This window comes from Streptomyces uncialis, from assembly GCF_036250755.1.
In the GTDB taxonomy this organism is placed as follows: Bacteria; Actinomycetota; Actinomycetes; order Streptomycetales; family Streptomycetaceae; genus Streptomyces; species Streptomyces uncialis.
Genome location: NZ_CP109583.1, coordinates 5,563,492 through 5,678,834 on the forward strand (window position 1 = coordinate 5,563,492; position 115,343 = coordinate 5,678,834).

The following is a 115,343-nucleotide window of genomic DNA, read 5'->3' on the forward strand; positions in this document are numbered from 1 at the left end:
GCGGGCCCCGGCCAGTACGAGGCACCGCTCGGGATCACCCTGCGCCAGCTGCTCGACATGAGCGGCGGGATGCGCCCCGGCCACCGCCTCAAGTTCTGGACCCCCGGCGGCTCCTCGACCCCGCTGCTCACCGACGAGCACCTGGACGTCCCCCTCGACTACGAGGGTGTCGCCGCCGCCGGGTCGATGCTCGGCACCAAGGCGCTCCAGTGCTTCGACGAGACGACCTGCGTGGTGCGGGCCGTCACCCGATGGACCGAGTTCTACGCCCACGAGTCCTGCGGCAAGTGCACCCCCTGCCGCGAAGGCACCTACTGGCTCGTCCAGTTGATGCGGGACATCGAGGCCGGCAAGGGCGTCATGAGCGATCTGGACAAGCTGGGCGACATCGCCGACAACATCAACGGAAAGTCCTTCTGCGCCCTCGGCGACGGAGCCGCGTCGCCGATCTTCTCCTCGCTCCAGTACTTCCGTGACGAGTACGAGCAGCACATCACCGGTCGTGGCTGCCCGTTCGACCCGGCCCGGTCCACCGCCTGGGCCGACAACCCCGCCGACACCACGGAGGTGAACGCATGACGGTCACCACTGGCGCTCCCTCCGGGAGCTCGGGGGCGGCGGTCCCGCCCGAGGACCTCGTGTCCCTGACGATCGACGGCGTCGGCATCAGCGTGCCCAAGGGCACCCTGGTGATCCGTGCCGCCGAACTGCTCGGCATCGAGATCCCCCGCTTCTGCGACCACCCCCTCCTCGACCCCGCGGGCGCCTGCCGCCAGTGCATCGTCGAGGTGGAGGGCCAGCGCAAGCCGATGGCGTCCTGCACGATCACCTGCACCGACGGCATGGTCGTGAAGACCCAGATCACCTCGCCCGTCGCCGAGAAGGCCCAGCGCGGGGTGATGGAGCTGCTGCTCATCAACCACCCGCTGGACTGCCCGGTCTGCGACAAGGGCGGCGAGTGCCCGCTCCAGAACCAGGCCATGGCGGTCGGTTCGGCGGACTCCCGCTTCGAGGGGAGGAAGCGCACCTTCGAGAAGCCCGTACCGATCTCCACCCAGGTGCTCCTCGACCGTGAGCGCTGTGTGCTGTGCGCGCGCTGCACCCGCTTCAGCAACCAGATCGCGGGCGACCCGATGATCGAGCTGATCGAGCGCGGCGCCCTCCAGCAGGTCGGCACCGGCGAGGGCGACCCCTTCGAGTCGTACTTCTCCGGGAACACCATCCAGATCTGCCCGGTGGGCGCGCTGACCTCGGCGGCGTACCGGTTCCGCTCCCGGCCCTTCGACCTGGTGTCGTCGCCGAGCGTGTGCGAGCACTGCTCCGGCGGCTGCGCCACCCGCACCGACCACCGGCGCGGCAAGGTCATGCGCCGTCTCGCGGCGGACGACCCCGAGGTCAACGAGGAGTGGATGTGCGACAAGGGCCGCTTCGGGTTCCGCTACGCGCAGCGCCCCGACCGGCTCCAGCAGCCGCTGGTGCGCGACGCCGCGTCGGGTGAGCTGGAGCCCGCGAGCTGGCCCGAGGCACTGGACGCGGCGGCCCGCGGGCTCGCCGCCGCCCGTGGCCGTACCGGTGTGCTGACCGGTGGCCGGCTCACCGTCGAGGACGCCTACGCGTACAGCAAGTTCGCGCGCGTGGCGCTCGACACCAACGACATCGACTTCCGCGCGCGCGTGCACAGCGCCGAGGAGGCCGACTTCCTGGCCGCCCGGGTCGCGGGCCACGGCCGGGACCTCGACGGCGACGGTGTCACCTACCGCACGCTGGAACAGGCGCCCGCCGTGCTCCTCGTCGGCTTCGAGGCCGAGGAGGAGGCGCCCGGGGTGTTCCTGCGGCTGCGCAAGGCGTGGCGCACCCACGGACAGCAGGTGTTCGCGCTCGCCACGCACGCCAGCCGGGGTCTGAAGAAGGCCGGCGGCACGCTGCTGCCCGCCGCGCCCGGCACCGAGACCGAGTGGCTGGACGCGCTCGCGAGCGGGGTCGGTCTGGAGGCGGGCGGTGAGCGGGCCGCGGAGGCGCTGCGCGCCGAAGGGTCCGTGCTGGTGGTCGGGGAGCGTCTCGCCGCCGTGCGGGGCGGTCTGACGGCCGCCGTGCGGGCCGCGACCGCGACCGGCGCGCGGCTGGTGTGGATTCCGCGCCGCTCCGGTGAGCGGGGCGCGATCGAGGCGGGCGCGCTGCCGTCGCTGCTGCCGGGCGGCCGTCCGGCGACCGACCCGCGCGCGCGCCAGGAGATCGCCGTCGCCTGGGGCGTCGCCGAACTCCCGCACCGTTACGGCCGTGACACCGGGGAGATCGTGGAGGCCGCCGCCGGTGGTCTGCTCGGCGCGCTCCTGGTGGGCGGGGTCGAGGTCGCGGATCTGCCGGACCCCACGCGCGCGCGTGCCGCGCTCGACGGGGCGGGCTTCGTGGTCTCCCTGGAGCTGCGGCCCAGCGAGGTCACGGACCGCGCGGACGTGGTCCTGCCGGTCGCCGCGGTCGCGGAGAAGGCGGGCACGTTCCTCAACTGGGAGGGCCGGGGCCGTCCGTTCGAGGCGGCGCTGAAGCCCGAGCAGATGACGCGGCGGGTCGCGCCGACCGACGCGCGGGTGCTCCAGATGCTGGCCGACGCGATGGACGTCCATCTGGGTCTGCCGGATCTGCGCACCCTGCGCGGGGAGCTGGACCGCCTCGGCGGCTGGGACGGCCCGCGCGCGGGCGACCCCCTGGAGTCGGGGACGGCCCTGCCGCGACCGGCCGCCGGGGAGGCGGTCCTCGCCGGGCACCGGCTGCTGCTCGACCAGGGACGTCTCCAGGACGGCGACGACGCCCTGGCCGGGACCCGGCATCCCGCCGTCGCCCGGCTGTCGGCGACGACGGCGGCCGAGGCGGGCGTCAAGGACGGCGACGTCCTCGCGGTGACGGGTCCCGCCGGGAGCACGGCGCTTGTGCTGCGGGTGACCCGGATGCCGGACCGGGTGGTGTGGCTGCCGCTGAACTCGGCGGGCGCGGGTGTCACCGGTGACACCGGAGCGCGTCCCGGCGAACTCGTCCGTATCGGTCCGGCGGTGGAGCCGGTGTCACAGGAGGCCACGGAGGTGGAGTCATGACGCCCTCGACTCTGACACCGCTCGCCCTGGAGGACCTGTCGATGTTCGGCCGGGACCCCTGGTGGCTCGTGCTGATCAAGGCGGTGTTCTGCTTCGCGTTCCTGATGGTGACCGTGCTGTTCTCGATCGTGTGGGAACGCAAGGTCGTCGCCTGGATGCAGCTGCGGATCGGTCCCAACCGGCACGGCCCCTGGGGCATGCTCCAGTCGCTGGCCGACGGCATCAAGCTGATGCTCAAGGAGGACATCATCGTCAAACGCGCGGACAAGGTGGTCTACGTCCTCGCGCCGGTCGTGGCGGCGATCCCCGCGTTCATGGCGATCGCGGTGATCCCGTTCGGTCCCGCCGACAACCAGGTCTCCATCTTCGGCCAGCGCACCACGATGCAGCTGACCGACCTGCCGATCGCGATGCTGTACATCCTCGCGGTCGCCTCGGTCGGGATCTACGGCATCGTGCTGGCGGGCTGGAGCTCCGGTTCGACGTATCCGCTGCTCGGCGGGCTCCGCTCGTGCGCGCAGATGATCTCGTACGAGATCGCGATGGGCGCCGCGTTCGCGTCGGTGTTCCTGTACTCCGGTTCGATGTCGACCTCCGCGATCGTGGAGGCGCAGGCCGACCGCTGGTACGTGATCCTGCTGCCGGTGTCGTTCCTGATCTACATCGTGACGATGGTCGGGGAGACCAACCGGGCCCCGTTCGACATGCCGGAGTCCGAGGGCGACCTGGTGGGCGGCTTCAACACCGAGTACTCGTCCATCAAGTTCGCGCTGTTCATGCTCGCCGAGTACGTGAACATGGTGACGGTGTCGGCGGTGTCGGTGACGCTGTTCCTGGGCGGCTGGCGGGCCCCGTACCCCATCAGCACCTTCTGGGAGGGGGCGAACCAGGGCTGGTGGCCGATGCTCTGGTTCATCGTCAAGGTGCAGTTGCTGTTGTTCTTCTTCATCTGGCTGCGCGGCACCCTGCCCCGGGTGCGTTACGACCAGCTGATGAAGCTCGGCTGGAAGGTCCTCATCCCGGTCTCGGTGGTGTGGCTGATGCTCGTCGCCACCGTGCGGACCCTGCGCAACGAGAACTACGACTTCGCCGACATCGCGCTGTACGTCGGCGGCGGTGTCCTGGCGTTGCTGCTGCTGTCCGTCGTCGTGGACATCTACCGCGACAGAGGACGGGCCCGGGCCGCCGCCGAACAGGTCGTGGACCCGGTGGCGTTCGACCCGATGGCCGGCGGGTTCCCCGTACCGCCGCTGCCCGGTCAGGAGGCTCCCGCGGTGCCCCGCAGGCGTCCCCGCCGGGAGCGCGAGCTGATTGTCAGTGGCGGGCCGGATACTGCGAGTGACGGAGCTGTTGACGGAAAGGAGGCGTCCGAATGACTGAGCGATCCAAGGAGCCCGGCGGGACGGACGCGGCGAAGCAGGGGTTCCAGAACCCGGTCGCGGGCTTCGGTGTGACCTTCAAGGCCATGTTCAAGAAGCGGCTCACCGAGCAGTACCCCGAGCAGCCGAAGACCACGGCCCCCCGCTTCCACGGCCGCCACCAGCTCAACCGTCACCCCGACGGGCTGGAGAAGTGCGTCGGCTGCGAGCTGTGCGCCTGGGCGTGCCCGGCCGACGCCATCTATGTGGAGGGTGCCGACAACACCGAGGAGGAGCGCTACTCCCCGGGCGAGCGCTACGGCCGCGTCTACCAGATCAACTACGCGCGCTGCATCCTGTGCGGGCTGTGCATCGAGGCGTGCCCCACCCGCGCGCTCACGATGACGAACGAGTTCGAGCTCGCCGACAGCAGCCGCGCGAACCTGATCTACACCAAGGAGCAGCTCCTCGCCGGTCTTGAGGAGGGCATGGTCGACAGCCCGCACTCGATCTTCCCCGGCGCCGACGAGCAGGACTACTACAGCGGTCTCGTCACCCACGCCGCGCCGGGCACGATCCCCCAGCGGGCCGTGTCCAAGGGCGAGAAGCCGGACAGCGACGAGTCGGGCCGGGGCGGTGTGCCGGAGCCGTCGGCGCAGCGTCCCGGAGCGGCCCACCTGGGCGAGCGGAGCGGCTCATGAGCCAGCTCGCCGCCTACACCACGTCCACCGGTGAGTCGATCCAGTTCTGGGTGCTCGGCACGGTCGCGGTGATCGGCGCCCTGTGCACGATCCTGATGCGCCGGGCCGTGCACAGCGCGCTGTGCCTGGCCGGGACCATGATCATCCTCGCGGTGTTCTATCTCGCCAACGGCGCGTACTTCCTCGGCATCGTCCAGATCGTCGTCTACACCGGCGCGATCATGATGCTGTTCCTGTTCGTGGTCATGCTCGTCGGTGTGACCGCCGCGGACTCCCTCAAGGAGACCCTGAAGGGCCAGCGCTGGCTGGCCGCCCTGTGCGGTCTCGGCTTCGGCGCGCTGCTCATCGGCGGCATCGGCAACGCGTCCCTCACCGAGTTCACCGGTCTGGCCCAGGCCAACGCCGGGGGCAATGTCGAGGGCCTGGCCGCGCTGATCTTCACCAAGTACGTCTTCGCCTTCGAGATCACCGGCGCGCTGCTCATCACGGCGGCCGTCGGCGCGATGGTGCTCACCCACCGGGAGCGCACCGAGCGGGCGAAGACCCAGCGGGAGATGGCCGAGGAGCGGGTCCGCGCGGGCAAGCACCTCCCGCCGCTGCCCGCCCCGGGTGTCTACGCCCGGCACAACGCGGTCGACATCGCCGGTCTCCTCCCCGACGGCACCCCGTCCGAGCTGACCGTCAACCAGACGCTGCGCGCGCGGGGCCAGATCCGGGACGTGTCCCAGAAGGCCATGGAGGACCTCAAGGCCATCGAGGACCGTTCCACGGACCGCCTGGAGCGGCCCCGGTCCGAGGAGGCGTCGAAGTGAACCCGGTCAATTACCTGTATCTCGCCGCCCTGTTGTTCACCATCGGTGCCACAGGCGTCCTGATCAGGCGTAACGCCATCGTGGTGTTCATGTGCATCGAGCTGATGCTGAACGCCTGCAACCTCGCGCTCGTCGCCTTCTCCCGGATGCACGGCAACCTCGACGGACAGATCATCGCCTTCTTCACGATGGTCGTCGCCGCCGCCGAGGTCGTGGTCGGACTCGCGATCATCGTGTCGCTGTTCCGCTCCCGGCATTCGGCCTCGGTCGACGACGCCAGCCTGATGAAGCTGTAAGGGGACCCGGAACCGTGGAGAACCTGATCGCGCTGCTGGTGGCGGCGCCCCTGCTCGGAGCGGTGGTCCTGCTGTGCGGGGGCCACCGGCTGGACCGCGCCGGACATCTGCTGGGCACGCTCCTCGCCGGTGCCTCCTTCGTCATCGGCGCCGTGCTGTTCCTGGGCCTGCTCGGCCGTGACGCCGACGACCGGACCCTGCACCAGCACCTCTTCAGCTGGATTCCCGTCGAGGGCTTCCAGGCGGACATCGCCTTCCAGCTCGACCAGCTGTCGATGACCTTCGTCCTGCTGATCACCGGTGTGGGCACCCTGATCCACATCTACTCGATCGGCTACATGGAGCACGACGAGCGGCGCCGCCGCTTCTTCGGCTACCTCAACCTCTTCCTCGCGGCGATGCTGCTCCTGGTCCTCGCCGACAACTACCTGCTGCTGTACTTCGGCTGGGAGGGCGTGGGCCTCGCCTCGTACCTCCTGATCGGGTTCTGGCAGCACAAGCCCAGTGCCGCGACCGCCGCCAAGAAGGCGTTCCTGGTCAACCGGGTCGGTGACATCGGACTGTCCATCGCGATCATGCTGATGTTCACCACCTTCGGGACGTTCGCCTTCGGCCCGGTCCTCGGCGCCGTCGGGGACACCTCCGAGGGCACGCTCACCGCGATCGGCCTGATGCTGCTGCTCGCCGCGTGCGGCAAGTCGGCCCAGGTGCCGCTCCAGTCCTGGCTGGGCGACGCGATGGAGGGCCCGACCCCGGTCTCGGCCCTCATCCACGCGGCGACGATGGTGACCGCCGGTGTCTATCTGATCGTCCGCTCCGGCGCCATCTTCAACGCCGCCCCGGACGCGCAGCTCGTCGTCGCCATCGTCGGCGCGGTGACGCTGCTGTTCGGTGCGATCGTCGGTTGCGCCAAGGACGACATCAAGAAGGCGCTCGCCGGTTCGACGATGTCGCAGATCGGCTACATGGTGCTGGCCGCGGGCCTCGGCCCCATCGGCTACGTCTTCGCGATCATGCACCTGGTGACGCACGGCTTCTTCAAGGCCGGGCTGTTCCTCGGTGCCGGTTCCGTCATGCACGGCATGAACGACGAGGTCGACATGCGCAAGTACGGCGGGCTGCGCAAGTACATGCCCGTCACCTTCGTGACGTTCGGTCTCGGGTATCTCGCGATCATCGGCTTCCCGGGCCTGTCCGGCTTCTTCTCCAAGGACAAGATCATCGAGGCGGCGTTCGCCAAGGGCGGCACCGAGGGCTGGATCTTCGGCGGGGTCGCCCTGCTGGGCGCCGCCCTCACCGCGTTCTACATGACCCGCGTGATGATCATGACGTTCTTCGGTGAGAAGCGCTGGCAGCCCGACGCCGACGGCAACCCGCCGCACCCCCACGAGTCCCCGAAGTCCATGACGATCCCCATGATCATCCTGGCCTTCGGCTCGGTCTTCGCGGGCGCCCTGTTCAGCATCGGTGACCGCTTCCAGCTCTGGCTGGAGCCCGTCACCGGCGCCACCGAGCACGGCCACCCGCCGATCAGCGCCCTGACGGTCACCATCTCCACGGTCGTCGCGCTGGTCGTCGGCGCGGCGATCGCGTACGGCATGTACGGCCGCCGGCCCGTGCCCGTCGTCGCCCCGCGCGGCTCCCTGCTCACCCGCGCCGCCCGCCGCGACCTCCTCCAGGACGACTTCAACCATGTCGTCCTGGTCCGCGGCGGCGAGCACCTCACCCGCTCCCTGGTGTACGTCGACCACACCCTGGTCGACGGCGTCGTCAACGGCACGGCCGCCTCCGTCGGCGGTCTGTCCGGCCGGCTGCGCCGCCTCCAGAACGGTTACGCGCGCTCGTACGCGGTCTCGATGTTCGGCGGCGTGGCTGTCCTCATCGCCGCGACCCTGCTGATGAGGGCGGTCTGATACCGATGTCCTTTCCCCTGCTCACCGTGACGGCGGCGCTCCCGGCGATCGGCGCGATCGCCACCGCCGCCGTCCCCGCCGCACGGCGCACCGCGGCCAAATGGCTCGCGCTGCTGTTCTCCCTCGCCACCCTGGTCCTCGCCGCGATCGTCATGATCCGCTTCGAGCCGGGCGGCGACCGCTACCAGCTCACCGAGTCGCACTCCTGGATCAGCGACTTCGGGGTGCGCTACGAACTCGGCGTCGACGGCATCGCCGTCGTCCTCATCGGGCTCACCGCGCTGCTGATCCCGTTCATCATCCTGGCCGGCTGGCACGACGCCGACCCGCTGGAGGACAGCAACTCCCGCTGGCGGCCCACCCAGGGCTTCTTCGCCCTGATCCTCTCCGTCGAGGCGATGGTGATCCTCTCCTTCGAGGCCACCGACATCTTCCTCTTCTACATCTTCTTCGAAGCCATGCTGATCCCGATGTACTTCCTCATCGGCGGCTTCGGGGACCGTGCCCACGAGGGCGGCGACAAGGCGGCGGCGACCCAGCGGTCGTACGCCGCCGTGAAGTTCCTGCTCTACAACCTCGCGGGCGGGCTCATCATGCTCGCCGCCGTCATCGGGCTCTACGTCGTCGCCGGGAGCTTCTCGCTCCAGGAGATCACCGCCGCCCGTGCCAGCGGTTCGCTGGAGATGGCGACCAACACCGAACGGCTGCTGTTCCTCGGCTTCTTCTTCGCGTTCGCGGTGAAGGCGCCGCTGTGGCCGCTGCACACCTGGCTGCCCAACGCGATGGGCGAGGCCACCGCACCGGTCGCCGTGCTCATCACCGCCGTCGTCGACAAGGTCGGCACGTTCGCGATGCTCCGCTTCTGCCTGGGGCTCTTCCCCGAGGCGTCGAAGTGGGCCACCCCGGTCGTGCTGGTCCTCGCCCTGGTCAGCATCGTCTACGGGGCGCTGCTCGCCGTCGGCCAGCGCGACATGAAGCGCCTGGTCGCCTACGCGTCGATCTCGCACTTCGGGTTCATCGTCCTCGGCATCTTCGCGATGACGTCGCAGGGCCAGAGCGGCGCCACGCTCTACATGGTCAACCACGGCATCTCCACGGCCGCCCTGATGCTCGTCGCCGGATTCCTGATCTCCCGGCGCGGCTCGCGGCTCATCGCCGACTACGGAGGAGTCCAGAAGGTCGCCCCGGTACTCGCCGGGACGTTCCTGATCGGCGGACTGGCGACCCTCTCACTGCCGGGCCTCGCGCCCTTCGTCAGTGAGTTCCTGGTCCTGGTCGGCACCTTCGCGCGGTACCCGGTCGCCGGGATCATCGCGACCCTCGGCATCGTCCTGGCCGCGCTGTACGTCCTCGTCCTCTACCAGCGGACGATGACCGGCCCCGTGAAACCCGAGGTCTCCACCATGCCCGACCTGCGGGTCCGGGAGCTCGCGGTGGTGGCCCCGCTGATCGCGCTGCTCATCTTCCTGGGCGTCTTCCCGAAGCCGCTCACGGACATCGTCAACCCGGCGGTCCAGCACACCATGTCCGACGTCCAGCAGAAGGACCCCAAGCCCGAGGTGGAGGCGGCCAAGTGAACGCATCAGCCGTCCACAGCCTGTGGACAACGGCGGCCGAACCCGTCACCAAGATCGACACCCCCAAGATCGAGTACGGGCAGCTCTCGCCCATCCTGATCATCATCGCCGCCGCGGTGCTCGGCATCCTCATCGAGGCCGTCGTCCCGCGCAAAGCGCGCTACCACACCCAGCTCTTCACCGCCGTGGTGGCGCTGACCGCGGCGTTCGCCGCGGTCGTCGCCCTCGCGGCGAGCGGCTACGGCACCACCAAGGCGGGCATCGTCGCGATGGGCGCCGTCGCCGTCGACGGACCCGCCCTGTTCCTCCAGGGCACCATCCTGCTGACCGGCCTGGTCGCGATCTTCACCTTCGCCGAACGCCGCCTCGACCCCGCCACACACGGCAACCAGGTCGACTCGTTCGCCGCGCAGGCCGCGTCCGTACCCGGCAGCGACAGCGAGAAGGCCGCGGTCAAGGCCGGATTCACCACCACCGAGGTGTTCCCGCTCGCGCTGTTCGCCATCGGCGGCATGCTCGTCTTCCCCGCCGCGAACGACCTCCTGACGCTGTTCATCGCCCTGGAGGTCTTCTCCCTGCCGCTGTACCTGCTCTGCGCGCTCGCCCGGCGCAAGCGGCTCATGTCGCAGGAAGCGGCCGTCAAGTACTTCCTGCTCGGCGCCTTCGCCTCCGCGTTCACCCTCTTCGGCATCGCCCTGCTCTACGGCTACGCGGGCTCCGTGTCGTACGCGAGGATCGCCGAGGTCGTCGACGGCACCGTCGGGAAGATCACCCCGGCCCTCGCCGGGACCATGGGCAACGACGCGCTGCTGCTCGTCGGCGCCGCCCTCATCGTGATGGGCCTGCTCTTCAAGGTCGGCGCGGTGCCGTTCCATATGTGGACCCCGGACGTCTACCAGGGCGCGCCCACCCCCGTCACCGGCTTCATGGCGGCGGCCACCAAGGTCGCGGCCTTCGGCGCGCTGCTGCGGCTGCTGTACGTGGTGCTCCCGGGGCTGCGCTGGGACTGGCGGCCCGTGATGTACGCCGTCGCCATCCTCACGATGCTCGGCGGGGCGATCGTCGCGATCACCCAGACCGACATCAAGCGGCTGCTCGCGTACTCGTCGATCGCGCACGCGGGGTTCATCCTCGCGGGTGTCATCGCCGCGACGCCCGAGGGCGTGTCCTCGGTGCTGTTCTACCTCGGGGCGTACTCCTTCGTGACGATCGGCGCGTTCGCCGTGGTCACGCTGGTACGGGACGCCGGCGGCGAGGCCACGCACCTGTCGAAGTGGGCGGGGCTGGGGCGGCGGTCGCCGCTGGTCGCGGCGGTCTTCGCGGTGTTCCTGCTGGCCTTCGCCGGGATTCCGCTGACCTCCGGGTTCTCGGGGAAGTTCGCCGTGTTCAAGGCGGCGGCGGAGGGCGGTGCCGGGGCGCTGGTCGTCGTCGGTGTCGTGTCCTCGGCCGTCGCGGCGTTCTTCTATGTCCGGGTGATCGTGCTGATGTTCTTCAGCGAGCCGAACCCGGAGGGGCCGACCGTCGCGGTGCCGTCCGCGCTGACGTACGCGGCGATCGGGACGGGGGTCGTGGTCACGCTGGTGCTCGGTGTCGCGCCCCAGTACTTCCTCGACCTCGCCAGTCAGGCGGGAGTGTTCGTGCGCTGACGTTCCGTGTCGGCGGGGTGATCCGCGCCGGCGTGGCCGTCCGTCCTGGCCCGGTCCCTTCGGGGGCCGGGCCGTCGCGTTTCGCCTTCGCTTGCGCCCCGGGTTGCCTGTGCTGGGCGTACTTGTTCCCGTGCGGGTCGCCTTCGCTTGCGCTTTCTGGGTCTGTCCGGGTGGGCGTACTTGTTCCCTGTGCCGTCGCTCGTGGGGTGCGCAGTTCCCCGCGCCCCTGGATGCTGCCCCGGTCCGTTGTTCGTCGGGTGCGGGCCGGTCCTCGTCTTTGCGCAGTTCCCCGCGCCCCTTTGGGGGCGCCCCTTGCGGTGGTCGTTCGGGGGCGCCACTTCCGGAATTCGTACGGGGGCGGGGTTGTGGACAAGTGGTTCGGGGTGTCGGTGGGGGCGCCTATGGTGGCTGGGGAGTACGGGGACAGACGGTGGGACGGGCAGAGGTGACCGGGGTGACGGACATGAGCGGCGTGGTCGCGGAGCGTGCGGGCGGGGCCGCGCTGGAGACCTTGCGGAGGGTCTTCGGGTACGAGGCGTTCCGGGGGGACCAGGAAGCGGTCATCGAGCATGTGGTGGCCGGTGGGGACGCCGTCGTGCTGATGCCGACCGGCGGCGGCAAGTCGCTGTGCTACCAGATCCCCGCGCTGGTCCGGCCGGGCACCGGGGTCGTCGTGTCCCCGCTGATCGCCCTGATGCAGGACCAGGTGGACGCGCTGCGCGCGCTCGGTGTGCGCGCCGGGTTCATCAACTCCACCCAGGACTTCGACGAGCGCAGGGTGGTCGAGGCCCAGTTCGTCTCCGGCGAGCTGGACCTGCTGTACCTCGCGCCCGAGCGGCTGAAGCTGAACTCCAGCCTGGAGCTGCTCTCGCGCGGCAAGGTCTCGGTCTTCGCGATCGACGAGGCCCACTGCGTCGCCCAGTGGGGCCATGACTTCCGGCCGGACTACCTCGCCCTGTCGGTGCTGGGGGAGCGCTGGCCCGACGTCCCGAGGGTCGCCCTCACCGCGACGGCCACGCACGCCACCCACCAGGAGATCACCGCGCGGCTCGGGATGCCCGACGCGCGGCACTTCGAGGCGAGCTTCGACCGGCCGAACATCCAGTACCGGATCGTGCCGAAGGCCGAGCAGCGCAAGCAGCTGCTGGCGTTCCTGAAAGAGGAGCACGCGGGCGACGCGGGCATCGTCTACTGCCTGTCGCGGGCGTCGGTGGACCGGACGGCGGAGTTCCTGGTGCGCAACGGCATCGCGGCCGTGCCGTACCACGCCGGTCTCGAAGGGCGCGTCCGTGCCGAGCACCAGTCCCGGTTCCTGCGGGAGGACGGCCTGGTCGTCGTCGCGACCATCGCGTTCGGTATGGGCATCGACAAGCCCGACGTACGGTTCGTCGCCCATCTCGATCTGCCGAAGTCCGTCGAGGGCTACTACCAGGAGACGGGCCGCGCCGGCCGGGACGGCCTGCCGTCCACGGCGTGGATGGCGTACGGGCTCAACGACGTCGTCCAGCAGCGCAGGATGATCCAGTCCAGCCAGGGGGACGACGCGTTCCGGCGCCGTGCCAGTGCCCATCTCGACGCGATGCTCGCCCTGTGCGAGACCGTCGAGTGCCGCCGGGGCCGCCTTCTCCAGTACTTCGGCCAGGAGCCGCGGACGGGCGGCTGCGGCAACTGCGACACCTGCCTGAGCCCGCCGGAGACCTGGGACGGCACGGTGGCCGCGCAGAAGGTGCTCTCCACGATCGTGCGGCTGGACCGTGAGCGGCGCGGGCAGAAATTCGGCGGTGTGCACATCGTCGACATCCTGCTGGGCCGCAGGACCGCGAAGGTCATCCAGTTCGACCACGACCAGCTGTCGGTCTTCGGTATCGGTGAGGACCTGACCGAGGCGGAGTGGCGCGGTGTCGTACGCCAGCTGCTCGCCATGGAACTGCTCGGGGTCGAGGGCGAGCACGGCGCGCTGGTCCTCACGGAGGAGAGCGGGACCGTGCTGCGCGGCGAGCGCAAGGTGCCGCTGCGCAAGGAGCCCAAGCGCCCCACCACCCGTACCCCGGCCGCCGCCAAGGGCGAGCGCAAGCCCAAGGCCGTCGTCGATCTGGCGCCGGGGCTGCTGCCCGCCTTCGAGGCGCTGCGCGCGTGGCGTGCCGAGCAGGCCCGGGAGCAGGGCGTTCCCGCGTATGTGATCTTCCATGACGCGACCCTGCGGGAGATCGTGACGGCGTCGCCGTCCTCGGTCCGTGAGCTGGGCGGGATCAGCGGGGTCGGCGAGAAGAAGCTCGCCACGTACGGGGAGGGGGTGCTGGAGGTCCTGGCGGCCTTCGGTGACGGTCCTGGTCCGGGTGAGGAGCCGGTGTCCCCGGCCGCACAGTCACCCGCGCCGACGCCCACCGCCAAGCCGTCCGCGTCGAAGCCGTCCGCCGCCAAGCCGGTCGCCGCGAAGGCGCCCGCCCATGCCGCGGACGACGGGTACGACTGGAGTCGTGAGCCCGCCCCGGAGGACGAGCCGGAGCCCGAGGACCTGGGCTGGTAGTCGCCGGTCCGGCCGGACCGGCACCGGGCGCGTGGATGCCTTCCGCGGCCCGGCGGCCGGTCTCACGACCGGTGGCCCTTACGGTGCGGTGCGCCGTTACGCGTCGCCGCCCACGACCCGGCCCCGTACCTCGCCGAGGCCCACCCGCGTACCGTCCGGGCCGGGGGCCCAAGCGGTCAGGGTGACCTCGTCCTTGTCCGCGAGGAAGGTACGGGGGCCGTCGTCGAGGGGCAGCGGGTCCCGGCCGTTCCACGTCAGTTCCAGCAGGGAACCGCGCTGGTCGGGGCGGGGGCCGCTGACCGTCCCCGAGCCGTAGAGGTCACCGGTGCGCAGCGAGGCGCCGTTGACCGTCATATGGGCGAGCTGCTGGGCGGCCGTCCAGTACATGGTGGCGAACGGCGGCTCGGAGACCACCTGTCCGTTGATGGCGACGGAGATCCGCAGGTCGTAGCCGTCGGGCTCATGGCCGCCGGGTTCGCCGGACGCCTCGGGGGAGTCGTCGAGGTACGGCAGCAGCGGATGGGTGCGTTCCGGCGGGGACACCCGGGCGCCCTCCAGCGCGTCGAGCGGGGTGATCCACGCGGACACGGACGTGGCGAAGGACTTGCCGAGGAACGGACCCAGCGGGACGTACTCCCACGCCTGGACGTCCCGGGCCGACCAGTCGTTGAGCAGGCACAGCCCGAAGACATGCTCCCGGAACTCCCCGAGACCGACCGGGGTGCCGCGCTCCGAGGGGGCGCCGACGACGAAGCCCACCTCGGCCTCGATGTCCAGCTTCACCGACGGCCCGAACACCGGCGCGGGATCGGTGGGCGCCTTGCGCTGCCCCCGTGGGCGGACGATGTCGGTGCCGGACACGACGACGGTCCCGGAGCGGCCGTGGTAACCGATCGGCAGATGCTTCCAGTTGGGGGTCAGTGAGTCCTCGGCGTCCGGGCGGAAGATCTGCCCGACATTGCGGGCGTGGTGCTCGGACGCGTAGAAGTCGACGTAGTCCGCCACGTCGAACGGCAGATGCAGCGTCACCTCCGACAGCGGGTGCAGCAGGGGCCGTACGGTCTCGCGGTACGCGGGCACCGTCACCCACGCGGTGAGCGCGCGGCGTACGTCGCTCCAGGCGGTGCGGCCCGCCGCGAGAAGGGGGTTCAGGGTGGGCCGGGCGAGCAGGGACACATACGGCGAACCGAGGGCGGCGGCCACCGCGCCCGCGTCCAGGACATGGTCCCCGAGCCGTACGCCCACCCGGCGGCCGTCCACCGCCCCGGAGGACGAGCCGGAGCCGGGGGCGGGCGACGGACCGGACCCGGGCGACGGGCCGGGGGCGCCGGGGGCGGGGTCCGCGTCGGGGGTGGGCAGGGAGAAGACACCGTACGGAAGGTTGTGCGGACCGAAAGGGTCGCCCGCGGAGAGGTCGAAGGGGTCGCCCTGGGGACGGTCGAGCGGGGTCTGCTCGTGCTGGTCGGGCATCGGCTGCTGCCTCACTTTCCGTGTGGTTGGGGCACACGTTACGTCGGACACGCGAGCCGGGGCAGTGACTAAAGAGTTCGCAATGCCGGATTAAAGCGCGTTGCCGGACTCCTCGGTTCCGCCTCGCCGTCCCGTAGCGTCCTCGCAGGGAACGCGGACCGGTCCGATCCGTGTCCTGGGGACGTTGTGGAGGGCCCATGGCCGGACGCACGACCGTGCCGTCAACAGCGGACCAGGACGTACCGCCCCTGCTCGTCAAGTTTGGCCAGTACCCGTCCCACCACGGTGGCCCGGGCGTGGTCCGCGGCCCCGGACGGTTCGGTGTCCCCGTGTGTGCCCGCGGCGGGGACCGGTTCCTCGTGGATGTCCCACGCCATCGCGCCGTGGCGCCCGCCCGCCTTGTCCGTCCGCCCCTGGGCGTGGTGTCCGCGGTGGTTCCGGCGGGCCGGGCGCCCCGGCTCCGGCGCCCGCCGGGCCGTGCGGGACACCGGTTCCACGCGCGCGTGACGGGCGTCCGGCCCGCGCGGCCGTGGTGAGGCAAGTCGCCGTCCTCAGGAGGGACTTCGTGAATCATCCGGTCGCAGTCGTCGGAGCCGGGCCGTACGGCCTGTCCACCGCCGCACACTTACGCGCACGCGGTCTGCCGGTGCGCGTCTTCGGCGAGCCGATGGCGAGCTGGCGGGCGAACATGCCCGCCGGGATGCTCCTCAAGTCGACGCCCGCCGCGTCGAACATCGACGCGCCCCGGCCGGGCCACACCCTGGCCGACTACTGCGCGGCGATCGGCGCGCGGCCCCTGGTGAGCGACGAGGACCTGGTCCCCGTCGAGACGTTCACCGCCTATGGAGAATGGTTTCAGCAGGAGTTGGTCCCCGAGCTGGAACGGGTACGGGTCGTCGCCGTCGAACCGCGCGGTGACACCTTCGAACTGAAGCTGGACTCCGGCGAGACCTGCGTGGCCCGCGCGGTCGTCGTCGCGACCGGACTGTCCTCGTTCACCCACCTCCCGCGCGAGCTGACCGGGGCGGCGCCCGACGGGCCCAGCCCGCAGGGACCGCTGTCGCACAGCTCCCAGCACACCGACCTGAGCGTGTTCGCCGGCAAGGACCTCGCCGTCGTCGGAGCCGGGCAGTCCGCCCTGGAGACGGCCGTGCTGGCCGCCGAGGCGGGGGCCCGGGTACGGGTGGTGGCCCGCGGCAAGGGCGCGGTGGACTTCGGGGACCCGCCCTGGGAGCAGCCGCGGCTGCGTCCCGTGTCGCCCTTCGGCCGGGCCTGGTCGCTGTACGCGCTCAGCTATCACGCGCAGCCGTACCGCTTCCTGCCGCCGCAGGCCCGCCACCATCTGGTCCGCCGGGTCCTCGGACCGCTGGGCGCCTGGTGGCTGCGGGAGCGGTTCGAGCGCTCGGTGACCGTGCGCGAGGTGCGGCGGGTCGTGCGTTCCGGGGTCGAGGGCAGCGGGCCGGACAGCCGTCCGCTGCTGGCCCTGGAGGCCCCCGCGGGCCGTATAGCGGCACGTATAGGGGAGCTCTCCGCCGACCATGTGATCGCCGCCACCGGCTACCGCGTCGACCTCGCCGCGCTGGACTTCCTCGGCCACTCGCTGCGCGCCCGGCTCGGGACGAGCCGGGGCACCCCGCTGCTGCGCGCGGGCTTCGTCTCCTCCGTCCCCGGCCTGTACTTCACGGGGCTCCCGGCGGCGGCGTCGTACGGGCCGGTGATGCGCTTCGTGTGCGGCACCCGGTTCGCGTCACCACGGTTGGCCGCGCATCTCGCGGCGGCCCACGGATGACGATGCGGTGGGGTGGTCGACGGGTACGGGTACGGGTACTGCGGTCGACGGGTGCGGGTGCGGGTGCTGCGCTGGCGGTCACGGGTTGGGGTGCTGCGGCCGAGGGTGCGGGTGCGGGTGCTGCGGCGACGGGTACTGGTGCGGCCCACGGGTGACGGTGCGGTGTCGCACGGGGGCCGGTGCCGCCGGGCCCGGTCCGGGGGAGGGGCGGAGTGGTCCGGGGCCCCATTACCGTACGGAGCCCGTCCCGGTCATCTCCTCTTCACAGTCGGCCCGTTGACCCCCGGAGCATCCGTATTCTCGGGATCATGGCCGCACTCGCATACTCGCTCATCGCCACCGACCTCGACGGCACGCTGCTGCGCGCCGACGATTCGCTCTCGCCGCGTACCCGCGCGGCCCTGACCCGCGCGGTCGCTGCGGGCGCGGCCCACATCGTGGCCACCGGGCGGCCGGTCCCGCAGGTCGTCCCCGTGCTGCGGGAGCTGGGGCACCGGGGGCTCGCGGTGTGCGGGCAGGGCGCGCAGCTGTACGACGCCGGATCGGGCCGGATCGTGTGGTCGGTGACCCTGGACCGGGAGATCGCCGAGGTCGCGCTGGGCAAGGTGGAGGCCGAGGTGGGCAGCGTCCTCGCGGCGGTGAACCAGGACGGCACCGACGGGCTGATGCTGATGGAGCCCGGGTTCACCGTCCGTCATCCGACACTGTCCGGGGAGCGTGCGGGGCATCGTGACGAGCTGTGGGACCGGCCGCTGACCAAGGTGCTGATCCACCACCCCGAGCTGGCCGAGGACGAGCTGGCGGCGGCGGCCCGGACCGTCGTCGGCGATCTGGTGACCGTCACCATGGCCGGTCCCGGCGCGGTCGAGCTCCAGCCGCTGGGCATCACCAAGGCCACCGCCCTCGCGCGGGCCGCCGATCTGCTCGGCACCGGGCCCCGGGACACCCTCGCCTTCGGGGACATGCCGAACGACATCCCCATGTTCCTGTGGTCCGCCCACGGCGTGGCGATGGCCAACGCCCATGACGAGCTGAAGGCCGTCTCCGACGAGATCACCGGCTCCAACGAGGACGACGGCGTGGCGGCGGTGCTGGAACGGCTCTACGGGGCCGCGCCCGTACGGACCTGATCCGGCCGGAATCCGATACGCCGGGTGACACGTGTGCGGTCCCGGCGGGCGCCGGTCCGCGCGGGACCGGGACCCCGGGGCGGGGCGGGTCGCGGTTGCGGTGCCCACCGGACGGACGGGGGCGGTGACCAGGGACTCCGGTGCGGATGGGAACCTTGTCCCCGGGTCGGCGGTTCCCGTCTTTCCCTGGGTTTCGTGTGTGTCTCCGGTGAAATCGGATGAGCTGATCAAAAACCTACCGGCATTGATCGCGTGGTGCCCCGCACGGTCGGGCGGGGGCTCACAGTGATCGAAAGGGGACCGGATACGCTGACTTGAGTGATAGCGGCGACACATCGACAAACCGTGTGTACGACCTCGTGACCGTCAGCAGACAGGAGACCCCCTCGTGACCGTCGTCGGGCCTTTCGGGCTGAGCGTGCGGGACCAGGCTCTCGAAGCCGATGTCCAGGCCGGATTGGCTGCTGTCGAGGAGGGGCTGCTCGAAGCCACCAAGAGCGAGGTGCCCTTCATCACCGGGGCCGCCCAGCACCTGGTGCGTGCCGGGGGCAAGCGCTTCCGGCCCCTGCTGGCGATGCTCGCGGCGCAGTTCGGTGACCCGTACGCGCCGGGTGTGGTGCCCTCGGCCGTGGTCGTGGAGCTGACGCATCTGGCGACGCTCTACCACGACGACGTGATGGACGAGGCGGACGTACGGCGCGGGGTGCCCAGCGCCAACAGCCGCTGGGACAACTCGGTGGCCGTGCTCACCGGCGACTTCCTGTTCGCCCGCGCGTCCCACATCCTGGCCGACCTCGGGCCCGAGGCCGTCCGTATCCAGGCCGAGGCGTTCGAACGCCTGGTCACCGGTCAGATCCTGGAGACCGCCGGCCCGCGCGACGGACGGGACCCCGTCGACCACTACCTCGATGTGATCGGCGGCAAGACGGGGTCGCTGATCGCGGTCGCCGGCCGCTTCGGGGCGATGATGTCGGGCGCCGACGACACGGTCGTCGACGTGCTCACGCAGTACGGGGAGCGGCTCGGGGTCGCGTTCCAGCTCGCGGACGACGTCCTCGACATCGCGTCCGACTCCCATGAGTCGGGCAAGACGCCCGGCACGGATCTGCGGGAGGGCATTCCCACGCTGCCCGTGCTGCGGCTGCGGGAGCGGGCCGCGCGGCTCGGGCACGCGGAGGATCTCGCGCTGTGCGCGTTGCTGGACTCCGATCTGAGTGACGACGCGCGCCATCGTGAGGCGCTGACGCGGTTGCGGGCGCATCCCGCGCTGGAGCAGGCCCGGCGGGACACCGTGCGGTACGCGCAGGACGCTCGGGCCGCGCTCGGGCCCTTGCCGGAGTGTTACGCGAAGGCGGCGTTGGTGGAGCTGTGCGATGCGGTGGTCCACCGCGCGGGCTGAATCCCCTTCGCGGGTCGCCTTCGCTTGCGCTTCCCAGGTCCGTCCGGGTGGACGAACTTCGTTGCTGTGCCGTCGCTCGTCGTTTTCGCGCAGTTCCCCGCAGGTCGCCTTCGCTCGCGCCTCCCAGGTCTGTCCGGGTGGGCGCACTTCGTTCGTGTGCCGTCGCTCGGTGGGTGCGCAGTTCCCCGCGCCCCTGGATGCTGCCTCCTGCTGTCGCTCGTCGGGTGCGGGCCGGTTCTCGTCTTCGCGCAGTTCCCCGCGCCCCTTTGGGGCGCGTTCTGTCGGTCCTTCGGGTCGGGGCCGGTCGGGATTCTCCGTCCTCGATCCAACGCGCTCGGTCGGACGTTCCCCTTGCCGTGCTGAAGAGCATCGGAGTCTGCGGGCAGAGATTCCCGCCCACCCCCTCCCGTAGCAACGCGACTGCGCGAGGAGAGGGGTGCCCCGTCAGGGGCGCGGGGAACTGCGCAACAACGAGGGCCGACCCGCACCCGAAGAGCGACCGTGATGGGGCAGCACCTCAGGGGCGCGGGGAACTGCGCGAGCAACCTCGGGCGATCCGCAGCCGAACGGGAACCGTAAGGGGCGCGACCTGAGGGGCGCGGGGAACTGCGCACCCCACGAGCGACGGCACCGGGAACAGGTACGCCCAGCCGGACAGACCTGGGAAGCGCGAGCGAAGGGCGACCTGCGGGGAACTGCGCGAGCAACCTCGGGCGATCCGCAGCCGAACGGGAACCGTAAGGGGCGCGACCTGAGGGGCGCGGGGAACTGCGCACCCCACGAGCGACGGCGCAGGGGCAAGTACGTCCAGCACCGGAAACCTCGGGGGCGCGAGCGAAGGCGACCTGCGGGGAACTGCGCGAGAACGAGGGCGACCCGCACTCGAAGAAGCGACCGCAAGAGGGCAGCACGTAAGGGGCGCGGGGAACTGCGCACCCACCGAGCGACGGCACCGCGAACAAGTGCGCCCACCCGGACAGACCTGGGAAGCGCGAGCGAAGGGCGACCTGCGGGGAACTGCGCACCCCACGAGCGACGGCACAGGGAACAAGTACGTCCAGCCGGACAGACCTGGGAAGCGCGAGCGAAGGCGACCCGCGGGGAACTGCGCACCCACCGAGCGACGGCGCGGGGAACCGGGGTGAACCAGGTCCGGCGGAGCCACGTGTGGGGGGTGGGCGCGCTCAGCCGGGTGGATCTCCGCTTGGGCCGACCGCGAAGGGGGAACCGGTCCCTTCGCCACACGCCGCAGGCAGACGCCGCAGTCGTCCGCCTCGAACGGGGAGGTTTACTGATATGAACGTATTTGCCAATCGCCGCCGCACCGTGATCACGGTCGGCTCCCTGGCCGCCGCCACCGCGCTGGGCGTCACCGTCACGGTCCTGCCCGCGACAGCGGACAGCGGCGCCCGGGACACCGGGGGCCATGGCCTCACCCACCGCGACGGGCATGCCGCCGGCCACGGCAGCGGTACCCCGTCAGGGGCGGGCACCACAGAAGGTGCGGCTACCGCCGCCGGTACGAGTACCGTCCTCGCCGCGTCCCTGCGCGGGGCCAACGAGGTGCCGCCCGCCAGCGGCGCGGCCGTGGGCGACCCGGACGGAGGCGCCCTCCTGTTCCTGCGGGTCAAGGGCGACAAGGTGTCCGTCGCGGTGAAGTGGCACGGCGTCACCCCGCCCACCGCGCTGCACATCCACGACGGGGTCAAGGGCGTCAACGGAGCCATCGAGGTCGACTACACCCCGCTGCTCGGCGCCGCCAGGGGCAACAGCCTGACCGCCACCGTCACCGTCACGGACCGGACGGTGCTCCAGCGGCTGAGGGACGACCCGGCCGGCTTCTACGCGAATCTGCACACCGCCGAGTTCCCGGGCGGGGCGGTCCGGGGCCAGCTCCACAAGGTCACCGCCCGCGTCGACTTCCGGCACGCCCCGGACAGCTTCCAGGCGTCCGTCGTCAAGGGCGAGCAGATCTACCGTTGCGAGCGTAACCGCGCCGGTGGCCACAGCTTCGCGCAGCGCGATGTGCGGGCCGTGCTCGACGGCCGGATCGGCCACACCTTCACCCGGCCCGGCTCCGGGACCCCCCGGTGGGTCGCGCGCGACGGCAGCGCCGTCACCGGCGAGGTCGTCGGCCGGACGCCGAACGGCGCCGCGAACATCCCCGAACTGGACCTCAGGGCAAAGAAGTCGGGCAAGAAGCAGGGGCTGCTCGCCACCACCGCCGAGATCCTCCGGCTCAACACGACCGGCGGCGTCGCCCCGGCGGGGAACTGCGTGCCCGGCACGGTCAAGGGGGTCCCGTACGGCGCGGACTACGTCTTCGTCCAGCGCTGACGGCGTCCCGGGAGCCGACGCGCGGCCCTGGGGCGGGCCTTGCACACGCACACGGGTGGTGTCATCCCCTACGGGAGAGTGAACGTGGTACCCGTGGATGTCATACCTCGGCAGTACGGGAAGTTGGCTCCGAGGTCTGACGCCCCGGGGCATGGGATTTGGTCTCATGGAGAGGAGCACTCCTGAGCACCCGGGTGAGAATGGCGGCGCGGGGTGGACCCATCAGGGGTACGGAAGGTCGTCGCCGGACCACGGAGGTAGGGCACACATGGCACCGTACGAATCCGAGAAGACTCCCGTCGAGGGCGCAGCAGGCTCCGCGCGGGCCGCACGACCCCGCGCGGGGCGCCGCCGGGCGGCACGGTACGCCGTCCCGGTGACGGTCGTGGGGGTGGCGGTGGCGACCATCGGCCTCGTCCCCGCGCTCGCCGACTCGGGCGACCCGGACCTGCCGGAGATCAGCGCACAGCAGCTCATCGAGAAGATCGCCGCGTCGGAGACCGAGCAGCTCTCGGGCACGGTGAAGATCAGTACCGATCTCGGGCTGCCGAGCATCGCGTCCGGGGCCCTCGGCTCCTTCGCCCCCGAGGGTGAGGGGAGCTCGACGGCCGATCCGCAGGCCAAGCTGCTGGAGCTCGCGCAGGGCACCCACACCCTGCGGGTCGCGGCGGACGGCGCGGAGCGCGCCAAGCTGTCGGTGCTGGGCGAGGCGTCCGAGTACAGCCTCATCCGCAACGGCGGGGACGTATGGGCGTACGACAGCGGGTCGAACGAGGTGTTCCACGCCAAGGGCGGGGCCCATGAGAGCGCGGGGAAGGACCGCGCGCAGAAGGACAAGCGGCAGAGCAAGGCCGACGACCTCCCGGCCACGCCCAAGGCGTTCGCCGACGAGGTGCTGAAGGCCGCCGGGGACACCACCTCGGTCACCGTGGACGGCAGCACGCGCGTCGCGGGCCGGGACGCGTACAAGCTCGTCGTCAAGCCGAAGGCGTCGGGTTCGACCGTCGGGTCGATCCAGCTCGCGGTCGACGCGAAGAACGGCACCCCGCTGAAGTTCACACTGGTCCCCGCGGCCGGTGGCAGCGCGATCGTGGACGTCACCTTCACCAAGGTCGACTTCGCCAAGCCGGCGGCCTCGACCTTCGACTTCACCCCGCCCAAGGGCGCCGAGGTCACCGAGGCGGACGGCCTGGCGGACGCCAAGGACGCCCCCAAGGACAGGCCGAAGGGCGGGGACGCGCCGAAGTTCGACGGTCTCCCGCTGCCCGGCATCGGGGACGCGGCCACGGCCGACGGCGCCCGGACGAAGGTCATCGGCTCCGGGTGGAACGCCATAGCCGAGATCAGCACACCCGGCGGGGCGGCCCTGCCGTCCGGCGGGGAGGACGTGCCGGGCGCGGCGGGCCAGTTCCTCGACTCCCTCGGGGACAAGGTCTCCGGGAAGTTCGGTTCCGGCACGGTCTACTCGACCCGCCTGGTGAACGCCCTGGTCACCGACGACGGCAAGGTGTACGTCGGCGCGGTCACCAAGGACACGCTGCTGAAGGCGGCGGAGGGCGCCCGCTGACCCCTCCGGGGTCCGGGCGGATCTGATCGACCCGGAGGTCCGGGGCGGACCGTTCGCGGCCCGCCCCGCACCACCCGGCGAGCCCGCACGGCCGGGTCCGGGCGCCCGGCGGTTCCCGTCCCGGTACCCAGGACAGACGGGTGGGCACCGGCCCCGTACACACGGGGCCGGGGGCCCGAGGAGGTCGGGTAGCGTCGGCCGGGGGAGGTGGGCCACTGTGGCGGAAACCGACGACGGCCCGGCGGTCATCACGACCAAGGGGCTGACGAAGCGGTACGGCCGGGGACAGCTCGCGGTCGACGGACTGGACCTCAGCGTCCCCGAAGGCAGCGTCTTCGGCTTCCTCGGGCCCAACGGCTCCGGGAAGACCACCACCATCCGCATGCTGATGGGCCTGATCGAGCCGACCACGGGCACCGCCGAGGTGCTGGGCAGCCCGATGCCCCGCGCGTCCCGCACGGTGCTCCCCCAGGTGGGCGCCCTGATCGAGGGCCCCGCGCTGTACGGATTCCTGACCGGCCGCGACAACCTCGTCCGCTACGACTCCGCCGACCCCACCGCCGACCCCCGCACCCGCCGCGCCCGGGTGGAGACCGCCCTTCAGCGGGTGGGACTCACCGCCGCCGCGGGGAAGAAGGCGCGTGCCTACAGCCTCGGGATGAAACAGCGGCTCGGGCTCGCGGCGGCCCTGCTGCGCCCCCGTCGGCTGCTCGTCCTCGACGAGCCGACCAACGGTCTCGACCCGCAGGGCATGCGGGAGATCCGCGCGCTGGTACGGGAGCTGGCCTCGGACGGGACGACGGTGTTCCTGTCCTCCCATCTCCTCGACGAGATCGAGCAGGTGTGCACCCACGCGGCGGTGATGGCCCGGGGCCGGCTGATCGTCCAGGGCCCGGTGGCCGAGCTGGCCTCGGGTGTCCGGGGCAGACTCGTCGTCACCACCCCCGACCCGGCCGACGCCGCCCGGCTGCTGAAGGAACGGGGCCTGGTCGATGTCGTCGTCACGGACGACCGCGTCACGGCCGAGCCTCCCGACGGTGAACTCGCCGAGGTCTCCCGGGCCCTGGTGGAGGCGGGCGTACGGGTACGGGGCTTCGCCGTGGAGCGGGCCTCGCTGGAGGACGCGTTCATGGCGCTGACGGGGGAGGGCTTCGATGTCGCGCAGTGAGACGGCCGGGGCGGGGGAAGCCCGTGCCGGAGCGGATGACGTGGACATGGGGACGGATGACGTGGGAACGGGTCCCGCAGGGCCGGGTGCCGCCGGTGTGCCGTCCGCCGCCGGTCGTGAGCCGCGGTGGACCTGGACGTTCGGGCTGTTCCGGTCCGAGCTGGTGATGACGTTCCGGCGCTGGCGGACGGTCGCGCTGCTCGGGGTGCTCGCGGCCGTACCGCTCCTGGTGGGCATCGCCGTGCGGATCGAGACCGGCGGTGGTCCGGGCGGGGCGGGCGCGGGCCCGGCCTTCATCGCGCAGGTCACGAACAACGGGCTCTTCCTCGTCTTCACCGGGCTCGCCGCGACCCTGCCGTTCTTCCTGCCGATGGCCGTCGGGGTGGTGGCCGGGGACGCCGTCGCGGGCGAGTCCGGTGCGGGCACCCTGCGGTATCTGCTGGTGGCCCCGGCCGGCCGGACCAGACTGCTGCTGGTCAAGTACGCCGCGGTGCTCACGTTCTGCCTGGTCGCGACGCTGGTGGTGGCGGTGTCGGCGCTCACCGTGGGGGCGCTGCTGTTCCCGCTCGGTGATCTCACCACCATCTCCGGGACCCGGATCAGCTTCGGTGAGGGGCTGGTGCGGACCGCGCTGATCGCGGTCGCCGTCGCGCTGTCGCTGGTCGGGATCGCGGCGCTGGGGCTGTTCGTGTCCACGCTGACCCACAGCGGTATCGCCGCGATGGCGACGACGGTGGGGCTGCTGATCACGGTGCAGATCCTCGACCAGATACCCCAGTTGCACGCGATACAGCCGTACCTCTTCTCGCATCACTGGCTGTCGTTCGCGGATCTGATGCGGGAGCCGGTGTACTGGGACGACCTGGTCCGTAACGCGGGAGTCCAGGCGGTGTACGCGGCGGTGTTCGGGTCGGCGGCCTGGGCGAGGTTCACGGCGAAGGACGTCACGGCGTAACGCCACACCCGACGCCCCCCGTTACGGCACCCGGCACACCGAACCACCCGGCACACCGAGCACCCGAACCGCACGCCCGCGACCCGCGCCCCGGGCGCCCCGTGCCCCTCAGCCCATCCCGCCTCAGACCATCCCGGCTTCCTTGAGCATCTCCTGGGTCTTCTTGAGCGAGTCCAGCCTGCCGAGGTCGATCTTCGGGGCGTCCAGGGACTTCAGCGACGGAAGGAGGTCCTTGACGGGGGAGGTGACGCCCTCGGCGAGCGGGTACTCCTTGGTCTTCCCGGCGAAGTACTTCTGCGCCTCCTTGCCGAGCAGATAGTCGACGGCCCGCCCGGCGGCCGCGTTCTGCCCGCCGTCCTTGAGGACACCCACGCCCGCCGTGTTGATCAGGGCGCCCGGGTCGCCGCCCGGCAGGAAGTGGATCTTCGAGTGGACCTTGCCGCCGCGTGCCTCGATCGCGGCGTGCTGCTCGTACCAGTAGTAGTGGTTGATCAGGCCGAGGGCGATCTCGCCGGATTCCACGCCGTTGAGGATCGCGTCGTTCTTCCCGTACGGGCGGGCGCCGTTGGCCTTGAGGTCCTTGAGCCACTTCAGGGTGGTCCTATCGCCCTCCAGGACGCGCATCCCGGTGACGAACGACTGGAAGGACGCGTTGGTGGGCGCGTAGCCGACCTTGCCCTTCCACTTGGGCCCGGTCAGCTCCTTGACGCTGTCCGGGGCCGCGTCGGTCTGCCGTGCGTCGTACGCGATGACCCGCGACCGGCCGGAGACGCCGATCCAGTCGCCCCCGCTGCCGCGGAACGCGGAGTCGACCTTCTCCAGCGAGGCCCGGGGCAGTTCGGCGAGCATCCCGGCGCGCGACAGCGCGCCGAGCGCGCCCGCGTCCTGCGAGAAGAACAGCCCGGCCTGGGTCCGGTGGCCCTCCTTCAGGATGCGGGCGGCCAGTTCGGCGCTGTCGCCGTAGTGGATCTCGACCTTGGTGTTGGTGGCCTTCTCCAGCTTGGCGACGATCGGGGCGACCAGTTTCTCGTCGCGCCCGGAGTAGATGACCAGCTTCTCGGCGGCCCGCACCTTGGGGTCGGCCTTCCGCTCCTTCTTGTCGCCCGAACCGCTGCCGGACCCGCCGCAGGCGGCGAGCGCGGGCAGCAGCAGCGCGGACAGCGCGAGGGTGCTGCCGCGATGGGTGGGGGGACGGCGCATGAAGGACCTCCGGGCCGGCCCGGGGCCGGGGGTCTGGGCGGCCGCCGGGGGCGAGTTGGGAAGTCCCATCAATAGGGTCAGCCTTGTTTGACTGTCAATTGCTGGCCAAGTAACAGTCAAATCACGACAGCGGCGCGCTCCCGAGCGGGGCAAGAGCAGCGGAAGTTGGACTCTGAGTTGTATTGACCCGGGCTCTGAGTGTGATTTGCGAGCCCTGGGACTTGATAGTGGGGGCGCCCGCCCTGGCAGTTCCGCGAGGGTCACCCGGGGCGGCGATACGGAAATCTCCCACCGGACGGTGACACAAGGGTATCCCGTGCCCGAATCCCCGCCGTGCCCGAATCCCAGCCAGGGCCGACCGCCCAGCCAGGGCCGACCGCCCCGTCGGAGCCGACCGCCCCATCGGAGCCGACCGCCCCGGTGGCGGACCGTCCCTCCTGGACCCGAGGTCCCGCCAGGGGGCCGACCGCCCTGATGGACGGCCGGCCCCCGGCCGGGACGGCGGGGCGCCGCGTGTTCGCACGGCGCACCCCCGTCCACGTGGCCTGCGCCGCGGGCCGGGGGGCGGAGCCCTGCCCGGTCGGCGGGCCCGTGCCACGGGACCCGATGACGCCCTGACGCCCGACAGCCGGTGCCCGGCACCTGACGTCCGACGTCCGACGTCCGACGTCCGACGTCCGACACCCGGGACCGGATGTCCGGCGCCCGGCCGCCGCTGCTACGAGGAGAGCGTCCAGAGCGTGTGCGCGAGCGCGTCGCTGTTGCGGTCCAGGGCGGTCGTGGAGACGTTGGCCGTGGTGTCGCACGCGCGGTGGTAGCAGCGGTCGAACGCGACGCCGGAGGTCCCGCCCCACTTGGCGGCCTGGGCGGCCGACTTGACGTACCCGGCGCCCGTGAAGAGCCCGCCGACCGGGATGCCGACGTTCTTGAACGGGGCGTGGTCCGAGCGGCCGTCGCCCTCGGTCTCGATCTCGGTCGGGACGCCGAGCCCGGCGAAGTAGCCCTTGAACGTCTGCTCGATGACCGGGTCGTCGTCATAGACGAAGTAACCCGGGTTGGGGGAGCCGACCATGTCGAGGTTGAGGTAGCCCTTGATCCGGGTGCGGTCGGCCGCGGACAGCCCGTTCACGTAGTTGCGGGAGCCCACCAGGCCCAGCTCCTCGGCGCCCCACCACGCGAACCGCAGATGCTTCGTGGGCCGGAACTGCGCGCGGGACACGGCCAGCGCGGTCTCCAGGACCGCCGCCGAACCGGTCGCGTTGTCGTTGATCCCGGCGCCCGCGGCCACACTGTCGAGATGGGCGCCCGCCATGATCACCTGGTTGGGGTCGCCGCCCGGCCAGTCGGCTATCAGGTTGTACCCGGCGCGCCCGCCGGAGGTGAAGGTGCGGATGCTCGTCGTGTACCCGGCCGCGTCCAGCTTGGCCTTGACGTAGTCGAGCGAGGCCCGGTAACCCGGCCTGCCGTGGGCGCGGTTGCCCCCGTTGGCCGTGGCGATGGACTGGAACTGGTTCAGATGACCCGTCAGGTTCGCCAGCGGGATGTCCGGGGCCGCCGCGACCTTCGGCGCGGTGGTCGGACCGGTGACGAACCCGCTGGTGAGAAGGGTGGCACCGGCGGCGAAGGCGGCGATGAGCGCCCGGCGTCGTACGGTGCGACGGGTGAGGGTGGCGGTCATGTGGGGGGCTCCGGATTCCGTGGGGGGAACTGAGGAGCCCGATGGTCAGCGGAACATGAGATTCCATCAAGAGCGCTATTTGGACACTGGTGTTCGGATAGCGGGAATCGTTCGATAGTCGAACGTGCGGCGATCCGGTGCCGGGGCGCGGACCGTCAGCTCACGCAGAACTCGTTGCCCTCGGGATCGCTCATGACGACCCACTCACCTCCCGGTTCCTTCACCCGCGTCAGTACGGTGGCGCCGCGATCCGCCAGCCGGGCCACTTCCGCCTCGCGCTCACCGGCCGCCGGGTGCACGTCGATATGTAGCCGATTCTTGACGGTCTTCACCTCGGGCACCCGCTGGAACAGCAGCCGCCGCCCCAGCCCCGTCCCGCTCGCCTCGTCGTAGGGGTCGTCGGGGTGCCGCACCGCGACGAGGTCCCGCCAGGCCCGGCGCCCCCAGCGCTCGACGGTCAGCTCCTCGGGGGCGTGTCCGGCGGCCAGCAGCCCCTCGATGAGCGCGTTGTTGTCCTCGATCGCATAGCCGAGGGCGTCGGCCCAGAACTCCGCCTGTGCGTGCGGGTCCCCGGCGTCGATGACGAGCTTCCAGTGCAGGGTGCGTGAAGTCATGTAACCAGTTATAGAGGTTACGTTCGGGAGCCGCAAGCGCCGGACGGGTACGGGGTGTTGGAGTCGTCACGGGAGCGTGGGGGTGGCCTGAGTGGCGCAGGTCACACGCGTCCGTGTCACATCCTGACGCGCCGTTCCGTCGAAGAGGTGCAACCCGATGACGATGGCGCAAGGAGTGCACCATGAGTGCTCGTTTGAACCTCTTCGGCAACCAGCTCGCTGGCAAGTTCGTGCAGCAGCTCAGCGCGGCGGGGAAGGTGATATCGGACTCGACGCTGCCGGCCGCGACACAGGAACTGGTGAAGATCCGCGCCAGCCAGATCAACGGCTGTGGATTCTGCACCGACATGCACACCAAGGAGGCCACGCACGCGGGGGAGACCGCCACCCGCCTCCACCTGGTCGCGGCCTGGCGCGAGGCCACGGTGTTCACCGACGCCGAGCGCGCCGCGCTGGAGCTGGCGGAGGAGGGCACCCGTATCGCCGACGCGGCGGGCGGTGTCCCGGACGAGGTCTGGGCGAACGCCGCCAAGCACTACGACGAGGAGCAGCTGGCCGCGCTGGTGGCCCTCATCGCCATCATCAACGCCTTCAACCGCGCCAACGTCATCGTCCAGCAGCCCGCGGGCAGCTACCAGCCCGGCCAGTTCGGCTGACGGCGACCGCTTGAGAAGTCCGGCACGCGGTACCCGGCCGGGGGCGCACCCGCCCCCGGCGGGGCCCGCTCCCGCACGGGGCCCGCCGGTGCCCCGTGCGCGTACGGGGTCCGTGGTGCGGTGGGGCGGGGGTCGGGGCGCCGCACTCCGGGTACCGCCGCAGGTCAGGGCCCGGCGTGGGACGAACATGCCGTCTCCAGGTATCTCCCCTTCGTGATCATGTCACCGGTCTGTGACAGCCGGGTTCTGGAACGAATACGCGGGGAGCCGTCCGGCTCACCGCCGCCTCATAGTGATCGAGCGACCACCGAGCGGCCGAGACCGATTCGGCCTCGACCACCGATCACCCAAGGGGATTTCATGTTCCGCGACCGTCGCAAGTCCTTCCTCGTCTCCGCGGCCCTCGTGGGCGGCGCCATGCTGCTGACGGCGTGCCAGGACACGGCCAAGGACAACGGCGCGCGGGATTCGTCGTCCGCCGCTTCGGCCGGGAGCGAGGCCGCCGAGTCCGGCTCGTCGGCCGCGGAGAGCGGTGCGGGCGGCGACAAGGGTGCCGACTCGACGGACAAGGGTGCCGAGGAAGCGCCGGGCTCCGGTGCCGACACGGGCGACGGGGAGCGGCAGCCGGTCACCGAGGACCAGGGCGGTTCCGGTGTCGACACCGGCGACGGGGAGCGGACGCCGGTCGGGCAGAGCTGCGGCACCAACGACATCTCCTGGAGCACCAGGGCCGAGAGCCAGGCCGGCGGATACATCCTGATCATCGCGAAGGCGAAGCCGGGGATCACCTGTGACCTGGCGGCCGCGCTCCCGGTCGTGGCGTTCGGCTCCGACGGCACCGAGGCGGGTCCCGCCGAGCAGTCCGCAGGCCGGCAGATCACGCTGACCGGGGACACCACCGCCTACGCCGGGCTGAACCCGAAGACCACCACGGAGGACGGTGGCAAGGAGCTGGAGCACATCATCGTCAGCGCCGCCGACGACGACCCGAACCCGGTCTCCCTGCCGGTCGGCACCATCACCGTCGACAAGCCGGTCGTCACCAACTGGCACACCGCCCCGTCCGACGCCGTCCCCGTCAGCTGAACAGCCCCCGGCGCATGACGCGCGCCCGCTCGCCCACCCGAATGCGCGGCCCCGTCCCGTCCCGACTCGGGCAACGCCCGGCCCGGTCCCGGAGGATCTGGCCTGATGACGGCCCCGCCGACCGGACCGGCGGAACCGATGTCCGGCGGAACCGATCCGCGGCGGAGCCGGTTTCCGATCACGGGAACAGCTTTGCTAGCGTCCGGCCTCGTGAACGACAGCGTGTACGTGGGCAATGCGGGCAAGGATGCGGCACTGGACCGGGGATGGCTCCTCGGACACTTCAAGGATGTCGGTGACCCGCGCCACAGCGAGGCCGTGGAGATCAAGTGGGGCGTCCACCCCCCGGGCGACGAGCGCTCCCAGTGGGTGGAGGGCGAGGAACGCGTCGCTCTTCTGGTGCTCATCAGCGGCCGGTTCCGGGTCGAGCTCCCCGGTCGCAGCGTGCTTCTGGAGCAGCAGGGTGACTACGTCGTGTGGGGGCGCGGAGTCGACCACTCCTGGATCGCGGAGGAGGAGTCGGTGGTGCTGACCGTCCGCTGGCCGTCGGTACCCGGCTACGCGGTGCCGGAGAAGCCCGAGGCCTAGGTCCGCGCTTCCGGCACGTGCCGACTTCACCCGCCCGGACACCGCCCGGACAGCATGAGCGTCCGTATGCCCGCTGCGTACGCGGCTTCCAGGTCACGCCGCTGAAGAGGTGACACGGCAAGCGCGGCTTGCGACATGGCACCTCGGCGGGCTCGGTTCCGCCGGTCCGTGTGCCCGATCGACCGGCGGGCGTGTTTTCGGCGGCCTCGGCGTCGCCCAGGTCCCGGAAGGTGTTCGCGTGTTCCCCGCGCGGGTACGCGGAGCGGGCAGTCACGCCTGCTGCGGCCTGCGGCGCGGCCAGGTCCAGGCGGAGCGCAGGATGAAGGCCAGGAGCAGCACCTCCAGTCCGATGGAGAGGCCGTAGAAGTAGGAGTAGGTCCAGGACTCCCCTGCCGCGTTGAACAGCGAGACGGGGATGTAGAGCGCTGCTACGACGAGGTTGATGCCGCGGTTGACACGGGCGGGCAGTGTCACGGAGAGCAGGATCATGAGGATCGGGACGGCCATGAGCGTGAGCGCGACGGCGACAAACGTCGGACCGGTGTCGAACTCGTGGACGGTGCCGGCCAGGAGGTCGTCGATGAAACCGGGCTTGTACAGGGCGAGGTAGTCGACGTAGATGTAGAGGAACATGAAGCTGGTCCATGCCGCCGCGAGCTTGGCCCGCACGGGCATGCGCGGATCTTCCAGCGTGCTCCGGGGCGGCGGATTCTCCGGTGCGGTACGGGATCGAGGCGTTCTCATCGCAATGCTCCCTTGCTCGATCGGGTGGTGCTTCCACCTTCACGGATGCCGGCGGCGGGCACATCAGCCGCAGAGCCTGATTCGACCTGGCCATCGGCACAGCCGGGCTCTTGTACTTTCGGCGGATACACCGAGCACGCGGGCCGCCTAGGCTGATCAGATGGCCACCAACGCACTCCGCTCGCTGTGGGCCGAACCCCGACCCGCCAATGCCCCGGGCCGGAGGCCGCGGGACTGGGCCCTGGTCGCGGTACTGAGCTGCTGGTCCCTGCTGGAAGCGGTGCTTCGCCAGGACCTGGCGCCACGCCCGCTGCTGCTGCTCGCGGTGCCCGCGGTCCTCGGACCCCTGCTGTGGCGGCGCACGCACCCGCTCGTCGCGGTCGCGGTCTCCTTCGGCACGCTGACGGTCGTCGACATCGTCAGAATCCTCACCGGGTCGCAAGGCGCCCTGCTGAACAGCATCTCCGCGGCGCTGATCCTGGCCTACGCCCTGTTCCGGTGGGGCTCCGGCCGGGAAGCCGCCGGCGGCCTCGGCGTCATCCTGCTCTGGCTGGCCCTCACCAACATCGCCGACACCACCAGCCTGGCGGATTCGGTCGCGGCATACGGGTTCTTCCTGTTCGCCGCCGCGCTCGGCGCCGCGATCCGCTATCACACGAAGATCCTTATCCGCGACATCGACCAGGCCAAGGCCCGCGAACGCGAACAGCTCGCCCGTGAGCTCCACGACACCGTCGCCCACCACGTCTCGGGCATCGCCATCCAGGCCCAAGCGGGACGTGCCGTCGCGGCCTCCCGCCCCGAGCGTGCCGTCGAGGCCCTGGCTGTCATCGAGGACGCGGCGACCCGCACCCTCACCGAGCTGCGCGCCATCGTCGGCGTACTCCGCGACACACAGGACACCGAGTTCGCGCCGCAACCCGGCATGGCCGAGGTCGAGCAGCTCGCCACCGATGGCCGGACGCGTCCCTGCGTCGAGGTGACGCTGTCCGGCGAGTTCGACGGCCTCAGCCCGGCGGTCGGGGCCGCGGTCTACCGCCTGGCCCAGGAGTCCGTCACCAACGCCCGACGGCACGCCCGCCAGGCGACCCAGGTCACCGTCGCCGTCACAGGCGACGCCGACCACGTACGGCTGACCATCGACGACGACGGCTCCGCCGCCGGCCGCCGCGCCCCGGCCGGGTACGGCCTCGTGGGCATGCGGGAACGCGCCTCACTGCTCGGCGGCACCTTCCACGCGGGCCCCGCCGCCGAGCGGGGCTGGCGGGTGGAGGCGGTCCTGCCCCGAACCGGGACGCCACGATGAGCATCAGGGTCCTCATCGCCGACGACCAGCCCATCGTGCGCTCCGGGCTGACGATGCTGCTCGACGCCCAGCCCGACATCGAAGTGGTCGGCGCCGCCGCCGACGGGCGCGAGGCAGTCCGCCTGGCGCTCCAGCTGCGCCCCGACGTCGGCCTGTTCGACATCCGCATGCCGCTGATGGACGGCATCGAAGCCACCCGACGCCTCGCCGGCCCCGACGTCCCCGATCCCCTGCCGATCGTGGTCATCACCACCTTCGATCTCGACGAGTACGTCCACGGGGCGCTCAAAGCCGGCGCCCGCGGGTTCCTGCTCAAGGACGCCGGACCCGCCCTGCTGACCCAGGCCGTCCACGCCGCCGCCGACGGAGACGCACTGATCGCACCCAGCGTCACCGTCCGACTGCTCGCAGCGTTCGCCCGCGCACAGACCCCGCCACCCAGGCAGCCGATGGAACCGCTCACCGCCCGCGAGGAGGAAGTCCTCGTGCCGGTAGCCCAAGGCCGCACCAACAATGAGATCGCCGACGAGCTCCACATCACCCCGAGCACCGTCAAGGCCCACCTCGCCGCCCTCATGCGAAAGCTCGGCGCCCGAAACCGCGTCGAGGTCGCCATGTGGGCCCACGAGACCGGCCGCATCTGACGCCGCAAGGCTCCCGCCGCCGTTTGCCGCCCCCCACAGCGTCACCAAGCGGCTCGCGCGCATATCGACCAGCCTGGGTACGCCACTCCTCCGGTCCGTTGCTGTTCGAACGGCTCGGTCTGGAACACGCTGCGGGTTCGGGACCGTCCGGCATGGGGACACCGTCCCTGTTGCCCGCTCGTGAAGTGCGTGCCTCCCGCCGGGCCGGGGGAGCGGGTCTAGCCCCCGCTGCCGGACGGGCCTTCGGCGGTCCGGTCGGTGACGTACGTGCCCCGGTGCGGCACGGTGAAGACGTATCCCTCGTCGCGCAGGAACCGGACCGCGTTGCGCGCCGTTTCGCGGGCCACGCCGTACTCCTGGACCATGTCCGACTCCGACGGGATCTTCCTGTTCACGGCCAGGGTGCCCCGCTCGATGTCGGCGATGATCCTCGCCGCGATCTGCCGGTAGACCGGAACCGGTGAGCCGTGGTCAATCGCGCCCTCTGTCATGCGCCAAACCATAGGTGAGCCGGTACGTACAGCTGTCGATGTGTACGCCTATGGCCAGAGGTAGACGAGTGCAGACAAGGGTGAGTACTGTCGGACATGAAAATGCCCCGGCAGCCGCTTAGGACCGGCTGCCGGGGCTCCGAACGACCAGCTTTCAAGGAGCTGACCGAACATGCGTGATGTTATCGCCCATGCCCTCGTGCGGGTGCTCGACCTCATCCTGTCGACGCGGCGTACCGGGCCGGGGCGGCACTCCGCCGCCCATTTCGCCGCGCGCGACGTACGCGGTGTGGCGGAGGAGGTGGCCGCCGACCCTGGATCGGTGTGGCGGCGTCCTTGGCCCGGACCCTCCTCCGCCCAGGCACGGGCCGTCTTCCGGGCGGAGGAGGCGTGCGGCCTCGACCCCGAGCGCCGGGAACGCTTCTTCGTGACCGCGTGGGCCGAACTCGGCTACGACTACCCGTATGCGGCCGACGGGGTGCACCAGTTCCGGACGGCGGCGGCGTGACGCGTGACGCGCTGACCGGCCGGGTTTCCGAGCCCCCGCGCGAACAGTGCTGTGTATGCGGGCGCTGGACGGCGGCCCCCGTGGTGATCGGGTACGGGAGGGTGGGCTGCGGTGGCGCGGGCACGCATCATGTGTGCCCCGAGCACGTCCATGCCGCCGCCTCGGGCCCGTGTGCGGCGGAGCATTCCGCGTACCGTCCGCCGGAGTTGCCGCGCGTGATGTCCGGGGCGACGTAACCGTTTATGGTGGTTACATGACGAATGAGGCAGGCGCCGGACCGGTCGGGCTCTGGCTGGGTGACCGGCGGCGGACGCCCGGCCTCACTCTGCACTCGCACGGAGGGACCTCGTTCCGCTTCGACCCCGGCGCCCTGTGCCTGGAGCTGCTGCTCACCGGGGGACCGGGGTGGCTCGCGCGGTTCGAGGTGCTGCACGAGCCCGCCGACCTGGCGCGGTGGGCGGTACTGAGCCGACTGCCGGACGGGCTCGACCTCACCGTGGACGAGGACGAACTGGCCGCCGCCCGTACCGTACGGGACGCGCTCCACGTGATCGCCGCGGACCGGGCGCACGGCCGGACGCCGGACCCGGCACGGCTCGCACAGGTCAGCGCCGCCGCGGCCGTCCCCCCGCTGGGCGTCCGCTTCACCCCGGACGGGGGACGGGCCTGGGCGCCGGGGGCCACGGGCGGACAGCTGCTGTCGACCGTCGCCCGGGACGCCGTCGAACTGTTCGGCGGACCGCACGGGGACCGGGTCCGGGAGTGCGCCACGGACAACTGCGCCCTGCTGTTCGTGGACACGTCGCGGCCGGGACGGCGGCGCTGGTGCTCGATGGAACGGTGCGGCAACCGGCACAAGGTCCGCACCCACCGGGCCCGCCCGGCGGACCCGAACGCGGGGACCTGAACGCGGGGGACCCGAAGGTGGGGGACCCGACCGTGGAGGACTCGAACGCGGCCGACCCCGGTGACGGCCGGACGGTTCGAGCAGCAGGACCACCGGGGCGACCGTCAGGACCGACGGCGGCCCGGCGGTGCCCGGTAAATGCGTGGCCTTCGTCTGGGCGCCGTTGTTACTGTCGCGGGGTTCCTTCGATGTGTTCTGGGCCCTGTGTGCCCGAGGAGAGAGATCTATGTTTCGGCTCGCGCCGCGCGCGCCTCGCGGCACCGTCTAGCTGTAGCTAGTAGTCCGTCCTCGTGACGCCGTCCTCTCTCCGACGGTGACCGGACGTGACGATCTCCGGTGCTCTGAATCAGCCCACGTCTCCGCCCGCGCGTATGTCGCGGTGCCCGGGGGCGGGTGTCTTCGTCGAGGCCGCTCGGCCTGCTCTTGCTGCCATCGCAGACCTCCCAGCAAGGAGCACCCCGGGTGTCCAGCACCTGCAAGACTCTCTCCAGCACTCCACCGAACATCCTGACCGGCACTTTCGTCTGCCACCGGCGGCAGGTGAAGTCATGCGCCCGATGAGCAGGGAAGAGGTGCGCGGCGCGATCGTGAACCTCGACCGAACCGGGAGCAAGGTACGACTGCCGGCCTGGTTCGACGACGCCCCATGGCATCGGATCGACTACCTCGGGTGGCGGGATCCGCGCGCCGCGAAGTGCGCCTACCTCGTCACGGAGGCCGACGGCCAGGCGTTGGGGGTGCTGCTGCGGCAGGCCCCGAACCATGCGGACGGATCGCGCGCGATGATGTGCGACCTGTGCCGGTCCAGCCGCCGGTTCAACGAGGTCTCACTGTTCACCGCCCGGCGCCCGTCCCGCGACAAACGCGAACGCCTGAACACCGTCGGTCTCCTCCTGTGCACCGATCTCGACTGCGCGGTGAAGACGCGTACCGAGCCGACCCGCCATGCCTACGATCCCCCGGGCGACGACATCATCGCCGCGCGCCGCGAAGGCGTGCGTTCGCGCGCGATCGCCTTCATACGTTCGGTGCCCGACGCCGAACGAACCGCACGCCGCAGAACGTGAGGTGATCCGGAGAGGGAGGACGACGAGGTCTTCCCGGCAACACGGTCGCGGCCGGCGAGCTCCGACCCGTACACGTACCCGGTCCGCACCCGAGGCGCGACAGGTGTCACCGGGGCGGGAGGTCTGGCACCGGGATTTCCGGGCAGGCGCGGCGGAAAGCTGTGGGCGTCCGACCCCTTGACGGACGGCTGCCGGTCACCCGGGAGGGCACGTGGCGAAGAAGGACCTGACAACGGACGCGGCGAAGGACCGCGAGAAGTGGCTGGCCCGTTTCCAGGTGCGGCTGGCCATGCAGCCGGGCGTGGACCGGGCAGTGGTGCTCCAGGCGGTGAAGGAGGTCACGGCGCACTGCGCGGATACGGGAGAGCAGCCGCGGGCCGCGTTCGGCGACCCGGACGCCTGTGCCGTACAGGCTGCCGCGCGGCTGGTACCGGCGGACCGGGCGGCGCGGGAGAGGCGGCAGGGTGCCGCGGTGGACAGGCTCGGCTCCGTGCTGAAGAAGGGCCGGGAGATCACCGGTCTGTGACCGGTCGGAGCGACGCCCGCCACGGCGTTCGCCGCTCGTCTCCCCGCAGCACGCCCGTCTCAGCCGTTTCCGTTCGGGGGACGGTCACCGTGACCGTCCCCCGAACGCTTCCCCGAAGCTCCCCTCTCGGGCCAGCGCCCTCCGGCCTGCCGATACGGGATTCGGAAACCGGCACAGGCACAGGCACAGGCGCAGGCACTCAGCGGTGCGACGGGGTCACGAGGGAACCGGGATCCGGGGAACCCGGGATGCCCGGGACGATCTGCTCCACGGGGACGGTCTGCTCGGCGGGGGAGCGGACCGGGCGTTCGGCGCGGCGTACCCCGTGGATCGCGAGGGCGAGTCCGACCAGGACCATCACCACCGGCACGAACAACGCGGAGCGGAACGCGTCCAGCCGGGCGCCCGGATCGTCGCCCGCGCCGGCCGAGGCGATCCCGTACACCGCCGTCACCGCCGAGATGCCGATGGCCGAGCCGAACTGCACGGAGGTGTGCAGCAGTCCACCGGCCAGCCCCTGCTCCTCCGCGTCGATACCGTCGGTCGCCGCGATGGTCAGCGGCCCGTACGCCAGCCCGAAGGCGACCCCCGCGAGCAGCAGCGTCGGGAGCATCGCCGTGTACGACCAGTCCATGCCCACCGGCAGGAACATCACGTACGCGAGGACCGCGGCGACGAAACCGCCGAGGATCACCCGGGCGTTGCCGAAGCGTTCGACCAGCTTCGGGGTGAGCGTCGGCGCCAGGATCGCGTCCACGCCCATCACGACCAGCGCCACCGCGGTCTGGAGCGAGGACCAGCCGCGCAGCTCCTGGAGGTAGAGGGTCAGCACGAACTGGAAGCCGAAGAAGGCCCCGACGAAGAGCAGCGCCCCGAGGTCCGCGCGGACCATCGGCGCCTTGCGGAAGATCCCCAGCCGCACCAGCGGATCGCTGCTGCGCCGTTCGACCGCGACGAACGCGCCCAGCAGCAGCGCCCCGGCGGCCAGCGCGCCCACGGTCAGCCGCCACCCGTCGAAACCGTGCTCCAGCCGTACGATCCCGTACGCGGTGAGCAGCATCGCCCCCGCGGCCGTCACCGCGCCCAGCGCGTCGAAGCCGGCCGGTCCGCCGGTGCGCACGGGCACCGGCTGCACGGGGATCAGCCGGACCGCCGCGATCAGCAGCGCGCCGGCGAGCAGGACCGGTGCGAAGAACACCCAGCGCCAGCCCAGTTCCGTGAGCAGACCGCCGATGACGAGCCCGAGCGAGAAGCCCGCGGCGGCGGTCCCGGCGAAGATCAGCAGGGCCTTGTTGCGTGCGGGGCCCTCCTCGTACGACGTGGTGATCAGGGACAGCGCGGCGGGGGTCATGAACGCGGCGGCGACACCGGTCACGAAGCGGGCGACGACCAGCATCCAGCCCTCGGTGGCGAAGCCGCCGAGCCCGGAGAAGAGCAGGAAGACGGTGAGCCAGAAGAGGAACATCCGCCGTCTGCCCAGCAGGTCCGCCGCTCTGCCGCCCAGCAGGGTGAAGCCCGCGTAGCCCAGTACGTAGCCGCTCACCACCCATGCCGCGGTGCCTGTGCCGAGTCCTAGATCGGCGCGGATCGTGGGGATCGCCACGGCGAGCATCGCGACGTCGATGCCCTCCAGGAAGATCGTTCCGCAGAGGACGAGCAGCAGTGCCCAGGCGCGGGTGCCCATACCGGTGCCTGTACCGGCGCCCGTACCGGTGCTCATGCTCGTGGCCATGACGAGGCTCCTTCACAGAGGTCGCGCGGGATCGGTCGGTTACCGGAGTGAGGGTCGGTTCCCCATCGGGGGTCGGTTCCCTCTTGTAACCAAGGCGATCCTGCGGCATGCTCGGCCAGCATGGAAGAAGGCACTTCGAAGTCACCGAGTAACCCCGGCGGCACCATGGCCGTGGCCGACGCTCCAGGCGTGGACGGGTCCGGCGCACCGGTCGTGGACGGGACCGACGCGGACTGCTTCGACCCGTTCCAGTGGGACACCCGTGAGGACTGCGAGGTACGGCAGATCCTCGACCGGATCGCGGACAAGTGGTCCCTGCTGGTGATCGCGCTCCTCGACAACAGGACGCTGCGGTTCACGGAACTGCGGCGGGAGATCGACGGCATCAGCCAGCGGATGCTGACGGTGACGCTGCGGCAGCTGGAGCGGGACGGGCTGGTCCACCGGACGGTTCACCCCGTGGTGCCGCCCCGGGTGGAGTACGGGCTGACCTCGCTGGGGTGCACGTTGCACGAGACGATCCAGTCCCTGGTGAACTGGACGGAGGCGCATCGGGCGGAGATCGCGGCGGCGCGGGCCGCGTACGACGCGCGGGCGGTCGGTTGAGGGGCCGTCCGGCCCGTCCCCCGTGGTGTCCTCCCACCTGGGCGTAGGTGCCCCCGGACAAACGTGCAGGAACGGGAGCGCGGGGTTCCGCCGGTACCGGTATTCCGTGCGGGCTTCGGCGCGAGTGCGATCGCTCGGGCGGTTCAGGTACGGCGGGTGAGGGTGTTCTGGGCGGCGAGGAGCCTGCGGTTGTTGCGGGCTGTGCGGATCGCGTCCCAGGTCAGCAGTGACAGCGCGGCCCACACCAGGGCGAAGCCGAGCCAGCGTTCCAGCGGCATGGCCTCCTTGAAGTACAGGACACCCAGCAGGAACTGGAACATCGGCGCCATGTACTGGAGCAGCCCCAGCGTGGACAGCGGGACCCGGATCGCCGCGGCCCCGAAGCAGACCAGCGGTACGGCGGTCACCAGGCCGGTCGCCGCGAGCAGCGCCATATGGCCGAAGCCCTCGCTGCCGAACGTCGACTCACCGCGTGCGCCCAGCCACAGCAGATAGCCGAGCGCCGGCAGGAACAGGACCGCGGTCTCGGCGGACAGCGACTCCAGCCCCCCGAGCCCCACCTTCTTCTTCAGCAGCCCGTACACCGCGAACGAGAACGCCAGGCACAGCGAGATCCATGGCGGCCGGCCGTACCCGATGGTGAGCACGACGACCGCGGCGGCACCGGTGCCCACCGCCACCCACTGCCAGCGGCGCAGCCGCTCCTTGAGCAGCAGCACGCCGATCGCGATGGTGACCAGCGGGTTGATGAAGTACCCGAGCGACGCCTCGACCACGTGGCCGGCGTTCACCGACCAGATGTACACGCCCCAGTTGATGGTGATCACCACCGCCGCGCCGACGAGCATCGCCAGCTGACGGGGGCTGCGTATGAGCTCCCCGGCCCACGCCCAGCGGCGTACGACGAGCAGGCCCAGGGCGACGAAGGCGAGCGACCACACCATGCGGTGGGCCAGGATCTCCGCCGCCGCGGCGGGCTTCAGCAGCGGCCAGAAGAGGGGGACGAGCCCCCACATGGCGTACGCGGTGACGCCGTTCAGCAGGCCGAAACGGTGCTCGCCGTGGGCGTCCCTCGGGGCGCCCGGGGACGCGCCGGTCGACGCCCCCGGTCCGGCCGTCGCAGCGGCTCCCGCCTCCGTCGCAGCCATGGCTCCCCCTCGTACCGGATGCGCGTGCGAACGGCACGCCTCCAAGAAGGTAGCGCCGACTCCCCCGCCCTGTCATGCCCGTACCGCGATACGGTCATGACACCCCGTGAGCCGCCCTCGCGTCGCCTTCGCTCCCGCTCCCGCTCCCCAGGTTCGTCCGGCTGGGCGTACTTGTCCCTGTGCGGGTCGCTCGTGGGGTGCGCAGTTCCCCGCGGGTCGCCTTCGCTTGCGCTTCCCAGGTCTGTCCGGCTGGGCGTACTTGTTTCCTGTGCGGGTCGCTCGTGGGGTGCGCAGTTCCCCGCGCCCCTGGGTGCTGCCCCTTGCGGTCGTTCGCCGGGTGCGGGGCCGTCCTCGTCTTTGCGTAGTTCCCCGCGCCCCTGACGGGGCACCCCCTTCCCTCCCGCAGTCGCGCTGCTGCGGGAGGGGGTGGGCGGGAATCTCTGCCCGCAGACTCCGATGCTCTTCAGTCGGGCAAGGGGAATGTCCGACCGAGCGCGTTGGAGCGAGGACGGAGAATCCCGACCGGCACCGACCCGAAGAACAAGCAGATGGCGCCCCGATAGGGGCGCGGGGAACTGCGCGAAACCCACGAGCGACGGCACAGGAACGAAGTGCGTCCCGCCGGACGGACCTGGGAAGCGCAAGCGAAGGCGACCCGCGGGGAATTGCGCGAACCCACCGAGCGACGGCACAGGAAACAGGTGCGCCCCCAGGTACGAACCCGGGGGCGCGAGCAAAGGCGACCTGCGACGTGCGACTTACGAAGGCCACCTGCCAAGGGATCAGCCGACGACCGTCCAGGTGTCGCCCCCCGCGAGCAGCCCCGCGAGGTCCCCCTTCCCGTGCTGCTCGACCGCGGAATCCAGCTGGTCCGCCATCAACGTGTCGTACACCGGCCGGTCCACCGACCGGAACACCCCGATGGGGGTGTGGTGCAGCGTGTCGGGATCGGCGAGCCGCGACAGCGCGAACGCGTTCGTCACCGACGGACTGTGCGCGTCATGCACCAGCACCTGATCCGCGTTCTCCTCCGTGACCTCCACCACCTGGAGGTCACCGGTCAGCTGATCGCGGACGACACCCTTCGCGCCGTCCACCCCGAACCGGATCGGCTGCCCGTGCTCCAGCCGGATCACGGCCTCCTCGGCCTGCTGCCGGTCCTTGAGGACCTCGAACGCGCCGTCGTTGAAGATGTTGCAGTTCTGGTAGATCTCCACCAGCGCCGTACCGGGATGCGCCGCGGCCTGCCGCAGCACACTCGTCAGATGCTGGCGGTCGGAGTCCACCGTCCGCGCCACGAACGACGCCTCGGAGCCGATCGCCAGCGACACCGGGTTGAAGGGCGCGTCCAGCGACCCCATCGGCGTCGACTTGGTGATCTTGCCGACCTCCGAGGTCGGGGAGTACTGGCCCTTCGTCAGACCGTAGATCCGGTTGTTGAAGAGCAGGATCTTGAGGTTGACGTTGCGGCGCAGCGCGTGGATCAGATGGTTGCCGCCGATGGAGAGGGCGTCACCGTCACCCGTGACGACCCACACGCTCAGGTCCCGCCGCGAGGACGCGAGGCCCGTCGCGATGGACGGCGCCCGGCCGTGGATCGAGTGCAGCCCGTAGGTGTTCATGTAGTACGGGAAACGGGAGCTGCACCCGATCCCGCTGACGAAGACGACGTTCTCCTTCGCCAGGCCCAGCTCCGGCATGAAGCCCTGGACCGCCGCGAGGACCGCGTAGTCCCCGCACCCGGGGCACCAGCGCACCTCCTGGTCGGACTTGAAGTCCTTCATGGACTGCTTGGCCGTGGCCTTCGGCACCAGGGAAAAAGCCTGGATGCCGCCTGCGCCGTCCGTGGTGGTCTCAGCCATCGATGGCCTCCTTGAGAACCGTGGCGAGCTGCTCCGCCTTGAACGGCAGTCCGGTCACCTGGGTGTAGGACCGGGCGTCGACCAGGTACTTGGCGCGGACGAGGGTGGCGAGCTGGCCGAGGTTCATCTCGGGGATCACCACCTTGTCGTAGCGCTCCAGGATCTCGCCCAGATTCGCCGGGAACGGGTTGAGGTGCCGCAGATGCGCCTGCGCGACCTGCTCACCGGCCGCCCGCAGCCGCCGTGCCGCCGCCGTGATCGGCCCGTACGTCGAACCCCAGCCGAGCACCAGCAGCCGCGCCTCGCCGGACGGGTCGTCGACCTCCAGGTCGGGGACCGCGATCCCGTCGATCTTCGCCTGCCGGGTGCGGGTCATGAAGTCGTGGTTGGCCGGGTCGTACGAGATGTTGCCCGTGCCGTCCTGCTTCTCGATGCCGCCGATCCGGTGCTCCAGACCGGGCGTGCCGGGGATCGCCCACGGCCGCGCCAGCGTCCGCGGGTCGCGCTTGTACGGCCAGAAGACCTCGGTGCCGTCGTCCAGCGTGTGGTTGGGGCCCTGCGCGAACTGGACCCGCAGGTCCGGCAGCTCCTCGGTCTCCGGGACCCGCCACGGCTCGGAGCCGTTGGCGAGGTAGCCGTCGCTGAGCAGGAACACCGGGGTGCGGTACTCCAGCGCGATCCGCGCGGCCTCGATCGCCGCGTCGAAGCAGTCCCCCGGGGTCCGCGGCGCCACGATCGGCACCGGCGCCTCGCCGTTGCGGCCGTACATCGCCTGGAGGAGGTCGGCCTGCTCGGTCTTGGTGGGCAGCCCGGTGGACGGGCCGCCGCGCTGGATGTCCACGATCAGCAGCGGCAGCTCCAGGGAGACCGCGAGCCCGATCGCCTCGCTCTTGAGCGCGACACCCGGACCGGAGGTCGTGGTCACCCCGAGCGAACCGCCGAAGGCCGCGCCGAGCGCGGCGCCGATGCCCGCGATCTCGTCCTCGGCCTGGAACGTCCGCACACCGAAGTTCTTGTGCTTGGACAGCTCGTGCAGGATGTCGGAGGCGGGAGTGATCGGGTACGACCCGAGGTACAGCGGCAGATCCGCCAGCTGCCCGGCCGCGACCAGCCCGTACGACAGGGCGAGGTTGCCGGAGATGTTGCGGTACGTGCCCGCGGGGAACGCCTTCGTCGCCGGGGCCACCTCGTAGGAGACCGCGAAGTCCTCGGTCGTCTCGCCGAAGTTCCAGCCCGCGCGGAACGCCGTGATGTTCGCCTCGGCGATGTCCGGCTTCTTCGCGAACTTCGTCCGCAGGAACTTCTCGGTGCCCTCGGTCGGCCGGTGGTACATCCAGGACAGCAGTCCCAGCGCGAACATGTTCTTGCTGCGGCCCGCGTCCTTGCGGGACAGGTCGTACTCCTTCAGCGCCTCCACGGTCAGCGTGGTCAGCGGCACCGGGTGCACGCTGAAGCCGTCCAGCGAGCCGTCCTCCAGGGGGGATGTGTCGTATCCCACCTTCTGCATGGCCCGCTTGGTGAACTCGTCCGTGTTGACGATGATCTCCGCGCCGCGCGGCACGTCGGCGATGTTCGCCTTCAACGCGGCCGGGTTCATCGCGACCAGGACGTTCGGCGCGTCGCCCGGGGTCAGGATGTCGTGATCGGCGAAGTGCAGCTGGAAGGACGAGACCCCCGGCAGGGTGCCTGCGGGGGCGCGGATCTCGGCGGGGAAGTTCGGCAGCGTCGACAGGTCGTTGCCGAAGGACGCGGTCTCCGAGGTGAAGCGGTCACCGGTGAGCTGCATACCGTCCCCGGAGTCACCCGCGAAGCGGATGATCACCCTGTCCAGTCGGCGGACTTCCTTCTCACCACCTGGTTGGTCCGGCGTCGGCAGACGCTGCCCGCCGACATGTTCGACGGCGGTCCCGTCGGCCGGTTCGGCTGGGCTACTGACCTGGCTGGTCACTGAACTGGACCTCCCTCGGGGCGGCTCTTCCAGGTGGGCCGGGTGGCCGACCTACCCCGCCCATACCCTACGTCGGTAAGGGTCACCTTCCCTCGGCCGTTCGTATGATGGACGCGTTCGTGAGATGCGCATGATGGCTGATATGGCATGGCGACCCGGCTCTCCATGATCACTCGTGGCCCCGATTCCCGGCGGGGCGACGCTCCCGCCTCGTCTCTTCGTGTCCCCGACAGAGTGTGGGGCGATCAAGAATTGAGATACGTGAGGACCGCTAGAACACGCCGGTGATCCCCGTCACTCGGCGACAGCCCCAGCTTCAGGAAGATGTTGCTGACGTGCTTCTCCACGGCACCGTCGCTCACCACGAGCTGCCGGGCCACCGCGGAGTTCGTCCGGCCCTCCGCCATCAGCCCCAGCACCTCCCGCTCCCGGGGGGTCAGCCCCGCGAGCACGTCCTGCTTGCGGCTGCGGCCCAGGAGCTGCGCCACCACCTCGGGGTCCAGGGCGGTGCCGCCCTGGGCGACCCGGACCACCGCGTCCACGAAGTCCCGGACGTCCGCGACCCGGTCCTTCAGCAGATAGCCCACACCGCGGCTGGAACCCGCGAGCAGCTCCGTCGCGTACCGCTCCTCCACGTACTGGGACAGCACGAGGACGCCCAGGCCCGGGTGTGCCTTGCGGAGCCGGACCGCCGCGCGGACACCCTCGTCCGTGTGGGTCGGCGGCATCCGGACATCGGCCACCACCACGTCCGGCAGCGCGTTCTCGGCGGCGAGCTCCGTGATGGTCTTGATCAGTGTCTCCGCGTCGCCCACGCCCGCGACCACGTCGTGGCCCCGGTCGGTCAGCAACCGGGTCAGTCCTTCCCGGAGCAGCACCGAATCCTCGGCGATGACCACTCTCACCCTTGCCTCCACGCTTTGGCCCCCCACCCTGAGCTGAATCCCGTCGGTCGGGTCCAGCATCCCAGGTGGCCAACAGTGGCCGTTCGCCTCCACGGGTCGCCTTCGCTTGCGCTTTCGAGGTCTGTCCGGTTGGACGTACTTGTCCCTGTGCCGTCGCTCGTGGGGTGCGCAGTTCCCCGCGCCCCTGGGTTTCCTGTGCTGGGCGCACTTCGTTCCTGTGCCGTCGCTCGTGGGGTGCGCAGTTCCCCGCGCCCCTTTGGGGCGCTCCTTCAGGCGGCCTTTCGGGTGCGGGACCACCCTCCCCGCGCAGTCGCAGGACTCACGTAAGGGGGTGGGCGGGAATCTCTGCCCGCAGACTCCGATGCTCTTCAGTCGGGTACGGGTACGTCGTACCGAGCGCGTTGGAGCGAGGACGGAGAATCCCGACCGGCACCGACCCGAAGAACCGACCGGACGCGCCCCAAAGGGGCGCGGGGAACTGCGCGAAGACGAGGGCCGACCCGCACCCGAAGAAGCGACCGTAATGGGGCAGCATCCAGGGGCGCGGGGAACTGCGCGAAACCACCGAGCGACGGCACAGGAACGAAGTACGTCCAGCCGGACAGACCTCGGAAGTGAGGGCGACCCCTTACCCGAAGAGCGGCAGCACGAGGCAGTACCCCAAAAGCGCAAGCGAAGGCGTCACGTGCGCCAGGGGAGTTCCGCCGTGACCCGGGTGGGGCCCGCGACGGGGGAGTCGACGACCAGGACGCCGTCCACCGCGCCGAGGCGTTCCGCCAGCCCCGCGAGACCGGACCCCGCACCGACCTCCGCGCCGCCCACGCCGTTGTCCGTGACCTGGAGCAGCAGCCGGTTCTCCACCCGCCAGACGTCCACGGTGGCCCGGGTCGCCCCGCTGTGCTTGCTGACGTTCTGGAGGAGTTCCGAGACGGTGAAGTACGCGATCCCCTCGATCGCGGGCGCCGGACGCTGCGGCAGATCCACCTCGACCTGCACCGGGACCGTGCACCGCGAGGCCACCGAGGACAGCGCGGCGTCCAGCCCGCGGTCGGTGAGGACGGCCGGGTGGATGCCCCGGGCGAGGTCCCGCAGCTCCTGGAGCGCGGTCTTCACCTCGCCGTGCGCCTCGTCCACCATGCGGGCCGCCGCGTGCGGGTCCTCGTTCAGCTTCTCCTTGGCGAGGCCGAGGCCCATCGCGAGGTTGACGAGCCGGGCCTGGGCCCCGTCGTGCAGGTCGCGCTCGATACGGCGCAGATCGGCCGCCGCCGTATCGACCACGACACCCCGGTCCGACTCCAGCTCGACCACCCGGTTGACCAGCTTCGACGGGCTCAGCAGGCCCCAGACCAGCAGCCGGTCCACCATCGTCAGGCCCCGGATCAGCCACGGGGTGGCCAGCGTCAGCGCCAGCCCGATCCCGGCGGTCACCGCCAGCTCGAACGGGTTGTTCAGATACACCGAGCGGTTCTCGTCACCGAAGAGCTGGATGCCGTCCTGGCCGACGTACGTGGGGAAGACCCAGTACCAGAGCGGGTACGTCAGCAGGGCCCAGCCGAGGGACCAGAAGGTCACCGACACCGTGAAGGTCACGATCGACCAGGGCATGTGCAGCACCATGTACAGCAGGTTCCGCCAGGAGGAGCCGCTCTTGAAGACCGCGCCGACCCATCCCATGAAGCCCGGCTTCGCGGCGCGCAGCGGCTCCGCGCTCCCGATCTCCATGCCCAGCAGGGCCCGGGCCCGGGTGCGCTCCATCGCGGCGAATCCCCGGGCCGACGCGAGCGTGGCCGCCAGGAGCGGGACGCCGAGGAACGTGATCAGCAGTCCGGCACTCAGCGAGAACATCGTCACCGCGAGGGTGAACGTGATGACGCTGATCGGGAGACTGAGCAGGGTGAAGCCGAACTCGCGCCACATCCGCGCCGCGAACGGCGCGCGCAGCCCCGCCGGAAGCAGATGCCGTGCGCCGGACCCCGCCCCGCCGAACCCGGGCCGGCCCTGCCGCCCGTAATCCTGTCCGTACTCCGTGGCCATCTTCGTCGTCCTTCTGCTCGTCACGCCGGACCGGCGCGTTCCCATCGGCCCACCCGGACCACCGGCTGTCCGTCCGTGCTTCCAGCTTCCCGGCCCCGGCCGGGCGGGACCATGCGGCAGGTCTCCGTCTCCGCCCGGGGGTTTTCCCTACCCCCGGGCCCACCTCCGGGCCCACCTCCGGGCCGGCGGGCTGCCCGCTCCCCCTATCCCTTCCGCTCGGACGGGGGGTCCGCGACCCGGTCGCGCCACGGCAGCTCCGCCGTGACCGTGGTCGGGCCGCCGACCGGGGAATCGACCATGAACAGGCCGTCGACCGCGCCCAGCCGGTCCGCGAGGCCCGCCATCCCGGTCCCCCCTTCGAGGCTCGCGCCGCCCTGGCCGTCGTCCTCGACCTGGATGAGGAGGCGGTCCCCCGAGCGCCAGACCTCCACCGAGGCGGAGCGGGCGCGGCTGTGCTTGCTGACGTTCTGGAGGAGTTCCGAGACGGTGAAGTACGCGATGCCCTCGATCGCGGCGGCGGGTCGGCCGCCCATGTCGGTCGTCACCCGGACCGGGACCGTGCAGCGGGTGGCCACCGAGGACAGGGCGGCGTCCAGTCCGCGGTCGGTGAGGACGGCCGGGTGGATGCCCCGGGCGAGGTCCCGCAGCTCCTGGAGCGCCAGCTTCACCTCGCCGTGCGCCTCGTCGACCATCAGCGCGGCCGTGTCGGGGTCCTCCAGCAGCTTCTCCTTGGCGAGGCCGAGGCCCATCGCGAGGTTGACGAGCCGGGCCTGGGCCCCGTCGTGCAGGTCACGCTCGATACGGCGAAGATCGGCCGCCGCGGTGTCCACCACGACCCCCCGGTCCGACTCCAGCTCGGCGATCCGCCGCTCCAGCTCGTCGGAGGGCGAGAGCAGGCCGCGCACCATCATCCGGTCGACATCGGTCAGCCAGCGGGCCAGATACGGCAGCAGCGGCCACAGCACCAGCAGCGACACCAGCGCCAGCGCGAACGTCAGCACACCCCACGGCAGTCTGATGACCGCGTAGAGCGCCGCCCGCCAGGCCACCGGGTCCGCCAGCATCGTCCGCAGCCGCACCAGGTACGGCCGCCCGCGCAGCGGCAGCGGGCTCGGCTCCTCCACCCGCACCCCCAGCAGGACCCGCGCCCGGGTCCGCTCCGCGCGGCCGAGCCGCCGCGAACCGGCCAGACTCGCCGCGAGCAGCGGCAGACCGATCACCGTCACGGCGAGCCCGGCACCGAGCGCCAGGGTCGTCACCGCGTAGACGAAGCCGAGCAGGCCGAACGGCAGGTTCAGCAGAAGATGCAGCGTCTCCCGCCGGGCCCACCTGTCCAGCGGGAAGCGCGGCGGGGGCGGCTTCTCCACCAGCTCCCCTCCGGCCCCTCGGTCCCCGGACACCCCGGGCCGGGCCCCCGGGGTACGGGACCCGCCTCTCGCGGCGGGCTGCCCTGCCGTCGGGCCCGGGCCGGAAGCCCTGCCCCCGCCCTCGGCGGATGCGGTCATTCGTGCGGTCATGTCCAAAGCGTGCCTGGTGGTGGGCCCCCGGCGCCATGAGGCGGACCGCCTTCCCACGCTGTGGATAACCCCACCATCCGCCCCGTCCCCCACCCCGAGGCCCGGCCACGACACCCCCCGCCGCACCCGCGCCACACCCCCCGCCGCGCCTCCGCCGCACCTCGCGCCACCGCACCCCCCGCCCCCTCGCCGCACCCCCCGCCCCGAACGCGGTCCGGCCCCGCTCCGGCCGCGGCCCCGTGCCGGGCTGCTTACGGTCCCCTTAGCAGGGCCTAGACTCCCGTGCGTACAGAACGTCGAACATCGCGCACCGCACGCGCACCACCCGCTCCGCCGCCCGGCGTTCCGGGTCCGGAACGCGCCATCGGGCGCAAGATTCAGGGAGCGAGGGGCGGACGTGCCGGAACCGACCGTTCTCGCGGAGGGCTCGGAGAGCTACTTCCAGTCGTACTCCGTCGTAGGACTGCTCGCCGTCATCGGCGTGCTCTTCGTCGCCGTCGCCTTCGGCGCCGGACGACTGCTGCGCCCGGTCGTGCCGACACCGGAGAAACTTCTCACCTACGAGTGCGGTGTCGACCCCGTCGGCGACGGCTGGGCACACACCCAGGTCCGCTACTACGTCTACTCGTTCCTGTACGTGATCTTCGCCGTCGACTCGATCTTCCTCTTCCCCTGGGCCACCGTCTTCGCGGACCCGGGGTACGGGGCGACGACCCTCGTCGAGATGTTCATCTTCCTCGGGTTCCTCGCCGTGGGCCTGCTCTACGCGTACAAGAAGGGCGTCCTGACATGGACGTGACCCCGCCCGCATCCGCCACCGCGCCGGGCCCCGTGCCGCTGCCCGAGCCCCGCAGGCTCGGCGCGCTCTCCCGGCTGGCCCCCGAACCGATGAAGGTGGTCCTCAACTGGGGCCGCCGGTACAGCCTGTGGGTCTTCAACTTCGGACTCGCCTGCTGCGCCATCGAGTTCATCGCCGCGTCGATGGCCCGCCACGACTTCATCCGCCTCGGGGTCATCCCGTTCGCCCCGGGCCCCCGGCAGGCCGATCTGATGATCGTCTCCGGCACGGTCACCGACAAGATGGCCCCGGCCGTGAAGCGGCTGTACGAGCAGATGCCCGAGCCCAAGTACGTCATCTCCTTCGGCGCCTGCTCCAACTGCGGCGGCCCGTACTGGGACTCGTACTCGGTCACCAAGGGCGTCGACCAGATCATCCCCGTCGACGTGTACGTCCCCGGCTGCCCGCCGCGGCCCGAGGCGCTGCTCCAGGGCATCCTCAAGCTCCAGGAGAAGATCGCCCGGGAGTCGCTGGGGGAGCGGTACGGCGTGACCGGCGGCCCGTCGGCCGCCGCGCTCCAGAGCGGTCTGACGCCGCCGCCCGCGCCGCCGGCCGCCGCCGCGGACGAGCGGGAGGGCGACCGATGACGGGCTGGCTGCCCGCTCCCGCCGAGGAGCTGTTCGGCCCCGAAGCCACGGCGGACGAGTCGTACGACCTGCTGACCGTCGACGTCCCCGCCGCCTCCTGGATCACCGCCCTGGAGACCGCGCGCACCACCCTCGGCTGCACGTACTTCGACTGGCTGAGCGCTGTCGACGAGGGCGGGACGGGATTCCGCGTCTCGGCGCACGTCGTCGCCCTCGGCCCGGTACGTCGGCTGCTCGTGCGCACCGCCGTCCCGCGTGAGGCCGCCGTACTGCCCTCGGCGGTCGGCGTGTACGCGGGCGCCGCCTGGCACGAACGCGAGACCCACGAGATGTTCGGCGTCGGCTTCGACGGCCACCCCGGCCTCGATCCGCTGCTGCTGCCCGAGACCTTCGAGGGACACCCGCTGCGCAAGGACTTCGTGCTCGCCGCCCGGGTCGTCAAGGCGTGGCCCGGCGCGAAGGAGCCCGGCGAGTCCGAGCACGGCGGGCCCAAGCGCCGCCAGATGCTGCCGCCGGGCGTCCCCGACCCCAACGAGTGGGGCCCCCTCAAGGGCCAGCTCCCACCCGCCCCGGCCCGTCCGGCCCGCGGCGCGGCGGGCCGCGCGGGCGGCGCCGCCGCACGCGCGGCCGGGGACCGACCGGTCCGCCGCGCGCGTACGGCCCCCGCGGGGTCCGCAGGTACGGAGACGGGTACGGCGGGTACGGAGACGGGTACGGCTGCCGACACGGGTGCGCCGGTGGCGGGCGCGGCACCCGGTACGGGCGCCCCGGCCAGCGGTGCCACGGGTACTGCTGCACCGGCGTCCGACGGCTCGACCGGTACGCCGACTTCCGGTACCGGTACGGACACCGGGGCCGGTACGACGGCCGAACCCGGGGCCCGGCCCGCCCGCAGGGCACGGTCCGTCTCCGGCGGCTCCGCGTCCCAGCGTCCCGAGGCCGCCCCGGCCCCGGACTCCGCCCCGGCTCCCGACTCCGGTTCGCCGGAGTCCTCGGCGCCCACGGCCTCCGGCGACAGCGCGGCGGACACCTCCGCCGAGTCCGCCGCCCCGGCCGCACCGCCCCGCACCGGCAGCCCCGACGCGCCCTGGCACCACGCGCGGCCCGCCTTCGACGCGTCACGCCCCACCGGCGACAGCCCACCGGCCACGGAACCCGGGACCACCGAACCCGGGACCACGGAACCCAAGACCACGGAACCGGCCGCCACCGAACCCGAGGTCACGAAACCCGAGGCCACGAAACCGGACAGCGGGTCCCGTACCGAGGACAAGGAGGAAGCCAAGGCCGAAGCCAAGGCGGACGACAAGGCCACGGACTCGGACACGAACGCAGCCCCGGACGCGGCCACGAACAACACCACGGCCCCGACCCCGGCCCCGACCCCGACCCCGGACCCGAGCACGGACCCGGACCCGGACACAGCCACGGACGACGACACCCCTGGAGGTCCGCAGTGAACGACGCGCTCGACGTCGCCCTGCGACTCCTCGTCGTCTTCGCCGTCTTCCTCGTGCTGCCGCTCGTCGTCGGACAGGCCGAGCACAAGGTGATGGCCCATATGCAGGGCCGCCTCGGCCCGATGTACGCGGGCGGGTTCCACGGCTGGGCCCAGCTCGTCGCCGACGGCGTCAAGTTCGCCCAGAAGGAGGACATCGTCCCGGCGCGGGCCGACCGCAAGGTCTTCCAACTCGCCCCGGCCGTCGCCCTGCTGCCGTATCTGCTCGTCCTCCTCGCCATCCCGATCGGACCCGGTGAGGGCGCCGTCGGCGAGGTGATCGACGCGGGCATCTTCTTCGTCCTCGCGGTCATGGGCGTCAGCGTCCTCGGCTCGCTGATGGCGGGCTGGGCGTCCGCCAACAAGTTCTCCCTGCTCGGCGGACTGCGCACCGCCGCCCAGCTGCTGTCGTACGAGCTGCCGATGCTGCTCGCCGCCGCGTCCGTGGCGATGGCCGCCGGTACCGTCTCGCTGCCGGGAATCGTCGCCGCGTTCGAGTGGTGGTGGCTGCCCTGGCAGATCGTCGGCGCGATCGTCTTCTTCGTGGCCGGACTCGCGGAGCTGCAACGTCCGCCGTTCGACATGCCGGTCGCGGACTCGGAGATCATCTTCGGCGCGTACACCGAGTACACCGGACTGCGGTTCGCGCTGTTCCTGCTCGCCGAGTACGCCGGGATCGTCGTCCTGTGCGGGCTGACCACCGTCCTGTTCCTGGGCGGCTGGCACGGTCCGCTCGGCGCCGACGGGCTCGGCTGGGTGTGGACCCTGCTGAAGACCGCCGTCCTCGCGTTCGTCGTCATCTGGCTGCGCGTGACCTATCCCCGACTGCGGGAGGACCAGCTCCAGCGCCTCGCCTGGACCACGCTCGTCCCCCTCGCCCTCGCCCAGATCGCCCTCACCGGCGTCGTCAAGGTGGTGATGTGACACCCATGTCCGAGTCGCTTCCGCCGCGCAGGTTCCCCGGGTCCGGCCTCGCGAAGGGCCTGGCCGTCACCCTGCGGACGATGACCCGCAGGACGGTCACCGCGCAGTACCCCGATGTCCAGCCCGAACTGCCGCCCCGCACCCGGGGCGTCATCGCGCTGTTCGAGGAGAACTGCACGGTCTGCATGCTCTGCGCCCGCGAATGCCCCGACTGGTGCATCTACATCGACTCCCACAAGGAGACGGTGCCGGCCGCCGCCCCCGGCGGACGCGAGCGCAGCCGCAATGTGCTCGACCGGTTCGCCATCGACTTCTCGCTCTGCATGTACTGCGGTATCTGCATCGAGGTGTGCCCGTTCGACGCGCTGTTCTGGTCGCCGGAGTTCGAGTACGCCGAGACGGACATCCTCGAACTGACCCATGAGCGGGACAAGCTCCGCGAGTGGATGTGGACCGTCCCGGCGCCGCCCGCCCTCGACCCCGCCGCCGAGGAGCCCAAGGAACTGGCCGCCGCCCGTAAGACCGCCGACAAGTACGCGGCGGAGGCCGAAGCGGAGGCGCAGGCGGCTGCGGCGGCGACGGCAGCGTCCCAGGCCACCCCCGGCACCCCGTCGGCCACCCCCGACGACACGGCCCCCGGACCGGAGGGAACCCCGTGATCCCCATGTCCCCGACCCTGGCGGCCCCCCTCGCCGCCGGGAGCTCCGGATTCCTCTCCCCGACGGGCGTCGAGATCGCGTTCCTGCTCGTCGGCGTCGTCACCCTGGGCGCCGCGATCATCACCGTCACCACCAAGCAGCTGGTGCACGCCGCGCTGTGGCTGGTCGTCGCGCTCGGCGGGATCGCCGTGGAGTACCTGCTGCTCACCGCCGAGTTCATCGCCTGGGTACAGGTCCTGATCTACGTCGGTTCCGTCGTCGTCCTGCTGCTCTTCGGGCTGATGCTCACCCGGGCGCCCATCGGCCGCTCCCCGGACGCCGACTCGGGGAACCGGTGGGTCGCCCTCGCGGTCGCCGTCACCGCCGCCGTCGCGCTGGTCTGGGTCGTCGTGGACGCGTTCCGCACCACCCGGATGGACCTCGACACCGTCCAGGGCTCCACCGACGTCATGGGCGAGAGCCTCTTCCAGAACTGGGTGCTCCCCTTCGAGGCCCTTTCCGTGCTGCTGCTGGCGGCCCTGGTCGGCGCGATCGTGCTGTCCCGCAAGAGGGCCGCCGACCGCTCCGACGGCCCCCCGCCCGCCCCGGCACGCCGCGGCAGCCCGTCCGGCCCCACCCGGCCCGGCGGCACCCCGCCCACGGGTGGCACCCCGGGCCGCCCCGGCGCCCAGCCGCCCGCCGACCGGACGGAGACCGGCTGATGCATCTCGCCTACCCCGCGGTGCTGTCCGTCCTCCTCTTCTGCACCGGCCTGTACGGCGTGCTGGCCCGCCGGAACGCGATCCTCGTGCTGATGTCCGTCGAGCTGATGCTCAACGCCGTCAACCTGAACCTCGTCGCCTTCGACGTATGGCTCAGCGAGGCCGCCCGCGACACCCTGCACTCCGGCCAGGCCCTGACGCTGTTCACCATCGCCATCGCCGCCGCCGAGATCGGCATCGGCCTCGCGATCGTCCTCACCGTCTACCGCAACCGCGGCACCTCCGACATCGACAAGCTCCGCGACACCGCCGAGCACGGCGACGGGCCCGGCGACCCCGACGGCACCACCGCCACGGCACCCAGGACAGAGGCCGCCGCGTGACCACCACGACCCTCGCCGTACTCGTCCCCCTCCTGCCGTTCCTCGGCGCCGTCGCCGGGCTGCTCCTCGGCCGCACCGCCCCCGGCTTCGTCCGCCCGCTCGCGATCCTGCCGACGCTCGCCGCGCTGGCCCTCGCCGTCCTCGTCGCCGTACGGCAGGGCGGCGACCGGACCATCGAGGCGGCGACCCAGCTCACCCCCACCGGCTCCGTCCCCATCGAACTGGCGCTGCGCCTCGACGGCTTCGCCGTCCTCGTCGCCGTCCTCGTCGGTGCCGTCGCGACCTGTGTGCAGCTCTACTCGACCGGATATCTGCGCGACGACCCCCGCTACCCCTCGTACGCGGCGCTCGTCTCCCTGTTCACCTCCGCGATGTTCCTCGTCGTCTACTCGGGCGATCTGATGGTGCTGCTGGTGGGCTGGGAGATCATGGGCATCTGCTCGTACTTCCTGGTCGGCCACTACTGGGAGACCCCCGAGGCCCGCGCCGCCTCCCTCAAGGCGTTCCTCGTCACCAAACTCGGTGACGTCCCCTTCCTGATCGGTCTGTTCGCGCTCGCCGCGGACGCCGGGTCGTTCCGGATCAGCGCCGTCCTCGACACCGTCGCCGACGGCGGGCTCGACCACCCCACGGTGATCGCGCTGCTGCTGCTCGCGGGTGTCGCGGGCAAGTCGGCGCAGTTCCCGCTGCACACCTGGCTGCCCGACGCGATGGCGGGACCCACCCCCGTCTCCGCGCTGATCCACGCCGCGACGATGGTCACCGCCGGGGTCTACTTCATCGCCCGGCTGCTGCCCGTCTTCGCCGCCTCCGGCGCCGCCCTCGTCGTCCTCGCCGTGATGGCGACCGTGACGATGATCGGATCGGCGCTCGCCGCCCTCGCCCAGGACGACATCAAACGCGTCCTCGCCTACTCCACCATCGGCCAGCTCGGCTACATGACCGGCGCCCTCGCCGTCGGCGACCCCGGCGCGGCCGTCTTCCACCTCCTGTCGCACGGCGCCTTCAAGGCGCTGCTGTTCCTCGCCGCCGGAGCCGTCATCCACGCCGCCGGTACCAACTCGCTGGCCGCCATGTCCCGGATGGGCGGCCTGCGCACCCGTATCCCCGACGCCTACTGGACGATGACCGTGGCGCTGCTCGCGCTCGCCGCGATCCCCCCGTTCAGCGGCTTCTTCTCCAAGGAAGCCGTCCTCGTCGGCGCCGAGCACGCCGCCCACGGCGATGTCGCGGGCGTCCCCACGGCCGCGGGCTGGACCGTCCTCACCGCCGGTCTGCTGACCGCCCTGCTCACCGCCGCCTACGCCGCCCGGCTGTGGCTGCTCGCCTTCCGGGGCCGCGGCCCCGAGGCCGCCGACCACGGCCGGCAGCCGCTCGCCATGACCACCGTCCTGTGGGTCCTCGCGATCCCCTCCCTGGGCTTCGGTCTGGCCGTGGGCGTACTGCCCGAGTGGTTCGGCGGCGAGTCCCTCACCCCGACGCTCACCACCTCCGTCCTCGGCACGGGCGCCGCCCTCGTCGGCGGCCTCCTGATGTACGGGGCCTGGCGGCACACCTCCGCGGTCGCCGCCCGGACCCCGATGGGCGCCGTCGTCGCCCACCCCGACGCGGACGGCGGACATGTCGAGGCCGAGGCCATCGCCCTGCACCCGCGCGCGTACGGCGACATCGCCGGAGCGTGCGACCCCGCCGACCCCGGACGGCTGCTGCTCGGTCCGCTGCACCGGCACGCCGCCTCCGGCTTCCACCTCGACGCCGTGTACACCGTGCTGTTCGTCCGCCCCGTGAAGGCGGCGGCCGAACTCGTCCGCTTCCTGGACCGCGAGGTCGTCGACACCTATGTCCGCGGCGCGGGCGCGCTGCCCCGCTGGCTCGGCACCGCCGTACGTCGGGCCCAGACCGGCAATGTGCAGACCTATGTGAGCGCGCTGTTCGCGGGGACCGTCCTCCTGGCGGTCGCCGCAGTCCTCGTCGCCACCGCCGGAGCGTGAACCGCAGTGATCGAGATCAACGAGACCGTGATGCAGTTCCTTCTGGCGTTCGTCGTCGCCGCCCCGCTGCTGGGCGCCGCCGCCGCGCTGCTCCCGGCCCCGCCGGGTCTGCGGGGCAGCTCGCCCGACCAGGCGGTCCTGCGGCACGGCGTCACCGTGACCGGTGCGGTGCTGGCCGCCGCGATCGTCCTCACCCTCGGCTTCGACCATGACCGGCCGTCACGGATGCAGGCCACGACCGACGTCAGCTGGATCGCGGCCCTGGACGTACGCCTCCACCTCGGCATCGACGGCATCTCGCTCCCCCTGCTCGTCCTCACGGCGCTGTTGACCTTCCTGTGCGCCGTGTACAGCTACTACCACCCGCCCGCGGGCCCGTCCCCGAAGGCGTTCGTCGCCCTTGTCCTGGTCCTGGAGTCGGGCACGCTCGCGACCTTCGCCGTCCTCGATCTGATCCTGTTCTTCCTGGCCTTCGAGATGGTCCTCATCCCGATGTACTTCCTGATCGCCCGCTGGGGCGGCGCGGGCAGGCAGGCGGCGGCCTGGAAGTTCATCCTCTACACCCTGCTCGGCTCGGTCGTGATGCTGCTGGGCCTGCTCCTGATCGGTCTCAGGGCGGGCACCTTCGACATGGTGGCACTCGCCACCGACAACGGCCGCTCGCTCAGTACGTCCGTGCAGGTCGTCGCGGTGCTGGCGATCGGGATCGGGCTCGCGGTGAAGGCCCCGATGTGGCCCTTCCACAGCTGGCTGCCCGACGCCCACACCGCCGCCCCGACCGTCGGATCGGTCCTGCTGGCCGGGGTCCTGCTGAAGATGGGCACCTACGGATTCGTCCGTGTCCTGCTGCCGGTCGCCCCGGACGGCATGCACATCTTCGCGCCGTACCTCGCCGCGTTCGCCGTCGTCGGGATCATCTACGGCTCACTCGCCTGTCTCGCCCTCGCCAGGCCGGGCGCCAAGGGCGACCTCAAGCGCCTCATCGCCTACTCGTCCGTCGGGCACATGGGCTTCGTCCTCCTCGGGATCGCCACCCTCACCCCGACCGGCGTCAACGGCGCCCTCTTCGCGAACATCGCGCACGGTCTGATCACCGGCCTGCTGTTCTTCCTCGTCGGCGCCCTCAAGGACCGCACCGGCACCACCGACCTGGACTCCCTCGCCCAGGACACCGGCGCCGCCCTGTACGGCAAGGCGCCCCGGCTCGGCGGACTCTTCGCCTTCGGCGCCGTCGCGTCCCTCGGACTGCCCGGCCTCGCCGGGTTCTGGGGCGAGATGCTCGCGATGTTCGGCGCGTTCGACCCCGCCGACGGCCTCAACCGGCCCGCGTACCTCACCTTCACGGCCCTCGCCGGGTTCGGCACCCTGCTCACCGCCGCGTATCTGCTGATCGTGGTCCGCCGCGTCTGCATGGGCGCCCCCGCACCCGCTCCGGCCGCCACCACCCCGGCCGCCACCACTTCGGCCGCCACCGTCCCGGACACGCCCGCCCCGGACACCTCCGCCGCGGGACCGGGACCCGCCGCCACCCGTACCCCCCTCACGCTCCCCGACGTACGCGGCTACGAGTACGCCGCCTGGTCCCCGCTCGTCGTCCTCACCGTCATCGCCGGACTCTGGCCCGCCCTGCTGCTGGGCCTCACCGACCCGGCCGTGCAGAAGCTCCTCTCAGGAGGCAAGTCGTGACCCTCGCCGCCCTGGAGGTCCCCGACGTCGTCCAGTCCGTCGACTGGATCGCGATCGCGCCCCCCGCCATCACGGCGGTCATCGGGCTGCTGGTCCTCGTCGCCGACCTCTTCGTCCCCGAGGGCCGCAAGCACCTCCTCGGCTGGGCCTCCGTCGCGGGACTCACCCTCGCCACGCTGTCCCTGCTGCCGCTGCTGGACGCCGACCGCGCCACGTTCTGCCGGCTGTCCGACGACGACGTGTGCAGCTACACCGCCGACCAGTTCACCCTCGCCGTCCAGCTCCTCGTCCTCGGCGGCGCGCTCCTCACCGCGCTGCTGTCGGTGACCGCCTCCCGCGACCACGCCGACACCCCACGCGCGCGCGCCGTGCCCGGCGGCGAGTACTGGTTCCTGCTGCTGTCCTCCGCCGCGGGCGCCGCCCTGCTGCCCGCCTCCCGCGATCTCGCCACCCTGGTGGTCGCCCTTGAGGTGGCGTCCCTGCCCGCGTTCGCGCTGGTCGGCCTGAAGCGCGGCGACCGGATGTCCTCCGAGGCCGCCCTCAAGTTCTTCCTGTCCTCGGTCACCGCCACCGCCGTCACCCTGATGGGCGTCAGCTTCGTCTACGCCACCACCGGCAGCCTCTATCTGACGGAGATCGCCGACGGCCTCACGCGCGTGGACGGACAGTTCGACACCCTCGCGCGGACAGGTGTCGTCCTCACCCTCATCGGCTTCGCCTTCAAGACGGCCGCCGTACCGTTCCACTTCTGGGTCCCCGACACCTATGTCGGCGCGCCCCTGCCGATCGCCGCGTATCTGTCGGTCATCGGCAAGGCCGTCGGCTTCTCCGGGCTGATCCTCGTCACCGTCGTCGCGTTCCCCTCGTACGCCGACGTATGGGGCCCCGCGCTCGCCGTACTGGCGGCCCTCACCATGACCATCGGCAACGCGGCGGCCCTGCGGCAGAGCGTCACGCGCGCGTACAGCGCGGTACGCCTGCTCGCCTGGTCCTCCGTCGGCCAGGCCGGGTACCTCCTGGTCCCGATCGCCGCGGCGGCCTACGCGAAGGACGGCGAACGCGCGGTCGGCTCCACCGTGTCGTACGCCCTGATGTATGCCGCCGTGAACCTGGGCGCCTTCGCCGTCGCCGCGCTGGTCGCCCGGACCCGGCCCCTCAACCGGCTCAGCGACTACCGGGGCCTGTACGCGGAGCGCCCGCTGGCCGCCCTCGTCCTCGCGTTCTTCCTGCTGTGCCTCGCGGGGCTGCCGCCGGGCATCATCGGGCTCTTCGCGAAGGTCACCGTCTTCTCGTCGGCGGTGGACGCGGGCCTCGGCTGGCTCGCCGTGATCATGGCCGTCAACGTCGTCATCGCCCTGTACTACTACCTTCAGTGGACCGCGCTGCTGTTCCGCACCCCGGAGACCGCGGAGGGCACGGAGACGGTGAAGGCCGCCGGGCCCGCGGGGTCCGCGGGAGCCGGGAAGGCCGCCGCGGGCACCGCCCCGGCCGTACCGGCCGCACCGGACGGGTCATCCGTCAGCCCGGACGTGGCGACGGTCCCGGGGACACCGGAAACCGGTGCCGCCCCCCGGCCGGGGCTCCCCGTCCCCCTCGCCCTCGCCGCGGCCATCGCCCTGGCGGCCGTTCTGGCCGTCGTCCTGTCCGGCGCGCCGCAGCTCGTCCTGAGGTTCTCCGACACGGTCCTCTTCTGACCCCACGACCCGGGGGCGGAAGCGCCACTCCCGCACCGCGGCCGAGCTCTCTCTTCAACTTTTGGCGATGTCAAAGAAATTTGACATCGCCAAAAGTTAAAGAAGCCACAGTGCGGGACGGCGCTTCCCTCCCCCCGGCCGCACCCGCCGCCGGGCCGGGGTCACCCGGTCGGCCGACCCCGGCGGGCGCGAGCACAAGGGAACTAGTCCCGCCCGCCTGGCGTTGACCAGTACGGGAGGGTCCACTGGACCGTAGGAAGAAGTACCGGCAGCGGCACCACCGCTGCGGAGCACCAAGGAGCAGAGGGTTCCCCTGCCGCACCACCAGGAGGGCTGACTGTGCACCGCCGGCACAACGGGCTGAAGACCGCCGTTCTTCTCGGAGGACTGTCGGCGCTCATCATCGTCATCGGCAGTCTCTTCGGGCGTACGGGCCTGATCGTCGCCGTCGTCGTGGCCCTGGGCACCAACGCGTACGCGTACTGGAACAGCGACAAGCTGGCCCTGCGCGCGATGCGGGCCCGCCCGGTCAGCGAGTTCGAGGCCCCGGCGCTGTACCGCATGGTGCGCGAGCTCTCCACCCAGGCCCGTCAGCCGATGCCCCGGCTCTACATCTCACCCACCGAGGCGCCGAACGCGTTCGCGACGGGCCGCAACCCGCGCAACGCCGCCGTCTGCTGCACGGAAGGCATCCTCCGGCTGCTCGACGAACGCGAGCTGCGCGGCGTCATCGGGCATGAGCTGAGCCATGTCTACAACCGCGACATCCTCATCTCCTCGGTCGCCGGCGCCCTCGCCTCCGTGATCATGTTCCTCGTCAACTTCGCCTGGCTGATCCCGTTCGGCCGCTCCGACAACGACGACGGCCCCGGCATCTTCGGCATGCTGCTGATCATGCTGCTCGGCCCGCTGGCAGCGTCGGTCATCCAGCTGTCGATCAGCCGCTCCCGCGAGTACGAGGCCGACGCCTCCGGCGCCCAGCTCACCGGGGACCCCCTGGCACTCGCCAGCGCCCTGCGGAAGCTGGACGCGGGCACCAAGCAGCTGCCCCTGCCGCCCGAGCCCAGGATCGAGACGGCGAGTCATATGATGATCGCCAACCCGTTCCGGCCGGGCCGGGGCCTCTCCAAGATGTTCTCCACACATCCGCCGATGGCCGAGCGCATCGCCCGGCTCGAACAGATGGCAGGTCGACATCAGTGAAGACAATCCTCAACATCATCTGGCTCATATTCAGCGGCTTCTGGCTGTTCCTCGGCTATATGTTCGCCGGTGTGCTGCTGTTCATCACGATCATCGGCATCCCCTTCGCCCTGGCGTCGTGGCGGATCGGCTTCTACGCCCTGTGGCCCTTCGGGCAGACCGTGGTCGAGCGGCCCACCTCGGGCGCCGCGTCCTTCGTGGGCAACGTCCTGTGGCTGATCCTCGCGGGCTGGTGGCTGGCCCTGGCCCATATCGTCACGGGCGTCATCCAGTGCGTCACGATCATCGGCATCCCGCTGGGCCTCGCCAACTTCAAGCTGATCCCGGTTTCCCTGATGCCGCTCGGCAAGGAGATCGTCAGCACCGACCAGCCCTTCGCCGGCCGCTGGTGACCCGCCCGGGACCCGGCGCGTCCGCGTTGTCAGTGGCGGATGGCAGCATGAAGTCATGCCCGACACCGAGGACTTGCTGACCCGTCTCGCAGACAGGGCGCGCACCGATCCCCCCTGGGGCTGGAGCGCCCCGCCCGCCCCGGCCGACCCGGGGACGCTCGCGCGCGCGGAGGAAGCCCTCGGCTTCGCCCTGCCACCCCTGCTGGCCGCCCTGTACACCCGGGTGGCCGACGGGGGATTCGGCCCGGAGTACGGTCTGCTGCCCCTGCTGGAGGGCTCCGCCGGAGGCGAGCCCCCGGCGGTGGGCCAGTACCTCGCCGCGCGGGCCGACCCCGAGTGGCCCTGGCCCGCCGGGGTGCTCCAGATCGCCCACTGGGGCTGCGGCATGTACGCCTGCGTCGACTGCACCGACGAGGCCGCCCCCGTCCTCCTCTACGAGCCGAACGGCGGCAACCCGGAGTACGCCTGGTTCTCCGACAGCCCGAGCCTCGCCCGCTGGCTCCAGGACTGGCTGGACGGCACCGGCTGGTACGACGGGGACGAGAGCGACATGGACCTCCCCGCCTGGCCGGACTACGCCCACCGCGTCAGGCCCCCGGCAGCTACCGTACCGACCCCTGGGAAGCCCGCAGCGGGCCCCTGAGCCCCCGGGGACCACCGACCCGGCCCCGGGGGACCACCGGCCCCGCCCGGACCCCCGGCTCGACCACCGAGCTACGCGGCCCCACGGCCCAGTCCGTAGTCACCCACCTCACCTCAGCGCGGCGCCCGCCACCCGGCAGGCGCCGCACGAGGCCCGCCGATCAAGGACCTCCGGACCGCCGCCCCGCCTACCGGTAGTTCACGAACTGGATCGCGAAGTCGAACTCCTGGCCCTTCAGCAGGGCGATGACGGTCTGGAGGTCGTCCCGGCTCTTCGAGCTGACCCGCAGCTCCTCGCCCTGGACCTGCGCCTTGATGCCCTTGGGGCCCTCGTCACGGATGAGCTTCGCGACCTTCTTCGCGTTCTCCTGGGAGATGCCCTCCTGGATCGAGGCGGAGAGCTTGTACTCCTTGCCGGACAGCTGCGGCTCGCCGAGGTCGAGCGACTTCAGGGAGATCCCGCGCTTGACCAGCTTGGTCTGGAAGACATCGAGGACGGCGTTCACCCGGTCCTCGGAATTGGCCTGCATCAGAATCTTGTCGCCGGACCAGGCGATCGACGCCCCGACGTTGCGGAAGTCGTAGCGCTGCGAGATCTCCTTGGCGGCCTGGTTGAGGGCGTTGTCGACCTCCTGCCGCTCGACCTTCGAGACGATGTCGAAACTGGAGTCGGCCATGTCCTGTGGCTCCTTGTATCGGGGTGCGTAGAGGCGGCCGTGGAACGCGGACCGCATCCGTAAAGCCTAGCCACCGCCCCCGCGTCGGGTGCCGCTCAATCGAGTGGCGGAGCACCCCCGGGCATCGGGTATCGTTTACGTCGTTGCCAGGGAGCGGACCGCAAGATCAGCTCCTCAGCGACATCCCAGGCGGTGTGCCCGAGCGGCCAAAGGGAGCAGACTGTAAATCTGCCGGCTCAGCCTTCCCAGGTTCGAATCCTGGCGCCGCCACATCGAGTAACCCCCTTCCGACGCGGAGACGCGCCGGAAGGGGGTTACTTGTTTTCCAGGACCCGGTCATGACCCCGCCGCGAGCCGTACCGACGGCCGACGGGCCGACGGACGGCCCGAACGGCCGCCCCCCAGGTCACCCGGTCAGGCGGCCGGGCACTGCTTCCATGCCAGGTGGTAGACCGTGTTGACGCTGCCGTCGGTGGAGTCCATCGTCATGAAGCTGGTCTTCGAGCGGTCGGACCCGCCGAGCTGCACCCGGAGCTCCGTGTTGACGTTGACGCTGCGCTGCGCACCGCAGGGCGCCCAGACGAGCTGCGCCCAGTCGGTGGTGTCGGTGGCCTGCCAGTCCTCCGACATCGGACCCGTGAACGTGTGGGTCCGGGAGTTGGTGCTGGACGAGCCCTGGAAGTAGTACGACGCCTTCTCGACCGCCGTGACGCCCGGCTGGAGCGACGCGAAGCCGCGGTAGTCGGCGCTGGTGATGGCGTACGTGAAACCGTGCGGGACATTCACGAGCAGGCTGAGCTGACAGTTCTTCCGGAAGGCGGTCGGCGACGAGGCGCCGCCCGCGGTGGCGAGGTAGTCGCTGTACGTCACGGTGAACGCCGTGTTGTCCGGCGAGGTGGCGACAGCGGCCGTTCCGGCGCGGCAGCCGGAGCCGTTGACGGTCACCACGTCGACGGTGACCTTGTCCGGGGGCGCGGCGCTGGAAGCGCCTGCGCTCTGCGCCGGGACGACCGCCGCGAGAAGTGCGGCGACCGCGCTGGAGACGAGCAGTCCGCGAGCCATGGGTTCTCCTGTCCGTGTTACATCGGTCCGCCTGAGCACCGGCGGGATGCCGGGGGCGGTGGGGTCGGGGTGGCCGCCCGCGGGAGGCGGGCGGCCGGTCTGCCCTTGAGCACGTGCGGGTGGCGCGGGAAACCCGTCGGCACCCAGGTGCTCCGGTCGTCCGTCAGTGGCCGCCGCGTCCCGGGGCGGCCCTTGACGGAGTCCCGGTGCTCCCCGTGCTCACGGCGTGGGGCACCGCTGCCATGCCAGGTGGTAGACGGTGTCGAGGCTGCCGTCCGTGGAGTCCATCGTCATGAAGCTGGTCCTCGTCCGGTCCGAGGTCCCGGCGTTGACGCGCAGCTCCGTGTTGATGTTGAGGTTGCGCTTGACCCCGCACGGCGCCCACACGAGGTTGGCCCACTCGGTGGTGTCGGTGGCCTGCCAGTCGTCGACCAGCGGGCCGTTGAAGGTATGGCTGCGGGACGCGGTGGCGGGGGAGCCCTGGAAGTAGTACGACGCCTTCTCGACCCCGGACGCGCCCCGCTCCAGCGACGCGAAGCCGCGGTAGTCGACGCCCATGACCGCGTACGTGAACCCGTTCGGGACATGCACGATCAGGTTGAGCTGGCAGTTCTTGCGGAAGTCGGTCGGCAGCGAGGGGCCGCCCGCCTTGGCGAGATAGTCGCTGTACGTCACGGTGAAGGCCGTGTTGTCGGGGGACACGGCGATCGCCGCGGTCCCCGTGGGACAGCCGGAGCCGTTGACGGTCGCGACCTCGATCACGATCTTGTCCGGGGGAGCCTTGATGGTCGATACGGAGGAGCCTGCGCCCTGCGCGGGCATCGCCGCCGCGAGCAGCGCGGCGACCGCCGCGCCGGAGGCGAGCAGTGCACGAACCATGTTTCTCCTGTCCAATGCCATGCCTCATGACGGCGCGGCAGGGCGCCACCATGCGGGTGGGGGGTGGATCGCGGCGTTCCGCGCGCTGGACGCGGGGGCGGCCGCCGGGTCTCGAACGGGCCCGGTCCCGCCAGGCACCGCGGCTCGCAGCATGCCCGGCGCGCATGGGAGGGCGATGAGGGACGTGAGAGAACGTTTAGGCGTGTACGCGTCAACTACTGAACATGGTTCAGGGCTATGGCCGTGAGCTGCGCGTACGTGAATGTGTGTGCGGCTCGCCGGGGCCGGTGCAAGGGCGGAATCCGGCCGAAGTGCGCAGCCGCCCGTAGCGTGTCACCCGCACGGGTGACGGGGCGGCCCGGCGGAGTTGTCAGTGGTCCGGGGCACACTGGGGGTATGTCCTCGCGCCGCAGAGTCTGCCCCGAGTGCCGCCGCGAAATCGCCGTCGTGGCCGGTCGCTTCGCGCGCCATGACCCGCCCGGGGCGCGGGGCGCCGGTTCCCTGCTGTCGTGTCCCGGCTCGCGCAGACAGGCCCAACTCGGTGCGACCCAGCCCCATCTGGACGGGTACGTGCTCCCGGACTTCCCCGGTCAGCTCCCGCTCTTCTGACCCCGCGCGGGCCGGTACGGGCCGTCGGTCAGTTGCCCGCCACGGCCTTCACGGCGACGGCGACCGGTGTCGGCCCCGCGACGAGCTCCAGCGTCAGCCCAGCGGTCGCCGGAGTGTCCAGCAACTCCGCCAGTACGGCGGCCACATCGTCACGGGAGACGCCGCCGCGGCCCGTGGACGCCTCCAGGCGCACCCGCCCGGTGCCGGGGTCGTCCGTGAGCGCGCCCGGGCGCAGCACGGTCACGTCCAGGCCCGCGCGGGCCAGTACATCGGTGTCCGCCGCGCCCTTCGCCCGCAGGTACACGTCGAACACCTCGTCGCCCCGGTGCCCGGGGTCCGCGCCCATCGACGAGACGACCAGGAAACGGCGTACTCCGGCCCGCTCGGCGGCGTCCGCGAACAGGACCGCCGCCGCGCGGTCGACGGTGTCCTTGCGGTCGGCTCCGCTGCCCGGGCCCGCGCCCGCGGCGAAGACCGCGGCGTCGGCGCCGGCCAGGTGTGCAGCGACCTCCTCGACGGGTGCCGACTCCAGGTCGCAGACGAGGGGTTCGGCGCCGGCCGCACGGAGGTCGTCGCCCTGTCCGGGGTGCCGGACGAGGCCCGCGACCTCGTCCCCCCGGGCGGCGAGCAGACGCTCCAGCCGCAGCGCGATCCGACCGTGTCCTCCAGCGATGACAGTACGCATACCCCGACGGTACGCCTCCGGCCCGGCCCCCCGCAGGTCGCCTTCGCTCGCGCCTCCGGGTTTCACTCCTGGGCGTACCTGTCCCTGTCCGGGCCGCCTCCCGCGCGCCCCGGGTCTCCTGTGCTGGACGCACTCCGTTCCCGTGCCGCCGCTCGTGGGGTGCGCAGTTCCCCGCAGGTCGCCTTTGCTCGCGCCCTGGGGTTTCCCACCTGGTCGTACTTGTCCCTGCGCGGGCCGTCCGTGGGTGCGCAGTTCCCCGCGCCCCTGGATGCTGCCCTCTTGCGGCCGCTCTTCGGGTGCGGGTCTGCCCTCGTCTTCGCGCAGTTCCCCGCGCCCCTTTGGGGGAGCCCTTTGCGGTTCCCGTTCGGGTGCGGGCCGTCCGTGGGTGCGCAGTTCCCCGCGCCCCTGGATGCTGCCCTCTTGCGGTCGGTCCTCGGGTGCGGGTTGGCCCTCGTTCTTGCGCAGTTCCCCGCGCCCCTTTGGGGCGCCCAACTGGGGCTGGCGATCCGGCTGCGGGCTGTCAGCAACCGGGGCCGGGGTTGAACCATCCTCCTCGTGCAGTCGCGCTGCTGCGGGAGGGGGTGGGCGGGAGGACGGAGAATCCCGACCGGCCCCGACCCGAAGAACCGACAGGACGCGCCCCAAAGGGGCGCGGGGAACTGCGCGAAAACGACGAGCGACAGCACAGGAACGGAGTCCGCCAGGCACACGAAACCCAGCGGGCGAGGGCCGGGGCCGGACCTCAGGGTGGTGGTGGCGCGTCCCCGGTACGGGCCTGGCGGGGGAGGTCGAGCGCCACGGCGGCAGCCGAGTCACAGTACTCCCGCACCGCACTGGTCCGAGCCACCACCCGCCCCCGGTGGACCACGATCCGGCTGTAGGCCAACGACAGCACCCCCGCCAACCGCTCCCCCCGCACCGCGAGCAACTCCGCCGGGAACCCCGCCTCCACCCGCACCCGCGGCAACCCCATCGCCCCCCGCGCCGCCGAGCACACCGCGTCGTACGCCTCCTCCGGCCGCAACCCGTGCCGCGACGCCAGCAGATACGCGGCCTCCAGCGGATCACCCCGCCCCACCGGGTTCCCCACGTCCCGCAGCGCCCCGCTGCCCGCCGCCACCCGCACCCCCGCCGCCCGCAGCAACCGCACCGGCGCCGTCTCCCCGCGCTGCGCGCCCCCGCAGCGCCCCTGCGGCAGACACACCACGGTGACCCCGGCAGCCGCGAGCCGGTCCGCGACCCGCCCCGCGGCCTGCTCGGGCAGCCGCGCCAGCCCGCCGCACGGGCCGACGCTCACCCCGGGCCGCAGCCCGCCCGCCATCGCGGCCAGCCGCGCGAGCCGCGCCGGATCGTCACCGTCGGTGTGCAGATCGACCGCGCAACCGTGCTCCGCCGCCAGTTCGAGCACGGCTTCCACGTATCCCGTCGGATCGGGGTCGAGGTCGGGGCAGCCGCCCACCACCGACGCGCCCATCTTCACCGCGTCCCGCAGCCCGGCGAGCCCGTCCGCGCCCGCGGCGCCGGTCAGCAGCCGGGGCATCGCCACCACCGACAGATCGGCGAGCCCCCGCAGCGACCGCCGCGCCTGGAGCACCGCCTCCAGCGCCCCGAGACCCGGCACGTCCCCGATCCGCACATGCGCGCGCAGCGCCGTCGCCCCGTGCCCGAGCTGGAGCAACGCGGCCTCGGTGGCCCGCCGCTGGATGTCCTGCACGTCGTACGACTCGGGTCCGTCCGTGTCCGCGGACAGGGCGGTGTCGCTGTGCGCGTGGGGCTCCGCGGGCGCGGGGAGCAGCAGATAGCCGCCGAGATCGACCCGGGTGGCGCCGGCGGTCAGGCTGCCGGTCGTGCCCACCGCCTCGATGCGTCCCCCGCCGAGCCGTACGTCCACGGTCCTGCCGTCCACGAGGCGGGCGCCGCACAGCAGCAGTCCCGCGCTGTCGGCCGCCTTGCCGTCGTCGCCGCCGGAGGGCCGGTGGGAACCGGACGACGGCTGCTGCGGCTGGCTGTCGGACATCGCGCTCCTGGGTGCTCGGCTTGCCTGATCACACAGCGTGAGTCGAGCCTAGGACGAGGGCCGGGCCGCTTCACGGAGGAGCGAAATAGTCGTACTGCTTGTGGTGCGAGCGTGGGTCCCCGTTCCCCGGACCGGGCCGCCGACCTGCGCACCCGTCCCGGCGGGCGTCGCGCGGGCACCCGGTTCCGGGAGCTGGAACGGGGTGGCCGGGCGCGTTACGGGCGGGCCGCGTGAGGCGCTGCAGGGCCTGGGGGAAAGGGCCTTCTATCCCCCTCGCCGCACTGCGTGAAACGGATTTGGGCGAACGGTGGGCGAGCGTGTAATGTCTTCATCGCTCGCCCCAATAGCTCAGTCGGTAGAGCGTCTCCATGGTAAGGAGAAGGTCAACGGTTCGATTCCGTTTTGGGGCTCTGGTGTGTGAGGTTCCTCTCCCTCGGGTGAGGCCCCGCAGCGCATCTCAGCGGTGTAGCTCAGTCGGTAGAGCAAGCGGCTCATAATCGCTGTGTCACCGGTTCAAGTCCGGTCACCGCTACTGTAAGTAGCCGATTGCGGGGTCGGTCCTTCGATCGGCTACTCTTTCATGCGTTAGTTCATTTCGTCTCAATCCGTTCGTCAAGGAGCACTCACGTGGCTGCCACCGACGTCCGCCCGAAGATCACGCTGGCCTGCGTGGAGTGCAAGGAGCGGAACTACATCACCAAGAAGAACCGGCGTAACAACCCGGATCGACTGGAGATGAAGAAGCACTGCCCGCGTTGCAATGCGCACACCGCGCATCGCGAAACGCGATAACACCAAGGCTCGTTCGCGAGGCCGTCCCCACTCGCTGGGGGCGGCCTCGCGGCGTTGTGCCCACCAGAAATCTGACAAGTGCGGCTCCGCGGTGATCATCGGCGCGTACCGCACGGGAAACCAGGAGGTGCCGGGCTCATGGCGCTCGACCAGTCCTTCGTCGGCCGGAGTTACCCGCCCATCGAGCCGTACGAAGTGGGCCGGGAGAAGATCCGGGAGTTCGCCGAAGCGGTCGGGGACCCCAACCCCGCGTATCTCGACCCGGCGGCCGCCAGGGCCCTCGGGCACGCCGATGTGATCGCCCCGCCGACCTTCGTCTTCGCGATCACCTTCAAGGCCGCGGAGCAGGTCATCCAGGACCCGCAGCTCGGCCTCGACTACAGCCGGGTCGTGCACGGCGACCAGAAGTTCGCGTACAAGCGCCCGGTACGGGCCGGGGACCGGCTCTCGGTCACCAGCACCATCGAGGGCGTCAAGTCCCTCGCGGGCAATGACATCCTGGACATCCGTGGCGAGGTCCATGACGCGGCCGGCGAGCATGTCGTCACCGCCTGGACGAAGCTCGTGTCCCGCGCGGCCCAGGAGGCGTGACCATGACGAACAGCACCAAGGCACCCGCCTACGACGACGTCGAGGTCGGTACGGAACTCCCCGCGGCGACCTTCCGGGTGACCCGCGACACCCTCGTCCGCTACGCGGGCGCGTCGGGCGACTTCAACCCGATCCACTGGAACGAGCGCTTCGCGAAGAGTGTCGGCCTCGCCGATGTCATCGCGCACGGCATGTTCACCATGGCCGAGGCGATCCGGGTGGTCACCGACTGGACCGGCGACCCCGCTGCCGTCGTCGAGTACGGCGTCCGCTTCACCAGGCCGGTCGTGGTCCCCGACGACGACAAGGGCGCCACGATCGAGGTGACCGCGAAGGTCGCCGTCAAGCTGGACGACCACCTGGTCCGCGTCGACCTCACGGCCACCTCCGCCGGCCAGAAGGTCCTCGGCATGTCCCGCGCAGTCGTCCGCCTCACCTGAACGACCCGCCTTCGCTCGCGCTTCCCAGGTCCGTCCGGCTGGCCGCGCTTGTCCCTGTGCGGGGCGGACGTGGGGTGCGCAGTTCCCCGCGGGTCGCCTTCGCTCGCGCTTCCCGGGTCTGTCCGGGTGGGCGTACTTGTCCCTGTGTGGGTCGTTCGTGGGTGCGCAGTTCCCCGCGCCCCTGGATGCTGCCCTCTTGCGGTCGCTCTTCGGGTGCGGGTTGGCCCTCGTTTTCGCGCAGTTCCCCGCGGGTCGCCTTCGCTCGCGCTTCCCAGGTCTGTCCGGGTGGGCGTACTTGTCCCTGTGCGGGTCGGACGTGGGGTGCGCAGTTCCCCGCGCCCCTGGGTGCTGCCCTCTTGCGGTCGCTGTTCGGGTGCGGGCCGTCTTCGTTTTGCGCAGTTTCCCGCGGGTCGCCTTCGCTTGCGCTTCCGAGGTCTGTCCGGGTGGGCGTACTTGTCCCTGTGTGGGTCGTTCGTGGGTGCGCAGTTCCCCGCGCCCCTGGATGCTGCCCTCTTGCGGTCGCTGTTCGGGTGCGGGCCGTCTTCGTTTTGCGCAGTTCCCCGCGGGTCGCCTTCGCTTGCGCTTCCGAGGTCTGTCCGGCTGGGCGTACTTGTTCCTGTGCGGGCTGTCCGTGGGTGCGCAGTTCCCCGCGCCCCTGGATGCTGCCCTCTTGCGGTCGCTCTTTGGGTGCGGGCCGTCTTCGTTTTGCGCAGTTCCCCGCGCCCCTGAAGGGGCGCCCACCTGGGGCTGTTCTCAAGCTGCGGGTGTGGTCAGGCTGCGGCTGTCATCAGCCCGGGGTCGGGGTTCAAACCACCCTCCTCGCGGACTCGCGCTGCTGCGGGAGGGGGTGGGCGGGAATCTCTGCTCGCAGACTCCGATGCTCTTCAGTCGAGTCACGGAACGTCGTACCGAGCGTGTCGGATCGAGGACGGAGAATCCCGACCGGCACCGACCCGAAGAACCGGCCGGACGCGCCCCAAAGGGGCGCGGGGAACTGCGCGAAACCACCGAGCGACGGCACAGGAACGAAGTGCGCCCACCCGGACGGACCTCGGAAGCGCAAGCGAAGGCGACCCGCGGGGAACCGCAAAACCACCGAGCGACGGCACAGAATCAAGCGCGCCCAGCACAGGAAACCCAGGCGGGGGCAAGCAAGGCAGGGCCACAGGCCGGTGCCCCTGCCAAGGGCGCCCAGGTGCGGACCGTACGCTGGGAACCGTGCCCGAACTCCACGACACCCCCCTGGCCCCGCTGACCACGTTCCGCCTCGGCGGCCCCGCCGACCGGCTGATCACCGCGACCACCGACGCGGAGCTCATCGCAGCCGTCCGCGCCGCCGACGACTCCGGCACCCCCCTGCTGCTCATCGGCGGCGGCAGCAACCTGGTGATCGGGGACAAGGGCTTCGCCGGTACCGCCGTCCGGATCGCGACCACCGGCTTCGCCCTGGACGGCGACCGGCTGGAACTCGCCGCGGGCGAGGTCTGGACGGACGCCGTCGCCCGGGTCGCCGCCGCGGGCCTCGCCGGGATCGAATGCCTCGCCGGCATCCCCGGCTCCGCAGGCGCGACCCCGATCCAGAACGTCGGCGCGTACGGCCAGGAGGTCTCCACGACGGTCACCGAGGTCGTCGCGTACGACCGCCGGGCCCGCGGGACCGTCGTCCTCGACAACGCCGCGTGCGCCTTCTCCTACCGGCACAGCCGGTTCAAGGCCGACCCCGAGCGGTACGTCGTCCTGCGTGTCCGCTTCGCGCTGGAGGACGCGGACGGCCTGTCCGCGCCCGTCCGGTACGCCGAGACCGCCCGGGTCCTCGGCGTGGAGGTGGGGGACCGGGTGCCCCTGGACCGCGCCCGCGACACCGTGCTGAAGCTCCGCGCGGGCAAGGGCATGGTCCTCGACCCCGAGGACCACGACACCTGGTCCGCCGGATCGTTCTTCACCAACCCGATCCTCACCGAACCGGAGTTCGCCGCGTTCCGTGAGCGCGCCGCCGCCCGGCTCGGTCCGGACGCCGTCCCGCCCGCGTACCCGGCGGGCGAGGGCCGGACGAAGACGTCCGCCGCCTGGCTGATCGACCGCGCCGGGTTCACCAAGGGCTACGGGACGGGGGCCGCCCGTATCTCCGGCAAGCACACCCTCGCCCTCACCAACCGGGGCGCGGCGACCACCGAGGACCTGCTGACCCTGGCCCGCGAGGTGGTCACCGGGGTCCGGGACGCGTTCGGCGTCACCCTCGTCAACGAACCCGTCATGGTCGGCGTCGAACTGTAGAACCCACCAGAACAGCCAAAGCAGGCAGAACAGCAGGCAGAACAGCAGGCAGAACAGCAGGCAGAACAGCAGGCGGACAAGCCGGAGGGCGGGCCCCGAACAGGACCCGCCCCCCGCCACACACCCCGCCGAACGCCACACACCCCGCCGAACGCCCCCGCCCCGGGCCGGAGCCCAGGAGGACCGCCCGGCGCCCCCGCGCCCCCGCGCCCCCCGCGCCCCCGGGGCCCCAGGCCCCCGTCCCGTCCTCACACGCCGCGCGACGCCCTCGCCGCGACCGCCGACACCCACAGCATCGCGGTGATCGCCCCGACCGCCAGCGTCAGCGTCCCGGCCGTGCCGCCCGCCATCGCCCAGCCGTTGCCGAGCAGCAGCGCCGTCCCCGCGACCAGCGACAGCACGGCCTCGGCGGACCGGCCGGCCCGGCGGAAGTGCCTCACCAGGACGTAGTTCGCCGCGATCAGCGAGAAGAACGCGACCGACCCGGCGGCCATGTGCCCGATGCTCGCCCCGGACAGCGACGCGGGCGTTCCCTCCGGGGTGCCGGCCGGGAATCCGTCGGCCGGGTCCATGACGAACACACCCGCCGCGATCATGGCGATCCCGTTGACCAGCAGCAGCCGGGGCACCCATACCCCGCCGGGCGTTCCCCGCAGCGCCCGGCGCATCCCCACCGCACCCGCCATGGCGAGCACTCCCACGACGACGAACGTCGTGATCTGGAGCCAGCCGAGCGAGCCGTTGCTCAGCACGCTCAGCGGATGACGGGTGATGTCGAAGCCGTCCCGGGTAGCGGCCTGGGTCAGGGCGGAGACCGCCCACAGCGGTGCGGACACCGCCCCCGCCACCAGCAGCCGCCGGGCGACGGAAGCACCGGCGTACCGGCGGGCCGGGGCGGACGGGCCGGACGCGGAGGAAACGGAGCCGGTGGAGGCGGAGGGGATGTGCGTGGCGGTCATGACGTGCCCTTCTCGGTTCTCGGACCCGGGCCGCCGGTCGGTGGACCGGGTTCCGGTGAGCCTGCCGTCGGGGTGGGCTCGCTGACACGTCGAACGCTAATGTGACAGGGAACGCCGCCATTCCCTGTCACATCGACGGAACGACGTGTGGGCAGAGCAACCGGAACAGACTCCGGGGCAAGCAGAGAAGAGAGATCCTCATGCGCTACCTGATGACCACCAAGGCGTCCTCCTCCGTCCCCGACGAGAAGCTGTTCCAGGAGATGGCGGCGTTCGTCGAGGAGCTCACCGCCTCCGGTGCCCTGCTGGCGACCGGCGGCCTCGCCCCCGAGGGCATCCGCCTCGTCTCGTCCGGCGACGAGATCACCGTGACGGACGGCCCCTTCACCGAGGCCAAGGAAGCGGTGGCCGGCTTCGCGCTGGTGGAGGTCCGCACCAAGGAGGAGGCCGTGGAGCTGGGCCGCCGCTTCCGCCGGATCGTCGGCGACGGCGAGAGCGTGATCCAGCAGGTCTTCGGCCAGTGACGGCCGCCCGCCGATGAACACGGACGACGGCGTCCCGTCCACTCCCGACCCGGCCGGCGCGGTCGACGCGGTCTGGAAGCTGGAGTCCGCGCGGATCATCGCCGGTCTGGCGCGGATGACCCGGGACATCGGCCTGGCCGAGGAACTCGCCCAGGACGCGCTCGTGTCGGCGCTCGAACAGTGGCCACGGTCAGGCGTCCCGGACAACCCGGGCGCCTGGCTGATGGCCGTCGCCAAACGCCGGGCCGTCGACCACCTCCGCCGCGAGCGGCGCGCCGCCCGCGGACAGGAACTCCTCGCCCACGACCAGCGGGAACAGCTCCGCACCGCCCGGTTCGACGCCCCCGACCCGTACGACGCCCCCGGCCCCCGCAACGACCTCAGAGCCACCCCCGTTCCCGACCCGGAGACCGACCCGAGAACCGACCCGGGAACCCACCCCGGAACAGGCCACGCAACAGGCCACGAAACAAGCCACGCAACAGGACCGGAGGCCGACGCCCGGGACGACGACAACGTCCTGCGGCTGATGTTCCTGTCCTGCCACCCCGTGCTGCCCACCGAGGAACGGGTCGCGCTCACCCTGCGTCTCCTCGGCGGGCTCACCGCCGAGGAGATCGGGCGGGCGTTCCTCGTCACCGGGACGGTGACCGCCCGCCGGATCGCGGACGCCAAACGCACCCTCGCCGAACGCCGGGTGCCCTTCGAACTGCCCCAGGGCGACGAACTCGCCGCCCGGCTCTCCTCCGTCCTGGAGGTGATCTACCTCATCTTCAACGAGGGCTACTCGGCCACCACCGGCGACGACCTGCTGCGCCCCGGCCTCACCCTCGAAGCACTCCGGCTCGCCCGGCTGCTCGCCGCCCTCGCACCCGACGAACCCGAGGCACACGGACTGGCCGCCCTCCTGGAGATCCAGGAGTCCCGGTCGGCCGCCCGTACCGGCCCCACCGGCGAACCGGTACCGCTCCACGAACAGCAGCGGGGCCGCTGGGACCCGCTGCTGATCCGCCGCGGCTTCGCGTCGATGCTCCGCGCCCGGGACCTCGGCCGCACCCCCGGCCCGTACGTCCTCCAGGCCGCGATCGCCGTCACCCACGCCCAGGCCCGGACCGCCGGGGACACCGACTGGGCCGGGATCGCCGCCCTGTACGAAGCGCTGGTCAGGCTGCTGCCGACACCCGTGGTGCGGCTCAACCGGGCCGTCGCCGTGGGCTTCGCCCGCGGACCGGAGGCCGGACTCGCCCTCGTCGACGAACTGGACGCCGACCCCCGGCTGAAGGACTACCATCTGCTGCCCGGCGTCCGCGGCGACCTGCTGTCCCGGCTCGGACGGCACACCGAGGCCCGGCGCGAGTTCGAACGGGCCGCTTCCCTCACCCGCAACACCGCCGAGCGGGCGTTCCTCCTGCGCCGCGCCGACGCCCTCGCCGCCGCCGTCTCCTGGACCGCCGCCCACCCCGGGCCCCCCGCACCGCCCGACCCGCGCGCACTCGGCCGGGCCGCCGAGGAGTTCCTGGCCCGCGACGACCTCGACCCCGCGACCGTCCGCTCCTACCACCAGACACTGCGCAGACTGCGGCTCGCGCTCGGCGACCGGCTGCCGCTCACCGAACTCACCGCCGAGCGGGCCGAACGCGTCTTCACCACCGCCTGGGGCGACGCGAGCCCGGCGACCTGGAACCGGCACCGCTCCGCCCTGCGCTCCTTCGCCGCCTGGGCCGGCCTCGACGACGACCCCGCCGCGGGCCTGACCCGCCGCACCCCCACCGCGTCCCGCACGCCGTCGCTCGACCCGGCCGGACTCGAAGCCCTGTGGGCCCTTCCCGGGGTCCCGCCGCGCGAACGGCTCCTGTGGCGGCTGCTGCACGAATCCGGGGCCCCGGTGAAACGGGTGCTCGCCCTCGACGTCGAGCGGCTGGACCTGGACGACCGCCGAGCCCGCAGCGGCGACACCTGGGTGAGCTGGCGCGCGGGCACCGCCCTGCTGCTCCCCGCCCACATCAAGGGCCGCACCCGGGGCCCGCTGTTCCTCACCGACCGCAGACCGGGCCCCGCCCGCCGCGCGGCCGGAGCGGACCTCGACCCCGTGACGGGCCTGGCCCGGCTCTCCTACGAACGCGCCGAACACCTCTTCAAGCGGACGACCAGGCCCCTCGACCCGGCGGGCACGGGCTGGACCCTCTCCCGGCTCAGAACCCGCCGGGACTGATCCCCGCCGCGCTCAATCGGCGATCCCCACCGGCCGGCGGACCGTCTCCGGGTCGGTGATCGCCGCCAGCATGGCATGGGCCACGTCCGCGCGCCGGATCGCCCGCGCGGAGGGCGGATTCCCGCCGACCGCCCTGCGGTACGCACCCGTCACCGGGCCGTCCAGCAGCCGCGGGGGCCGTACGGCGGTCCAGTCGGCGCCGCTCGCCGCGAGCGCCTTCTCCATCTCCCGGAGATCGTCGTAGTTGGCCTTGAACACCCGGTCCACCACCGCCTTCATCATCCGGTCGAGCCGCGGCTCACCGGGCGGGGGAGTGCCCAGCGGGGTGGCGCTCACCACGAGCAGCCGCCGTACGCCCTCGTCCGCCATCGCGGCGAGGACCGCCGCGGTCAGCGGTGCGGTGATCCCCGCGTCCTTGCGGGTGCGCGGGCCGAGCGCGGAGAGCACGGCGTCCTGCCCCGCGACGGCCGACCGCACTTCACCGGGGACGGTGAGATCGGCGCGGACGACCCGGAGGGCGTCGCCCGTCACCGTCAGCCGTGCCGGGTCCCGTACCACCGCGGTGACCTCGTGGCCCGCCGCCAGTCCCTGCCCCACCAGTTCCCGGCCGACGCCGCCGGTCGCCCCGAACACCGTGATGCGCATGACACCCTCCTAGGGGGTAAGTGTTCACTCACCCCCTAGGGTGGGTAAGCATTCACTCACCCGTCAAGTCCGGTCCGGGAGGTCCCGATGTCCGCAGCCGCAGATACCCCCGCCCGGCCCCCGGCCAGGACCCGCATCCTCGACGCGGCGCACGAGCTGATGCTGGGTGTCGGGATGGCCCGGACCACCACCAAGGAGATCGCCCGGGCGGCGGACTGCTCGGAGGCGGCGCTGTACAAGCACTTCACGGGCAAGGAGGACCTCTTCGTGGCCGTCCTCGCGGAGCGGCTGCCCCGGCTCGGACCGCTGATGGCGGAGCTGGCGCGGGAGCCGGGCGTGGGCAGCGTCGAGGACAACCTCACCGGGATCGTGCGGACCGCCGCGCTGTTCTACGAGCAGAGCTTCCCGATCGCGGCGTCGCTGTACGCGGAGACCCACCTGAAGCGGCGGCACGAGAGCGCGTTGCGGGAGGTCGGGGCGGGGCCGCATCTCCCGATCGACGGGCTCGCCGCGTATCTGCTGGCCGAGCAGCGGGGTGGGCGGGTGCGGGCCGACGCGGACCCGTACACCGCGGCGGCGCTGCTGATGGGGGCGTGCTGTCAGCGGGCCTTCGCGTACGACGCGACGGAGTCCGGGGCCTCACCCCAGTCGCTCGACACCTTCGCCCGCACCGCCGCCCGCACCGTCCTCACCGGACTGGCCCCCACACCCGGCTAGCCCGAGGTCTGTCCGGCTGGACGCACTTGTTCCCGCACAGGTCGTCCATGGGGTGCGCAGTTCCCCGCGCCCCTTTGGGGCGCTCCCGGCTTGTTCTTCGGGTCGGTGCCGGTCGGGATTCTCCGTCCTCGCTCCAACGCGCTCGGTACGACGTTCCCTTGCCGGACTGAAGAGCATCGGAGTCTGCGGGCAGAGATTCCCGCCCACCCCCTCCCGCAGCCCCGCGACCGCACGAGGAGGAGGGTGAAAAACAACCCCAGGGGGCGCCCCCGAAGGGGCGCGGGGAACTGCGCAAAAACGAGGGCCGACCCGCACCCGGAGAGCGACCGCAAGGGGGCAGCATCCAGGGGCGCGGGGAACTGCGCACCCACGGACGACCCGCACCGGGACAAGTGGGGTCAGGTGGGGAGACCCCGGGGTACGCGGGGAGTACGGGAACCGAAACCGTGGGGCTCAGCCGGGACTCAGGACGTGAGCCAGGTGTCGATGTCCGCGAGGAGGGACTCCTTCGTACCCGTCGGCGCGGCGGACGCCCGTACGGACTGCCGTGCCAGCTCCGCCAGCTCCGGATCGGAGAACCCGTGCACATCCCGCGCGATCACGTACTGCTCGTTCAGCCGCGCCCCGAACAGCAGCGGATCGTCCGCCCCGAGCGCCAACGGCACCCCCGCGTCGAACAGCTTCCGCAGGGGCACGTCCTCCTGCTTGTCGTAGACGCCCAGCGCGACGTTCGACGTCGGACACACCTCGCACGTCACCTGCCGGTCCGCCAGCCGCTTCAGCAGCCGCGGGTCCTCCGCGGCCCGCACCCCGTGCCCGACCCGGTCCGCGTGCAGATCGTCCAGGCAGTCCCGTACCGACGCGGGTCCCGTCAGTTCACCGCCGTGCGGGGCCGACAGCAGCCCGCCGTCCCGCGCGATCGCGAACGCCCGGTCGAAGTCGCGGGCCATCCCGCGCCGCTCGTCGTTGGACAGCCCGAACCCGACGACCCCCCGGTCGGTGTACCGCACCGCGAGCCGCGCCAGGGTCCGCGCGTCCAGCGGATGCTTCATCCGGTTCGCCGCGACCAGTACCCGTATCCCCAGCCCGGTGTCCCGGGACGCCGTCTCCACCGCGTCCAGGATGATCTCCAGCGCGGGGATCAGCCCGCCGAGCCGCGGCGCGTACGAGGTCGGGTCCACCTGGATCTCCAGCCACCCGGACCCGTCCCGGATGTCCTCCTCCGCGGCCTCGCGCACCAGCCGCTGGATGTCCTCCGGCTCCCGCAGACAGGACCGGGCCATGTCGTACAGCCGCTGGAAGCGGAACCAGCCGCGTTCGTCGGTGGCCCGCAGGTCCGGCGGCTCACCGCCGGTCAGCGCGGCGGGCAGATGCACCCCGTACTTGTCGGCCAGCTCCAGCAGCGTGCCGGGCCGCATCGAACCCGTGAAGTGCAGATGCAGATGCGCCTTCGGCAGTGCGCCGAGGTCTCGAACGTGCTCCATCCCAGGATCTTGCCGCACCCGGAGGGCGCCCGGTACCGGCTTTCCCCGTTCGGGTCCTTGCCCGAACGAAGAAGCGGGCCCCCACCAGGGTGGGAACCCGCCTCTGTGGCGTACCGCACGCGGCGGCCCGCAGGGTCGGTCAGTCCGTCGCCTCCGCGAGGAGCTTCTGGATACGGGCCACGCCCTCCGCGAGGTCCTCGTCGCCGAGCGCGTACGACAGCCGCAGATAACCGGGCGTACCGAACGCCTCGCCGGGCACCACCGCGACCTCGACCTCGTCGAGGATCAGCGCGGCCAGCTCCACACTGCTGCTCGGCCGCTTGCCCCGGATCTCCTTGCCGAGCAGCGCCTTCACCGACGGGTACACGTAGAACGCGCCCTCCGGCTCGGGGCAGACGACACCGTCGATCTCGTTCAGCATCCGCACGATGGTCCGCCGGCGCCGGTCGAACGCCTCACGCATCGCGGACACGGCCTCCAGATCACCGGAGACGGCCGCCAGCGCGGCGGCCTGGGCGACGTTGGAGACATTGGACGTGGCATGCGACTGGAGGTTGGTCGCGGCCTTGACGACGTCCTTCGGGCCGATCATCCAGCCGACCCGCCAGCCGGTCATGGCGTACGTCTTCGCCACCCCGTTGACGACGATGCACTTGTCCCGCAGCTCGGGCAGGACCGCCGGGAGCGAGGTGAAGGCGGTGTCGCCGTAGACCAGGTGCTCGTAGATCTCGTCGGTGAGCACCCACAGCCCGTGCTCGACGGCCCAGCGGCCGATCGCCTCGGTGTCCTCGGCGCTGTAGACGGCCCCGGTCGGGTTGGAGGGGGAGACGAACAGCAGCACCTTCGTCTTCTCGGTACGGGCGGCCTCCAGCTGCTCCACGCTCACGCGGTAGCCGCTGGTCTCGTCGGTGACGACGTCCACCGGGACGCCGCCCGCGAGCCGGATCGACTCGGGGTACGTCGTCCAGTAGGGCGCCGGGACGATGACCTCGTCGCCCGGGTCGAGGATCGCGGCGAACGCCTCGTAGATGGCCTGCTTGCCGCCGTTGGTCACCAGGACCTGCGACGCCTCGACCTCGTATCCGGAGTCGCGGAGCGTCTTCGCGGCGATGGCCGCCTTCAGCTCCGGCAGACCGCCTGCCGGGGTGTAGCGGTGGAACTTCGGGTTCTTGCACGCCTCGATGGCGGCTTGAACGATGTAGTCCGGGGTCGGGAAGTCGGGTTCACCGGCGCCGAAGCCGATCACCGGACGCCCGGCGGCCTTCAGTGCCTTGGCCTTGGCGTCCACGGCGAGGGTGGCGGATTCGGAGATCGCGCCGACTCGGGCGGAGACCCGGCGCTCGGTCGGAGAGGTTGCAGCGCTCATGGAGCCCATGCTTTCAGACCCGAAAGGAGCAGGACACACGGGTTTCACAGTGCGGTCACCGGGCACAGCCCCGGGATGAAGGCGCAGCCATCGCCCGTCCGGACGCGATCTGTTCGACGGCAGCCCCCGGAACACGTACACTCATTCCTCGTTGGCCATCAGCGGACGCGTCCGTCGCACCCACTCCGCGGAGTCGGGTGGATGCGGTACGTTGGGGCGAACCAAAGGGTCGTAGCTCAATTGGTAGAGCACTGGTCTCCAAAACCAGCGGTTGGGGGTTCAAGTCCCTCCGGCCCTGCAAGGCACACTTCCTCCTCCGGATGTGTGGATGCGATTGTACGTACCGCAATGCACCGTCGTGCGGCTCAACCGGGCGCGGCACGGCCGACCCGGGAATCAGGTGAGGACGAGTGACGGACGCCGTGGGCTCCATCGACATGCCTGATGCTCAGGACGAAGCTCCTGAATCCGAGAAGAAGAGCCGCAAGGGCGGCAAGCGCGGCAAGAAGGGCCCGTTCGGTCGGCTCGCGCTCTTCTACCGCCAGATCGTCGCGGAGCTGCGCAAGGTCGTCTGGCCCACGCGCTCCCAGCTGACGACGTACACGACCGTCGTGATCATCTTCGTGGTCATCATGATCGGCATCGTGACCGTGCTTGACTTGGGTCTCGACCGAGTCGCGAAGTACGTCTTCGGCTGATGCCGGAAGCACAGCCGCGAGTGAAGGACGCCGACGCCGGTGTCCTTTTCGCGTGTTCCACCCCTCTGTATCCAGGAAGAAGCAGCCACCGTGTCTGACCCGAACCTGAACGACGCCGTCGAGCCCGCTGAGGTCGATGCGGAGTCCATCGAGGACGAGCTCGACATCGTGGAGGCCGCGGACGCCGAGGACCCGGACCAGGCCGAGGCTGCCGACATCGCCGCGGGTGAGCCGGCCGAGGAAGCCGCGCTCCACGTCGAGGACGAGGACGTCGAGGACACGGACACCGACGAGGCCACCGCCGTCGCCGAAGAGGCCGACGCCGACGCCGACACCGACGGTGACGACGCCGAGGCCACCGACGCGGACGAGGCCACCGGCGAGGACACGGACGAGACCGAGGACGAGGCGGCCGAAGAGGCCGAGCCCGTCGAGCCGGTCGACCCCGCCGCCGCGTTCCGCGAGGAACTGCGCACCCTCCCCGGCGAGTGGTACGTCATCCACACCTACGCGGGCTACGAGAAGCGCGTGAAGGCGAACCTGGAGCAGCGTGCCGTCTCGCTGAACGTCGAGGAGTTCATCTACCAGGCCGAAGTGCCCGAGGAAGAGATCGTCCAGATCAAGAACGGCGAGCGTAAGAACGTCCGCCAGAACAAGCTTCCCGGTTACGTCCTGGTCCGGATGGACCTCACCAACGAGTCCTGGGGCGTTGTCCGCAACACCCCCGGTGTCACCGGCTTCGTCGGCAACGCCTACGACCCGTACCCGCTGACCCTGGACGAGATCGTCAAGATGCTCGCCCCGGAGGCCGAGGCCAAGGCAGCCCGTGAGGCTGCCGACGCCGAGGGCCGTCCTGTGCCGCAGCGCAAGATCGAGGTCCAGGTGCTCGACTTCGAGGTCGGCGACTCGGTCACGGTCACCGATGGTCCGTTCGCGACCCTCCAGGCCACGATCAACGAGATCAACGCCGACTCCAAGAAGGTCAAGGGTCTGGTCGAGATCTTCGGCCGCGAGACCCCGGTCGAGCTGAGCTTCGACCAGATCCAGAAGAACTGAGCCGCCCGGGGCGCCCCGGCGGGCCCCCGGCGCCAGGATCTCCTGGAGCATCCGCTTCCGACCAGGTCGGAACGGTCCTCGTGACCGTTCTGACCTGTCGGTTTTTCACCGTACGGCCATACCCGTTATCGTTGTGCGGTATGCCTCCATCCGGATGACCGGCTGGGGCGCTCACACCTCTCACTAGGACCCGGAGAGAGCAATGCCTCCCAAGAAGAAGAAGGTCACGGGGCTTATCAAGCTCCAGATCCAGGCCGGCGCGGCCAACCCGGCTCCGCCGGTCGGCCCCGCGCTGGGCCAGCACGGCGTCAACATCATGGAGTTCTGCAAGGCCTACAACGCGGCGACCGAGTCGCAGCGTGGCTGGGTCATCCCGGTGGAGATCACGGTCTACGAGGACCGTTCCTTCACCTTCATCACCAAGACCCCGCCGGCCGCGAGGATGATCCTCAAGGCCGCCGGTGTCGAGAAGGGCTCCGGCGAGCCCCACAAGACCAAGGTCGCCAAGATCACCCAGGCGCAGGTCCGTGAGATCGCCACCACCAAGATGGCCGACCTCAACGCCAACGACCTGGACGCCGCCGCGAAGATCATCGCGGGTACCGCCCGGTCCATGGGTGTCACGGTCGAGGGCTGACCCCCTCCCGTACCCGCTCGTACCTCCCGTACGCGCGTGTACGACCCCGTACGACCTTCAGTGATGTGGCAGGGCCAGCGCTGGCCCGTACCACGACTCCATCCCCGTCCGGTGGCTGCTTTGCCGCCAGACGAAAATCTGCAAATCAGGAGCAGAAGTGAAGCGCAGCAAGTCTCTCCGCGCCGCTGACGCCAAGATCGACCGGGACAAGCTCTACGCCCCGCTCGAAGCCGTGCGTCTCGCCAAGGAGACCTCCACGAGCAAGTACGACGGCACCGTCGAGATCGCCTTCCGGCTGGGTGTCGACCCCCGCAAGGCCGACCAGATGGTCCGCGGCACCGTGAACCTCCCGCACGGCACCGGCAAGACCGCCCGGGTCCTGGTCTTCGCGACCGGTGACCGTGCCGAGGCCGCACGTGCCGCCGGCGCCGACATCGTCGGCTCCGACGAGCTCATCGACGAGATCTCCAAGGGCCAGCGCCTGAACGAGTTCGACGCCGTCGTCGCCACCCCGGACCTCATGGGCAAGGTCGGCCGCCTCGGCCGCGTCCTCGGCCCGCGTGGTCTGATGCCGAACCCGAAGACCGGCACGGTGACCCCGGACGTGGTCAAGGCCGTGAACGAGATCAAGGGCGGCAAGATCGAGTTCCGCGTCGACAAGCACTCCAACCTCCACTTCATCATCGGCAAGGTGTCCTTCGACGACACCAAGCTCGTGGAGAACTACGGCGCGGCCCTGGAGGAGATCCTCCGTCTCAAGCCGTCCGCCGCGAAGGGCCGCTACATCAAGAAGGCCGTCATCAGCACGACGGTCGGCCCCGGTGTGCCCGTCGACCCCAACCGCACCCGCAACCTCCTCACCGAGGAAGACCCCGCCGCCGTCTGAGCGAACGGGTCCACGCGCGCGTGACCTCACGGGCCCCGTGCCCTCCGGTTCCCCCGGAGGGCACGGGGCCCGTCCCGTTGCCCGCCGTTCCCCCCTCGGCTCGGCCTGACCTGCGCTAGCGTGCGGGCAGCGCCGCACACGGCGGGGGACGGGGGCTTGCGGGACATGGGCACAGCGCGTACGGGTGTCACCCGCCGGAGCACCCTGCTGTCCCTGTGCGCGCTCGTGCTCGGACCGCTCCTGCTCATCACCGGCTGCGGCTTCCTCGCCCTGACCGCCTGCGAGGCCCCCGGCGACCGCGACGACCCCCGGCCCCGGGCCACCGTCCCCGCCGAGGTGCTGCGCGCCCTGCGCACCGCCTCCACCGTCACCCGCCAGGCGGGCTCCGCACGGGTCACCGCCGTCATGACCATGGGCGACCGGGTCTCCACCCGGACCACCGGCACCCTCGGCTGGCGCGACGGCCTCAACGGCGCCCTGACCATCCGCTACACCGGCGGCACCCTCGTCGGGACGCTGCGCGGCCTGGACATCGGCACCACCGAGGCCCGGTTCGTCGACGGGGTGTACTACGCGCGGATGAGCGACGCGTTCGCCGCGGAGTCCGGCGGCCGGCACTGGGTCCGCCACCCCCACGACTCCTCGGCGAACTTCGCCCCCAACCAGTCCGTGGAACTCCTCCTCGCCGCCCCCGACACCCGCCGCACCGGCCGCGAGACGGTACGCGGCGTCCCCGCCACCCGGTACACCGGCACCCTGCGCCCCGCCGACCTGCCCACCCGGGGCCCCGCCGCCGACGAGTCCGCCGAACTGCGCGACCAGCTCCGGGCCGCCGGGGTCACCGAGGAACGCGTCGACGTATGGATCGACGGGGCCGGCCGCCTCGTCAAGCGCGCCGAACGCAGCGAGACCGCCGCCGGGACGCTGCACAGCACGGCGTATTACCGCCAGTTCGGCGTCCGCGTCGCCCCGGTGACCGCGCCCCCGCCCGCGGACACCGTCGATTACGCGGCGCTTTTGCCCTCCCGAGGCGGGCAATAGCCCTGTTTCCGGTGGTACGTCGTGGGCCGGGCGGTGCGGATGAGCTCCGGTAGGGTCGTTGATCCGCAGTGAGATCGTCATGTTTGTACAGGGGTGGGGCAATGCAGACCAACAAGAAGCCGCGGATCATCGGCGCGGTGCTCACGACGGCACTGCTGTGTACGACGGGGGTCGCGTGCAGCGGCGGCGACTCCGACGCGAAGAGTGACGGTTCGTCGGCGTCTCCGGCCAAGGCGCTGACCGCCGCCTTCAAGAAGACCACCGACGCCAAGTCCGCCAAGGTCGACATGACCATGAGGATGCCGTTCGCCAACGGCGGCGGCGACATGGACATGTCCGGCGTGGTCGGCTGGGAACCGTCCGTCATGGACGTCACCCTCACGGGCTCCTCGCTGGGCGACGAGCCGGGCACCCCGGACAAGTCGCGTACGGTCCAGCGCGACGGCGTCATGTACATGGACATGGGCTCCACCGCTGCCTCGGGGATGGAGGGCAAGCGCTGGCTGAAGATGGACACCAAGGCGGTCGCGGAGTACGCGGAGGAGACGAAGGACCCCACCCCGCGGACCATGCTGGACATCAGCCTGGAGAACACGAACCAGGACCCGGCCCAGCAGCTCGCGCTGCTCCTGGAGTCGCCCAACCTGAAGCACGTCGGTACGCAGAAGATCGATGGCGCCGAGGCCGAGCACTACAAGGGCAAGCTCACGGTCGCCGAGATGCTCAAGACGAACGACGCGCTCGCGGACCTCGACAAGGAGGAGCGGGACGAGCTCCTCAAGAACATGAAGAAGGCCGGGGTCAAGGGGTACGACATCGAGGCCTGGGTCAACGGTGACGACCTCCCGGTGCGGATGGACGTCAAGACCCAGGTCGAGCGGGGTGTCATCGACATCAGCACGAAGTACTCGGACTACGGCACGGAGGTGAAGGCCGAGGTGCCGAAGGCGTCCGAGACCCTCGACCTCCTTGAGACGATCAAGAAGCTCGACAAGGAAGACCCTGCGTAACGCCTTCGCTTGCGCTTCTGGGTCTGTCCGGCTGGACGTACTTCGTTGCTGTGCCGTCGTTCGGTGGTTTCGCGCAGTTCCCCGCGCCCCTTTGGGGCGCGTTCTGTTTGTTCTTCGGGTCGGTGCCGGTCGGGATTCTCCGTCCTCGATCCGACACGCTCGGTAAGACGTTCCGTGACTCGACTGAAGAGCATCGGAGTCTGCGAGCAGAGATTCCCGCCCACCCCCTCCCGTAGCAGCGCGACTGCGGGAGGAGAGGAGTGCCCCTTCAGGGGCGCGGGGAACTGCGCAAAAGACGAGGGCGGGCCCGCACCCGGGGAGCGACAGCAAGGGGGCACCCACCCAGGGGCGCGGGGAACTGCGCACCCACCGAGCGACCCGCACAGGGACGAGTACGGCCAGCCGGACGGACCTCGGAGGCGCAAGCGAAGGCGACCCGGTCGATTTGCCCGGCGGCCCCAGCCTCCCGTACTCTCGGCGAGAAGCCAAAGACCGCTGGTCGTTGCCGCGCGCTCGTCCGAGCCGCGGTGGCCGAAGGATTCCGCTGAACGAGCGGACGACCCGCGCAGGTGACCGAGGAACGTTCCCGGACCACGTCCGGTAGAGCCACGCCCCGTGCACCCGTGCCGGGGCGTTTCGTTTTCCCCAGTTTTCCTCCTTCGGGTCCGCGCGGTCCGAATCACCCGGAAGGAGGCCGAGACTCATGGCGAGGCCCGACAAGGCTGACGCGGTTGCCGAGCTGACGGACAAGTTCCGCAGCTCGAACGCCGCCGTGCTGACCGAGTACCGCGGTCTCACCGTGGCACAGCTCAAGCAGCTGCGCCGTTCGCTCGGTGAGAACGCCCAGTACGCCGTGGTGAAGAACACGCTGACCAAGATCGCGGCCAATGAGGCCGGGATCTCGACGCTGGACGACCTTTTCAACGGTCCGACAGCGGTCGCCTTCGTCACCGGTGACCCGGTGGAGTCGGCGAAGGGTCTTCGTGACTTCGCCAAGGACAACCCGAATCTCGTCATCAAGGGCGGAGTCCTTGACGGCAAGACGATGTCCGCCGACGAGTTCAAGAAGCTCGCGGACCTTGAGTCCCGCGAGGTTCTGCTCGCCAAGCTGGCGGGCGCAATGAAGGGCAAGCAGTCGCAGGCTGCCGCGCTCTTCCAGGCGCTCCCGTCGAAGTTCGTCCGCACCGCGGAAGCGCTTCGCGCCAAGAAGGCCGAGCAGGGCGGTGCCGAGTAATTCGGCTCGCACCTTGATCCCCGCGTGACGTGACCCCGGTCGCGTCAGCGGAGGTCGAAGCGGGCCCGACGTACGCCCGCCTGACATATACACCCGGCACCCGCCGAATTAGTGGAAGGATCGCCCGTCATGGCGAAGCTCAGCCAGGATGACCTGCTTGCCCAGTTCGAGGACATGACCCTCCTTGAGCTCTCCGCGTTCGTCTCCGCCTTCGAGGAGAAGTTCGACGTCACGGCCGCCGCCCCGGTCGCCGTCGCCGCCGGTGGCGCTGCCGCTGTCGCCGAGGCCCCCGAGGAGCAGGACGAGTTCGACGTCATCCTCACCGGTGCCGGCGAGAAGAAGATCCAGGTCATCAAGGTCGTGCGTGAGCTGACCTCGCTCGGTCTGAAGGAGGCCAAGGACCTCGTCGACGGCGCCCCGAAGCCCGTCCTGGAGAAGGTCGCCAAGGAGGCCGCCGAGAAGGCTGCCGAGTCCCTCAAGGGCGCCGGCGCCTCCGTCGAGGTCAAGTGACCCGAAGGGGAGCCTGTACGGCTTCCCGGCGAGCCGGGCGCCCTTGTGGCGCCCCTCGCACCCGTTCGCTGTAACGCGGACACCCTGAACGGCGATCACCCAAGTGGGTGGTCGCCGTTCGGCGTTCCGGGGGTCGCCCGAAGGGCTGCTTGCGGTCCGGGCGCTGACGAGTATGGTGATCTTCGTTGTGTCTCCGGCGGCCCCGGTGACGGCGCGCGACGACGGTGATCAGTGACGATCGCGGCACCCGGTTCGGGGGTGGGGGCCTTGACGAACCGCACGCAGCGCGCAATTCTCAGGACGCGTCGTCACAACGATCCGCGATCCGAGGCATGGATCGACGGCGAAGAGGGCAGTATCGATGTGCATTGAGGGCGTGACTGGCAGCAGGTGTTGAGAACACAGAGGGTGTCGCAGAACCCGAGCTGGACATCAGTGAGCCTTGTGGCTACACTGACCCTTTGCGCTGCCTGTTAGCTGCCTCCTGCCCGTCACCAGGGGCATGCCCATGCTTGAGCATCGAGTCGATACCCGGCCCTGACCTGGGTCTTCTGTCTCTGTGTCCAGGCGGGGGACCGGTACGCGCGTAGTGAGTCCGAGCCCTCGGAAGGACCCCCTCTTGGCCGCCTCGCGCACTGCCTCGACCGCGAATACGAACAACGGCGCCAGCACCGCCCCGCTGCGCATCTCCTTTGCAAAGATCAAGGAGCCCCTTGAGGTTCCGAACCTTCTTGCGCTGCAAACCGAGAGCTTTGACTGGCTGCTCGGCAACGACGCGTGGAAGGCTCGTGTCGAGGCGGCTCTGGAAAGCGGACAGGACGTCCCCAGGAAGTCAGGTCTGGAGGAGATCTTCGAGGAGATCTCCCCGATCGAGGACTTCTCCGGGTCGATGTCGCTGACCTTCCGCGACCACCGCTTCGAGCCTCCGAAGAACTCCATCGACGAGTGCAAGGAGCGCGACTTCACGTTCGCCGCGCCGCTCTTCGTCACCGCCGAGTTCACCAACAACGAGACCGGCGAGATCAAGTCCCAGACGGTCTTCATGGGCGATTTCCCGCTCATGACCAACAAGGGCACCTTCGTCATCAACGGCACCGAGCGTGTCGTCGTGTCGCAGCTCGTCCGTTCGCCCGGTGTCTACTTCGACTCCTCCATCGACAAGACGTCCGACAAGGACATCTTCTCCGCCAAGATCATCCCGTCCCGGGGTGCCTGGCTGGAGATGGAGATCGACAAGCGCGACATGGTCGGTGTCCGCATCGACCGCAAGCGCAAGCAGTCCGTCACCGTCCTTCTGAAGGCTCTCGGCTGGACCACCGAGCAGATCCTGGAGGAGTTCGGCGAGTACGAGTCCATGCGCGCCACCCTGGAGAAGGACCACACCCAGGGCCAGGACGACGCGCTGCTCGACATCTACCGCAAGCTGCGTCCGGGCGAGCCGCCCACCCGTGAGGCCGCCCAGACCCTTCTGGAGAACCTCTACTTCAACCCCAAGCGCTACGACCTCGCGAAGGTCGGCCGCTACAAGGTCAACAAGAAGCTCGGCGCGGACGAGCCGCTGGACGCCGGCGTGCTCACCAACGACGACGTCATCGCGACCATCAAGTACCTGGTCAAGCTGCACGCCGGCGAGACCGAGACGATCGGCGAGTCGGGCCGGTCCATCGTCGTCGAGACCGACGACATCGACCACTTCGGCAACCGTCGTCTGCGTAACGTGGGCGAGCTGATCCAGAACCAGGTCCGTACGGGTCTCGCCCGTATGGAGCGTGTCGTGCGTGAGCGCATGACCACCCAGGACGTCGAGGCGATCACGCCGCAGACCCTGATCAACATCCGGCCGGTCGTCGCCTCCATCAAGGAGTTCTTCGGCACCAGCCAGCTGTCGCAGTTCATGGACCAGAACAACCCGCTCTCGGGGCTCACCCACAAGCGCCGCCTGTCGGCGCTCGGCCCGGGTGGCCTCTCGCGTGAGCGGGCCGGCTTCGAGGTCCGTGACGTGCACCCCTCGCACTACGGCCGCATGTGCCCGATCGAGACCCCCGAAGGCCCGAACATCGGTCTGATCGGCTCGCTCGCCTCCTACGGCCGCGTCAACGCGTTCGGTTTCGTCGAGACCCCGTACCGCAAGGTCATCGACGGCCGGGTCAGCGACGACGTCGACTACCTGACCGCCGACGAGGAGGACCGCTTCGTCATCGCGCAGGCCAACGCCGTGCTGACCGACGACATGCTGTTCGCCGAGAACCGCGTCCTGGTCCGCCGCCGTGGCGGAGAGGTCGACTACGTGCCCGGCACGGACGTCGACTACATGGACGTCTCGCCGCGCCAGATGGTGTCCGTCGCGACCGCGATGATCCCCTTCCTGGAGCACGACGACGCCAACCGTGCCCTCATGGGCGCGAACATGATGCGTCAGGCCGTCCCGCTGATCAAGGCGGAGGCCCCGCTCGTCGGTACCGGCATGGAGTACCGCTGTGCCACCGACGCCGGCGACGTCATCAAGGCGGAGAAGGACGGTGTCATCCAGGAGGTCTCGGCCGACTACGTCACCGTCACCAACGACGACGGCACGTACACCACGTACCGCGTCGCCAAGTTCTCCCGCTCCAACCAGGGCACCTCCGTCAACCAGAAGGTGGTCGTCTCCGAGGGTGACCGCGTCATCGAGGGCCAGGTCCTCGCCGACGGTCCCGCCACGGAGAACGGCGAGATGGCGCTGGGCAAGAACCTGCTCGTCGCGTTCATGCCCTGGGAAGGTCACAACTACGAGGACGCGATCATCCTGTCGCAGCGCCTCGTGCAGGACGACGTCCTCTCCTCGATCCACATCGAGGAGCACGAGGTCGACGCCCGTGACACCAAGCTGGGCCCCGAGGAGATCACCCGGGACATCCCGAACGTCTCCGAAGAGGTCCTCGCCGACCTCGACGAGCGCGGCATCATCCGGATCGGTGCCGAGGTCGTCGCCGGCGACATCCTCGTCGGCAAGGTCACGCCCAAGGGCGAGACCGAGCTGACCCCCGAGGAGCGGCTGCTGCGCGCGATCTTCGGTGAGAAGGCCCGTGAGGTCCGTGACACCTCGCTGAAGGTGCCCCACGGCGAGATCGGCAAGGTCATCGGCGTCCGCGTCTTCGACCGTGAGGAAGGCGACGAGCTCCCGCCCGGCGTCAACCAGCTGGTCCGGGTCTACGTCGCCCAGAAGCGGAAGATCACGGACGGCGACAAGCTCGCCGGACGCCACGGCAACAAGGGCGTCATCTCCAAGATCCTCCCGATCGAGGACATGCCGTTCATGGAGGACGGCACCCCGGTCGACATCATCCTCAACCCGCTCGGTGTCCCGTCCCGGATGAACCCCGGACAGGTCCTGGAGATCCATCTCGGCTGGCTCGCCAGCCAGGGCTGGGACGTCTCCGGTCTCGCCGACGACTGGGCGCAGCGCCTCCAGGCCATCGAGGCCGACCAGGTCGCCCCGCGCACCAACGTCGCCACGCCCGTCTTCGACGGCGCCCGCGAGGACGAGCTGGCGGGTCTGCTGGAGCACACCATCCCGAACCGCGACGGCGACCGCATGGTCCAGCCCACCGGCAAGGCGAACCTGTACGACGGCCGCTCCGGCGAGCCGTTCCCGGAGCCGGTCTCGGTCGGCTACATGTACATCCTCAAGCTCCACCACCTGGTCGACGACAAGCTTCACGCCCGGTCGACCGGTCCGTACTCGATGATCACCCAGCAGCCGCTGGGTGGTAAGGCCCAGTTCGGTGGCCAGCGCTTCGGAGAGATGGAGGTGTGGGCGCTGGAGGCATACGGCGCCGCCTACGCCCTCCAGGAGCTGCTCACCATCAAGTCCGACGACGTGACCGGCCGCGTGAAGGTCTACGAGGCGATCGTCAAGGGCGAGAACATCCCCGAGCCCGGCATCCCCGAGTCCTTCAAGGTGCTCATCAAGGAGATGCAGTCCCTGTGCCTCAACGTGGAGGTGCTGTCCTCGGACGGTATGTCCATCGAGATGCGCGACACCGACGAGGACGTCTTCCGCGCAGCGGAAGAGCTCGGCATCGACCTGTCCCGGCGCGAGCCGAGCAGCGTCGAAGAGGTCTGACGGGTCCGGCCGGGATCACCTCCAGGTGATCCCGGCCGCAGCCCCGGACCCCGTACAGACCACGAGAGACACAACCCTGAGAGGGATTGACGCATAGTGCTCGACGTCAACTTCTTCGACGAGCTTCGGATCGGCCTGGCCACCGCTGACGACATTCGGCAGTGGAGCCACGGAGAGGTCAAGAAGCCCGAGACGATCAACTACCGCACGCTCAAGCCCGAGAAGGACGGACTCTTCTGCGAGAAGATCTTCGGTCCGACCCGGGACTGGGAGTGCTACTGCGGTAAGTACAAGCGTGTCCGCTTCAAGGGCATCATCTGTGAGCGCTGTGGCGTCGAGGTCACCCGCGCCAAGGTGCGACGTGAGCGGATGGGCCACATCGAGCTCGCCGCGCCCGTCACCCACATCTGGTACTTCAAGGGCGTTCCCTCACGCCTCGGCTACCTCCTGGACCTCGCGCCGAAGGACCTGGAGAAGGTCATCTACTTCGCCGCGTACATGATCACGTACGTGGACGACGAGCGCCGCACCCGGGACCTGCCCTCGCTGGAGACGCATGTCTCCGTCGAGCGCCAGCAGATCGAGAACCGCCGCGACTCCGACCTCGAAGCCCGCGCCAAGAAGCTGGAAGGCGACCTGGGCGAGCTGGAGGCCGAGGGCGCGAAGGCCGATGTGCGCCGCAAGGTGCGCGAGGGTGCCGAGCGTGAGATGAAGCAGCTCCGCGACCGCGCCCAGCGCGAGATCGACCGCCTCGACGAGGTGTGGAGCCGCTTCAAGAACCTCAAGGTCCAGGACCTGGAGGGCGACGAGCTGCTCTACCGCGAGCTGCGTGACCGCTTCGGCACGTACTTCGACGGCTCGATGGGCGCCGCCGCGCTCCAGAAGCGCCTGGAGTCCTTCGATCTGGAGGAGGAGGCCGAGCGCCTCCGCGAGATCATCCGCACCGGCAAGGGCCAGAAGAAGACCCGCGCCCTCAAGCGGCTGAAGGTCGTCTCCGCGTTCCTCCAGACCAGCAACAGCCCCAAGGGCATGGTCCTGGACTGCGTCCCGGTCATCCCGCCGGACCTGCGTCCGATGGTGCAGCTGGACGGTGGCCGCTTCGCGACCTCCGACCTGAACGACCTGTACCGCCGTGTCATCAACCGGAACAACCGCCTGAAGCGGCTTCTCGACCTCGGCGCGCCCGAGATCATCGTGAACAACGAGAAGCGGATGCTCCAGGAGGCCGTCGACGCGCTGTTCGACAACGGCCGCCGCGGCCGTCCGGTCACCGGACCGGGCAACCGTCCGCTGAAGTCGCTGTCCGACATGCTCAAGGGCAAGCAGGGCCGATTCCGGCAGAACCTGCTCGGCAAGCGGGTCGACTACTCGGCGCGTTCCGTCATCGTCGTCGGCCCGCAGCTCAAGCTGCACCAGTGCGGTCTGCCCAAGGCCATGGCGCTGGAGCTCTTCAAGCCGTTCGTGATGAAGCGCCTGGTGGACCTGAACCACGCGCAGAACATCAAGTCGGCCAAGCGCATGGTCGAGCGTGGCCGCACCGTCGTGTACGACGTCCTCGAAGAGGTCATCGCCGAGCACCCGGTGCTGCTGAACCGCGCCCCGACCCTGCACCGTCTGGGTATCCAGGCGTTCGAGCCGCAGCTCGTCGAGGGCAAGGCCATCCAGATCCACCCGCTCGTCTGCACCGCGTTCAACGCGGACTTCGACGGTGACCAGATGGCCGTGCACCTTCCGCTGTCCGCGGAGGCGCAGGCCGAGGCCCGCATCCTGATGCTGTCCTCGAACAACATCCTGAAGCCCGCCGACGGCCGCCCGGTCACGATGCCGACCCAGGACATGGTCCTCGGTCTGTTCTTCCTGACCACCGACGGCGAGATGCGCAACGTCAAGGGCGAGGAGCGTTCCTTCGCGTCCGTGGCGGAGGCCATCATGGCCTTCGACGCCGGCGAGCTGTCGCTCCAGTCCCGGGTCGACATCCGCTTCCCGGTGGGCACCATCCCGCCGCGCGGCTGGACCCCGCCCGCCGACGAGGCCGGTCCTGACGGCTTCGGTGGCGAGTGGCAGCCCGGTGACACCTTCCGGCTGCGGACGACCCTGGGCCGCGCGCTCTTCAACGAGCTGCTGCCCGAGGACTACCCGTTCGTCGACTACGAGGTCGGCAAGAAGCAGCTCTCGGAGATCGTCAACGATCTCGCCGAGCGCTACCCCAAGGTCATCGTGGCGGCGACGCTCGACAACCTGAAGGCGTCCGGCTTCTACTGGGCCACCCGCTCCGGTGTCACCGTCGCCATCTCCGACGTGGTCGTTCCCGAGGCCAAGAAGGAGATCGTCAAGGGCTACGAGGCCCAGGACGAGAAGGTCCAGAAGCAGTACGAGCGCGGTCTGATCACCAAGGACGAGCGCACGCAGGAGCTCATCGCGATCTGGACCAAGGCGACCAACGAGGTCGCCGAGGCGATGAACGACAACTTCCCGAAGACGAACCCGATCTTCATGATGGTGAACTCGGGCGCGCGCGGAAACATGATGCAGATGCGTCAGATCGCCGGTATGCGTGGTCTGGTGTCGAACGCCAAGAACGAGACCATCCCGCGGCCCATCAAGGCGTCGTTCCGTGAGGGTCTGTCCGTGCTGGAGTACTTCATCTCCACGCACGGTGCCCGTAAGGGTCTGGCGGACACCGCCCTGCGTACCGCCGACTCGGGTTACCTCACCCGTCGTCTGGTCGACGTCTCGCAGGACGTCATCATCCGCGAGGAGGACTGCGGCACCGACCGCGGCCTGCGCCTCGGCATCGCCGAGCGCGGTGCGGACGGTGTGCTGCGCAAGACGGAGAACGTCGAGACCAGCGTGTACGCGCGCTGCCTCGCCGAGGACATCGTCGTCGACGGCAAGGTGCTCGCCCCGGCGGGTACCGACCTCGGTGACGTCCTCATCGACGAGGTCGTCCGCTACGGCATCGTGGAGGTCAAGACCCGTTCGGTCCTGACCTGCGAGTCCGCCGTCGGCACCTGCGCCATGTGCTACGGCCGCTCCCTGGCCACCGGCAAGCTGGTCGACATCGGTGAGGCGGTCGGCATCATCGCCGCCCAGTCCATCGGTGAGCCCGGCACCCAGCTGACGATGCGTACCTTCCACACCGGTGGTGTGGCCGGTGACGACATCACCCAGGGTCTGCCGCGAGTCGTCGAGCTCTTCGAGGCCCGTACGCCCAAGGGTGTCGCCCCGATCTCGGAGGCGGCCGGCCGCATCCGGATCGAGGAGACCGAGAAGACGAAGAAGATCGTCGTCACCCCGGACGACGGCAGCGAGGAGACGGCGTTCCCGATCTCCAAGCGGTCGCGTGTCCTGGTCGGCGAGGGCGATCACGTCGAGGTGGGCCAGAAGCTCATCGTGGGTGCCACCAACCCGCACGACGTGCTGCGCATCCTCGGTCAGCGTGCCGTCCAGATCCACCTGGTCGGAGAGGTCCAGCGGGTGTACAACTCGCAGGGTGTGTCGATCCACGACAAGCACATCGAGATCATCATCCGGCAGATGCTGCGCCGGGTGACGATCATCGAGTCGGGCGACGCGGAGCTGCTGCCCGGCGAGCTGGTCGAGCGTTCGAAGTTCGAGACCGAGAACCGCCGTGTGGTCCAGGAGGGTGGTCACCCGGCGTCCGGGCGTCCGCAGCTCATGGGTATCACCAAGGCGTCGCTCGCGACCGAGTCGTGGCTGTCCGCGGCCTCCTTCCAGGAGACGACCAGGGTTCTGACGGACGCGGCGATCAACGCCAAGTCCGACTCCCTGATCGGCCTCAAGGAGAACGTCATCATCGGTAAGCTCATCCCGGCCGGTACGGGTCTGTCCCGCTACCGCAACATCCGGGTCGAGCCGACCGAGGAGGCGAAGGCCGCGATGTACTCGGCCGTCGGGTACGACGACATCGACTACTCGCCGTTCGGTACGGGGTCCGGCCAGGCCGTTCCCCTGGAGGACTACGACTACGGTCCGTACAACCAGTAGTCCGGCCCGCGTACGCGCTCACGTGTGCGCGTAGGTCGTCGGAGGGCGGTCACCCCCTGGGGGTGGCCGCCCTTCCGCCTTTGCCGGGCCCTGGGTGCTTCCCCGGCGGCTGTACCTGTACCTGTACGGGTGCGGGCCGCTCGTGGGTGCGCGGTTCCCCGTGCGCCTTCGGGGGCCTGTGGCCGTACTCGTTCGGGTGCGGCTGGGCGGGGGGCCCCGGAAGTGGACACAGGGTGGTGCCACGGGGACTCAGGGTGCGAGTACAAGGGGTCCGACCAATATCATTTTGACCGGGCTGTGTACGGTCGGTACGCTCAGACCTTGTGCCTGGGGTGTGCCCTGGCCCTTGTGCGTGTCCTCAACCGTACGAGGTGCCGTGAGCGGCCACCGCAATTCGTGCAGTTCCCGCCACAAGGGCGGGGGCCGCCGCATTCGACACACCCGACCGCGTGGGTCGGTGATGTTCCAGGTTAGCTCCATGATCGGCACACAGAAACCGGAGAAGTAGTGCCTACGATCCAGCAGCTGGTCCGAAAGGGCCGGCAGGACAAGGTCGAGAAGAACAAGACGCCCGCACTGGACGGTTCCCCCCAGCGCCGCGGCGTCTGCACGCGCGTGTTCACGACCACCCCGAAGAAGCCGAACTCGGCCCTGCGTAAGGTCGCGCGTGTGCGTCTGACCTCCGGCATCGAGGTCACGGCCTACATCCCGGGTGAGGGACACAACCTCCAGGAGCACTCCATCGTGCTCGTGCGCGGCGGCCGTGTGAAGGACCTGCCGGGTGTTCGCTACAAGATCATCCGCGGTTCCCTCGACACCCAGGGTGTCAAGAACCGCAAGCAGGCCCGCAGCCGCTACGGCGCCAAGAAGGAGAAGTAAGAATGCCTCGTAAGGGCCCCGCCCCGAAGCGCCCGGTCATCATCGACCCGGTCTACGGTTCTCCTCTGGTGACCTCCCTCATCAACAAGGTGCTGCTGAACGGCAAGCGCTCCACCGCCGAGCGCATCGTGTACGGCGCCATGGAGGGCCTGCGCGACAAGACCGGTAACGACCCGGTCATCACGCTCAAGCGCGCGCTGGAGAACATCAAGCCCACCCTTGAGGTCAAGTCCCGCCGTGTCGGTGGAGCGACCTACCAGGTTCCGATCGAGGTCAAGCCCGGCCGCGCCAACACCCTGGCGCTGCGCTGGCTCGTCGGTTACTCCCGCGCCCGTCGCGAGAAGACGATGACCGAGCGGCTGCTGAACGAGCTCCTCGACGCCTCCAACGGCCTCGGTGCCGCTGTGAAGAAGCGTGAGGACACTCACAAGATGGCCGAGTCCAACAAGGCCTTCGCTCACTACCGCTGGTAGTCACTACCCCATCGAGAGACCGAGAGAAGACTGAGCCTTATGGCTACCACTTCGCTTGACCTGGCCAAGGTGCGCAACATCGGCATCATGGCTCACATCGACGCGGGCAAGACGACGACCACCGAGCGGATCCTGTACTACACCGGCGTCTCGTACAAGATCGGTGAGGTCCACGACGGTGCTGCCACCATGGACTGGATGGAGCAGGAGCAGGAGCGTGGCATCACGATCACCTCTGCTGCCACCACCTGTCACTGGCCGCTTGAGGACGTCGATCACACCATCAACATCATCGACACCCCGGGTCACGTCGACTTCACCGTCGAGGTAGAGCGCTCGCTGCGCGTCCTCGACGGCGCTGTCACCGTGTTCGACGGTGTCGCCGGTGTCGAGCCCCAGTCCGAGACGGTTTGGCGTCAGGCGGACCGCTACGGCGTTCCGCGTATCTGCTTCGTCAACAAGCTGGACCGCACGGGTGCCGAGTTCCACCGCTGCGTCGACATGATCGTGGACCGCCTCGGTGCGGTTCCGATCGTCATGCAGCTCCCCATCGGCGCCGAGGCCGACTTCCAGGGCGTCGTGGACCTGGTCCGCATGAAGGCGCTCGTGTGGTCCGCCGAGACCGCGCTCGGCGAGGCGTACGACGTCGTGGACATCCCGGCCACGCACACCGAGACGGCCGACGAGTGGCGCGGCAAGCTGCTGGAGACCGTCTCCGAGAACGACGACGCCATGATGGAGCTGTACCTGGAGGGCACCGAGCCCACCGAGGAGCAGCTCTACGCGGCGATCCGCCGGATCACGATCGCCTCCGGCAAGGGTGACGGCGCGACCATCACCCCCGTGTTCTGCGGTACCGCGTTCAAGAACAAGGGCGTCCAGCCCCTGCTCGACGCCGTGGTGCGCTACCTCCCGTCCCCGCTCGACATCGAGGCCATCGAAGGCCACTCGGTGAACGACCCGGACGAGATCATCCGCCGCAAGCCGTCGGTCGACGAGCCGCTGGCCGCTCTCGCGTTCAAGATCGCGAGCGACCCGCACCTCGGCAAGCTGACGTTCGTCCGCGTGTACTCCGGGCGTCTGGAGTCGGGTTCTCAGGTGCAGAACTCGGTGAAGGGCCGCAAGGAGCGCATCGGCAAGATCTACCGGATGCACGCCAACAAGCGTGAGGAGATCGAGTCGGTGGGTGCCGGTGACATCGTCGCCGTCATGGGTCTGAAGCAGACCACCACCGGTGAGACCCTCGCCGACCCGGCGAACCCGGTCATCCTTGAGTCCATGGACTTCCCGGCCCCGGTGATCGAGGTCGCCATCGAGCCGAAGTCCAAGGGCGACCAGGAGAAGCTGGGTGTCGCCATCCAGCGCCTGGCCGAGGAGGACCCGTCCTTCCGCGTCAAGACCGACGAGGAGACGGGCCAGACCATCATCGCGGGTATGGGCGAGCTGCACCTCGACGTGCTGGTCGACCGTATGCGCCGTGAGTTCAAGGTCGAGGCCAACGTCGGCAAGCCGCAGGTGGCCTACCGCGAGACGCTCCGCAAGGGTGTCGAGCGGCTGGACTACACCCACAAGAAGCAGACCGGTGGTTCCGGTCAGTTCGCGAAGGTGCAGATCGCGCTGGAGCCGCTTGAGGGTGACGGCTACGAGTTCGTCAACAAGGTCACCGGTGGCCGTATCCCCCGGGAGTACATCCCCTCGGTGGACGCGGGCTGCCAGGAGGCCATGGAGTTCGGCGTGCTCGCCGGCTACCCCCTCACGGGTGTCCGGGTGCTCCTCCTCGACGGTTCCTACCACGAGGTCGACTCCTCCGAGATGGCCTTCAAGATCGCCGGTTCCATGGCCTTCAAGGAGGCCGCCCGCAAGGCCAGCCCGGCCCTGCTGGAGCCGATGATGAAGGTCGAGGTGACGACGCCCGAGGACTACATGGGTGACGTCATCGGTGACATCAACTCCCGTCGCGGTCAGATCCAGTCCATGGAAGACCGTCACGGTGCCAAGCTCGTCACGGGCCTGGTCCCGCTGTCGGAGATGTTCGGCTACGTCGGCGACCTCCGCAGCAAGACATCGGGTCGCGCGAGCTACTCGATGCAGTTCGACTCCTACGCCGAGGTTCCCCGGAACGTCGCCGAGGAGATCATCGCGAAGGCCAAGGGCGAGTAACTCAACCGAGTACACGCTTTAGGCTTGACTCCGGAGCCACCAGGGTGTCCGCCGCAGCCACGGCGGGCACCCCCGGCCCCGGACTATCCAGCAAAGATCACCTGGCGCCGATGAAGTAAGGCGTACAGAACCACTCCCCAGGAGGACCCCAGTGGCGAAGGCGAAGTTCGAGCGGACTAAGCCGCACGTCAACATCGGCACCATCGGTCACATCGACCACGGTAAGACGACCCTCACGGCCGCCATTACCAAGGTGCTGCACGACGCGTACCCGGACCTGAACGAGGCCTCGGCCTTCGACCAGATCGACAAGGCTCCCGAGGAGCGCCAGCGCGGTATCACGATCTCCATCGCGCACGTCGAGTACCAGACGGAGACGCGCCACTACGCCCACGTCGACTGCCCCGGTCACGCGGACTACATCAAGAACATGATCACCGGTGCCGCGCAGATGGATGGCGCGATCCTCGTGGTCGCCGCCACCGACGGCCCGATGCCGCAGACCAAGGAGCACGTGCTCCTGGCCCGCCAGGTCGGCGTTCCGTACATCGTCGTCGCGCTGAACAAGGCCGACATGGTGGACGACGAGGAGATCCTTGAGCTCGTCGAGCTCGAGGTCCGCGAGCTGCTCTCCGAGTACGAGTTCCCGGGCGACGACCTTCCGGTCGTCAAGGTCTCGGCGCTCAAGGCCCTTGAGGGCGACAAGGAGTGGGGCCAGACCGTCCTCGACCTGATGAAGGCCGTCGACGATTTCATCCCGCAGCCCGAGCGTGACGTCGACAAGCCGTTCCTGATGCCGATCGAGGACGTCTTCACGATCACCGGTCGTGGCACGGTCGTCACCGGCCGTATCGAGCGTGGCGTCCTCAAGGTCAACGAGACCGTCGACATCGTCGGTATCAAGACCGAGAAGACCACCACCACGGTCACCGGCATCGAGATGTTCCGCAAGCTGCTCGATGAGGGCCAGGCCGGTGAGAACGTCGGTCTGCTTCTTCGTGGCATCAAGCGCGAGGACGTCGAGCGCGGCCAGGTCATCATCAAGCCGGGCTCGGTCACCCCGCACACCGAGTTCGAGGCGCAGGCGTACATCCTGTCGAAGGACGAGGGTGGCCGTCACACCCCGTTCTTCAACAACTACCGCCCGCAGTTCTACTTCCGTACGACTGACGTGACCGGCGTCGTGACCCTCCCCGAGGGCACGGAGATGGTCATGCCGGGTGACAACACCCAGATGACGGTGACGCTCATCCAGCCCGTCGCCATGGAAGAGGGCCTGAAGTTCGCCATCCGTGAGGGTGGCCGGACCGTCGGCGCCGGCCAGGTCGTCAAGATCAACAAGTGACCTGACACGCGCGCTGCGGCGCAACGTGGGACCCGTACGACCCAGGTGGTCGTACGGGTCCTTTGTTTTCCCTGGGGTCGGCGGGTCGCCTTCGCTTGCGCTTTTGAGGTCTGTCCGGGTGGGGGTACTTCGTTGCTGTGCCGTCGCTCGGTGGGTGCGCAGTTCCCCGCGCCCCTTTGGGGCGCGTTCTGTTTGTTCTTCGGGTCGGTGCCGGTCGGGATTCTCCGTCCTCGCTCCAACGCGCTCGGCCGAACGTCCTGTGACTGTTCCGGGGCGTCGGAGTCTGCGGGCAGAGATTCCCGCCCACCCCCTCCCGTAGCCGGGCGAGTGCACGGGGAGGGGGCTTCCGCACCCGACGGACAACATTGAGGGGCGCCCCTTCAGGGGCGCGGGGAACTGCGCAGAACGAGGGCGGCCCGCACCCGAGAAGCGACCGCGATGGGGCAGCATCCAGGGGCGCGGGGAACTGCGCACCCCACGAGCGACCCGCACAGGGACGAGTGCGCTCAGCCGGACAGACCTCGGAGGCGCAAGCGAAGGCGGCCTGCGTAGAGCGGCAGGTTCTCGGTGGAGATGGTCCAGTCCGCGATCGTCACGTCCTCGCCGTACACGAAGTCCTTGCGGGTCGCGTAGCGCGGGCCCTCCGGGGTCGGGTGGATGTCCGTGAAGACGGCACCGGAGCCCGTACGGGGGTCGAACGCACCTGGTCCCTCCATGCCGGTCATCGGGAGCACCACGAGATCCGGCTGACGCAGGACGCCGGCCTGGACGTCCTCCACGTCGGGCTGTCCCGTGTGTGCGATCACGTGGTCAGGTACGGCCCGCTCCAGCCGCCGTCACAGACGGGCGGCCGTCAGCGAGTGGGGAGCGTTCGGCTGCCCGCGGTCGTGCACGATGCTTTCCCTGGCGATCTCCAGCTTCCCGGGCATGTCCTCCGCGAGACGCTCGGCGCTGTCGCGGAGGGCTCGGTACGGCTCCGGGCAAGGCGGCTGGGTCACGGCGAGCGGCGGGGAGACTGTTCGTGGCCGCCGGGTGCCTCTGCCGGAGGCTGTTCCTTGGTGAAGAGGTCGTCCTCGGCGGTGGCGGTGAGCGCCTTGGCGAGCCATTCGGTGAGGGTCTCGGAGTCCGTGGTGGAGGTGATCCGCTCCCGCGTTTCCTCGGAGACGCTGATGCCTCGCATCTCCAGTACGTCGATGAGCGTTGCGGCCCTGCCCTCTTCACGGCCCTCGGTCTTGCCTTTGAGGTAGGACTCTTCGACGATCGTGCCCCGGCCGGGGAAATAGGTGCCGACGCTCATCATGTTCCTCCAGGTGTTCCGGGCCTGGGTGTCGCCCAGTCCGAGTTCCAGTAGTTCGGTGAAGTAGTCCGCAGTGTCGACCTCGACCGTACCGAGAGCGGTAGCCAGCGCGTCCAGTATCGGGGTGATGTCCCGGTCCTTGCCATGAGTCATGGCAGCGAAGGTGGCGAGTGCCAGATTCTTGGACGCCTCGGCGGGACTGGTGATGACCGGGATGTTGTCAGGACCGATGACCAAAGGATGGGTGCTGAGGGCAGTCCAGCCCTCGATACCCGTCAGGAACGGGCCGGTGGCCCACTTGGCGGTTGCCCTGTCCCGACATACGACGAGGAGCAGCGCGGGCAGGTCGTACTTGGCGCGCAGGAACGCCAGGTAGTACGTCCAGCTTGCGGCTTTGTCCGGATCGCGCCGACCCTGGGCCTCGATGGCCAGCAGGAACGTCGTCCCGTCCGAGGATTCGACTCGCAGGACGCTGTCGACGCGGCGCTCCAGCGGCCTGATCTCGGTGGCGTCGCCCGTCAGGACCTCGACGGCGGCTTTGTCGGGCAGCGGTACACCGAGGACGCGGAACACGGGGCTCAGAAGTTCGGGACGTTCCTGAAAGATGCGGTGCGCGGCCTCATGAGAGGAGGTGACCATGATCGGGAGCGTAGGTCGCTCGTGATCGATCCGGTGATTGTTCGATGATCGTTCATTCGTACGGACGAACATGTTTCCGAGGTTGACGCGAGTGAGGGTTCCGGCTTCGTCAACTTCGACTGTCCGCCTGGTCAGGTGGCGTAGAGCGGCAGGTTCTCGGTGGAGATGGTCCGGTCCGCGATCGTCACGTCCTCGCCGTACACGACGTCCTTGCGGGTCGCGGAAGCCCGGCAGTCCCCGCAGTGGCCCGGGGTTCGGGAGCGGAAGGCTCGGTCGCAGGAGTCGCAGGTCTGGAGTGGGGGCGGGGGCGGCGGGCCCTGGCGCAGGGTGGGGAGGGGTGGGGGGAGAAGGGTGGTCAGGCGGTAGGCGAGGAACGCGGCGGGGCTGTGCAGGCGGTCCGGGGGGAGGCCCGTGGTCAGGGCCGCGCGGACCGCGTCCGGGTGCGTGCCGCGCTCCAGCCAGGCCGCTACGGCCGGGGCGAGCCGTCGTACGTCGCGTTCCGCGAGGGTCAGGCGGGGGTCCGCGGTGCGCAGCGACGCGAGCAGGTCGGCCGCTCTGCTGTGCAGCTCCGGGGCATGGGCCGTGGGGGACGGGAGCGGGGGCTGCGGTTTCTTCGGGGGCGGCGGTCCGGTGCTCCGGGGCGCGGTGCTCTGCGGGGTGGTGCTCCGCGGGGTGGCGTGCCGTGGTGCGGGGGGTGGGGCTTCGTGGTCCGGCTGGGTGCGGGACGTTGCCGGGTCCTCGTACGCGTACGTGAGGGTCACCCAGGTGCCGTTCGGGAGGTGCTTGCGTACCCGTTCGATGTAACCGTGCCTCTCCAGTTCCCGCAGGGCTCCCGCGATCCGGTCGCGGCCCTCCGGGAAGCGGCTGGCGAGGCTGCGGATGTCGACGGGGGTGCCGTCCGGCACGGAGAGGATGTACGCGGCGAGGCCGATCGCCGTGCAGGACAGGGCGCGGTGCCTGGTGAGGTGATGACCCAGGTGGGTGTGGTCCGGGTCCGGGTCCGGGTTCGAATTCGCGTTCCGGTGCGGGTCGGTTTCGTCGGCCGGGCGGGGGCCTGTGACCCGGATGACTCCGTGGGGGGTTTCCGGAACGCTGGATGGGCGGGGCGAGGGGGCGTTAAGCTGCGTGTCAGCCATCGGGAAGTGCTAGTTCCTTATGTGGTGAGGCCCTCGTTCGGGATGCCAGTCCCGGCCGGGGGCCGATGCATGTACCGGTGCACATGCGGGAGTTGTCATGCGTTTGCGATGGCACTCTCTCCGAAAATCGGACCGGGAGCGAACTCTCCCTGAAGCAATCACCCGAACGGGCTAACGCTGCGGTGGTTGCTGTCCGGTGGGGTGAGGTGGGGTGGGGTATTCGCCTTCAACTACCGGGAACTACGGGGGGTTTACCGCCTGTGGTTCCGAAGGTCGGGGACCCGGCCTCCGGTGCGGAACCCCCGGGGACGGGGCGGGTGCGGAGCCAGTACGAGCGGGCGGCGAGGGCCAGCGCCACCCCGTACACGGCGAACGCGGACAGGCCGACCCAGGCGACCAGCAGTGTGTCCTCCGGGGTGGGGAAGTCGCCCCGGCGCATCGTCACCACGTCCGCCGTCGCCAGGGCGCAGTACCCGAGTCCGAGCACCCCGTACGGCAGGAGCGTGGCCGCTCCGATCAGGGCCGGGGCGAGCGGGAGCGGGCGCGGGACGCGGCGGCCGCGCAGGAATGTCGTCCAGCGGGGGAAGACCTGGCCCCAGGGGCGGACCAGCCCCCACAGCAGGAACACTCCCAGGGCGGCGAGCAGCACGGTGGCGTCCAGGCCCCAGGACTCCAGGGTGAGCCAGAGGTCCGGGACGCCGTTGCGTTCGGAGGTGGCGCGCATCTCGGCGCCGGTCATTCCGGCGAAGGTGCCGCCGAGTGCCCAGTTGAGTTTCATCGCGATGTACGGGAGGAAGGCCACCGTCCCCACGCAGGCGGTGAGTTGGAGCGGGCGTGGTGCGGCGGCGGGGGGCGGTGGGGTGGTCGTGCCAGCGGTCGGGGGCCGTCCGGCCCGTGCGGTGGCGGTGAGCAGGAGTACTCCGGCCGCCGCGAGCGCGTGGTTCGCGGCGGCGGGCCAACTGTCCACGCTCTGGCCGAACATCAGCGTGATCACGTCCATCAGCAGGCTGAACGCCGCGATCGCCGTGAGTCCGGCGAGTGCCCGGAGCGCGGTGCCCAGTGGTCGTCGGGGGCCGAGACGGGTGACGGCCGCGCAGGTCGCTGTCGCCAGGGCGCCCAGCGCGGCGACCGCCCAGCCCAGGGCCGGGGGGCCCGGGTCCGGACCCAGTTGGAACAGCGGCGTCCCGCTCAGCGCACCGGCCAGCCCGAGGGCGGTGTACGCCACCGCCCAGCACAGCGCCGCCCGGCCGGCCCACTCCGTGGGCCGGGGCACTCTCTTCGTCCTCGCGACATCCGTCATGCTCCGAACGTCCCATCGGCCGCGATCGCCGGGCGTCGCCCCGCGGTCCCGATCGCCTCCCCCGGTGGGGTGAGGGCGGGTACGGACCCAGGTATGAGTGGGGTGACTTGGGTGACCTCCCTCAGAGGTCCGCCAGGGGCACCTCCGCCCAGACGGTCTTCCCGGGTGGTGGTCCGGGTGTGACGCCCCAGCGTTCCGCCAGGGCCTCCACGAGCAGCAGTCCGCGTCCCGATTCGGCGTCCGCCGCCGGGAGCCCGGCGCCCGGCATCCGGTCACCGGCGCTGTCGCTCACCTCGATCCGGAGCGTCGTGTCCGTGACGCTGAGCGAGAGCCGGAAGCCCGTACGCCGGTCGCTGCCGTGGAGCGCGGCATTGGCGGCGAGTTCCGCGACGACGAGTGCCGCCGGGTCCAGGGGCAGCCCCCAGGCCCGCAGTCGGCATTCCGCGAGCAGCCGGGCGAGACGGGCGCCCACGCGGGTCGAGGACAGTTCGGTCTCGAACGTGCGGGTGGGGGGTGTGGTGGGGGTGGGGGCGGTTGCGGGGGTGGGGAGTTCGGAGAGTTCTTGGTTCACATCACTCAATGTCGCCGTACGTGTTTGGGCTGTTGAGCGACTTGGGGGCTACGTACGGTGACTGTCCGGGCTTTGTCCGGGGGTGTCCCGGCTGTCCGGGGCGGGCGGTATGGGGCAGCGAGGCGGTGGCGTCAGGCGGACTTGCGTAGTTCGTCGGTGGTGACGATCCGGAGGAACGGGGGGATGGTGGCGGCGACCGCGGCGGCGAAGACGAGGAAGGCGACCCGGGTCCCGAACGCTTCGGCGAGGACGCCGATCAGGCCCGCTCCTATCGGCATTCCGCCCCAGCCGATGAGCCGGGCGGCGCTGCTGTAGCGGCCCATGAGGGCGTCGGGCACGGTGTTCTGGGCGATGAGGCGTGAGTTGACCGTCCAGAGGGTGCCGCCCATCCCGCCGAGGAACGCCGCGGTGGCGACCGCCCAGACCTGGGTGGTGAGCACGGGGACGGCCATCATCGCCAGGGTTCCGAGCAGGTCGGCGAACATCGCCCAGCGGCGTCCGAGCAGCCGGTTGATCCGGGTGACGGCGAGTGTGCCCGCCAGCCCGCCGACGCCGAGCGCGCTGAGCACGATGCCGTACTGCCGCGCGTCCAGGCCCATCGTCTCCTTCGCGACCAGGGGCATCAGGGCCAGCCACGCGCCCCAGCTCGCGCCGAGGACGGTCAGGATGAGGGTCGTTGTGCGGAGCAGGCGGTGGTGCCAGAGGTAGCGGAGTCCTTCGGTGAACTCCCGGGCCCTGGGTGCTCTGCCGGTCCGCGGTGCTGTCCCGGTCCCGGTGCCTGTCTCGGTCCCCGTCCCCGTCCCCGTCTCGGTCCCGGTCCCCGTCCCGGGTTCCGTGGGCGCCTCGTCCTTGGTGGTGCGCACGGCGCGGAAGCGGCCGGTGAGCAGGAGCAGGAGGAGGGCCGCGGCGAGGTAGGCGACCCAGGTGGAGCCGAGCGCGATACCGGTTCCGGCGGTGAGGAGCAGTCCGCCGATCATCGGTCCGCAGAACTCGTTGGCGGCGGTCTCGACCCCGGCGATCCACGCGTTCGCGCGTTCCCGTTCCGCGCGCGGCACGAGTGCGGGGATCAGCGCGGTCTCCGAGGTCTGGGCGATCACTTCCGCGGTGCCGAGGACCGCGCCGACGGCCGCCAGCGTCCCGATGGTCGTGCTGTCGCTGGTCACGGTCTGTATCAGCCAGCCGATCGCCAGCAGCCGTATCCCGCCTGCGAGCCAGAGCAGCCGGCGGCGGTCCGCGCGGTCGGCGAGGACTCCGGCGGGCAGCGAGACGAGCAGCCAGGGCAGCGTCAGGGCCAGCGCGACCGCCGCGACCTGGCCGGGGGAGTCGGTGATCCCGGTCGCCAGTACCGGCAGCGCGATCTTGATGATCCCGTCCGCGAGGTTGGTGACCGCGGTGAGGGCGAGCAGGACGACGGTGTTCCGTGTGCCGGGTGTGCCGGGTGTGCCGCGCGGATCGGGTGGATCGGATGCGGGGGCGGCTTCGGTCTTTTTGACGGGCCGGGTCCGGGTGCTCATGTCATGTGCCCTAACCGCCTAAGTGGTTTGACTGGTTAATTGTGCGAAGCCTGCCAGCCGGGGTTTCACCAGTCAACCCGTTAGACGGTTACTCTTGGGGAGTCCGGTTCCCCCTCCTGAAGGTCACCCATGCTCGAAGCACCGTCTTCGGCCCAGCTGGTCGAAGCCTTCGTCAACACCGTCGATGTGGAGCTCGGCACCGACGACCTCGCCGTGCCCGACCAGCTCCCCGCCTGGCTGGCGGAGCGGGGACTGCTCCCGTCCGGCACCCTGGTCACCACCGAGGAACACCAGCTCGCCCTGCGGCTGCGGGACGGCATCCGCGAGAACCTCGGCGTCCACACCGGCGACACCCCCGATCCCGGCCTGCTCCGGGACGCCGACGAAGTCCTCCGCCGCCTCCCTCTGGTCGCCACCCTGCGCCCCGGCAGCCGGGCCACGCTGGAACCGGCACCCGGACTCACCCCGGTCCGCCACGCTCTGGCCGCCCTCGCCGTCGCCTGGACCGAGCTCACGGTCACCGGCGAGGCCGCACGCCTCAAGCGCTGCGCCGAACACACCTGCGCCTGGGTCTTCTGGGACTCCTCCAAGAACCGCAGCCGCCGCTGGTGCTCCATGCGCGTCTGCGGCAACCGCACCAAGGCCCGCCGCTACGCGACGAAGCGGACTTCGGTACCTGGAACGGCTGGCTGAGCCGCGGGGTACCTGAGCGGGTCCGCCGCCGAACTCCCCGCCGGTACGGACGAGGCCCCCGTTCCGGTGGGTCTGCCCCTGGACGGGGCGAGTGCCGGGACGGGGGCCTTGGCGGTCGCCGCCCGGGAGCTGTGCGGTCGTACGGATCTCCTCCTGGCTCAGCTCATCCCGTGCAGCGTCGAAGGACTCCGCTACCTGGGCGGGCCGACCGAGGTCGGGGCGGCAGCTTGCGGTCCGACCACGGATCTCGCCGGGCTTGATCCGGTACAGCCAGAGTGGCTCCAGCGGCACCGGCACCGGAACTAGCCTCAACGAGGTGAATCACACCAGCACCGACGACACCACCGCTGCCGCTCGCCTGCGGGACGAACTGGCCGACAGCCTGCGCGAGCAGGGCACCGTGGCAACCGATTCCGTGGACGCAGCGGTCCGGGCCGTGCCCCGCGATGTGTTCGTTCGCCAGTTCAAGCCCTCCGCGTCTCTGGAGGAGGCGTACGCCGACACGCCTGTCCACACCAAGTTCGACGACACGGGTGCGTCGATCAGCGCGGTGTCGCAGCCCTCGGTGAACGGGCTGATGCTCGAACTCACCCAGGCACAGCCCGGCATGCGGATCGAGGAATCGGGAGCAGGCAGTGGCCTGTTCGCCTCGTACCTTGCCCACCTCGTCGGAGACGAAGGGCACGTCACCACACTCGACGTCGACCAAGACCTCGTGGACGGCGCCCGAGCCGCCATCGAGAAGGCCGGAGTGCACAACGTCACTGTCGTCCTCGGCGATGGAGCGGCCGGCCACGTCGGCGGAGCCCCCTACGACCGGATCGTCGCCACGGTCGGTGCCCACGGCATCCCGCAGGCGTGGCTCGACCAGCTCGCCCCCGACGGCCGTCTCGTCGTACCGCTGCGTCTGCGCGGCAGTGTCTCCCGCGCCGTCGCCTTCGAACGGGACGGTGACGGGCACTGGCGCAGTGTCCGCAGCGAGATGTGCACCTTCATGCCCCTGCGGGCGGGCATCGCCGACGACCCCCGCCGCATCGTCTCGCTGACCTCTGACGACGCCGTCCGGCTCCAGTTCAACCAGGAGCAGGAGGCCGACGAGGAATCCCTTCGCGGTGTGCTGGACCAGCCGGGCAGCGAGGTGTGGTCCGAGGTGACGTTCCGGGGCCCGGAGTCGCCGGAATTCATGTGGCTGTGGCTCGCCTGCGCCATGGAGAACGCCCTGAGCCGGATGGAGGTCAACCGTGCGGCTGCCGGTGCCGCCCTGCTCCGGGAGGGATTCCGCCCCATGGCGGTGGCCGAACAGGGCAGTCTCGCCTACCTGACCCTGCGCAAGGCCGACCTCGCCGAGGACGGCGGCCAGCTCTACGAAGCCGGCGCCATCGGCCACGGCCCCGGCGGCAAGAAGCTGGCCGAACAGGTCGCCGAGGAGATGCGCATCTGGGACAAGGATTTTCGTGGTCGTGAGGTGACCTTCGAGATCCACTCCCTCGACGCCCCGCCGCTCCCTCCGAAACCGGGCCGCTTCGCCTTCGACAACCCGATCAACCGGATCGTCATCACCTGGGCGTGATGTGGACGCCGTCGACGGCACTCTGCCGCACACTCCGTCGCGGCTGACCTGGTCCCACTGGCGGTGCAAGGGCCGCGATGGGTACGCGGCGTGGTGATCGTCCGGACGGTGAGGGCAGTCGGCAACCCGAATCCATGAAGCGGACGGGGCTGCTGGGCGTCGACACCAGAGGACCCGGGCATCGCTCGTTCGGGCGTTTTGCCGCCGGGTTCGACCGCCTGTCCCGTCGCGGGTGCGTAGAACGTGGTGGCATGGGACTCGGAGACTTCCGCCGAGGCCGCAGTGGGCTTTCACCCTCGTGCTCTCCGAGCCGCTCACGCCGGAGCAGAAGGACTTCCTCGACGGGCTGGACAGGTTCGCGGACGGCGAGATCGGGCTGACCGAGGGACCAGGCCGCTCGGCCTTCCTCTGCGCGATCCCCGCCGAATCCCTCGACGCCGCCGTGGCGAACGCCTTGGCGCGGTTCGAGGACTTCCCTGGTGTCCTCGTTCGCCGCGTCGAGCTGGACGAGATCGCGCTGGACCAGAACAGCATGGCGACCCCGGCTGTGTTCCCCGCGCCACCACCGGTGGAGGCATCACCGCTGTCGTGACACCGACAGGCAGCCCCACTGCCTAACGTTCGGAAGTAGTGGGGCGGGCGTCAGGTGGTCGCAGCGCCTGACAATGAAGCGAACCTCCGGACTCCGCCCGGGTGGTCCCCGCGATCAGGGAGGCTTTGATGCCGTCGAACGCGCCCAGCTTCGGTGAACTCCTCGGTGCTACCCGGCGCTCTGCCGTCCACCTGGAGATGCGTGACTCCTACGCGGCCACCGAGCGGTTCGAAGCATGGCGATGTGGAGAGCGCATCGACTGGGCGGACCAGGCGTCGTGGTGGCACCCGTATGACCAGTTGATCGCCGACACGGTCGCCCGAGGTGTGACCGTCCGACGTGCCCGGATCGTCTCGGAGCCAGTGAGCGAGTACATCCGCTGGGAGCACTACGTCACCCACGCCAACGTGACCGCTGGTGAGCAGGTCCGGTGGCTGCCCCGGAGGGCGGCAACCGGCCTTTCGCTCCCGGGCAACGACTTCTGGCTGTTCGACGGCACTCTGTTGCGCGTCCACCACTTCTCGGGTGACGGGGCCGTGGTCAAGGACGAGATGGTGGACGAGCTCACCATCGTGGAGCTCTGCGCCACGGCGTTCGAGAACGTGTGGGCCCTCGCGACCCCACACGCACAGTTCGCGCTCTGACGGCACTGGGGTTCATCTGAAGGACAGCGCTTTCTCCGTTCACGCCACCTCGTGTCAGTGGTTGCGTTTAGCCTGTGCGTGACGTTGGCCGCACGCACGGTAACTGGCCTATTGGTGTGCTGTGTTGGCTGAGAAGCGGGACCTGTACGGGCGGAGGTGCCTGGGTGGACAGCGGGACAACGGATGCGGCGGAAGCGGCGGGCGCGGGCGACGAGGACGGCTGGGAGGTCGACCCGGAGGACGAGATCGCGCCGGTCGTCCGTATGGTCGGCAGCCGGATGAAGGGGTGGCGCGAGGGCGCCGGGATGCGGGTCGTGGACTTCGCCAACGCGGTGGGATACGGCGAGGACCTGGTCCGCAAGATCGAGCGGGGCGAACGGATCGCCCGCCCCGAGTACCTCGACAAGGTCGACGCTGTGCTTCGCGCGGGCGGCAAGCTCGCAGCCCTGAAGGAGGACTTGGCGGCGGCCCAGTATCCGAAGAAGATTCGAGATCTGGCCAGGATGGAAGCGCAGGCGGCGGAGCTGTGCGCCTACGGCAATCACAACCTGCACGGCTTGGTTCAGACGAAGGAGTACGCGCGGGCGCTGATCGGCACGAGACGCCCTGCGTATTCGCCTGACGAGGTCGAACGCATGGTCGCGGGCAGAATGGCGCGGCATTCGATCTTCGAGCGCTCTCCCGCGCCTGAGCTGAGCTTTGTCCTGGAAGAGGTGACACTTCGCCGCCCGATCGGGGGCAGAATGGTGCTACGAGGGCAGCTCGAACATCTGTTGGAGGTGGGGCGGTTGCGGAACGTGGAAATACAGGTCATGCCAACGGCCACCGAAGACAACGCCGGGATGGGTGGGGAGTTGCAGACTCTTCGATTTCGGGATGGCTCTGGCGTGGGACGGCAGGACGGTGCCTTTGCCGGGCGTCCGGTCTCGGACCCTCGTCGGCTCAGGATCATCGAACTTCGGTATGGGATCATCCGGGCGCAGGCTCTCACACCGCGGGAGTCGCTGGCGTACATCAAGGATGTGTTGGGAGAGACATGATCCACAAGCCGACTGACCGGCATGGTGCTGAGCTGGCGTGGTTCAAGAGCAGCTACAGCAACAGCAGCGAGGGTGACACCTGCGTCGAGGTGGCGGACGTACTCGGTGCCGTGTTGGTCCGGGACTCCAAAAACGTCTCCGGCCCGCGTCTGGGCTTCGCGCCAACCACCTGGGCGGACTTCGTCTCGTATGCCTCTGAGTCATGAGCCGGAGGCCGGTCGCCGGGTGTGACGCGGGCTTGGCGTGGTTCAAGAGCAGCTATAGCGACAGCAGCGACGGTAGTGAGTGCGTCGAGGTCGCAGCGGCCTCTGACGCCGTGCTCGTCCGCGATTCCAAGGACGTGTCCGGCCCCTGCCTCGGGTTCACACGGACCACCTGGGCGGACTTCGTTCCGTACGCTGTCGAACGCTGATCGGGAGGGTCTGTGGTCCACGGACAGAGCAACCCGGCGTGGCGCAAGAGCACCTACAGCGAAAGCAGCAGCGGAAGCGAATGCGTCGAGGTCGCGGTCAGCGGTGATGTCGTACTGGTCCGTGACTCCAAGAGGGCTCGCCAGCCGCGCCTCGGGTTCCCGCCCGGGGCCTGGGCAGACTTCGTCGTGTTCACGGCCCAGACTCGCAAGAGGGGGCGCGAGTGAACAGCACGACCGCATCCGACCTGACGTGGTTCAAGAGCAGCTATAGCGACAGCAGCAACGGCGAGGACTGCATAGAGATCGCAGACACCCCCCACGCCGTACTCGTCCGCGACTCCAAGGACACCTCCGGCCCCCGCCTAGGGTTCACCCGCACCGCCTGGGCCGACTTCGTCCCGTACGCCGCGTCCCGCTGAACGTACCCGCGCCACCCGAACGGCCCCGTCCCCGACGGGGCCTTCCTCGTGCGCGCCACGCACCGCACCGCACCGCGCCACGCCACGCCACGCACCGCACCGCACCGCGCCACCCACCGCTCCGCGCCACCCACCCCCGAACAAGCCCAGCGCAGCGGCCCCGCATGAGTACCCGTACTCAAGTGAACTAAGTAGCCCATGGGCACCGAGAGTTGACCTCACCGGTAAGGTCCGGGGGCAAGAACCGGCCATGGCGAGGTGCTGTGCGAGGGCCGTGGTGCGTTGCCGTGGAGGGGGAGGGCTCGCGTGGCGTGGGACGAGTGGGACCGGATCAAGGCGGGGGTCGCCGAGCGGCAGTCCACGGGGACACAGCTCAACGGGGTGCCCGTCGAACCCGGTGAGGGGCCCAGTGCCGTCACCGGGGGGCTGAAGTCCAGCAAGAAGGCGTGGATCGCGGCGGGCGACGGGGTCGGGTCGCTGCGGACCAGCGTCAGCACCGCGGTCGGCAAGCTGGAGGACGGGCAGAGCGGGCTGGGGGCGACCGACGGATGTCTCACCGCCGCCGCGCAGAAGGACGTGCACGCCTCGTGGAAGAAGTACGCCGAGGCCGTCGGTGAACGCTGCGCGAGCCTTCAGAAGATCATGGAGCAGGTCGGGCACGACCAGCTCACCACCGACCAGGGCGTGAAGTCCGAGGTCGACGCGCTGAAGCGGGCGCACGCCGACACCGAGGCCGTCGGCGGCGACCCGGCGAAGGGACGGTGACGGGGGAGTGGACCTCCAGACCCTGAAGACGCTGAAGCCCGCCGAGTACGAGGGTGCCGCCGACGGCTACCGGGCCCTCGCGGACATGGCACAGACCTCGAAGGACCACATCGCGAACACCGTCGCCGCCGGGATGCGCAAAGCCCTGGAAGGCGACGCCGCGAAGTCCGCGCAGGGCGAACTCCAGGAAGTCGAGCGGAACTTCCAGTACACGCAGAACCAGTGCGCGGTGATCAGCACCGCGCTGAACGGCTTCGCCTTCGACATGGCCGCCGCCAAGCAGAAGCTGGACGCCGCGCTCGCGGACGCCGGGGCCAACAAGCTCACCGTGAACCCGGACGGGTCCGTGACGTATCCGCCGGGGCCGGACAAGGTCGACGGGAAGACACCCGACGGGGGTTCGACCGCAGGGTTCACCTCCCCGCAGGCGCAGGCCCTCGGGCGGCAGGCCGCGAACCTCAGCCGCAACCCGTACGCCGCCCTCGCCCAGGAGATCGCCGACCGGATCTCCACCGCGCTCAAGGAGGCGACGGCCGCCGACGAGAAGTGGGCGCCCAAACTGCGCGCGCTCAAGGCCGACGACGATCTGACCGTGTCCGCGCGGGACTGGTCGGACACCGCCTCGGACGCCGGCGGGGTGCGGAGCGCGGCCGATCCGTATCTGGACACGCTGAAGGACCCGCCCAAGGGCGGTTCGCCGGAGGACAACGCGCGCTGGTGGAAGGGGCTGGACGACGAGCAGCGGGACGCCTACCTCGCGATGAACCCGGCGAGCGTGGGCGCGCTGGACGGGCTGCCCGCCGATGTCCGGGACGAGGCGAACCGTACGGTGCTCGCCCAGAAGCACGGGCAGTACCAGGTGGCGTTCGGCGCCATCCCGCCGCCACCGGCCGAGCGGTACACCTGGATCAACGGCGGACGGATGCCGGTCAAGGTGCAGACGGACGAGTACATGGCGTGGGAGAAGAAGTACGGCGACGAGTACGCGCAGCTCAAGCAGTCCATCAAGGGCATGGAGAGCATCGAGGACCGGTTCGCGTCGACCGGGGTGGGCGGACTGCCGGAGGCGTATCTGCTGGGCTTCAGCGCCGAGGAGAACGGCCGGGCGATCGTCGCCAACGGCAACCCCGACACGGCCGACCACACGGCGGTGTTCGTGCCGGGCACCACGTCCAACCTGGGGAGCATCGGCGGGGACATCGGCCGGATGACCAACCTCTGGCAGGACGCCAGCACCGCCGCCCAGGGCGGTTCCGTCTCCACCGTCACCTGGCTCGGGTACGACGCCCCGCAGGACATCGTCAAGGACGCCCCGTTCGGGCACTACGCCGATGACGGGGCACCCGCGTTCAATCAGTTCCTGGACGGCCTCGACGCCTCCCGGACCGCCGACGGGCCCGGGCACACCACGGCGATCGGCCACTCGTACGGCACGACGCTGATCGGCTCGGCCGCCCGGCAGGGCGAGCTGAACGCCGACGACGTGGTCTTCGCGGGCAGCCCGGGGGTCCAGGTGGGCTCCGCCGAACGGATGGACGTGCCCGAGGGCCGGGTGTGGAACCAGGAGGCGCCCGGGGACGTGGTGCCGGACATCGGCCGTTACGGTCACGGCGGCAGCGAGTGGCGGCTCGGCGGCGGGGTATGGCTCATCCCCAGCGACGAGGCGTTCGGCGCCAATCAGATGACCACCGATACCGAGGGTCACAGCGACTACTGGAAATCCGGCACCACCAGCCTGTGGAACCAGGCCCAGGTCGTCGCCGGACAACACGGGAACGTGAAGCTTGAGGACTGACAGCCTCCGCCGGACCGACAGCACCCGCCGGACCGACAGCCTCCGCCGGGCCGTCGGCGGCACCCGGCCCGGCGGCAGCCCCTGGACCGACAGCACCCGCCGGACCGACAGCCTCCGCCGGGCCGTCGGCGGCACCCGGCCCGGCGGCAGCCCCTGGACCGGCAGCACCCGCCGGCCCGGCAGCGCCGAGCCCGGCGGCGGCCCCCGGTCGGGCGGCACCCCACGGCCCGGCGGCACCCCACGGCTCCGCCGGTCCCCGCGGGCGCGAGCCCTCGCGCCCGCCCT

General features: G+C 70.6%; 102 protein-coding genes, 4 tRNA genes and 2 pseudogenes (2 of these 108 only partly in view). 78 read left to right on the plus strand and 30 right to left on the minus strand.

Annotation, left to right across the window (positions count from 1 at the left end; translation table 11 throughout):
* The 10 genes from nuoF to recQ form a co-directional block, all read left to right on the plus strand.
* A protein-coding gene (nuoF, locus tag OG711_RS23155) for an NADH-quinone oxidoreductase subunit NuoF (protein WP_329560248.1) crosses the window boundary here: on the plus strand, nt 1-579 show its end. 783 nt of this gene lie to the left of the window's left edge; 579 of the gene's 1,362 nt are visible here — the last part of the coding sequence; its start codon lies beyond the left edge, outside the window; it ends in the stop codon at nt 577-579.
* Nucleotides 576-3,086 (plus strand): NADH-quinone oxidoreductase subunit G, encoded by a 2,511-nt coding sequence (locus tag OG711_RS23160; protein ID WP_329560249.1) that lies wholly within the window; start codon nt 576-578, stop codon nt 3,084-3,086. Before nuoF ends, OG711_RS23160 begins: the two co-directional genes overlap by 4 nt.
* Nucleotides 3,087-3,097: 11 nt before the next feature.
* Complete coding sequence (gene nuoH / locus OG711_RS23165) at nt 3,098-4,462, plus strand: NADH-quinone oxidoreductase subunit NuoH (RefSeq protein WP_073793091.1); 1,365 nt, start codon at nt 3,098-3,100, stop codon at nt 4,460-4,462.
* The gene (gene nuoI, locus OG711_RS23170) at nt 4,459-5,145 is read left to right on the plus strand and encodes an NADH-quinone oxidoreductase subunit NuoI (protein ID WP_073792959.1); all 687 of its coding nucleotides are present in this window, start codon (nt 4,459-4,461) and stop codon (nt 5,143-5,145) included. Before nuoH ends, nuoI begins: the two co-directional genes overlap by 4 nt.
* Complete coding sequence (locus OG711_RS23175; RefSeq protein ID WP_073792958.1) at nt 5,142-5,957, plus strand: NADH-quinone oxidoreductase subunit J; 816 nt, start codon at nt 5,142-5,144, stop codon at nt 5,955-5,957. The genes nuoI and OG711_RS23175 overlap by 4 nt, the downstream gene beginning before the upstream one ends.
* Nucleotides 5,954-6,253 (plus strand): NADH-quinone oxidoreductase subunit NuoK, encoded by a 300-nt coding sequence (nuoK, locus tag OG711_RS23180; protein WP_019756142.1) that lies wholly within the window; start codon nt 5,954-5,956, stop codon nt 6,251-6,253. Before OG711_RS23175 ends, nuoK (OG711_RS23180) begins: the two co-directional genes overlap by 4 nt.
* 14 nt (nt 6,254-6,267) lie before the next feature.
* A complete protein-coding gene (nuoL, locus tag OG711_RS23185; protein ID WP_073792957.1) occupies nt 6,268-8,166 on the plus strand; it encodes an NADH-quinone oxidoreductase subunit L in 1,899 nt (632 codons plus the stop codon).
* A gap of 5 nt (nt 8,167-8,171) precedes the next feature.
* Nucleotides 8,172-9,743 (plus strand): NADH-quinone oxidoreductase subunit M, encoded by a 1,572-nt coding sequence (locus OG711_RS23190; RefSeq protein WP_073792956.1) that lies wholly within the window; start codon nt 8,172-8,174, stop codon nt 9,741-9,743.
* Nucleotides 9,740-11,389 (plus strand): NADH-quinone oxidoreductase subunit NuoN, encoded by a 1,650-nt coding sequence (nuoN, locus tag OG711_RS23195; RefSeq protein WP_329560250.1) that lies wholly within the window; start codon nt 9,740-9,742, stop codon nt 11,387-11,389. The genes OG711_RS23190 and nuoN overlap by 4 nt, the downstream gene beginning before the upstream one ends.
* Before the next feature lie 463 nt (nt 11,390-11,852).
* Nucleotides 11,853-13,916 carry a DNA helicase RecQ gene (recQ, locus tag OG711_RS23200; RefSeq protein WP_329563981.1) on the plus strand — a complete coding sequence of 688 codons (2,064 nt, stop codon included), beginning with the start codon at nt 11,853-11,855 and terminating at the stop codon, nt 13,914-13,916.
* A 96-nt stretch (nt 13,917-14,012) separates the two neighbouring features.
* Here the strand turns inward: recQ and fahA are convergent, their stop codons facing one another.
* Entirely contained in the window at nt 14,013-15,386 is a 1,374-nt protein-coding gene (gene fahA, locus OG711_RS23205) for a fumarylacetoacetase (RefSeq protein WP_073792954.1), read from the minus strand.
* A 221-nt stretch (nt 15,387-15,607) separates the two neighbouring features.
* Entirely contained in the window at nt 15,608-15,874 is a 267-nt protein-coding gene (locus OG711_RS23210) for a hypothetical protein (RefSeq protein ID WP_329560251.1), read from the minus strand.
* A gap of 77 nt (nt 15,875-15,951) precedes the next feature.
* Between OG711_RS23210 and OG711_RS23215 the strand changes: the two genes are divergently transcribed.
* From OG711_RS23215 to OG711_RS23245, 7 genes are all read left to right on the plus strand, one after another.
* The gene (locus OG711_RS23215) at nt 15,952-17,175 is read left to right on the plus strand and encodes an FAD-dependent oxidoreductase (protein WP_329560252.1); all 1,224 of its coding nucleotides are present in this window, start codon (nt 15,952-15,954) and stop codon (nt 17,173-17,175) included.
* A 305-nt stretch (nt 17,176-17,480) separates the two neighbouring features.
* Nucleotides 17,481-18,305 carry an HAD family hydrolase gene (locus OG711_RS23220; RefSeq protein WP_073793089.1) on the plus strand — a complete coding sequence of 275 codons (825 nt, stop codon included), beginning with the start codon at nt 17,481-17,483 and terminating at the stop codon, nt 18,303-18,305.
* A gap of 388 nt (nt 18,306-18,693) precedes the next feature.
* Nucleotides 18,694-19,704, plus strand: coding sequence for a polyprenyl synthetase family protein (locus tag OG711_RS23225; RefSeq protein ID WP_073792951.1), 1,011 nt, complete (start codon nt 18,694-18,696; stop codon nt 19,702-19,704).
* A 1,296-nt stretch (nt 19,705-21,000) separates the two neighbouring features.
* Nucleotides 21,001-22,041, plus strand: coding sequence for a CHRD domain-containing protein (locus OG711_RS23230; protein ID WP_329560253.1), 1,041 nt, complete (start codon nt 21,001-21,003; stop codon nt 22,039-22,041).
* 268 nt (nt 22,042-22,309) lie between these two features.
* Complete coding sequence (locus OG711_RS23235; protein WP_073792950.1) at nt 22,310-23,608, plus strand: LolA family protein; 1,299 nt, start codon at nt 22,310-22,312, stop codon at nt 23,606-23,608.
* Nucleotides 23,609-23,825: 217 nt separating this feature from the next.
* Entirely contained in the window at nt 23,826-24,776 is a 951-nt protein-coding gene (locus OG711_RS23240) for an ABC transporter ATP-binding protein (protein ID WP_329560254.1), read from the plus strand.
* 46 nt (nt 24,777-24,822) lie between these two features.
* On the plus strand, nt 24,823-25,731 hold the full coding sequence (locus OG711_RS23245) for an ABC transporter permease (RefSeq protein WP_405674954.1): 909 nt from the start codon (nt 24,823-24,825) through the stop codon (nt 25,729-25,731).
* Between the two features lie 123 nt (nt 25,732-25,854).
* Here the strand turns inward: OG711_RS23245 and OG711_RS23250 are convergent, their stop codons facing one another.
* The 3 genes from OG711_RS23250 to OG711_RS23260 form a co-directional block, all read right to left on the minus strand.
* Nucleotides 25,855-26,931: an iron ABC transporter substrate-binding protein gene (locus tag OG711_RS23250; RefSeq protein ID WP_329560255.1), complete on the minus strand. Its 1,077-nt coding sequence runs from the start codon at nt 26,929-26,931 to the stop codon at nt 25,855-25,857.
* A gap of 718 nt (nt 26,932-27,649) precedes the next feature.
* Nucleotides 27,650-28,609: a M28 family metallopeptidase gene (locus tag OG711_RS23255; RefSeq protein ID WP_329560256.1), complete on the minus strand. Its 960-nt coding sequence runs from the start codon at nt 28,607-28,609 to the stop codon at nt 27,650-27,652.
* Nucleotides 28,610-28,764: 155 nt separating this feature from the next.
* Nucleotides 28,765-29,223, minus strand: coding sequence for a VOC family protein (locus OG711_RS23260; RefSeq protein WP_329560257.1), 459 nt, complete (start codon nt 29,221-29,223; stop codon nt 28,765-28,767).
* 182 nt (nt 29,224-29,405) lie between these two features.
* On the opposite strand from OG711_RS23260, the gene OG711_RS23265 reads away from it, so the two are divergent.
* The 3 genes from OG711_RS23265 to OG711_RS23275 all read left to right on the plus strand — a co-directional run bounded on the left by OG711_RS23265 (nt 29,406) and on the right by OG711_RS23275 (nt 31,553).
* Nucleotides 29,406-29,879, plus strand: coding sequence for a carboxymuconolactone decarboxylase family protein (locus tag OG711_RS23265; RefSeq protein WP_099280547.1), 474 nt, complete (start codon nt 29,406-29,408; stop codon nt 29,877-29,879).
* A gap of 360 nt (nt 29,880-30,239) precedes the next feature.
* Entirely contained in the window at nt 30,240-30,965 is a 726-nt protein-coding gene (locus OG711_RS23270) for a DUF4232 domain-containing protein (RefSeq protein ID WP_266516621.1), read from the plus strand.
* A 210-nt stretch (nt 30,966-31,175) separates the two neighbouring features.
* Nucleotides 31,176-31,553: a cupin domain-containing protein gene (locus OG711_RS23275; protein ID WP_073792943.1), complete on the plus strand. Its 378-nt coding sequence runs from the start codon at nt 31,176-31,178 to the stop codon at nt 31,551-31,553.
* A 47-nt stretch (nt 31,554-31,600) separates the two neighbouring features.
* Here the strand turns inward: OG711_RS23275 and OG711_RS39190 are convergent.
* Both OG711_RS39190 and OG711_RS23280 read right to left on the minus strand, forming a co-directional pair.
* Nucleotides 31,601-31,812: pseudogene (locus OG711_RS39190) on the minus strand (transcriptional regulator); the annotation flags it as partial.
* Between the two features lie 11 nt (nt 31,813-31,823).
* Nucleotides 31,824-32,228: a DUF6326 family protein gene (locus tag OG711_RS23280; protein WP_218623287.1), complete on the minus strand. Its 405-nt coding sequence runs from the start codon at nt 32,226-32,228 to the stop codon at nt 31,824-31,826.
* Nucleotides 32,229-32,457: 229 nt separating this feature from the next.
* Here OG711_RS23280 and OG711_RS23285 point away from each other — a divergent pair, with 229 nt between their 5' ends.
* Nucleotides 32,458-33,603 (plus strand): sensor histidine kinase, encoded by a 1,146-nt coding sequence (locus OG711_RS23285; RefSeq protein ID WP_329560258.1) that lies wholly within the window; start codon nt 32,458-32,460, stop codon nt 33,601-33,603.
* Complete coding sequence (locus tag OG711_RS23290; RefSeq protein ID WP_073792940.1) at nt 33,600-34,247, plus strand: response regulator; 648 nt, start codon at nt 33,600-33,602, stop codon at nt 34,245-34,247. The genes OG711_RS23285 and OG711_RS23290 overlap by 4 nt, the downstream gene beginning before the upstream one ends.
* Nucleotides 34,248-34,465: 218 nt before the next feature.
* On the opposite strand, the gene OG711_RS23295 is transcribed toward OG711_RS23290, so the two are convergent.
* The gene (locus OG711_RS23295; RefSeq protein WP_266516613.1) at nt 34,466-34,738 is read right to left on the minus strand and encodes a GntR family transcriptional regulator; all 273 of its coding nucleotides are present in this window, start codon (nt 34,736-34,738) and stop codon (nt 34,466-34,468) included.
* Nucleotides 34,739-34,910: 172 nt separating this feature from the next.
* Here OG711_RS23295 and OG711_RS23300 point away from each other — a divergent pair, with 172 nt between their 5' ends.
* The 4 genes from OG711_RS23300 to OG711_RS23315 all read left to right on the plus strand — a co-directional run bounded on the left by OG711_RS23300 (nt 34,911) and on the right by OG711_RS23315 (nt 37,746).
* Nucleotides 34,911-35,246: a hypothetical protein gene (locus tag OG711_RS23300; protein WP_329560259.1), complete on the plus strand. Its 336-nt coding sequence runs from the start codon at nt 34,911-34,913 to the stop codon at nt 35,244-35,246.
* 253 nt (nt 35,247-35,499) lie between these two features.
* Nucleotides 35,500-36,153, plus strand: a complete 654-nt coding sequence (locus tag OG711_RS23305) for a CGNR zinc finger domain-containing protein (RefSeq protein ID WP_266516607.1) — start codon at nt 35,500-35,502, stop codon at nt 36,151-36,153.
* A gap of 557 nt (nt 36,154-36,710) precedes the next feature.
* Nucleotides 36,711-37,220, plus strand: coding sequence for an FBP domain-containing protein (locus tag OG711_RS23310; RefSeq protein WP_266516604.1), 510 nt, complete (start codon nt 36,711-36,713; stop codon nt 37,218-37,220).
* 211 nt (nt 37,221-37,431) lie between these two features.
* The gene (locus OG711_RS23315) at nt 37,432-37,746 is read left to right on the plus strand and encodes a hypothetical protein (protein WP_073792936.1); all 315 of its coding nucleotides are present in this window, start codon (nt 37,432-37,434) and stop codon (nt 37,744-37,746) included.
* Nucleotides 37,747-37,945: 199 nt separating this feature from the next.
* Here the strand turns inward: OG711_RS23315 and OG711_RS23320 are convergent, their stop codons facing one another.
* A complete protein-coding gene (locus OG711_RS23320) occupies nt 37,946-39,430 on the minus strand; it encodes an MFS transporter (protein ID WP_329563983.1) in 1,485 nt (494 codons plus the stop codon).
* A gap of 168 nt (nt 39,431-39,598) precedes the next feature.
* Here OG711_RS23320 and OG711_RS23325 point away from each other — a divergent pair, with 168 nt between their 5' ends.
* Nucleotides 39,599-40,084 (plus strand): winged helix-turn-helix transcriptional regulator, encoded by a 486-nt coding sequence (locus tag OG711_RS23325; protein ID WP_329560260.1) that lies wholly within the window; start codon nt 39,599-39,601, stop codon nt 40,082-40,084.
* Between the two features lie 143 nt (nt 40,085-40,227).
* Here the strand turns inward: OG711_RS23325 and rarD are convergent, their stop codons facing one another.
* The 6 genes from rarD to OG711_RS23355 form a co-directional block, all read right to left on the minus strand.
* The gene (gene rarD, locus OG711_RS23330) at nt 40,228-41,232 is read right to left on the minus strand and encodes an EamA family transporter RarD (RefSeq protein WP_329560261.1); all 1,005 of its coding nucleotides are present in this window, start codon (nt 41,230-41,232) and stop codon (nt 40,228-40,230) included.
* Between the two features lie 782 nt (nt 41,233-42,014).
* On the minus strand, nt 42,015-43,094 hold the full coding sequence (locus OG711_RS23335) for a 2-oxoacid:ferredoxin oxidoreductase subunit beta (protein ID WP_329560262.1): 1,080 nt from the start codon (nt 43,092-43,094) through the stop codon (nt 42,015-42,017).
* On the minus strand, nt 43,087-45,042 hold the full coding sequence (locus OG711_RS23340; protein ID WP_073792932.1) for a 2-oxoacid:acceptor oxidoreductase subunit alpha: 1,956 nt from the start codon (nt 45,040-45,042) through the stop codon (nt 43,087-43,089). Before OG711_RS23340 ends, OG711_RS23335 begins: the two co-directional genes overlap by 8 nt.
* A 245-nt stretch (nt 45,043-45,287) precedes the next feature.
* Complete coding sequence (locus OG711_RS23345; RefSeq protein WP_281257843.1) at nt 45,288-45,947, minus strand: LuxR C-terminal-related transcriptional regulator; 660 nt, start codon at nt 45,945-45,947, stop codon at nt 45,288-45,290.
* A 681-nt stretch (nt 45,948-46,628) separates the two neighbouring features.
* Entirely contained in the window at nt 46,629-47,981 is a 1,353-nt protein-coding gene (locus OG711_RS23350) for a sensor histidine kinase (protein ID WP_073792931.1), read from the minus strand.
* Between the two features lie 203 nt (nt 47,982-48,184).
* Entirely contained in the window at nt 48,185-49,498 is a 1,314-nt protein-coding gene (locus tag OG711_RS23355; protein ID WP_399505136.1) for a sensor histidine kinase, read from the minus strand.
* Between the two features lie 397 nt (nt 49,499-49,895).
* Here OG711_RS23355 and OG711_RS23360 point away from each other — a divergent pair, with 397 nt between their 5' ends.
* The 13 genes from OG711_RS23360 to OG711_RS23420 all read left to right on the plus strand — a co-directional run bounded on the left by OG711_RS23360 (nt 49,896) and on the right by OG711_RS23420 (nt 62,697).
* A complete protein-coding gene (locus OG711_RS23360; protein WP_073792929.1) occupies nt 49,896-50,297 on the plus strand; it encodes an NADH-quinone oxidoreductase subunit A in 402 nt (133 codons plus the stop codon).
* Nucleotides 50,288-50,923 carry an NADH-quinone oxidoreductase subunit B gene (locus tag OG711_RS23365; RefSeq protein WP_099280531.1) on the plus strand — a complete coding sequence of 212 codons (636 nt, stop codon included), beginning with the start codon at nt 50,288-50,290 and terminating at the stop codon, nt 50,921-50,923. Before OG711_RS23360 ends, OG711_RS23365 begins: the two co-directional genes overlap by 10 nt.
* Nucleotides 50,920-52,383: an NADH-quinone oxidoreductase subunit C gene (locus OG711_RS23370; protein WP_329560263.1), complete on the plus strand. Its 1,464-nt coding sequence runs from the start codon at nt 50,920-50,922 to the stop codon at nt 52,381-52,383. Before OG711_RS23365 ends, OG711_RS23370 begins: the two co-directional genes overlap by 4 nt.
* Nucleotides 52,380-53,345, plus strand: coding sequence for a complex I subunit 1/NuoH family protein (locus OG711_RS23375; RefSeq protein WP_073792926.1), 966 nt, complete (start codon nt 52,380-52,382; stop codon nt 53,343-53,345). Before OG711_RS23370 ends, OG711_RS23375 begins: the two co-directional genes overlap by 4 nt.
* 5 nt (nt 53,346-53,350) lie before the next feature.
* Nucleotides 53,351-54,004 carry a NuoI/complex I 23 kDa subunit family protein gene (locus tag OG711_RS23380; protein WP_329560264.1) on the plus strand — a complete coding sequence of 218 codons (654 nt, stop codon included), beginning with the start codon at nt 53,351-53,353 and terminating at the stop codon, nt 54,002-54,004.
* Nucleotides 54,005-54,009: 5 nt separating this feature from the next.
* On the plus strand, nt 54,010-54,705 hold the full coding sequence (locus OG711_RS23385; protein ID WP_073793083.1) for an NADH-quinone oxidoreductase subunit J family protein: 696 nt from the start codon (nt 54,010-54,012) through the stop codon (nt 54,703-54,705).
* Nucleotides 54,705-55,088, plus strand: coding sequence for an NADH-quinone oxidoreductase subunit NuoK (gene nuoK, locus OG711_RS23390; RefSeq protein ID WP_073792924.1), 384 nt, complete (start codon nt 54,705-54,707; stop codon nt 55,086-55,088). The genes OG711_RS23385 and nuoK (OG711_RS23390) overlap by 1 nt, the downstream gene beginning before the upstream one ends.
* A complete protein-coding gene (locus OG711_RS23395; protein ID WP_073792923.1) occupies nt 55,085-57,079 on the plus strand; it encodes an NADH-quinone oxidoreductase subunit 5 family protein in 1,995 nt (664 codons plus the stop codon). Before nuoK (OG711_RS23390) ends, OG711_RS23395 begins: the two co-directional genes overlap by 4 nt.
* A 30-nt stretch (nt 57,080-57,109) precedes the next feature.
* Nucleotides 57,110-58,765, plus strand: a complete 1,656-nt coding sequence (locus tag OG711_RS23400) for a complex I subunit 4 family protein (protein ID WP_405674956.1) — start codon at nt 57,110-57,112, stop codon at nt 58,763-58,765.
* Nucleotides 58,762-60,459, plus strand: coding sequence for an NADH-quinone oxidoreductase subunit N (locus tag OG711_RS23405; protein WP_329560266.1), 1,698 nt, complete (start codon nt 58,762-58,764; stop codon nt 60,457-60,459). The genes OG711_RS23400 and OG711_RS23405 overlap by 4 nt, the downstream gene beginning before the upstream one ends.
* Nucleotides 60,460-60,798: 339 nt before the next feature.
* A complete protein-coding gene (gene htpX / locus OG711_RS23410; RefSeq protein WP_073792922.1) occupies nt 60,799-61,662 on the plus strand; it encodes a zinc metalloprotease HtpX in 864 nt (287 codons plus the stop codon).
* Nucleotides 61,659-62,054, plus strand: a complete 396-nt coding sequence (locus OG711_RS23415) for a YccF domain-containing protein (protein WP_073792921.1) — start codon at nt 61,659-61,661, stop codon at nt 62,052-62,054. Before htpX ends, OG711_RS23415 begins: the two co-directional genes overlap by 4 nt.
* Before the next feature lie 55 nt (nt 62,055-62,109).
* Nucleotides 62,110-62,697 (plus strand): SMI1/KNR4 family protein, encoded by a 588-nt coding sequence (locus OG711_RS23420; RefSeq protein WP_329560267.1) that lies wholly within the window; start codon nt 62,110-62,112, stop codon nt 62,695-62,697.
* Between the two features lie 187 nt (nt 62,698-62,884).
* Here OG711_RS23420 and OG711_RS23425 read toward each other — a convergent pair whose 3' ends face one another.
* Complete coding sequence (locus OG711_RS23425; RefSeq protein ID WP_073792919.1) at nt 62,885-63,373, minus strand: YajQ family cyclic di-GMP-binding protein; 489 nt, start codon at nt 63,371-63,373, stop codon at nt 62,885-62,887.
* A 188-nt stretch (nt 63,374-63,561) separates the two neighbouring features.
* On the opposite strand from OG711_RS23425, the gene OG711_RS23430 reads away from it, so the two are divergent.
* Nucleotides 63,562-63,643: transfer RNA gene (locus OG711_RS23430), tRNA-Tyr, on the plus strand.
* Between the two features lie 144 nt (nt 63,644-63,787).
* Here OG711_RS23430 and OG711_RS23435 read toward each other — a convergent pair.
* Nucleotides 63,788-64,435: a DUF4360 domain-containing protein gene (locus OG711_RS23435; RefSeq protein ID WP_329560268.1), complete on the minus strand. Its 648-nt coding sequence runs from the start codon at nt 64,433-64,435 to the stop codon at nt 63,788-63,790.
* A gap of 219 nt (nt 64,436-64,654) precedes the next feature.
* Nucleotides 64,655-65,314: a DUF4360 domain-containing protein gene (locus tag OG711_RS23440; RefSeq protein ID WP_329560269.1), complete on the minus strand. Its 660-nt coding sequence runs from the start codon at nt 65,312-65,314 to the stop codon at nt 64,655-64,657.
* A gap of 396 nt (nt 65,315-65,710) precedes the next feature.
* Here OG711_RS23440 and OG711_RS23445 point away from each other — a divergent pair, with 396 nt between their 5' ends.
* The gene (locus OG711_RS23445; protein WP_073792917.1) at nt 65,711-65,923 is read left to right on the plus strand and encodes a hypothetical protein; all 213 of its coding nucleotides are present in this window, start codon (nt 65,711-65,713) and stop codon (nt 65,921-65,923) included.
* 28 nt (nt 65,924-65,951) lie between these two features.
* On the opposite strand, the gene OG711_RS23450 is transcribed toward OG711_RS23445, so the two are convergent.
* The gene (locus OG711_RS23450) at nt 65,952-66,608 is read right to left on the minus strand and encodes an NAD(P)H-binding protein (protein WP_329560270.1); all 657 of its coding nucleotides are present in this window, start codon (nt 66,606-66,608) and stop codon (nt 65,952-65,954) included.
* 742 nt (nt 66,609-67,350) lie between these two features.
* Nucleotides 67,351-68,625: an amidohydrolase family protein gene (locus tag OG711_RS23455; RefSeq protein WP_266516551.1), complete on the minus strand. Its 1,275-nt coding sequence runs from the start codon at nt 68,623-68,625 to the stop codon at nt 67,351-67,353.
* Nucleotides 68,626-68,962: 337 nt separating this feature from the next.
* Between OG711_RS23455 and OG711_RS23460 the strand changes: the two genes are divergently transcribed.
* The 6 genes from OG711_RS23460 (at nt 68,963) to OG711_RS23485 (ending at nt 72,722) form a co-directional block, all read left to right on the plus strand.
* A tRNA-Thr gene (locus tag OG711_RS23460) sits at nt 68,963-69,035 on the plus strand.
* A gap of 49 nt (nt 69,036-69,084) precedes the next feature.
* Nucleotides 69,085-69,157, plus strand: a tRNA-Met gene (locus OG711_RS23465).
* Nucleotides 69,158-69,252: 95 nt separating this feature from the next.
* Nucleotides 69,253-69,417 (plus strand): 50S ribosomal protein L33, encoded by a 165-nt coding sequence (rpmG, locus tag OG711_RS23470; RefSeq protein ID WP_003948671.1) that lies wholly within the window; start codon nt 69,253-69,255, stop codon nt 69,415-69,417.
* 138 nt (nt 69,418-69,555) lie between these two features.
* Nucleotides 69,556-70,008 (plus strand): MaoC family dehydratase N-terminal domain-containing protein, encoded by a 453-nt coding sequence (locus OG711_RS23475; RefSeq protein WP_329560271.1) that lies wholly within the window; start codon nt 69,556-69,558, stop codon nt 70,006-70,008.
* A 2-nt stretch (nt 70,009-70,010) separates the two neighbouring features.
* Nucleotides 70,011-70,448, plus strand: coding sequence for a MaoC family dehydratase (locus OG711_RS23480; RefSeq protein WP_099280519.1), 438 nt, complete (start codon nt 70,011-70,013; stop codon nt 70,446-70,448).
* Between the two features lie 1,218 nt (nt 70,449-71,666).
* Complete coding sequence (locus tag OG711_RS23485; protein WP_073792913.1) at nt 71,667-72,722, plus strand: UDP-N-acetylmuramate dehydrogenase; 1,056 nt, start codon at nt 71,667-71,669, stop codon at nt 72,720-72,722.
* A 248-nt stretch (nt 72,723-72,970) separates the two neighbouring features.
* On the opposite strand, the gene OG711_RS23490 is transcribed toward OG711_RS23485, so the two are convergent.
* Complete coding sequence (locus tag OG711_RS23490; protein ID WP_329560272.1) at nt 72,971-73,681, minus strand: DUF998 domain-containing protein; 711 nt, start codon at nt 73,679-73,681, stop codon at nt 72,971-72,973.
* 200 nt (nt 73,682-73,881) lie between these two features.
* On the opposite strand from OG711_RS23490, the gene OG711_RS23495 reads away from it, so the two are divergent.
* A complete protein-coding gene (locus OG711_RS23495; protein ID WP_073792911.1) occupies nt 73,882-74,205 on the plus strand; it encodes a YciI family protein in 324 nt (107 codons plus the stop codon).
* 13 nt (nt 74,206-74,218) lie between these two features.
* Complete coding sequence (locus OG711_RS23500) at nt 74,219-76,417, plus strand: DUF6596 domain-containing protein (RefSeq protein ID WP_329560273.1); 2,199 nt, start codon at nt 74,219-74,221, stop codon at nt 76,415-76,417.
* Nucleotides 76,418-76,429: 12 nt separating this feature from the next.
* On the opposite strand, the gene OG711_RS23505 is transcribed toward OG711_RS23500, so the two are convergent.
* Entirely contained in the window at nt 76,430-77,062 is a 633-nt protein-coding gene (locus tag OG711_RS23505; protein WP_073792910.1) for an NAD(P)-dependent oxidoreductase, read from the minus strand.
* Nucleotides 77,063-77,149: 87 nt separating this feature from the next.
* On the opposite strand from OG711_RS23505, the gene OG711_RS23510 reads away from it, so the two are divergent.
* Nucleotides 77,150-77,779, plus strand: a complete 630-nt coding sequence (locus tag OG711_RS23510; RefSeq protein WP_073792909.1) for a TetR/AcrR family transcriptional regulator — start codon at nt 77,150-77,152, stop codon at nt 77,777-77,779.
* Between the two features lie 464 nt (nt 77,780-78,243).
* Here the strand turns inward: OG711_RS23510 and OG711_RS23515 are convergent, their stop codons facing one another.
* Together OG711_RS23515 and OG711_RS23520 are read right to left on the minus strand one after the other, a co-directional pair.
* A complete protein-coding gene (locus OG711_RS23515; protein WP_099280514.1) occupies nt 78,244-79,263 on the minus strand; it encodes an adenosine deaminase in 1,020 nt (339 codons plus the stop codon).
* Nucleotides 79,264-79,402: 139 nt separating this feature from the next.
* A complete protein-coding gene (locus OG711_RS23520) occupies nt 79,403-80,629 on the minus strand; it encodes a pyridoxal phosphate-dependent aminotransferase (RefSeq protein WP_073793080.1) in 1,227 nt (408 codons plus the stop codon).
* A gap of 225 nt (nt 80,630-80,854) precedes the next feature.
* On the opposite strand from OG711_RS23520, the gene OG711_RS23525 reads away from it, so the two are divergent.
* The 15 genes from OG711_RS23525 (at nt 80,855) to tuf (ending at nt 100,671) form a co-directional block, all read left to right on the plus strand.
* Nucleotides 80,855-80,927: transfer RNA gene (locus OG711_RS23525), tRNA-Trp, on the plus strand.
* Between the two features lie 112 nt (nt 80,928-81,039).
* A complete protein-coding gene (gene secE / locus OG711_RS23530; protein ID WP_073792907.1) occupies nt 81,040-81,327 on the plus strand; it encodes a preprotein translocase subunit SecE in 288 nt (95 codons plus the stop codon).
* A gap of 90 nt (nt 81,328-81,417) precedes the next feature.
* On the plus strand, nt 81,418-82,383 hold the full coding sequence (gene nusG / locus OG711_RS23535) for a transcription termination/antitermination protein NusG (protein WP_329560274.1): 966 nt from the start codon (nt 81,418-81,420) through the stop codon (nt 82,381-82,383).
* A 202-nt stretch (nt 82,384-82,585) separates the two neighbouring features.
* On the plus strand, nt 82,586-83,020 hold the full coding sequence (gene rplK / locus OG711_RS23540; protein WP_073792905.1) for a 50S ribosomal protein L11: 435 nt from the start codon (nt 82,586-82,588) through the stop codon (nt 83,018-83,020).
* Nucleotides 83,021-83,177: 157 nt separating this feature from the next.
* On the plus strand, nt 83,178-83,906 hold the full coding sequence (gene rplA / locus OG711_RS23545) for a 50S ribosomal protein L1 (RefSeq protein WP_073792904.1): 729 nt from the start codon (nt 83,178-83,180) through the stop codon (nt 83,904-83,906).
* Between the two features lie 165 nt (nt 83,907-84,071).
* Nucleotides 84,072-84,947, plus strand: coding sequence for a hypothetical protein (locus OG711_RS23550; RefSeq protein ID WP_266516521.1), 876 nt, complete (start codon nt 84,072-84,074; stop codon nt 84,945-84,947).
* A 101-nt stretch (nt 84,948-85,048) separates the two neighbouring features.
* Nucleotides 85,049-85,957 (plus strand): hypothetical protein, encoded by a 909-nt coding sequence (locus OG711_RS23555; protein WP_073792902.1) that lies wholly within the window; start codon nt 85,049-85,051, stop codon nt 85,955-85,957.
* A 703-nt stretch (nt 85,958-86,660) separates the two neighbouring features.
* The gene (rplJ, locus tag OG711_RS23560) at nt 86,661-87,191 is read left to right on the plus strand and encodes a 50S ribosomal protein L10 (protein WP_073792901.1); all 531 of its coding nucleotides are present in this window, start codon (nt 86,661-86,663) and stop codon (nt 87,189-87,191) included.
* A 129-nt stretch (nt 87,192-87,320) separates the two neighbouring features.
* Entirely contained in the window at nt 87,321-87,701 is a 381-nt protein-coding gene (gene rplL / locus OG711_RS23565) for a 50S ribosomal protein L7/L12 (RefSeq protein WP_073792900.1), read from the plus strand.
* 619 nt (nt 87,702-88,320) lie between these two features.
* Nucleotides 88,321-91,806: a DNA-directed RNA polymerase subunit beta gene (gene rpoB, locus OG711_RS23570; protein WP_073792899.1), complete on the plus strand. Its 3,486-nt coding sequence runs from the start codon at nt 88,321-88,323 to the stop codon at nt 91,804-91,806.
* Nucleotides 91,807-91,902: 96 nt separating this feature from the next.
* Entirely contained in the window at nt 91,903-95,814 is a 3,912-nt protein-coding gene (locus OG711_RS23575) for a DNA-directed RNA polymerase subunit beta' (RefSeq protein ID WP_329560275.1), read from the plus strand.
* Nucleotides 95,815-96,321: 507 nt separating this feature from the next.
* Complete coding sequence (rpsL, locus tag OG711_RS23580) at nt 96,322-96,693, plus strand: 30S ribosomal protein S12 (RefSeq protein ID WP_007823146.1); 372 nt, start codon at nt 96,322-96,324, stop codon at nt 96,691-96,693.
* A gap of 2 nt (nt 96,694-96,695) precedes the next feature.
* Nucleotides 96,696-97,166 (plus strand): 30S ribosomal protein S7, encoded by a 471-nt coding sequence (gene rpsG, locus OG711_RS23585; protein WP_073792897.1) that lies wholly within the window; start codon nt 96,696-96,698, stop codon nt 97,164-97,166.
* Nucleotides 97,167-97,205: 39 nt separating this feature from the next.
* Nucleotides 97,206-99,326 carry an elongation factor G gene (gene fusA / locus OG711_RS23590; RefSeq protein ID WP_073792896.1) on the plus strand — a complete coding sequence of 707 codons (2,121 nt, stop codon included), beginning with the start codon at nt 97,206-97,208 and terminating at the stop codon, nt 99,324-99,326.
* A 151-nt stretch (nt 99,327-99,477) separates the two neighbouring features.
* The gene (tuf, locus tag OG711_RS23595; RefSeq protein ID WP_073792895.1) at nt 99,478-100,671 is read left to right on the plus strand and encodes an elongation factor Tu; all 1,194 of its coding nucleotides are present in this window, start codon (nt 99,478-99,480) and stop codon (nt 100,669-100,671) included.
* Between the two features lie 506 nt (nt 100,672-101,177).
* Here the strand turns inward: tuf and OG711_RS23600 are convergent.
* The 6 genes and pseudogenes from OG711_RS23600 to OG711_RS23630 form a co-directional block, all read right to left on the minus strand.
* A pseudogene (locus OG711_RS23600) lies at nt 101,178-101,600 on the minus strand (hypothetical protein).
* A gap of 65 nt (nt 101,601-101,665) precedes the next feature.
* Complete coding sequence (locus tag OG711_RS23610) at nt 101,666-102,607, minus strand: hypothetical protein (protein WP_266516494.1); 942 nt, start codon at nt 102,605-102,607, stop codon at nt 101,666-101,668.
* 131 nt (nt 102,608-102,738) lie between these two features.
* Nucleotides 102,739-103,743, minus strand: a complete 1,005-nt coding sequence (locus OG711_RS23615; RefSeq protein ID WP_329560276.1) for a hypothetical protein — start codon at nt 103,741-103,743, stop codon at nt 102,739-102,741.
* A gap of 226 nt (nt 103,744-103,969) precedes the next feature.
* A complete protein-coding gene (locus tag OG711_RS23620) occupies nt 103,970-105,043 on the minus strand; it encodes a hypothetical protein (protein WP_329560277.1) in 1,074 nt (357 codons plus the stop codon).
* A gap of 121 nt (nt 105,044-105,164) precedes the next feature.
* Complete coding sequence (locus tag OG711_RS23625; RefSeq protein ID WP_405674011.1) at nt 105,165-105,614, minus strand: ATP-binding protein; 450 nt, start codon at nt 105,612-105,614, stop codon at nt 105,165-105,167.
* Between the two features lie 131 nt (nt 105,615-105,745).
* Nucleotides 105,746-107,128, minus strand: a complete 1,383-nt coding sequence (locus OG711_RS23630) for an MFS transporter (RefSeq protein ID WP_329560278.1) — start codon at nt 107,126-107,128, stop codon at nt 105,746-105,748.
* Nucleotides 107,129-107,257: 129 nt separating this feature from the next.
* Between OG711_RS23630 and OG711_RS23635 the strand changes: the two genes are divergently transcribed.
* The 12 genes from OG711_RS23635 to OG711_RS23690 form a co-directional block, all read left to right on the plus strand.
* Nucleotides 107,258-107,821 carry a CGNR zinc finger domain-containing protein gene (locus tag OG711_RS23635; RefSeq protein WP_329560279.1) on the plus strand — a complete coding sequence of 188 codons (564 nt, stop codon included), beginning with the start codon at nt 107,258-107,260 and terminating at the stop codon, nt 107,819-107,821.
* A gap of 316 nt (nt 107,822-108,137) precedes the next feature.
* A complete protein-coding gene (gene fxlM, locus OG711_RS23640) occupies nt 108,138-109,391 on the plus strand; it encodes a methyltransferase, FxLD system (RefSeq protein WP_329560280.1) in 1,254 nt (417 codons plus the stop codon).
* Nucleotides 109,392-109,689: 298 nt separating this feature from the next.
* Nucleotides 109,690-109,983, plus strand: a complete 294-nt coding sequence (locus OG711_RS23645; RefSeq protein ID WP_329560281.1) for a hypothetical protein — start codon at nt 109,690-109,692, stop codon at nt 109,981-109,983.
* Between the two features lie 128 nt (nt 109,984-110,111).
* Nucleotides 110,112-110,627 (plus strand): DUF6879 family protein, encoded by a 516-nt coding sequence (locus tag OG711_RS23650; protein WP_329560282.1) that lies wholly within the window; start codon nt 110,112-110,114, stop codon nt 110,625-110,627.
* A 164-nt stretch (nt 110,628-110,791) separates the two neighbouring features.
* Nucleotides 110,792-111,667 carry a helix-turn-helix domain-containing protein gene (locus tag OG711_RS23655; RefSeq protein WP_329560283.1) on the plus strand — a complete coding sequence of 292 codons (876 nt, stop codon included), beginning with the start codon at nt 110,792-110,794 and terminating at the stop codon, nt 111,665-111,667.
* Complete coding sequence (locus OG711_RS23660; RefSeq protein WP_329560284.1) at nt 111,664-111,873, plus strand: DUF397 domain-containing protein; 210 nt, start codon at nt 111,664-111,666, stop codon at nt 111,871-111,873. Before OG711_RS23655 ends, OG711_RS23660 begins: the two co-directional genes overlap by 4 nt.
* Nucleotides 111,870-112,079, plus strand: a complete 210-nt coding sequence (locus OG711_RS23665) for a DUF397 domain-containing protein (RefSeq protein ID WP_329560285.1) — start codon at nt 111,870-111,872, stop codon at nt 112,077-112,079. Before OG711_RS23660 ends, OG711_RS23665 begins: the two co-directional genes overlap by 4 nt.
* Nucleotides 112,080-112,091: 12 nt before the next feature.
* The gene (locus tag OG711_RS23670; RefSeq protein WP_329560287.1) at nt 112,092-112,304 is read left to right on the plus strand and encodes a DUF397 domain-containing protein; all 213 of its coding nucleotides are present in this window, start codon (nt 112,092-112,094) and stop codon (nt 112,302-112,304) included.
* Nucleotides 112,301-112,498: a DUF397 domain-containing protein gene (locus OG711_RS23675; protein ID WP_329560289.1), complete on the plus strand. Its 198-nt coding sequence runs from the start codon at nt 112,301-112,303 to the stop codon at nt 112,496-112,498. The genes OG711_RS23670 and OG711_RS23675 overlap by 4 nt, the downstream gene beginning before the upstream one ends.
* A gap of 306 nt (nt 112,499-112,804) precedes the next feature.
* A complete protein-coding gene (locus tag OG711_RS23680; RefSeq protein WP_266516453.1) occupies nt 112,805-113,263 on the plus strand; it encodes a hypothetical protein in 459 nt (152 codons plus the stop codon).
* Between the two features lie 7 nt (nt 113,264-113,270).
* Nucleotides 113,271-115,058 (plus strand): alpha/beta hydrolase, encoded by a 1,788-nt coding sequence (locus OG711_RS23685; RefSeq protein ID WP_329560291.1) that lies wholly within the window; start codon nt 113,271-113,273, stop codon nt 115,056-115,058.
* Nucleotides 115,048-115,343, plus strand: the beginning of a protein-coding gene (locus OG711_RS23690; RefSeq protein WP_329560293.1) for a hypothetical protein. It continues 505 nt past the right edge of the window; only the first 296 of its 801 coding nucleotides appear in the window; it begins with the start codon at nt 115,048-115,050; its stop codon lies beyond the right edge, outside the window. Before OG711_RS23685 ends, OG711_RS23690 begins: the two co-directional genes overlap by 11 nt.

Excerpts from the sequence above, each read along its gene's own strand:
- rarD (WP_329560261.1), bottom strand. The coding sequence starts at position 41,232 with ATGGCTGCGACGGAGGCGGGAGCCGCTGCGACGGCCGGACCGGGGGCG.
- OG711_RS23515 (WP_099280514.1), bottom strand. The coding sequence starts at position 79,263 with ATGGAGCACGTTCGAGACCTCGGCGCACTGCCGAAGGCGCATCTGCAT.
- OG711_RS23635 (WP_329560279.1), top strand. The coding sequence starts at position 107,258 with ATGCTCGAAGCACCGTCTTCGGCCCAGCTGGTCGAAGCCTTCGTCAAC.
- OG711_RS23235 (WP_073792950.1), top strand. The coding sequence starts at position 22,310 with ATGGCACCGTACGAATCCGAGAAGACTCCCGTCGAGGGCGCAGCAGGC.
- OG711_RS23420 (WP_329560267.1), top strand. The coding sequence starts at position 62,110 with ATGCCCGACACCGAGGACTTGCTGACCCGTCTCGCAGACAGGGCGCGC.
- OG711_RS23475 (WP_329560271.1), top strand. The coding sequence starts at position 69,556 with ATGGCGCTCGACCAGTCCTTCGTCGGCCGGAGTTACCCGCCCATCGAG.
- OG711_RS23245 (WP_405674954.1), top strand. The coding sequence starts at position 24,823 with ATGGGGACGGATGACGTGGGAACGGGTCCCGCAGGGCCGGGTGCCGCC.
- OG711_RS23450 (WP_329560270.1), bottom strand. The coding sequence starts at position 66,608 with ATGCGTACTGTCATCGCTGGAGGACACGGTCGGATCGCGCTGCGGCTG.
- OG711_RS23620 (WP_329560277.1), bottom strand. The coding sequence starts at position 105,043 with ATGACGGATGTCGCGAGGACGAAGAGAGTGCCCCGGCCCACGGAGTGG.
- OG711_RS23355 (WP_399505136.1), bottom strand. The coding sequence starts at position 49,498 with ATGACCGCACGAATGACCGCATCCGCCGAGGGCGGGGGCAGGGCTTCC.
- nuoK (WP_073792924.1), top strand. The coding sequence starts at position 54,705 with ATGCATCTCGCCTACCCCGCGGTGCTGTCCGTCCTCCTCTTCTGCACC.
- OG711_RS23480 (WP_099280519.1), top strand. The coding sequence starts at position 70,011 with ATGACGAACAGCACCAAGGCACCCGCCTACGACGACGTCGAGGTCGGT.
- OG711_RS23615 (WP_329560276.1), bottom strand. The coding sequence starts at position 103,743 with ATGGCTGACACGCAGCTTAACGCCCCCTCGCCCCGCCCATCCAGCGTT.
- fusA (WP_073792896.1), top strand. The coding sequence starts at position 97,206 with ATGGCTACCACTTCGCTTGACCTGGCCAAGGTGCGCAACATCGGCATC.
- OG711_RS23255 (WP_329560256.1), bottom strand. The coding sequence starts at position 28,609 with ATGACCGCCACCCTCACCCGTCGCACCGTACGACGCCGGGCGCTCATC.
- OG711_RS23310 (WP_266516604.1), top strand. The coding sequence starts at position 36,711 with ATGAGCAGGGAAGAGGTGCGCGGCGCGATCGTGAACCTCGACCGAACC.
- OG711_RS23365 (WP_099280531.1), top strand. The coding sequence starts at position 50,288 with ATGGACGTGACCCCGCCCGCATCCGCCACCGCGCCGGGCCCCGTGCCG.
- OG711_RS23400 (WP_405674956.1), top strand. The coding sequence starts at position 57,110 with ATGCAGTTCCTTCTGGCGTTCGTCGTCGCCGCCCCGCTGCTGGGCGCC.
- OG711_RS23610 (WP_266516494.1), bottom strand. The coding sequence starts at position 102,607 with ATGGTCACCTCCTCTCATGAGGCCGCGCACCGCATCTTTCAGGAACGT.
- OG711_RS23630 (WP_329560278.1), bottom strand. The coding sequence starts at position 107,128 with ATGAGCACCCGGACCCGGCCCGTCAAAAAGACCGAAGCCGCCCCCGCA.
- OG711_RS23505 (WP_073792910.1), bottom strand. The coding sequence starts at position 77,062 with ATGCGCATCACGGTGTTCGGGGCGACCGGCGGCGTCGGCCGGGAACTG.
- OG711_RS23550 (WP_266516521.1), top strand. The coding sequence starts at position 84,072 with ATGGGCACAGCGCGTACGGGTGTCACCCGCCGGAGCACCCTGCTGTCC.
- OG711_RS23285 (WP_329560258.1), top strand. The coding sequence starts at position 32,458 with ATGGCCACCAACGCACTCCGCTCGCTGTGGGCCGAACCCCGACCCGCC.
- OG711_RS23660 (WP_329560284.1), top strand. The coding sequence starts at position 111,664 with ATGATCCACAAGCCGACTGACCGGCATGGTGCTGAGCTGGCGTGGTTC.
- OG711_RS23305 (WP_266516607.1), top strand. The coding sequence starts at position 35,500 with ATGACGAATGAGGCAGGCGCCGGACCGGTCGGGCTCTGGCTGGGTGAC.
- OG711_RS23510 (WP_073792909.1), top strand. The coding sequence starts at position 77,150 with ATGTCCGCAGCCGCAGATACCCCCGCCCGGCCCCCGGCCAGGACCCGC.
- OG711_RS23270 (WP_266516621.1), top strand. The coding sequence starts at position 30,240 with ATGTTCCGCGACCGTCGCAAGTCCTTCCTCGTCTCCGCGGCCCTCGTG.
- OG711_RS23490 (WP_329560272.1), bottom strand. The coding sequence starts at position 73,681 with ATGACCGCCACGCACATCCCCTCCGCCTCCACCGGCTCCGTTTCCTCC.
- OG711_RS23265 (WP_099280547.1), top strand. The coding sequence starts at position 29,406 with ATGAGTGCTCGTTTGAACCTCTTCGGCAACCAGCTCGCTGGCAAGTTC.
- OG711_RS23425 (WP_073792919.1), bottom strand. The coding sequence starts at position 63,373 with ATGGCCGACTCCAGTTTCGACATCGTCTCGAAGGTCGAGCGGCAGGAG.
- OG711_RS23335 (WP_329560262.1), bottom strand. The coding sequence starts at position 43,094 with ATGGCTGAGACCACCACGGACGGCGCAGGCGGCATCCAGGCTTTTTCC.
- OG711_RS23495 (WP_073792911.1), top strand. The coding sequence starts at position 73,882 with ATGCGCTACCTGATGACCACCAAGGCGTCCTCCTCCGTCCCCGACGAG.
- OG711_RS23230 (WP_329560253.1), top strand. The coding sequence starts at position 21,001 with ATGAACGTATTTGCCAATCGCCGCCGCACCGTGATCACGGTCGGCTCC.
- OG711_RS23260 (WP_329560257.1), bottom strand. The coding sequence starts at position 29,223 with ATGACTTCACGCACCCTGCACTGGAAGCTCGTCATCGACGCCGGGGAC.
- recQ (WP_329563981.1), top strand. The coding sequence starts at position 11,853 with ATGAGCGGCGTGGTCGCGGAGCGTGCGGGCGGGGCCGCGCTGGAGACC.
- rpsG (WP_073792897.1), top strand. The coding sequence starts at position 96,696 with ATGCCTCGTAAGGGCCCCGCCCCGAAGCGCCCGGTCATCATCGACCCG.
- OG711_RS23440 (WP_329560269.1), bottom strand. The coding sequence starts at position 65,314 with ATGGTTCGTGCACTGCTCGCCTCCGGCGCGGCGGTCGCCGCGCTGCTC.
- OG711_RS23385 (WP_073793083.1), top strand. The coding sequence starts at position 54,010 with ATGTCCCCGACCCTGGCGGCCCCCCTCGCCGCCGGGAGCTCCGGATTC.
- OG711_RS23290 (WP_073792940.1), top strand. The coding sequence starts at position 33,600 with ATGAGCATCAGGGTCCTCATCGCCGACGACCAGCCCATCGTGCGCTCC.
- OG711_RS23435 (WP_329560268.1), bottom strand. The coding sequence starts at position 64,435 with ATGGCTCGCGGACTGCTCGTCTCCAGCGCGGTCGCCGCACTTCTCGCG.
- OG711_RS23190 (WP_073792956.1), top strand. The coding sequence starts at position 8,172 with ATGTCCTTTCCCCTGCTCACCGTGACGGCGGCGCTCCCGGCGATCGGC.
- rplK (WP_073792905.1), top strand. The coding sequence starts at position 82,586 with ATGCCTCCCAAGAAGAAGAAGGTCACGGGGCTTATCAAGCTCCAGATC.
- OG711_RS23280 (WP_218623287.1), bottom strand. The coding sequence starts at position 32,228 with ATGCCCGTGCGGGCCAAGCTCGCGGCGGCATGGACCAGCTTCATGTTC.
- OG711_RS23320 (WP_329563983.1), bottom strand. The coding sequence starts at position 39,430 with ATGGGCACCCGCGCCTGGGCACTGCTGCTCGTCCTCTGCGGAACGATC.
- OG711_RS23555 (WP_073792902.1), top strand. The coding sequence starts at position 85,049 with ATGCAGACCAACAAGAAGCCGCGGATCATCGGCGCGGTGCTCACGACG.
- OG711_RS23665 (WP_329560285.1), top strand. The coding sequence starts at position 111,870 with ATGAGCCGGAGGCCGGTCGCCGGGTGTGACGCGGGCTTGGCGTGGTTC.
- rplJ (WP_073792901.1), top strand. The coding sequence starts at position 86,661 with ATGGCGAGGCCCGACAAGGCTGACGCGGTTGCCGAGCTGACGGACAAG.
- OG711_RS23650 (WP_329560282.1), top strand. The coding sequence starts at position 110,112 with ATGCCGTCGAACGCGCCCAGCTTCGGTGAACTCCTCGGTGCTACCCGG.
- nuoI (WP_073792959.1), top strand. The coding sequence starts at position 4,459 with ATGACTGAGCGATCCAAGGAGCCCGGCGGGACGGACGCGGCGAAGCAG.
- OG711_RS23250 (WP_329560255.1), bottom strand. The coding sequence starts at position 26,931 with ATGCGCCGTCCCCCCACCCATCGCGGCAGCACCCTCGCGCTGTCCGCG.
- OG711_RS23500 (WP_329560273.1), top strand. The coding sequence starts at position 74,219 with ATGAACACGGACGACGGCGTCCCGTCCACTCCCGACCCGGCCGGCGCG.
- OG711_RS23175 (WP_073792958.1), top strand. The coding sequence starts at position 5,142 with ATGAGCCAGCTCGCCGCCTACACCACGTCCACCGGTGAGTCGATCCAG.
- OG711_RS23325 (WP_329560260.1), top strand. The coding sequence starts at position 39,599 with ATGGAAGAAGGCACTTCGAAGTCACCGAGTAACCCCGGCGGCACCATG.
- OG711_RS23455 (WP_266516551.1), bottom strand. The coding sequence starts at position 68,625 with ATGTCCGACAGCCAGCCGCAGCAGCCGTCGTCCGGTTCCCACCGGCCC.
- OG711_RS23370 (WP_329560263.1), top strand. The coding sequence starts at position 50,920 with ATGACGGGCTGGCTGCCCGCTCCCGCCGAGGAGCTGTTCGGCCCCGAA.
- OG711_RS23380 (WP_329560264.1), top strand. The coding sequence starts at position 53,351 with ATGTCCGAGTCGCTTCCGCCGCGCAGGTTCCCCGGGTCCGGCCTCGCG.
- OG711_RS23300 (WP_329560259.1), top strand. The coding sequence starts at position 34,911 with ATGCGTGATGTTATCGCCCATGCCCTCGTGCGGGTGCTCGACCTCATC.
- OG711_RS23445 (WP_073792917.1), top strand. The coding sequence starts at position 65,711 with ATGTCCTCGCGCCGCAGAGTCTGCCCCGAGTGCCGCCGCGAAATCGCC.
- OG711_RS23350 (WP_073792931.1), bottom strand. The coding sequence starts at position 47,981 with ATGGCCACGGAGTACGGACAGGATTACGGGCGGCAGGGCCGGCCCGGG.
- fahA (WP_073792954.1), bottom strand. The coding sequence starts at position 15,386 with ATGCCCGACCAGCACGAGCAGACCCCGCTCGACCGTCCCCAGGGCGAC.
- OG711_RS23520 (WP_073793080.1), bottom strand. The coding sequence starts at position 80,629 with ATGAGCGCTGCAACCTCTCCGACCGAGCGCCGGGTCTCCGCCCGAGTC.
- OG711_RS23295 (WP_266516613.1), bottom strand. The coding sequence starts at position 34,738 with ATGACAGAGGGCGCGATTGACCACGGCTCACCGGTTCCGGTCTACCGG.
- rplL (WP_073792900.1), top strand. The coding sequence starts at position 87,321 with ATGGCGAAGCTCAGCCAGGATGACCTGCTTGCCCAGTTCGAGGACATG.
- OG711_RS23160 (WP_329560249.1), top strand. The coding sequence starts at position 576 with ATGACGGTCACCACTGGCGCTCCCTCCGGGAGCTCGGGGGCGGCGGTC.